This is a genomic window from Bradyrhizobium sp. CCGUVB14 (assembly GCF_024199935.1).
GTDB lineage: Bacteria > Pseudomonadota > Alphaproteobacteria > Rhizobiales > Xanthobacteraceae > Bradyrhizobium.
The window spans coordinates 6,904,575-7,019,917 of record NZ_JANADS010000001.1; the positions used below are offsets into that span (position 1 = coordinate 6,904,575).

The 115,343-nt window shown below is 61.3% G+C and carries 88 protein-coding genes and 3 pseudogenes (2 of these 91 cut by a window edge); 29 read left to right on the plus strand and 62 right to left on the minus strand.

Annotated features, from left to right (window positions below):
- The 6 genes from NLM32_RS32400 to NLM32_RS32425 form a co-directional block, all read right to left on the minus strand.
- Positions 1-814 carry the 5' portion of an MFS transporter gene (locus NLM32_RS32400; protein WP_254132784.1) on the minus strand. Its footprint begins 359 nt before the window's first position, so the window shows 814 of its 1,173 coding nt (coding positions 1-814); its start codon is at positions 812-814; its stop codon lies off the left edge, out of view.
- Positions 815-1,014: 200 nt separating this feature from the next.
- On the minus strand, positions 1,015-1,806 hold the full coding sequence (locus NLM32_RS32405; protein ID WP_254132785.1) for a 2-keto-4-pentenoate hydratase: 792 nt from the start codon (positions 1,804-1,806) through the stop codon (positions 1,015-1,017).
- A 5-nt stretch (positions 1,807-1,811) separates the two neighbouring features.
- Positions 1,812-2,612, minus strand: a complete 801-nt coding sequence (locus NLM32_RS32410) for an HpcH/HpaI aldolase/citrate lyase family protein (RefSeq protein ID WP_254135474.1) — start codon at positions 2,610-2,612, stop codon at positions 1,812-1,814.
- On the minus strand, positions 2,609-3,478 hold the full coding sequence (locus tag NLM32_RS32415) for a fumarylacetoacetate hydrolase family protein (RefSeq protein WP_254132786.1): 870 nt from the start codon (positions 3,476-3,478) through the stop codon (positions 2,609-2,611). Before NLM32_RS32415 ends, NLM32_RS32410 begins: the two co-directional genes overlap by 4 nt.
- On the minus strand, positions 3,475-4,383 hold the full coding sequence (locus NLM32_RS32420; protein ID WP_254132787.1) for a hypothetical protein: 909 nt from the start codon (positions 4,381-4,383) through the stop codon (positions 3,475-3,477). The genes NLM32_RS32415 and NLM32_RS32420 overlap by 4 nt, the downstream gene beginning before the upstream one ends.
- A gap of 37 nt (positions 4,384-4,420) precedes the next feature.
- Positions 4,421-5,899 carry an aldehyde dehydrogenase family protein gene (locus tag NLM32_RS32425; protein ID WP_254132788.1) on the minus strand — a complete coding sequence of 493 codons (1,479 nt, stop codon included), beginning with the start codon at positions 5,897-5,899 and terminating at the stop codon, positions 4,421-4,423.
- 594 nt (positions 5,900-6,493) lie between these two features.
- On the opposite strand from NLM32_RS32425, the gene NLM32_RS32430 reads away from it, so the two are divergent.
- On the plus strand, positions 6,494-7,453 hold the full coding sequence (locus NLM32_RS32430) for a LysR family transcriptional regulator (RefSeq protein ID WP_254132789.1): 960 nt from the start codon (positions 6,494-6,496) through the stop codon (positions 7,451-7,453).
- On the opposite strand, the gene NLM32_RS32435 is transcribed toward NLM32_RS32430, so the two are convergent.
- The 3 genes and pseudogenes from NLM32_RS32435 to NLM32_RS32445 form a co-directional block, all read right to left on the minus strand.
- The gene (locus NLM32_RS32435) at positions 7,426-7,668 is read right to left on the minus strand and encodes a DUF2274 domain-containing protein (RefSeq protein ID WP_254132790.1); all 243 of its coding nucleotides are present in this window, start codon (positions 7,666-7,668) and stop codon (positions 7,426-7,428) included. The genes NLM32_RS32430 and NLM32_RS32435 overlap by 28 nt on opposite strands.
- A 5-nt stretch (positions 7,669-7,673) precedes the next feature.
- Positions 7,674-8,108 (minus strand): annotated as a pseudogene (locus NLM32_RS32440) (TrbI/VirB10 family protein); the annotation flags it as partial.
- Positions 8,093-8,296, minus strand: a pseudogene (locus tag NLM32_RS32445) (ArdC-like ssDNA-binding domain-containing protein); the annotation flags it as partial. The pseudogenes NLM32_RS32440 and NLM32_RS32445, both read right to left, overlap by 16 nt.
- Before the next feature lie 1,533 nt (positions 8,297-9,829).
- Here NLM32_RS32445 and NLM32_RS32450 point away from each other — a divergent pair.
- On the plus strand, positions 9,830-11,065 hold the full coding sequence (locus tag NLM32_RS32450; protein ID WP_254132791.1) for a hypothetical protein: 1,236 nt from the start codon (positions 9,830-9,832) through the stop codon (positions 11,063-11,065).
- Between the two features lie 57 nt (positions 11,066-11,122).
- Here the strand turns inward: NLM32_RS32450 and NLM32_RS32455 are convergent, their stop codons facing one another.
- Both NLM32_RS32455 and NLM32_RS32460 read right to left on the minus strand, forming a co-directional pair.
- Positions 11,123-11,905 (minus strand): enoyl-CoA hydratase/isomerase family protein, encoded by a 783-nt coding sequence (locus NLM32_RS32455; RefSeq protein WP_254132792.1) that lies wholly within the window; start codon positions 11,903-11,905, stop codon positions 11,123-11,125.
- A gap of 132 nt (positions 11,906-12,037) precedes the next feature.
- Complete coding sequence (locus tag NLM32_RS32460) at positions 12,038-14,128, minus strand: molybdopterin oxidoreductase family protein (protein WP_254132793.1); 2,091 nt, start codon at positions 14,126-14,128, stop codon at positions 12,038-12,040.
- Between the two features lie 252 nt (positions 14,129-14,380).
- On the opposite strand from NLM32_RS32460, the gene NLM32_RS32465 reads away from it, so the two are divergent.
- From NLM32_RS32465 to NLM32_RS32480, 4 genes are read left to right on the plus strand one after another with little or no spacing between them, the layout of a single operon-like run.
- Positions 14,381-15,337 (plus strand): tripartite tricarboxylate transporter substrate binding protein, encoded by a 957-nt coding sequence (locus NLM32_RS32465; RefSeq protein WP_254135475.1) that lies wholly within the window; start codon positions 14,381-14,383, stop codon positions 15,335-15,337.
- A gap of 8 nt (positions 15,338-15,345) precedes the next feature.
- Positions 15,346-15,816 carry a (2Fe-2S)-binding protein gene (locus NLM32_RS32470; protein ID WP_254132794.1) on the plus strand — a complete coding sequence of 157 codons (471 nt, stop codon included), beginning with the start codon at positions 15,346-15,348 and terminating at the stop codon, positions 15,814-15,816.
- Positions 15,813-17,942 carry a molybdopterin cofactor-binding domain-containing protein gene (locus NLM32_RS32475; protein ID WP_254132795.1) on the plus strand — a complete coding sequence of 710 codons (2,130 nt, stop codon included), beginning with the start codon at positions 15,813-15,815 and terminating at the stop codon, positions 17,940-17,942. The genes NLM32_RS32470 and NLM32_RS32475 overlap by 4 nt, the downstream gene beginning before the upstream one ends.
- On the plus strand, positions 17,939-18,637 hold the full coding sequence (locus NLM32_RS32480) for a substrate-binding domain-containing protein (protein WP_254132796.1): 699 nt from the start codon (positions 17,939-17,941) through the stop codon (positions 18,635-18,637). Before NLM32_RS32475 ends, NLM32_RS32480 begins: the two co-directional genes overlap by 4 nt.
- A 9-nt stretch (positions 18,638-18,646) precedes the next feature.
- Here NLM32_RS32480 and NLM32_RS32485 read toward each other — a convergent pair whose 3' ends face one another.
- The 4 genes from NLM32_RS32485 to NLM32_RS32500 all read right to left on the minus strand — a co-directional run bounded on the left by NLM32_RS32485 (position 18,647) and on the right by NLM32_RS32500 (position 22,397).
- Positions 18,647-19,453, minus strand: a complete 807-nt coding sequence (locus tag NLM32_RS32485) for an SDR family oxidoreductase (RefSeq protein ID WP_254132797.1) — start codon at positions 19,451-19,453, stop codon at positions 18,647-18,649.
- A gap of 77 nt (positions 19,454-19,530) precedes the next feature.
- Positions 19,531-20,823, minus strand: a complete 1,293-nt coding sequence (locus NLM32_RS32490) for a TRAP transporter large permease (protein WP_254132798.1) — start codon at positions 20,821-20,823, stop codon at positions 19,531-19,533.
- On the minus strand, positions 20,814-21,359 hold the full coding sequence (locus NLM32_RS32495; RefSeq protein WP_254132799.1) for a TRAP transporter small permease: 546 nt from the start codon (positions 21,357-21,359) through the stop codon (positions 20,814-20,816). Before NLM32_RS32495 ends, NLM32_RS32490 begins: the two co-directional genes overlap by 10 nt.
- A 66-nt stretch (positions 21,360-21,425) precedes the next feature.
- Positions 21,426-22,397: a TRAP transporter substrate-binding protein gene (locus NLM32_RS32500; RefSeq protein ID WP_254132800.1), complete on the minus strand. Its 972-nt coding sequence runs from the start codon at positions 22,395-22,397 to the stop codon at positions 21,426-21,428.
- A 525-nt stretch (positions 22,398-22,922) separates the two neighbouring features.
- Between NLM32_RS32500 and NLM32_RS32505 the strand changes: the two are divergent.
- A pseudogene (locus NLM32_RS32505) lies at positions 22,923-23,309 on the plus strand (cyclase family protein); the annotation flags it as partial.
- A gap of 13 nt (positions 23,310-23,322) precedes the next feature.
- Here the strand turns inward: NLM32_RS32505 and NLM32_RS32510 are convergent.
- The 6 genes from NLM32_RS32510 to NLM32_RS32530 form a co-directional block, all read right to left on the minus strand.
- A complete protein-coding gene (locus NLM32_RS32510; RefSeq protein ID WP_254132801.1) occupies positions 23,323-24,051 on the minus strand; it encodes a Crp/Fnr family transcriptional regulator in 729 nt (242 codons plus the stop codon).
- 246 nt (positions 24,052-24,297) lie between these two features.
- Positions 24,298-24,432, minus strand: a complete 135-nt coding sequence (locus NLM32_RS45940) for a hypothetical protein (protein WP_256568311.1) — start codon at positions 24,430-24,432, stop codon at positions 24,298-24,300.
- A 96-nt stretch (positions 24,433-24,528) separates the two neighbouring features.
- Positions 24,529-25,242: a helix-turn-helix domain-containing protein gene (locus NLM32_RS32515; RefSeq protein ID WP_254132802.1), complete on the minus strand. Its 714-nt coding sequence runs from the start codon at positions 25,240-25,242 to the stop codon at positions 24,529-24,531.
- A 71-nt stretch (positions 25,243-25,313) separates the two neighbouring features.
- Entirely contained in the window at positions 25,314-26,417 is a 1,104-nt protein-coding gene (locus tag NLM32_RS32520) for an ABC-type transport auxiliary lipoprotein family protein (RefSeq protein ID WP_254132803.1), read from the minus strand.
- 3 nt (positions 26,418-26,420) lie between these two features.
- Complete coding sequence (locus NLM32_RS32525; protein ID WP_254132804.1) at positions 26,421-27,191, minus strand: ABC transporter ATP-binding protein; 771 nt, start codon at positions 27,189-27,191, stop codon at positions 26,421-26,423.
- 2 nt (positions 27,192-27,193) lie between these two features.
- Positions 27,194-28,330 (minus strand): ABC transporter permease, encoded by a 1,137-nt coding sequence (locus NLM32_RS32530; protein WP_254132805.1) that lies wholly within the window; start codon positions 28,328-28,330, stop codon positions 27,194-27,196.
- 181 nt (positions 28,331-28,511) lie between these two features.
- On the opposite strand from NLM32_RS32530, the gene NLM32_RS32535 reads away from it, so the two are divergent.
- Entirely contained in the window at positions 28,512-28,787 is a 276-nt protein-coding gene (locus NLM32_RS32535; protein ID WP_254132806.1) for a hypothetical protein, read from the plus strand.
- Positions 28,788-29,276: a phage holin family protein gene (locus NLM32_RS32540; RefSeq protein WP_254132807.1), complete on the plus strand. Its 489-nt coding sequence runs from the start codon at positions 28,788-28,790 to the stop codon at positions 29,274-29,276.
- Between the two features lie 11 nt (positions 29,277-29,287).
- On the opposite strand, the gene NLM32_RS32545 is transcribed toward NLM32_RS32540, so the two are convergent.
- From NLM32_RS32545 to NLM32_RS32555, 3 genes are all read right to left on the minus strand, one after another.
- Entirely contained in the window at positions 29,288-31,978 is a 2,691-nt protein-coding gene (locus NLM32_RS32545) for a bifunctional acetate--CoA ligase family protein/GNAT family N-acetyltransferase (RefSeq protein ID WP_254132808.1), read from the minus strand.
- Positions 31,979-32,581: 603 nt separating this feature from the next.
- Positions 32,582-36,610, minus strand: a complete 4,029-nt coding sequence (locus NLM32_RS32550; protein WP_254132809.1) for an FG-GAP-like repeat-containing protein — start codon at positions 36,608-36,610, stop codon at positions 32,582-32,584.
- A 699-nt stretch (positions 36,611-37,309) separates the two neighbouring features.
- Entirely contained in the window at positions 37,310-38,149 is an 840-nt protein-coding gene (locus tag NLM32_RS32555; protein WP_254132810.1) for a universal stress protein, read from the minus strand.
- Between the two features lie 195 nt (positions 38,150-38,344).
- Here NLM32_RS32555 and NLM32_RS32560 point away from each other — a divergent pair, with 195 nt between their 5' ends.
- From NLM32_RS32560 to NLM32_RS32570, 3 genes are all read left to right on the plus strand, one after another.
- Positions 38,345-39,868, plus strand: a complete 1,524-nt coding sequence (locus tag NLM32_RS32560; protein ID WP_254132811.1) for a bifunctional aminoglycoside phosphotransferase/ATP-binding protein — start codon at positions 38,345-38,347, stop codon at positions 39,866-39,868.
- A gap of 25 nt (positions 39,869-39,893) precedes the next feature.
- Positions 39,894-40,868: a CHAD domain-containing protein gene (locus NLM32_RS32565; protein WP_254132812.1), complete on the plus strand. Its 975-nt coding sequence runs from the start codon at positions 39,894-39,896 to the stop codon at positions 40,866-40,868.
- A gap of 96 nt (positions 40,869-40,964) precedes the next feature.
- Positions 40,965-41,693: a CBS domain-containing protein gene (locus NLM32_RS32570; protein ID WP_254132813.1), complete on the plus strand. Its 729-nt coding sequence runs from the start codon at positions 40,965-40,967 to the stop codon at positions 41,691-41,693.
- 20 nt (positions 41,694-41,713) lie between these two features.
- Here the strand turns inward: NLM32_RS32570 and NLM32_RS32575 are convergent, their stop codons facing one another.
- From NLM32_RS32575 to NLM32_RS32585, 3 genes are all read right to left on the minus strand, one after another.
- Positions 41,714-42,172 (minus strand): RidA family protein, encoded by a 459-nt coding sequence (locus tag NLM32_RS32575; RefSeq protein WP_375143592.1) that lies wholly within the window; start codon positions 42,170-42,172, stop codon positions 41,714-41,716.
- Between the two features lie 21 nt (positions 42,173-42,193).
- Positions 42,194-43,885, minus strand: coding sequence for a benzoate-CoA ligase family protein (locus tag NLM32_RS32580; RefSeq protein WP_254132815.1), 1,692 nt, complete (start codon positions 43,883-43,885; stop codon positions 42,194-42,196).
- Between the two features lie 146 nt (positions 43,886-44,031).
- Complete coding sequence (locus NLM32_RS32585) at positions 44,032-44,550, minus strand: MarR family winged helix-turn-helix transcriptional regulator (RefSeq protein ID WP_254132816.1); 519 nt, start codon at positions 44,548-44,550, stop codon at positions 44,032-44,034.
- A 253-nt stretch (positions 44,551-44,803) separates the two neighbouring features.
- Between NLM32_RS32585 and NLM32_RS32590 the strand changes: the two genes are divergently transcribed.
- The gene (locus NLM32_RS32590; RefSeq protein WP_254132817.1) at positions 44,804-45,979 is read left to right on the plus strand and encodes an ABC transporter substrate-binding protein; all 1,176 of its coding nucleotides are present in this window, start codon (positions 44,804-44,806) and stop codon (positions 45,977-45,979) included.
- Between the two features lie 30 nt (positions 45,980-46,009).
- Entirely contained in the window at positions 46,010-46,468 is a 459-nt protein-coding gene (locus NLM32_RS32595; RefSeq protein WP_194481488.1) for a cupin domain-containing protein, read from the plus strand.
- A gap of 9 nt (positions 46,469-46,477) precedes the next feature.
- Here NLM32_RS32595 and NLM32_RS32600 read toward each other — a convergent pair whose 3' ends face one another.
- From NLM32_RS32600 to NLM32_RS32615, 4 genes are all read right to left on the minus strand, one after another.
- On the minus strand, positions 46,478-47,728 hold the full coding sequence (locus tag NLM32_RS32600; RefSeq protein WP_254132818.1) for a flavin-dependent oxidoreductase: 1,251 nt from the start codon (positions 47,726-47,728) through the stop codon (positions 46,478-46,480).
- Between the two features lie 53 nt (positions 47,729-47,781).
- A complete protein-coding gene (locus NLM32_RS32605) occupies positions 47,782-50,133 on the minus strand; it encodes a bifunctional salicylyl-CoA 5-hydroxylase/oxidoreductase (RefSeq protein ID WP_254132819.1) in 2,352 nt (783 codons plus the stop codon).
- A gap of 98 nt (positions 50,134-50,231) precedes the next feature.
- Positions 50,232-51,068: an enoyl-CoA hydratase family protein gene (locus NLM32_RS32610; protein WP_254132820.1), complete on the minus strand. Its 837-nt coding sequence runs from the start codon at positions 51,066-51,068 to the stop codon at positions 50,232-50,234.
- A 26-nt stretch (positions 51,069-51,094) separates the two neighbouring features.
- Positions 51,095-51,856, minus strand: a complete 762-nt coding sequence (locus tag NLM32_RS32615) for an SDR family NAD(P)-dependent oxidoreductase (RefSeq protein ID WP_254132821.1) — start codon at positions 51,854-51,856, stop codon at positions 51,095-51,097.
- 194 nt (positions 51,857-52,050) lie between these two features.
- Here NLM32_RS32615 and NLM32_RS32620 point away from each other — a divergent pair, with 194 nt between their 5' ends.
- The 5 genes from NLM32_RS32620 to NLM32_RS32640 are packed head-to-tail and all read left to right on the plus strand — an operon-like array spanning position 52,051 to position 57,776.
- Positions 52,051-52,869 carry an alpha/beta fold hydrolase gene (locus NLM32_RS32620; RefSeq protein WP_375143593.1) on the plus strand — a complete coding sequence of 273 codons (819 nt, stop codon included), beginning with the start codon at positions 52,051-52,053 and terminating at the stop codon, positions 52,867-52,869.
- A gap of 7 nt (positions 52,870-52,876) precedes the next feature.
- Positions 52,877-54,166, plus strand: a complete 1,290-nt coding sequence (locus NLM32_RS32625; RefSeq protein ID WP_254132823.1) for an acyl-CoA dehydrogenase family protein — start codon at positions 52,877-52,879, stop codon at positions 54,164-54,166.
- A 2-nt stretch (positions 54,167-54,168) separates the two neighbouring features.
- Positions 54,169-55,695: a class I adenylate-forming enzyme family protein gene (locus NLM32_RS32630; RefSeq protein ID WP_254132824.1), complete on the plus strand. Its 1,527-nt coding sequence runs from the start codon at positions 54,169-54,171 to the stop codon at positions 55,693-55,695.
- Positions 55,692-56,780, plus strand: coding sequence for an NAD/NADP-dependent octopine/nopaline dehydrogenase family protein (locus tag NLM32_RS32635; RefSeq protein ID WP_254132825.1), 1,089 nt, complete (start codon positions 55,692-55,694; stop codon positions 56,778-56,780). The genes NLM32_RS32630 and NLM32_RS32635 overlap by 4 nt, the downstream gene beginning before the upstream one ends.
- Positions 56,781-56,783: 3 nt before the next feature.
- A complete protein-coding gene (locus NLM32_RS32640; RefSeq protein WP_254132826.1) occupies positions 56,784-57,776 on the plus strand; it encodes a 3-hydroxybutyryl-CoA dehydrogenase in 993 nt (330 codons plus the stop codon).
- Here NLM32_RS32640 and NLM32_RS32645 read toward each other — a convergent pair.
- The 6 genes from NLM32_RS32645 to NLM32_RS32670 all read right to left on the minus strand — a co-directional run bounded on the left by NLM32_RS32645 (position 57,773) and on the right by NLM32_RS32670 (position 64,118).
- Positions 57,773-58,819, minus strand: coding sequence for a peptidase M29 (locus tag NLM32_RS32645; RefSeq protein ID WP_254132827.1), 1,047 nt, complete (start codon positions 58,817-58,819; stop codon positions 57,773-57,775). The genes NLM32_RS32640 and NLM32_RS32645 overlap by 4 nt on opposite strands.
- A 37-nt stretch (positions 58,820-58,856) precedes the next feature.
- Positions 58,857-59,624 carry an ABC transporter permease gene (locus NLM32_RS32650; protein WP_254132828.1) on the minus strand — a complete coding sequence of 256 codons (768 nt, stop codon included), beginning with the start codon at positions 59,622-59,624 and terminating at the stop codon, positions 58,857-58,859.
- Positions 59,621-60,406, minus strand: a complete 786-nt coding sequence (locus tag NLM32_RS32655) for an ABC transporter permease (protein WP_254132829.1) — start codon at positions 60,404-60,406, stop codon at positions 59,621-59,623. Before NLM32_RS32655 ends, NLM32_RS32650 begins: the two co-directional genes overlap by 4 nt.
- On the minus strand, positions 60,403-61,248 hold the full coding sequence (locus NLM32_RS32660) for an ABC transporter ATP-binding protein (RefSeq protein WP_254132830.1): 846 nt from the start codon (positions 61,246-61,248) through the stop codon (positions 60,403-60,405). Before NLM32_RS32660 ends, NLM32_RS32655 begins: the two co-directional genes overlap by 4 nt.
- Before the next feature lie 123 nt (positions 61,249-61,371).
- Positions 61,372-63,066, minus strand: a complete 1,695-nt coding sequence (gene ilvD / locus NLM32_RS32665; RefSeq protein WP_254132831.1) for a dihydroxy-acid dehydratase — start codon at positions 63,064-63,066, stop codon at positions 61,372-61,374.
- A 68-nt stretch (positions 63,067-63,134) separates the two neighbouring features.
- Positions 63,135-64,118, minus strand: a complete 984-nt coding sequence (locus NLM32_RS32670) for an ABC transporter substrate-binding protein (protein WP_254132832.1) — start codon at positions 64,116-64,118, stop codon at positions 63,135-63,137.
- 177 nt (positions 64,119-64,295) lie between these two features.
- Between NLM32_RS32670 and NLM32_RS32675 the strand changes: the two genes are divergently transcribed.
- Entirely contained in the window at positions 64,296-65,204 is a 909-nt protein-coding gene (locus NLM32_RS32675; RefSeq protein WP_254132833.1) for an NAD(P)-dependent oxidoreductase, read from the plus strand.
- A gap of 24 nt (positions 65,205-65,228) precedes the next feature.
- On the opposite strand, the gene NLM32_RS32680 is transcribed toward NLM32_RS32675, so the two are convergent.
- The 14 genes from NLM32_RS32680 to NLM32_RS32750 form a co-directional block, all read right to left on the minus strand.
- Positions 65,229-65,792 (minus strand): flavin reductase family protein, encoded by a 564-nt coding sequence (locus NLM32_RS32680; RefSeq protein WP_254132834.1) that lies wholly within the window; start codon positions 65,790-65,792, stop codon positions 65,229-65,231.
- 9 nt (positions 65,793-65,801) lie between these two features.
- Positions 65,802-67,031, minus strand: coding sequence for an acyl-CoA dehydrogenase family protein (locus NLM32_RS32685; RefSeq protein ID WP_254132835.1), 1,230 nt, complete (start codon positions 67,029-67,031; stop codon positions 65,802-65,804).
- A 68-nt stretch (positions 67,032-67,099) separates the two neighbouring features.
- On the minus strand, positions 67,100-68,362 hold the full coding sequence (locus NLM32_RS32690; protein WP_254132836.1) for a CaiB/BaiF CoA-transferase family protein: 1,263 nt from the start codon (positions 68,360-68,362) through the stop codon (positions 67,100-67,102).
- Between the two features lie 679 nt (positions 68,363-69,041).
- Positions 69,042-69,335, minus strand: a complete 294-nt coding sequence (locus NLM32_RS32700; RefSeq protein ID WP_256568592.1) for a hypothetical protein — start codon at positions 69,333-69,335, stop codon at positions 69,042-69,044.
- 1,071 nt (positions 69,336-70,406) lie between these two features.
- Complete coding sequence (locus tag NLM32_RS32705; RefSeq protein ID WP_254132837.1) at positions 70,407-71,159, minus strand: ABC transporter ATP-binding protein; 753 nt, start codon at positions 71,157-71,159, stop codon at positions 70,407-70,409.
- On the minus strand, positions 71,153-72,220 hold the full coding sequence (locus NLM32_RS32710) for an iron ABC transporter permease (RefSeq protein WP_254132838.1): 1,068 nt from the start codon (positions 72,218-72,220) through the stop codon (positions 71,153-71,155). The genes NLM32_RS32705 and NLM32_RS32710 overlap by 7 nt, the downstream gene beginning before the upstream one ends.
- Positions 72,220-73,386 (minus strand): ABC transporter substrate-binding protein, encoded by a 1,167-nt coding sequence (locus tag NLM32_RS32715; protein ID WP_254132839.1) that lies wholly within the window; start codon positions 73,384-73,386, stop codon positions 72,220-72,222. Before NLM32_RS32715 ends, NLM32_RS32710 begins: the two co-directional genes overlap by 1 nt.
- Before the next feature lie 2 nt (positions 73,387-73,388).
- Positions 73,389-74,606: an MFS transporter gene (locus NLM32_RS32720; RefSeq protein WP_254132840.1), complete on the minus strand. Its 1,218-nt coding sequence runs from the start codon at positions 74,604-74,606 to the stop codon at positions 73,389-73,391.
- Positions 74,603-76,492, minus strand: a complete 1,890-nt coding sequence (locus NLM32_RS32725; protein ID WP_254132841.1) for an IucA/IucC family siderophore biosynthesis protein — start codon at positions 76,490-76,492, stop codon at positions 74,603-74,605. Before NLM32_RS32725 ends, NLM32_RS32720 begins: the two co-directional genes overlap by 4 nt.
- Complete coding sequence (locus NLM32_RS32730) at positions 76,492-77,631, minus strand: NAD/NADP octopine/nopaline dehydrogenase family protein (RefSeq protein WP_254132842.1); 1,140 nt, start codon at positions 77,629-77,631, stop codon at positions 76,492-76,494. Before NLM32_RS32730 ends, NLM32_RS32725 begins: the two co-directional genes overlap by 1 nt.
- Positions 77,628-78,638, minus strand: coding sequence for a PLP-dependent cysteine synthase family protein (locus NLM32_RS32735; RefSeq protein WP_254132843.1), 1,011 nt, complete (start codon positions 78,636-78,638; stop codon positions 77,628-77,630). The genes NLM32_RS32730 and NLM32_RS32735 overlap by 4 nt, the downstream gene beginning before the upstream one ends.
- Complete coding sequence (locus tag NLM32_RS32740; protein WP_254132844.1) at positions 78,620-80,011, minus strand: Y4yA family PLP-dependent enzyme; 1,392 nt, start codon at positions 80,009-80,011, stop codon at positions 78,620-78,622. The genes NLM32_RS32735 and NLM32_RS32740 overlap by 19 nt, the downstream gene beginning before the upstream one ends.
- A complete protein-coding gene (locus NLM32_RS32745) occupies positions 80,008-80,439 on the minus strand; it encodes a hypothetical protein (RefSeq protein WP_254135477.1) in 432 nt (143 codons plus the stop codon). The genes NLM32_RS32740 and NLM32_RS32745 overlap by 4 nt, the downstream gene beginning before the upstream one ends.
- Before the next feature lie 69 nt (positions 80,440-80,508).
- The gene (locus NLM32_RS32750; RefSeq protein WP_254132845.1) at positions 80,509-82,857 is read right to left on the minus strand and encodes a TonB-dependent siderophore receptor; all 2,349 of its coding nucleotides are present in this window, start codon (positions 82,855-82,857) and stop codon (positions 80,509-80,511) included.
- Between the two features lie 1,729 nt (positions 82,858-84,586).
- Between NLM32_RS32750 and NLM32_RS32755 the strand changes: the two genes are divergently transcribed.
- The 4 genes from NLM32_RS32755 to NLM32_RS46420 all read left to right on the plus strand — a co-directional run bounded on the left by NLM32_RS32755 (position 84,587) and on the right by NLM32_RS46420 (position 87,088).
- Positions 84,587-84,820: a hypothetical protein gene (locus NLM32_RS32755; RefSeq protein WP_254132846.1), complete on the plus strand. Its 234-nt coding sequence runs from the start codon at positions 84,587-84,589 to the stop codon at positions 84,818-84,820.
- 50 nt (positions 84,821-84,870) lie between these two features.
- On the plus strand, positions 84,871-85,641 hold the full coding sequence (locus NLM32_RS32760; RefSeq protein ID WP_254132847.1) for a hypothetical protein: 771 nt from the start codon (positions 84,871-84,873) through the stop codon (positions 85,639-85,641).
- An 87-nt stretch (positions 85,642-85,728) separates the two neighbouring features.
- Positions 85,729-86,094, plus strand: a complete 366-nt coding sequence (locus NLM32_RS32765) for a hypothetical protein (RefSeq protein ID WP_254132848.1) — start codon at positions 85,729-85,731, stop codon at positions 86,092-86,094.
- A gap of 697 nt (positions 86,095-86,791) precedes the next feature.
- Complete coding sequence (locus NLM32_RS46420; RefSeq protein WP_375143652.1) at positions 86,792-87,088, plus strand: DUF6438 domain-containing protein; 297 nt, start codon at positions 86,792-86,794, stop codon at positions 87,086-87,088.
- Positions 87,089-87,360: 272 nt separating this feature from the next.
- Here the strand turns inward: NLM32_RS46420 and NLM32_RS32770 are convergent, their stop codons facing one another.
- The 3 genes from NLM32_RS32770 to NLM32_RS32780 form a co-directional block, all read right to left on the minus strand.
- Positions 87,361-87,858 carry a DinB family protein gene (locus NLM32_RS32770; protein ID WP_254132849.1) on the minus strand — a complete coding sequence of 166 codons (498 nt, stop codon included), beginning with the start codon at positions 87,856-87,858 and terminating at the stop codon, positions 87,361-87,363.
- A gap of 356 nt (positions 87,859-88,214) precedes the next feature.
- Positions 88,215-88,715: a hypothetical protein gene (locus tag NLM32_RS32775; RefSeq protein WP_254132850.1), complete on the minus strand. Its 501-nt coding sequence runs from the start codon at positions 88,713-88,715 to the stop codon at positions 88,215-88,217.
- A gap of 523 nt (positions 88,716-89,238) precedes the next feature.
- Positions 89,239-99,984: a calcium-binding protein gene (locus NLM32_RS32780; protein ID WP_254132851.1), complete on the minus strand. Its 10,746-nt coding sequence runs from the start codon at positions 99,982-99,984 to the stop codon at positions 89,239-89,241.
- Positions 99,985-100,394: 410 nt separating this feature from the next.
- On the opposite strand from NLM32_RS32780, the gene NLM32_RS32785 reads away from it, so the two are divergent.
- Positions 100,395-101,111: a hypothetical protein gene (locus NLM32_RS32785; RefSeq protein ID WP_254132852.1), complete on the plus strand. Its 717-nt coding sequence runs from the start codon at positions 100,395-100,397 to the stop codon at positions 101,109-101,111.
- An 87-nt stretch (positions 101,112-101,198) separates the two neighbouring features.
- On the opposite strand, the gene NLM32_RS32790 is transcribed toward NLM32_RS32785, so the two are convergent.
- The gene (locus NLM32_RS32790; protein ID WP_254132853.1) at positions 101,199-102,638 is read right to left on the minus strand and encodes an HlyD family type I secretion periplasmic adaptor subunit; all 1,440 of its coding nucleotides are present in this window, start codon (positions 102,636-102,638) and stop codon (positions 101,199-101,201) included.
- Complete coding sequence (locus NLM32_RS32795; RefSeq protein ID WP_254132854.1) at positions 102,625-104,751, minus strand: type I secretion system permease/ATPase; 2,127 nt, start codon at positions 104,749-104,751, stop codon at positions 102,625-102,627. Before NLM32_RS32795 ends, NLM32_RS32790 begins: the two co-directional genes overlap by 14 nt.
- A gap of 525 nt (positions 104,752-105,276) precedes the next feature.
- Between NLM32_RS32795 and NLM32_RS32800 the strand changes: the two genes are divergently transcribed.
- Positions 105,277-105,513 (plus strand): hypothetical protein, encoded by a 237-nt coding sequence (locus NLM32_RS32800; protein WP_254132855.1) that lies wholly within the window; start codon positions 105,277-105,279, stop codon positions 105,511-105,513.
- Between the two features lie 503 nt (positions 105,514-106,016).
- Here NLM32_RS32800 and NLM32_RS32805 read toward each other — a convergent pair.
- The 6 genes from NLM32_RS32805 to NLM32_RS32830 all read right to left on the minus strand — a co-directional run bounded on the left by NLM32_RS32805 (position 106,017) and on the right by NLM32_RS32830 (position 112,754).
- Positions 106,017-107,009: a substrate-binding domain-containing protein gene (locus NLM32_RS32805; RefSeq protein WP_254132856.1), complete on the minus strand. Its 993-nt coding sequence runs from the start codon at positions 107,007-107,009 to the stop codon at positions 106,017-106,019.
- Positions 107,010-107,127: 118 nt separating this feature from the next.
- On the minus strand, positions 107,128-108,180 hold the full coding sequence (locus NLM32_RS32810) for an ABC transporter permease (RefSeq protein ID WP_254132857.1): 1,053 nt from the start codon (positions 108,178-108,180) through the stop codon (positions 107,128-107,130).
- Complete coding sequence (locus tag NLM32_RS32815) at positions 108,173-109,711, minus strand: sugar ABC transporter ATP-binding protein (RefSeq protein WP_254132858.1); 1,539 nt, start codon at positions 109,709-109,711, stop codon at positions 108,173-108,175. Before NLM32_RS32815 ends, NLM32_RS32810 begins: the two co-directional genes overlap by 8 nt.
- A gap of 28 nt (positions 109,712-109,739) precedes the next feature.
- Positions 109,740-110,555 carry an ATP-binding cassette domain-containing protein gene (locus NLM32_RS32820; protein ID WP_375143594.1) on the minus strand — a complete coding sequence of 272 codons (816 nt, stop codon included), beginning with the start codon at positions 110,553-110,555 and terminating at the stop codon, positions 109,740-109,742.
- Positions 110,531-111,613, minus strand: a complete 1,083-nt coding sequence (locus tag NLM32_RS32825; protein ID WP_254132860.1) for an ABC transporter permease — start codon at positions 111,611-111,613, stop codon at positions 110,531-110,533. Before NLM32_RS32825 ends, NLM32_RS32820 begins: the two co-directional genes overlap by 25 nt.
- A gap of 121 nt (positions 111,614-111,734) precedes the next feature.
- A complete protein-coding gene (locus NLM32_RS32830; protein ID WP_254132861.1) occupies positions 111,735-112,754 on the minus strand; it encodes a sugar ABC transporter substrate-binding protein in 1,020 nt (339 codons plus the stop codon).
- A 214-nt stretch (positions 112,755-112,968) separates the two neighbouring features.
- Here NLM32_RS32830 and NLM32_RS32835 point away from each other — a divergent pair, with 214 nt between their 5' ends.
- The 3 genes in view from NLM32_RS32835 to zwf are tightly spaced (at most 51 nt apart) and all read left to right on the plus strand, a layout consistent with a single transcriptional unit that may run on beyond the window.
- Positions 112,969-114,204, plus strand: coding sequence for an ROK family transcriptional regulator (locus NLM32_RS32835; protein ID WP_254132862.1), 1,236 nt, complete (start codon positions 112,969-112,971; stop codon positions 114,202-114,204).
- Entirely contained in the window at positions 114,137-115,282 is a 1,146-nt protein-coding gene (locus NLM32_RS32840; protein WP_254132863.1) for a carbohydrate kinase, read from the plus strand. Before NLM32_RS32835 ends, NLM32_RS32840 begins: the two co-directional genes overlap by 68 nt.
- Positions 115,283-115,333: 51 nt before the next feature.
- Positions 115,334-115,343, plus strand: the 5' end (the start) of a protein-coding gene (zwf, locus tag NLM32_RS32845; protein WP_254135478.1) for a glucose-6-phosphate dehydrogenase. Its footprint extends 1,469 nt past the window's final position; the window shows 10 of its 1,479 coding nt (coding positions 1-10); it begins with the start codon at positions 115,334-115,336; its stop codon lies beyond the right edge, outside the window.

The following is a 115,343-nucleotide window of genomic DNA, read 5'->3' on the forward strand; positions in this document are numbered from 1 at the left end:
TCGATTGCTTAAGCCGACTGCCAACGAGGCCCGCCATCGCAGCCCCCAATATGCCAAGCAAAGTACCGCCGCCTAGAATTGCACCGATTTCATTATGTGACAAACCAAGATCGTTGCCGATTCGCTCCTGATAGATCCACAGCATTGTATGACCGCCGAATAACAGCGCAAATAACAGCAGCAGAAGGACAGCATGCTTGCCAAGCCCGGCGGGATTGGTGGCGGTCGCAGCCAGCGGCAGATCGCCGATGTCCGCCGGACCGCGTGGAATAGCCCGAAGCAGCGGCAACGCCAGCACCGCCATCACCGCAAACAACTCGAAGATCGTTGCGACCCCACCGACTGCGATCATGCTGGAGGTAAGTCCGATAGCGAGACCGCCTCCCAAAAGCAGCACGATGTTGATCGCGGCAAACGCACGGCTCTTGTTGGTACGAAGTGCCGCAGTTGCATACACCACGGCTTGAATCGCGCCTCCGGCCACGCCGGCGGCGAAGCGGGCAACGACCAGCCAGATGAACGCTGTGATCCAAGCACACGCAATGCTTGCGGCAAAGAGGAGCAGAACGGCGGCGAGGCAGAGAACCCGCCGGTCCAATCGGCTCATTGAAAGCGCGGCAACGCAACAGCCGATAGCGGTAGCTACGAGTTCGATGCCAAACAAAATTCCGACTTTTGGCAATGAAATACCGAGATGATCAACCAGGGCGCCCCCGATCAGTGGTTGCAGCTGCAAAGTTCCGAGGCTGCACAGCATCAGCCAGGACAAGACGCCAAGCGTGGCGATCCCATCAACCGAGCTTTTCTTCGCCATGTCTGCCTCCCTCTTCGTCGGGCGTAATGATTGGCGCGGTAACGACTAGCGCCGATCCCCGAAGCTCATTTTGAGATTTTGTCGGCCGCCATGAGTCTCCATTGGAGGCCCGCGCATGCGCATGCAGGCACAGGCCATATCCCTTGGCCAGACTTGTTCAGGCGCCCGAAGACGCCTTGCTCCACCGCGCGGAACGTGCGCTACACGAAATCGACTGCGACGTCGCCCAGACCACTGCTGAACCGCGCCACGATTTGGTCGCCTGACTTGACGGGCGCCGCGCGCACGAACGAGCCTGACAAGATGAGCTGACCCGGTTCAAAACTGACACCAAACACGCTGAGTTTGTTGGCAAGCCAAGCGACTGACGAAACCGGACTTCCCAGCACGGCTGACGATATGCCCTTCTCGATAACCTCGCCGTTGCGAACGAGCTCCCCACTGATATCGCGAGCATCGATCTGGTCCAGCCGGCGCGGATTGCTGCCGACAATAACACCGCCGACAGCCGCAAGGTCTGCAACCGTATCGATAAAACTCAGCCCCTGGCTGCGATTGATGCGAAAATCGACCAGCTCAATCGCCGGCAGGACAAAGTCGGTGGCACGAATGACGTCGACCGCGGTCACGTTCGGCCCCTCGAGAGCTTCCTTCATCACGAAAGCGATCTCGATCTCGACCATAGGATCGAAGTAATCGGAGGCACGGACTTCCGAGGCCTCCGCGATATGCATGTAGTCCAGCATCGCGCTGAAGTCCGGCTCTGTCGTTCCAGACAATTGTTGCATCGCTTTCGACGTCAACCCGACCTTGTACCCGGTCAATCTGGCACCAGCGTCGAGCATCTTGTCGACGAAGCATTGCTGGATCGCGTAAGCATCCTCAATGTCGATGACAGGATACGTCTTGGTGAGTGGCAGGATCTGCTGCCGCGTATCATAGACGTTGGCGATCTCCTCGGAGATCGATTGGCGCGTTCGCTCGTTGAGCATGGTACCTAATTCCTTGATGTGACAGCCGCTCCAAGCTGCGATTTCACAGTGTCGAGATCATCCGCCATAGCCCGGCTCAAGGCTTGAACGTCCATAGTGACGGAGATCATGTCGAAACCTTGCGTCACGCGGCGTGGCGCCACCATGCGACTAGAAAGGATGCCGGCCTTCAGATTGTGCGTCCGACAACTGTGCAGCACAGTGTCGATAGCATCGTCGAACAGCGCAGCTCCGTCATTGTCGCCCGGCTCCAGGCCGAGACTCAGCGACAAATCGAACGGACCGAGAAACAGCGCATCGATGCCGGGAACGGCGGCGATTTGATCGACGTTGCGAAGCGCTGCAACGGTTTCGATCATGACGATGATCGCAACCTCGTCGTTCGTCCGCCCCAGGTAGCTCGGCCCATCCCGCCAACCGATACCGACGGGACCGAAGCTGCGGCTGCCGCCTGGCGCATAGCGCGCTGCAGCCACGACCGCGCGAGCGTCATCCGCGGAATTCACCATTGGCACGATCACACTCATCGCACCGGCATCGAGCACTTTGCCGATGATGCCCGGATCATTCCACGGCACGCGGACGACGGGTGCGGCCTCGCCGAGTTCGAGTGCCTGAAGCGTCTGCGCCACGTCACGATAGTCAATCAGTCCATGTTGGGCGTCGACGCACAAGAAGTCAAAGTCAAGCGAGGCCACGGCTTCGGCCGCAAACCTGTCCGGAAGCATGCACCAGGCTCCCAAAAGCGGACGACCCGAGCGCGCCCAGCGCAAGCGAAGTGATCGGAGATGGGCAGGCTTCTTCATCGCCAACCTACACTTCCAGCTGCATCAGACGGAACGAAGTCGCCACCAAGCGCGATCATCCGCACAGCTTCGGTATCGGTCGGCTGATGACCGATCCTGTGCCGCGCCGCGGGGATTTCGGCCACCGTATTGGTCAGTCGCCCGACTTCGGACACTTCCACCTCCACGAGATCGCCGATATTCATCGGCCGAGAGTTGGCGGGCGTGCCGGTGAGCAAGATATCGCCAGGCACGAACGTCATGTAGCGGCTGAGGTCGGCCACCATGAATCCCATGGAAAACACGAACTCGTCCACCGCGCCTTCCTGTACCAACTTGCCGTTGATGTAGGTGCGCAGCACCTGTTTGCGGATATCGACGCCCGACACCATGCCCGGGCCGATCGGACAAAATCCATCCTGCCCCTTGACCCGTAACATCGATCCGCGGTCGATATCGCGGAAGTCCTGCAAGCCAATATCGTTGGCGGGCGCGAAGCCGTCGATCACATCCCAGATCTCGCTCGGCTCAAGCCCCTTGACCACCTTGCCGAATTGAATCGCGATCTCGCCTTCATAGTTGATATATTGGCAATCGGCGGGGCGATAGATTGTCCCGCGATGGCTGTTCAACGTGGTCGTCGGCTTCTGGAAGTAGCTCGGATTTGTCGCCACATCCTTGAATTCTGCAAATCGCGATCTTGAATTGACGTGCACACAGATGATCTTGCCCGGATCACAGGGTGGAAGATAATTTGCCTCCACTTCCCTAATCCGCCGTCCGTCGGGGAATACCAGTTCGTCACCTTCCGGGTACACCCATTGCGCGAAACCACCATAGAGCACCCTGCGCACCTCGCTGCGCGGACCGTCGAGAACCGAAATCATTGGACCCCCGCAACATCGAACCAGACGTGAATGTTGCCGGTACCGACATGATTTTCGTACCGGGACATCGGACGGCCAGCGCCCTTGAAGTCCGCGCCGCCCAACGCGCCAAGCATGATCAGATAGTGGCCGAACCAGGCTTCCGGGAAGAATCTCATGTAGTCGTGGTAGCGTTCGAGCACGTCGGCGTGACGCCCGTCTTTCCACAGCTCCAGCACTCGCATGTCGTACTCATAAGCGTCCGTCGACGAGATCCCCTGTGCCTGGTACGACAGGCTGATCGGCGAGACAATCTCGTCGAATGAATGGAAACGATGGCTCATTGCGCCGGAGCCAAGGATCGCAACCCGGCAGTCGACCTGATCGATCGCTTCGCGAATGGTCGCGCCGAACTCCATGAAATTCTGTGGTTTTGCGGTCTGGCACACGCTCACTGTCAGAACTTTTTCATCATCACGTCGAAGATGCGCAACGACATTGATCGTGGAATAATGGTGCGGCAGATGCTCGTCGGTCACGTTCACGATTTGCGGCCGATTGCCGATCGAGTGAAAATTACCCCTCCTCGCACCAGCCCTCGCGCAGGCAGCACCTAGCTCGGCGGCGCCTGGGTAGTCGTACGCGACCCCATTGATGAGGTGCGGCAGTTCTTCCGCGGTCAGAATGCCGTGATGGCGAGCGGCGCCCGCCACCACGTGCTCACTGGTGGTGAACCAGTGACTATCGACGATCACGAAGACATCCGGCTTCACTTCGTCAAGCCTCATCCTGATACGCTCGAACCCCTCCACAAGATCCGTATCCTCTCCGTCAGGCGATATTCGCAAGTTCGTGGGCAAGGCCAATGGCGGCACATGCGAAACCAAAGCAGCGGCAACAATTTTTCCCATTTCACCCTCGCGCATTTCCCAACCCCCGACCCCGAGCCATCTTTTCTAATCGTTACTGCAGCCGCGTCAGCGTACTCGACGCCCCTCGTTGAAACGAAACGTAGTCGATTGAGAGATTCTTGACGTTGCAGTAGAAGTCGAAGCTATGATTGCCACCTTCGACACCGACGCCTGACTTCCGGAAGCCGCCAAACGGCGCCGCCAGGTTTCGGACGAAGAAGGAGTTGACCCACACCGTTCCTGCGACGATCGCTCTTCCAGCCCGCTCCGCCTGCGCCGCATCGCCAGTGAAAATCACCGCCGCAAGCCCATAGGTCGTGTCGTTGGCGAGAGCGATCGCCTCTGCTTCCTCGTCGAAGGTCTGCCAGGTCAGCACGGGGCCGAACACCTCGTTCTGCACGATTTCAGATTCCTGACTCACCGGCGCGATCAATGTCGGTTCGAAATAGAGCTCGCCAGCGGAATGCTGTCGACCGCCGAACAGGACCTCGGCGCCCTGCGCCCGCGCGCGATCGACGAACCCCGTCACGCGCTCAAACTGTCGCGCGGAGATGAGTGGGCCGATCGACGTCCTCTCGTCGCGGGGGTCACCGACGCGCATCGCGCCGACCTTCTCGCAAATCTTCTCAAGCAGCGGCCCGGCAATCGAACGCTCCGCCAGAATCCGCGTTGCGGCCAGGCAAACCTGCCCGGCGTTGAAATATTGCCTGGCAGCCGTCGCCGCCGCAGCGTCGAGATCCGCGGAAGCAAATACGACAAAGGGCGACTTGCCGCCCAGTTCGAGGCTAACCGGCACCAGATTGGCGGCGGCAGCGGTGGCGACTTTGCGTCCCGTCTGCGGAGATCCAGTGAAGCTGATGCGCGAAATACCCGGATGGTCGGCAAGCGCCTGGCCGGTCACGGAACCATCGCCGTGCACCACATTGAATACGCCCGGCGGCACTCCCGCTTCCTCTGCCAGGCTCGCCAGCAGACTGCACGACAATGGTGCAAGCTCCGGCGGCTTCAGCACGACTGTGTTGCCGGCCGCAAGCGCGGGGCCGAGCTTCCAGGTGCTCAGCATCAACGGCCCGTTCCAGGGCGTGATCAGGGCTGCAACGCCTGCCGGCTCATAGGAAACTACGTCGGTATTCGTGCTACCCGACACAGCTTCCCCACCGATGTGCTCAGCCCGAGCTGCGAAGTACTCAATATTCTGCGCGCTGCGCTCGACGATGTGGGCAGCAATGGCATGACGCAATCCACCGTTGTCGACGGATTCAACGATTGATAGCGCGGCTTTGTTTGCACGGATTCGCTGCGCAAAGCGGCGTAGCACGGCACCTCGCGCTACTGCGCCCGCTTGAGCCCAGGGATGAAACGCGACCCCGGCCGCCCCCACCGCGCGATCGACCAAATCCTTATTGGCCGCAGCGCATGTTCCAAGGACCGAATTGTCGATCGGCGTCCGCACCTCGAAGCCGGCCGATCCAGCAACCCGCTTGCCGTCGATGTAGTGGTCGATGGGTACATCTACAGTTTCGACCTTCATCGCATCCCTCCAATCGCACTCTCCTGCCGGACGCCCGACCTTACGCACCACGCGCATTCCGCAAATCCAAATCCTTTGGTACCTAAGTATTAAGTGACAAGGCCAGCTTTGTCAAATGCTCTTCAGGCCTCGCGCATCGTTGATTCTTCCGGTCATCGGAACTGGCCGAGATCGACAGGCCTCTCATCTCAGACGCAAGTAGAGGACCAGCAGGATCAATGCCCAAAGCGCAAGACCAATTGGAAGACCAATCAGCAGGCCACGAAAGAACCTCATGACAAAGCGTCGGCAGCAGTTTGTGCACGAATACACGTGCGATTCGACAGCGATACTTCACAAATGTCACGCGCACCGTCGCAGAGCGCGCGGACAGTATCTTCTCCCGAGAAAGCACCGCGAATATCGGTTCCACGCCCTCGTTCAGAATATCGCCATCGACGATCGGGTGTCCGATCGTAGTCTCCGGGCGCTAACGCCAAATCCAGCCTCGTCACGTCGCCTCTCTTCAGAAATAATTAGTCACCTAAGTATATCTCTAAGCTAAAGCGGCTGCAATCGAGCGTCCTACGCGGACGTGCACGCGAGGCACCCAGTATGTCCAATCATGGCAAAAGCGAACGAAAGCCCGATATCGCACGTGCAGCAGCTGTCGATCTGCAACACCTTAGATTCGCGGTCACTGCCGCCGACAGCGGAAGCCTTCGACGTGCGGCCGACCTACTTTGTGTGAGACATTCTGCGCTGAGCCGATCCATCAGCCAGCTGGAACGCCATATTGGGGCGTCGCTATTCGAGCGTTCAACTGCGGGGGTGAAAGCGACGCTCGCCGGAAGGAGCGTCCTGCGAATTGCCCGAACAATCCTCGATCAGGTCGAAACGCTTATCGCGACCGGCTCGGCCAACGGTCGGGGGGAGGCCGGCCATATCTCAATCGGCCTCTGCACGTCGATATCAGCAGGAAATTTGCGGGCGACGTTACTCGAATTCAGGAAACGGTTCCCGCAGGTCGAACTCACAGCCGTTCAGGGGCAGCGGACCCATCTAATGAACGAGCTTAGGAGTGGGACACTCGATGTATTGGTTATCACCGGCGAGGCGCGATCATCAGGCAACAAAAGCGTCAAGCTATGGAGCGAGCGGATTCTTCTGTCCCTGCCCGAGCATCATCCTTTGGCGGCCCGCGATGTGATCTACTGGACCGATCTGCGTGATGAAACTCTTCTTTTGAGCCATCACGACCCTGGCCGAGATCTCGAGAAGCTGATCTTTTCCAAACTCCTGACTTCGGATGATCGGCCCAGGATCGACCGGCACGACGCGAACCAAGGCATCATTAAAAGTCTGATCAGCATAGGACTTGGAATCAGTCTGAGCATGGAGTCCGACCTGGGCGCTAGCTTCGCTGGCGTTGTTTATCGAGAGTTACGTGACGGAACAGGCGCGAGCCGAATAGACTTCTCGGCACATTGGCGGAGGGACAGCGAGAATCCGGTGCTGAATCAATTTCTGAAGCTTCTTGGTGAACGCTACCCCTTGCCAGCCTCAGGCGATTGATCTGCGCGCTTGAGCTTGGCAAATCCCCGATCCGTGGCCATGAAGCGCGCCAGCATGGGCGCAATAAGCCTACCTGGATCGCCGATGGGCTGGCCAGATTCATTTGCGAGGGCATGCGCGTAGGCGACGAGATCGCGATGCACAGCGGCCGGCAGGTCAACGGTGATCTTGACAGGCTTGTCATCTGGAAGGGCTGGAATCTTGAGCTTCGCCATGCCCTCTATCCCCCATACGGCGCCAGCACTAGATCCCGATTCACAAGCACCCGTACCGGGAAGCCTGGCCTGATCGTCAGCGTTGGCTGAATGTTGAGGTTGCGTCGAACGATCTGCTGGCCAGTCTGGTTCAGCGAATTCGCCGCACTGAGCCTCAGCGCCTGAATAATGTCGGTGTTATTTCCGCCATCAGCGCCAGATCCGAGTTCCGCGCCCACGCCGAGTAATGTGGACAGTGCGGCAGCGCCCAACAGCTCTTTCCAGTGATTGTCGACTTCGTCCTCAAGGCCCGAATACCCGCCAACATCTGCGCCCGGTTGCCGCTCAAGGACGATCGAGTGGCCATTTGGCATGATCAGGCGCGTCCAGACCATCAGAACACGCGACTGCCCAAAGGCGACCTGGCTATCATAGGTGCCAATCAGACGCGCGCCTTGAGGCCGCTGTATTGACGGCCGGTCGCGGCGCTTTTCGGCATGGCCAAAGTCGGATTCGCCGCCGCGGTGCCCCAAGGCTGCACCCACGGCACTCGACCGGCCTCAAGTTCACCGATGATCTTGCTGGTGATTTCGTCATAAAGGCTTGCCCGGTCCTCACCGGTGCGCGCTCGAGGAGAATGTCTGGACATCGCGGATCTCCGCGACGGGCGCTGCAAGCCTCTCTCGCAGCCTGTAACCCGTCACGGCAAAACCCCGGGCAGCACTCTCACTCTCAGCCTGCTACGCGAGGAAACGATGGCGCGTGACTCACAGGCTCGGTTTGGCCCACGCGGCACGCATGATTGAGGGCGCGACCTCTGCGAGGCGGCCCGCCTTCCGTCTCATTCTTCTTGGACTTGACCTTGAGGTGCCTAGGGCCGCAGGCTCCGATCAGGCGTGCGCGAACGCGCATCGCGCGACCTCAAATGGCACCCGGAGAGCGTGAGCATAGCGACCCGAAGGGGCACGCGGGTCCGAGTGCAGCGACGAGACCGGTTAACAGCGGCACCCGGGAACGGGGCAGTGATAGCGATCGCCGAAGGCGAGCCCCTTTCCCGAGTGCCCCCGGCGAGGAGCTCCGATAGTTGTTGCGCGAGGGATCGAAGCCGGACGGCCGAGACGCAAAGCGGCTCGGTTCACGAGAGCCCGGTGCGGCGAAGCCGCACGCGCGATGACGCAGATCAAAATCATCTCGACGACAACGATTTCACCCTCTCAACCACATCTCAATCAACTCGCGAAGACCTAAAAGTTCGAGCCGCGCACCTCGCAACTACCGCCGCCGAACTTTTCAAATCATTCCGACAAGGAGAAGACCTGCCGCGACCTCTAACGCAAGTTGAACAACCGGCTTGTCGGATTGACCACTGATATTCCAGCAAAACCAGCTGACTCTCCTCCAGTAGCCAAGGATAGGCGCTTGGGCGCGAACGGTCGGCATCCGTCGCACCTCAAACTGCAACTTCTAACCCCTGCGAGCCGACGCCTTCTCAATCTAGTCAATCGGCATCGCTAGGAATTTGGGCAAATGAGCTCCTACCGGCAGACCGAACTTCGCAATCCAATAATCTGTAGCCCGCCTAGCGACCGAAACTTTGTTGAACGCATGCGTGCCAGACTCACGTTACGCGGGCGACCGTGATCGTTGCAGCTACGCTATGTCGTCCGTCCCATTTGCACGCCATGCCAGCCGATTGCCACATCAGATTTCTGCTCATCTTTTTCTTTGGCGCGTTTGAGTGCAAGCTGAAACATCAAGATCGAGCTCTCCCGAGTCCTGTCACGTGCCGGGAGCCCTCTCGAAAGACTTGAGGATCTGACGGCACAGCCGGACTATTAGACCGTTGACTTGCGTTCATGGCCCTTCGTCCTGCAATTCCTGCCCGTTACCCGCCCATCGGCACATGGCCTACGCTCATGCGCGCTGACATGGCTGCCGCCTACCTCGACTATCGCGATACAGCTGAACTCGCACGAGCCGTGGGTCGCGGCGAGGCCCCACCTCCAGTTGGCTATCGCGGAACCGGGCGCGCGCGACAGCCAGTTTGGTCGAAGGCCGCCATCGATAACTTCGCGGCGCCGGTGCGAAAAATCGATCCAGATAGATCGGAAGACCTGGCTTCTCTCGTATGACGCTATCCCACACCGGATCAAAGCTACCGCGCTACTGCCGACGAAAGCCATTGAAAAGCGATCGATGGGCTTACTTCTTTGAACCGCCAACCTGGGCCCGCAAGCAGGGTTGTAGTGTTACGGCCGAAGCGTTAGGGGAACAGTACCTCGCTGCCGTTGACCGAGTTGAGAATCTCCTTCTTCCCGCCTTCGACAGTTGGCGTTCGCGAGGCTTGACCGATATGATTCCGCCTTCTCCCGTGCCCGGCACTTTCGATTGGCTAGTCAGCATTTTTCAGGCTCATCAGAAATGGAGAGAAATCGACCAAAAGACACAGCGTCTTTATAAGCAAGGCCTCGCACTTTTTGCTAACCACCCGCTGAAGGACGGTAGCCGCGCTGGCTCGAAGCAACTCTCTGATTTTACGAGAGGCTTCGTCGACGCAATCTACGCAAAGCTGCTCATCGTAGAACAAAAGGACGCGTGTGGGAACTCCGTCAAGCGCGAGCGTCGGCGCTTTGCAAATGCAGCCATGGCCTCTTGCAGGCGCGCCTGGTTCGTTGGGCAGCGTGCTCAAGAAACGAAAGTGCCGACGATCAATCCATTTTCGAGGATGGGACTAAAAACCCGTGCGCCTGGGCAGCCTGTCCGCCAGACGCCTACGGCGACTTGGGACGAACTCGTCGCGTTCAGAGCGGCAGCGAAGGAACTCGGCTATTTCTCAGTGAGTACTGCAGCGTTGTTGACATGGGAGTGGTTGCAACGCGAAGAGCATGTCTTTGGAGCTTTCGAAATCTCGCACTACCGGCCAAAGGAGCGACCGAACAGTGTGAAGATTGTGCATCCAAAGAATGGCGAGGAGGCCTGGTGGCCACTATTTGACGAAACGGGCGAGCCTCTCTTCCCCGAACTGATGGCGGAACTCGACGCCATCAGGGAAATTCTGGTCTCAGGGTTGGTCTTTCGTCGCGATCATGACCACCGCAGATCGCCTGCACAGCTCCCTTGGATCACGGAACGCAAAGACCTGCGCTATTTGCGTCGTATCGTAAAACGAATCGCCGCAGCAGCCGGGCTTCGGACTGAACTCTCTTTCACATCATTTCGTCACGGTGGATTTACTGAAGGCGCGGACAGTGATCTTACTGATGCCGAGTTGCGCGCAGCTGGACGTCATCGATCGGCACGCCAACTGCCAACTTATGCTAAACGTACGCGCAAACAGCTGATCGCCGGTTCCAAGAAGCGCCACGAGGAGCGAGCAAAAGCGGCACTTATTGGAATCTTCTCTCGGTCTGAGCAATAGCATTGTGGTCTGTTGAAGTCGCCAAGACTCAAAGCTAAGGTTGCCAATCCAAGCTGGTTATTTTCCCGTCCAGACCGGCTTCCGTTTCTCGCCGAACGCCTTCAGGCCCTCCTTGGCGTCCTCGGTCATCGCCAGCAGTGCGATCTGGCTTTCGGTGTAGGCAATGCTCTCGTCGAACGACATCGAGGCGATGGCGCGCATGGCGTATTTGCCGCGGCGGATCGCGGTCGGGGATTTGTCGACGATACGACCGATCAGCCAGTCGACCTTGGCGTCGAGCTCGGCTGTCGGCACGACGTAGTTGAGCAGGCCCGCGGCTTGCGCGGCCTTCGCATCGAACGGCTCGCCGGTGAGCGCCCATTCGTTGACGAGGCGTCGCGGTGCGATCTCCTGCAACAGGCTCAGCACCTGCATCGGGAACACGCCGACCTTCACCTCCGGCAGGCCGAAGATGACATGATCGGCCGCGACTGCCATGTCGGTCATGCAAAGCAGGCCCATGCCGCCGGCCATGCAGACGCCGCCGACGCGGGTGATCGCAGGCTTGGTTGCGTTCTGCGACAGGCGCAGCAGATCGGCATAATCGACGTTCGGCCTGGAATGATCCATCGCGAAGGCCGCACCGGAGTTCTGCAGATCGGCGCCGGCGCAAAACGCCTTGTCGCCCGCGCCGGTCAGCACGATGACGCGAACGTCCTTGTCGTCATGCGCATCGCGATAGCCGCGGGTGATGCCCGCGATCACGTCGCCGTTCAGCGCGTTGCGCTTCTCCGGCCGGTTGATGGTGATCCAGAACGCCTGCCCGCGCTTCTCGGTGATGACGCCTGTGGTGTCGGTCATGACGCAGCTTCCTTGCTTCCGGTTTGCAGCCATTTGCGGCAGCTCGGGCGCGCGGTGCAAGGGCAATTTATCACGCGCTGCGGCTTTAGCGCCTCGACGCAAATTTGCGCGCGATCAGGGCACGAGCGCGGCTCAGGCCGCGGCCGCTTTCCTGATCCAGACCTTGTTGTCGTGGAACGCAGCGCCGCCGATCGGGGCGATCGTATCAGCACCGGTCAGCATGTTGATGCCGCGGCCGCCGATGTGATTCTTGTTGGGATGCACGGATTCCGCGATCAGCACGCCCCGCCGCACACCCTCGAACAGCGCCGCAATCAACGTGGTCTCGCCGCGGGTGTTGCCGAGCGTCACGGCGTCGCCGTCGGCGATATCGAGTGCAGCCGCATCCAGCGGATGGATCATCACGCTCGCCTTCCCCTCGCGCGCCTGCGAGGACGGGGTCTCGTTGAAGGTGGTGTTGAGGAAGCTGCGCGACGGGCTGGTCGCAAGCCGGAACGGATGGGCCCGATCGGTGTGCTCGATCACCGCCCAATGGTCCGGCAGAGAAGGCATCTTGTCGAAATCGCCCATGGTCTGGCCGAACGGCGGATGCGCCCAATCGGCCTTGAAGTGGAATTTCTTGTCGGGATGCGCGAAGCCGTCGAGATAATGCGAGGTACGGAAGTCCGGCTGCAGGTCGCGCCAGATGTCGGCCTCGAGGCCGGCGATGTCGCCGTGGTCGCTGAGCTTCAGCGTCGCATCGATCAATTCGCGCGGCGTCATCTCGAAGCCCGGATGCTTGGCGCCGAGCCGCGGCGCCAGTGCCTGCAACACCTGGTGGTTGGAGCGGCATTCATCGGGTGGGTCGATCAGCTTGGGGCCGACCGAGATGTGCTGGTGGCCGCCACCGTAATAGAGATCGTCATGCTCCATGAACATGGTCGCGGGCAGCACGATGTCGGCCATCAGCGCCGTCTCGGTCATGAACTGCTCGTGCACCGCGACGAACAGATCCTCGCGCGCAAAGCCCTGTCGCACCAGCGCCTGCTCCGGTGCGACCGTCATGGGGTTGGTGTTCTGGATCAGCATTGCCTTGACCGGACCCTTGCCCAGCAGGGCCTCGGTATCGCCGGTGAGGATGCGGCCGATCTGCGACTGGTCGAGCGCACGGACCGTCTTGTCGATCGCACCATGGCCCTCGATGACGGATTCGTTGAAGTGCCACAGCGCATAATTGTTGAAGAAGGCGCCGCCGCCCTCGTACTGCCAGGCCCCGGTCACCGCAGGAATGCAGTTCGCCGCATGCATCTGTGTCGCGCCGTTGCGCGACCGCGTAAAACCGTAGCCGAGCCGGAAGAAGGTTCGCTTGGTCTCGCCGACAGCCTTGGCGAAGGCCTCGATCTCCGCCACCGGCACGCCGCAGATCGCAGATGCCCATTCCGGCGTGCGCGTCTGCAGATGCGCCTCGAGCTCGGCGGGGCAGTCCGTGTATTTGTCCATGTAAGCGCGGTCGGCATAGCCGTCGCGGAAAAGAACATGCATCACGCCACAGGCAAACGCGCCGTCGGTGCCAGGCCGCAGCAGGATCTTGATATCCGCCTGTTTCATGGTCTCGTTGTCGTAGATGTCGACGGCTGCGATCTTCGCGCCACGCTCCTTCCGCGCGCGCGCGGCATGCGTCATCACGTTGACCTGCGTGTTGACGGGGTTGGTGCCCCAGATCACGACGAGGTCGGAGAGCGCCATCTCGCGCGGATCGACGCCCGCGATCTTGCCGGTGCCGATGGCGAAGCCGATGCGCCCGACATTGGCGCAGATGGTCTGGTAGAAGCGCGAGTATTTTTTCACATGCGTTAGACGGTTGAGGCCGTCGCGCATCACCAGCCCCATCGTGCCGGCGTAATAGTAGGGCCAGATCGACTCCGCGCCGAACTCGCGCTCGGCCTGATTGAAGCGATCGGCGATCTCGTCGAGCGCCTCGTCCCACGAAATCCGCGCAAACTGGCCGGAGCCCTTTGGCCCGATCCGGCGCATCGGAAACGTCACCCGCTCCGGATGATGGATGCGCTCGGCGTAGCGAGCGACCTTGGCGCAGACCACGCCAGTCGTATAGGTCTGCTTTTTCGAACCGCGAACGCGGCCGATGCTGCGGCCCTCGACCACCTCGATATCGAGCGCACAGGCCGACGGGCAATCGTGCGGACAGGTGGAGTGGCGGATCTCGATCTTGGCGTGCTGGTTCATGACCAATTTGGTAACACCAAAATAAGAGGCAGCCGAGGGCATTTATCCGGCAATGCCCATGCAAAATGCTCAAACCGTGCGCCAGGCCTGTTCCTCCCGCGACCGCGAAATGCCCCGCGGCCACACCGAAAACGGCCCGATATTCCAGCCGAAATCGACTTTGTGAGGCGTCGACAGTCTGCGCCCGCTGCCGCTACAGTGCCCGCCAATAAAAACGAGTTCAGGGAGGTGGGTGTGACGGCCCGACAATTGATGCTGGCGCTGGCCGCCGGCCTGCTCACCGCTTTCTCCGCGACCCCGTCCCTGGCGCAAGGCTACCCCGCACACGCAGTCCGCATCGTTGTTCCCTTCGGCGCCGGCGGACCGGCGGATGTCGCGGCCCGGCTGATCGGCCAAGTGCTGCAGGAGCGCTTTGGCCAGCCCTTCGTGGTCGAGAACCGCACCGGTGCCGGCGGCGTCATCGGCACGGTCGAGGCCGCGAAGTCGCCGGCCGACGGCTACACCTTGCTGATGATGTCCAACACCCAGACCGCGAATGAATCGTTGCTGACGCCGGAGCAGCGCAAATACGAGTTGATGCGCGACCTCGCGCCGATCGCACCCGTGAACTATTCCGATCTCGTCATCGTGGTGAACCCGCTGGTTCCCGCGAAGACGCTCCAGGAGTTCATCGCGCTGGCCAAGGCGCAGCCGGGCAAATTGAACTACGCCTCCTCGGGCCAAGGCACGCCCTACCACATGGCGGGCGAACTGTTCAAAGCGATGGCCGGTATCGAAATCGTCCATGTCCCCTATCGCAACAGCGGCGAGGCGCGCAGCGGCGTGATCGGCGGGCAGGTGCAGATGATGATCGACGCGGTGCCCGCGATGGCGCCGAACATCGGCGAGAACCAGGTCCGCGCGCTCGCGACCACCGGCCAGCAACGCTCCGCGGTGCTGCCCAATGTGCCGACCGCCGGCGAAGCCGGCGTTCCCGGCTATGAGGCGACGATCTGGCTCGGCCTGATGGCCCCCGTGGGCACGCCAAAACCCGTCATCGACAAGCTCAACGCCGCCGTGAACGCGATGGTGAAGCGGCCCGACATCGTCAAGCTCTGGACCGAACAGGGTGCCGTGCCCATGTCGATGACGCCGGAGGAGTTCGACAAGTTCCTGCGGGGCGACATCGCGAAATGGGCGGATGTCGTCAAGAAGTTCGACAAGTCCTGAGGCAGGTCATGCCCACCATTCAGTTCCAGCTCAACGGCGCGGCAGTGGCAGTGGACGCCGATCCAGACCAAACACTGCTCGACGTTCTGCGTAACCGGCTCGGCATCAGCAGTCCGCATTTCGGCCGCGGCGCCGGCGAATGCGGCGCCTGCTACGTCCTGGTCGACGACCGCGCGATGGCCTCCTGCGACATGCCGATGTGGTCGGTGGCGGACAAGCAAGTCGTCACACTGGAGGGCCTCGGCACGGCCGAACAACCGCATCCGCTGCAACGCACCTTCATCTCCGAACAGGCGATGCAATGCGGCTATTGCGTCTCGGGGATCCTGATCAGCGCGGCGGCGCTGCTGAAGCGCAATCCATCACCGACAGAGGCGGAGGTTAGAACGGCGCTCGATCGCAATCTGTGCCGCTGCGGATCGCAGAACCGCATGGTCCGCGCCGTCCTCCGGGCGGCGTCGGAGATGGCGACGTCATGAGTGCGCCGGCGTCTACCCCGAAACTGCCGGTCAGCCTCGCCGCCAATCCGAGACTGTCGTCCTGGGTGAAGTTCACCGGCGAAGGCCGTGTCGCGATCTCGCCCGGCAAGGTCGAAATCGGCCAGGGCATCGTCACGGCACTGGCGCAGATCGCGGCCGACGAGCTCGACGTCGAGATCGGCCGCATCGAGATGATCCGCACCTCGACGGCTGCGAGCCCGAATGAGGGCGTCACCTCCGGCAGCCTGTCGATCCAGCAGTCCGGCCGAGCGCTGCGCCACGCCTGCGCCGAGATACGCCAGCGCTTCCTCGCGGCAGCCTCGGATCGTCTCGGCGTCGACGCATCGCTGCTCGGTGTCGAGGACGGCACGATCTCCGGGCCCGGTAATGTCAGAACCAGCTATTGGGAGCTGGCTGGTGACGTCTCGCTGGATCGCGATGCGACCGCAGGGGCTTCGGCGAAGACTGCCGCCAAGCGCGCGGTCGCCGGGTGTTCGGTCCAGCGCGTCGACATACCCGACAAGGTGTTCGCGCGGCCGCGATTCATCCATGACCACGCGTTGCCGGGGCTGGTCCATGGACGCGTGCTGCGGCCGGATACCGCGGGCGCCGGGCTGACTGCGCTCGACGAAACAGCCGCGCGCACCGTTTCCGGGCTCATCGCGATCGTCCGCGACGGTGGCTTTGCGGGCGTTGTCGCCGACAGCGAGCTTGCTGCGGAAGCGGCGTTGAAAGCCCTGCGTAAGGGCGCGACATGGTCGGCCGGCGAGCCGCTGCCGGATGAAAACGATCTTGCTGGCTTCCTGAGAAGCCAGCCGGTCGAAACGACCGTCATCGACACCAAGGCGGCGGTGACGACAAAGGCTGCACGCACGCTCCGCCGGCAATATACCCGCCCTTACATCGCACACGGCTCCATTGCACCGTCCTGCGCGATGGCGCGATGGGATGGCGAGCGGGTCCATGTCTGGACGCACAGCCAGGGCGTCTATCTGCTCCGCGCCGATCTCGCGATCGTGCTCAAGCTGCCGGCCGAGAACATCGTCGTCGAGCATATGGAGGGCGCGGGCTGCTACGGGCACAATGCCGCCGACGATGTCGCGCTCGATGCCGTGCTGCTGGCGAAAGCTGCCGGCGGCCGTCCCGTACGGGTGCAATGGTCGCGCCACGACGAGATGTCCCATGCACCGTTCGGCGCCGCGATGGCGATCGAGATCGAGGCCGATCTCGATGCGGATAACGAGGTCGTCGGCTGGCGCCATGCGATCTGGAGCAACGGCCACGCGGCGCGGCCCGGGCGTGCGGCGCAGCCTGCCCTGCTCGCCGCATCCGAGATCGCAAGTCCATACCCTCGCATGATCTCGACGAATCCACCGGCCGCCAATGGCGGCGGTGGCGACCGCAACTCCGTTCCGCTCTACGATCTCCCGGCCTGGACGATCACGAGTCACCGCCTGCTGACCATGCCGGTGCGGACCTCGGCTCTGCGGACTCTCGGCGCACAGGGCAACGTGTTCGCCATCGAATCCCTGCTCGACGAAATCGCAGCCTTGCGCGGCGAGGACCCGATCGCGTTTCGCCTGCGGCTCCTCCGCGACGAGCGGGCACGCGAGGTCATCTGCGCAGCGGTGCGACGCGCGGCCTGGAAACCCGAGAGGCGATCCGGCATCGGCCATGGCGTCGGCTTTGCCCGCTACAAGAACACCGGCGCCTATTGCGCTGCCATCGCCGAGATCGAAGGTACCGACGACATCCGCGTGAGGCGGCTCACGCTTGCGGTCGACGTCGGTGAGGCCATCAATCCGGACGGCGTCATCAACCAGATCGAGGGCGGCGCGATCCAGGCGACGAGCTGGGTGCTGAAGGAACGCGTCCGCTTCGATCCGTCGCGCATCACATCGACCTCTTGGACGGGCTATCCGATCCTGACCTTCAGCGAGGTGCCCATGGTCGATGTCGAGATCATCCAGCGACCGGAGATCGAGCCCGTCGGCGCCGGCGAAGCCGCGCACGGACCGGTGACGGCGGCGATCGCCAACGCGGTTTCCGATTGCCTCGGCGTGCGCGTGCGCGACCTGCCGATCACACGCGACAAGATCATCGCAGCCATGGAGCTTGCATCGTGACCACAGTCAACATCTTGAGCGGCGGCGCGGCGCAAGGCCTGGTGCGCGGCCTCAGCGAAGCCTTCAAGGCGAAGACCGGCTTCGGCATCGACGGCGAGTTCGGCGCGGTCGGTGTCATGGCGGACAAGCTGCGCGCGAGCACGCCGGCCGATCTCGTGATCCTGACGCAGGCCCTCCTTGCAAAGCTTGCCGCGGAGAAGCTTGTCGTTCCCGCCTCGATCGCCGATGTCGGCCGGGTCGAGACCGCGCTGGCGGTCCGCAGCCACGATCCCAGGGTGACCGTAAGGACGGAAGCCGATTTGCGCGAGGTCCTGCGCTCCGCCGACGCCATCTACGTTCCCGACACCAAGGCCTCGACCGCGGGCCAGCACGTTGCAAAGGTGCTGGATCAGCTCGGCATCGCCTATGAGCTCACGTCGCGCTTGAAGATCTTTCCGAACGGCGCAACGGCGATGCGCGAGCTGGCGACGTCCACTGCGACGCGGCCGATCGGGTGCACGCAGGCGACCGAGATCATCGCGACCGACGGCATCGCGCTGTCGGGCTCGTTACCGCCGGGCTGCGAGCTGGTGACGATGTACACGGCCGGCGTGACCACGCAAGCGGCGCACCCGAACGAAGCGTCCGCGCTGATTGCCCTGCTCACTGGCGCAGATCACAAAGAGCTGCGCCAGCGCGTCGGATTTGCCGGCTAGATGCGGACCTTATGTATGCAGCTGGGTGAGACCGGTCGGCGGGCCATCGACCCCGGTCCAGCCGCCGTCGACAAAGAGCGTGCTGCCACTGACATAGCTCGCGGCATCGGAGGCGAGATAGGCGACGGCGGTGGCGACCTCGTCGGCGCTGCTCCAGCGGTTGAACACGGTGTGGCCGGCGTAGAGATTGTAAATGTCGGGCCGCTGCTTGAACGGGCTGGTCAGCGCGGTCTCGGCGATGCTCGGCGCGATCGCGTTGACGCGCACGCCGGAGCGGCCGACCTCGGAGGCAAAGCCCTTCACGAGGAGACCGATCGCCGCCTTGGTCGATCCGTAGACGCCAAGGCCGGGCTCGATGGTCACCGCGCGCACTGACGAGCAGGCGATGATGCTGCCGCCCTTTTGCTCGACCATGATGCGGCCAAAGGCTTGGAAGAACCACACCGTGCCCTTGACGTTGAGGTTCAGCACGCGGTCGAGATCCTCCTCGGTATAGTCGAGGATGGTCTTGCGGATATTGAGCCCGGGCGTGGTCACGGCGATGTCGAGCCGCGAAAATTTCTGCATCACGGTTTTGGCGAGCGCATTGACGTCGCCAGCGCTCGCGGCGTCGCAGCTAGCTGCTTCCGCCCAGCCGCCCTTGTCGCGGATGCCCGCAGCCGTCGCCTCTGCCGCGTCAAGCGCGCGATCGGCGCAGACGACGCGGGCGCCGAGCCCGGCCAGCGCCTCGGCCGACGATTTGCCGATGCCCGATGCGGCGCCGAGCACCACGGCCGTCTTGCCGGTGAGGTCGAAGAGCTTGCGATAGTCAGTCACGGACAGATTCTCCTGTTGCTGTGACGCAAACTATCGCAAGCGCGGTTCGCCGGCCAATGCCGGCGAACGCACGACAGCTATCCCTTGTATCCCATCAGCAGACGGGGCAGCCACAGCGAGAAGGCCGGGACGTAGGTCACGAACATCAGCGCTGCGATCAAGGCGGCGTAGAACGGCAGGATGGTCCGCATCACCGCGCCCACCGAGATGCCGCCGATGGCGCAACCGACGAACTGCGTGGTGCCGACCGGTGGGGTGTTCAGCCCGAGCGCGCAGTTGATCAGCATCAGCATGCCGAACTGCACCGGATCCATGCCCGCCTTCATCGCGATCGGCAGGAAAATCGGCGTGCAGATGAGGATGGTCGCCGCCATGTCCATGAACGTACCGAGCACGAACAGGATGATGTTGATCAGCAGGAAGATCATCCAGGGCTGCGAGGAGACCTTGCTCATCAGGTCGCCGGCGAAGTCGGCCACCTCATACAGGCCCATCAGATACTGGAACATGGTGGAGACGCCGATCAGCAGCAGCACCACGCCTGTGGTCTTCACCGCCTTGGCGGCGGCGTGCAGGAAGTTGCTCCAGGTCATGGTCCGGTAGATGAAGAACGTCAGCACGATCGTGTAGGTGACGGCAACAGCGGCAGATTCAGTTGCCGTGAAAACGCCCGACAGAATGCCCGTCAGGATGATGCCGACGATCAGGAGGCCCGGCAGAGCGGCTGCGAACGAGCGGAACACCTCGGCCCAGCCAGGAAACTTGCCGGCGGGATAGCCGCGCTTCACTGCGACGGCGTAAGCGGCGACCAGCATGCAGATCATCAGCACCAGCGCCGGCAGGAGGCCGGCCGCGATCAGCGCACCGATCGAGACCTTGCCGCCGGCGGCGAGCGCGTAGATGATCATGTTGTGGCTGGTCGGCATCAACGCGCCGACGAGCGAGGCGTGGGTGGTGACGTTGACGGCGTAGTCGGTGTCGAACCCTTCTTTTTTCATCATCGGGATCATCACCGCGCCCATCGCCGACACGTCGGCCACGGGCGAGCCGGAGACGCCGCCGAACAGCGTGCAGGCGACCACGTTCGACATGCCGAGGCCGCCGCGGATGTGGCCGACGAGATTCTTGGCGAGTTGCACGATCTTGTCGGCAACGCCGCCGTGCAGCATCAGCTCACCGCTGAAGACGAAGAACGGGATGGCCAGGAACGAGAAGATGTTCATCCCCGACATCATCTGCTGGAAGATGACGGCGACCGGCAGGCCCTCATAGAGGATGGTGCAGATGGCCGAGAGACCGATCGCAAAGGCGACCGGTACGCCGAGGATCAGGAAGCCAAAGAACGTGGCGCCGAGAATAATCAGTTCCATGAGGGGACGACCTCTTCGCCACGCAGGAGAGCAATGATGTGCTCGATTGAAAAGGAGACGATCAGAATGCCGGAGGCAACCAGCGGCACGTAGCGAACGACCTCAGGGAAGCCGAGATTGGGGATATGCACGGTCCCGACCGAAGCACCGAGGATCCAGCCGTTGTAGACCATCGCCACGCCGAACAGAGCCACAAGGACATGGATGACGAGCTCGACCTTCTCTCGCAGGTGATCCGGAAGCATCACCAGCAGACTGTCCATGCCGATGTGTCCGGCATCGCGAACGCCGACGGCGGCGCCGATCAGCGTGACGTACAGGATCAGGACCAGTGCGAGATTTTCAGTCCAGGTCGGGCTGGAGTTGAGAACGTAGCGCCCGAACACCTGGTAGAACACGATGGTGACGATGACGAGCAGTCCGGTCACGGACAGGTACATCCCCGCCCGGGCGATGGGCGCATTGATCCGCGACAGCAGACTGGTCGACGGACGTCCCGCCTCCTGCTCGTTGTCTGCGACGTGTGGGTCTGTCATCTCGCCCCTCCTTGTGAGAATCCGGTGTCACCTCGCGGCGACACCGGACCCGATCCCCGCTGTGTTTTACTTGGTGTCCTGGATCCGCTTGACGAGGCTCGAGAGCTTCTCGTCGCCGGCGAACTTCTGGTAGACCGGCTTCATTGCGTCCACGAATTCCTGCTTGTTCGCGATCGTGACGACCTGGACGCCGGCCGCCTCGACGGTCTTGCGCGACGCTTCCTCACGTTCGTCCCAGAGCTTGCGCATGACCGGCACCGATTCCTTCGCCGCCTTGCGGATCATCGCCTGATCCTCCTTGCTCAGCGTGTCCCAGACCTTCTTGGACATCACGAGGACCTCGGGGGCCAGCGAGTGCTCGGTCACGTTATAGAACTTGGCGGCCTCGAAATGGCGCGAGGACTCGTAGGAGGGCCAGTTGTTCTCGGCGGCGTCCACGAGACCGGTCTTGAGCGCGGTGTAGACTTCGCCATACGGCATCGGCGTCGGATTGGCGCCGAGGCTCTGGATCATGCCGACCCACAGGTCGGACTGCTGGACGCGGATCTTCAGGCCCTTGACGTCTGCGAGCGACTTGATCGGTGCCTTGACGGTGTAGATCGAGCGGGCGCCGCTGTCGTAATAGGCAAGACCGACCAGGCCCGCCGGCTCCATGGCCGCCAGGATCTCGTCGCCGATCGGACCGTCGAGCACGTTGCGCATGTGCTGGGTGTCCCGGAAGACGAAGGGCAGACACAGGGCGACGGTTTCCGGCACGAAGTTGTTCAACGGCGAAGCGTTGATCCGCATCATGTCGAGCGCGCCGATCTTGAGCTGCTCGATGGTGTCCTTCTCCGACCCCAGAGCGCCGTTCGGAAACACCTTGACGCCAAGCTTGCCGCCGCTCGCGGTGGCGAGCTGCTTGCCCATGAACTTCACGGCTTCGACGGTCGGATAGTCGGCGGGATGGACGTCGGCCGAGCGGAAATCGCGTGCGGTTGCGAGCGGCGCCGACACCGCCAATGCAGCGGCTGCGATGATACCGATTAACGTCTTCATCTGGGGTCTCCTCCTGAGTTGATTATGTCGTCGTTGGGCACGTATTGCGGGCCGCCTTGGGTCGCTCCACTTCAGGTGTGAAGTCAAGCGCTGCAACTGCACCACCTTCGTAGGATTGCGTGGCGGAGTCGAGGGGATTTGGCTGATTGGTAATGTCTGCCCGGGACAGTGCGACGCGCATCGCGCCCGCTGCTGCGGGGGACCTGTGCGGCAAATGCCGGCTCCCCGGCAATCGAGCCGCGTCACCGGCCGATGCCGGATGCGCGGTAACGATGCTCATCGTATCCATGGACGTTCCTCGGGTTTCGTGCTCGACCGCTATTGATTGCGGCTTGAGGTTCGGGCGAGACGATCGGCTCATCCTGTACGAACGCGCCGCATCGGCGCGATATCGCCAGTGTCGTCCCTAGGGCGGGCGGCATTCTGAGTCCAAGCCAAATGCGGCATTGATCGATGCTGGAGTTGCATTGATCAATCACGCGGCTCCCCCGCGAACGATCGGCGGAAAATTTCAATTTTCCGAATATTGCCCCGAGGAAGCGTTACTTGATCGACATCTCGGTGCCGTTGCAGAACGACGTGCCGGCCGATCCGCCAGTCAATCATCCGACGATCCGGTACATCGATCACCAGCAGGGACTGCCGCGCATGCTGCAGTTTTTCGACGGCCTCAAGGCGGAGGACCTACCGGACGGCCAAGGCTGTCGAGCAGGTCTCGCTATCCACCCACAACGGCACGCATCTCGACGCGCCCTGGCACATCTGCCGGATGGCTATGTCGCAACCGCCGACGACGTCGCGAAGGAGCTCAAGCGGATCGGCCACACGCCCTCGCCGCTCGAGATCGTCGTCGTCAACACAAGCGCCGGCGCAAAATTCGGCCAGCCGAATTACGTCAACTCCGGCTGCGGCTAGGCAAACGCGATCACTCGCCGTCGAGGCCGCTTTCGGCAAGCTCGCGCAGCGCATCGGTATCGAGCACGACGATCGCGCCATGCTCGAGGCGCACCCAACTTCGTCCGGCCCAGGCGCGCAATTGCTTGTTGATGCTTTCGCGCGTCATGCCCACCATCTCGCTGATCTCCTGCTGGGTGATCGCGAGTGTGCCACTGCCGGAGTCGAGCTTGCGCTCCTCGGTGAGGCCGAGCAGCGCGCTCGCCAACCGGCCCGGCAGATTTTGCAAGATCACCTGCTCGACCTGCTGGCTGGTCCAGCGCAGCCGCGCGCAGAGCAGTTCGATGAATTTCATCGCCAGCGCGGGCTGACTCTTCACGAACGGCAGGAAGTCGCGGCGGTCGATGATGTAGAGCTCGCAATTGGTGTTGGCGGTCGCATCCGCCGACCGCGGTGCACCATCAAGCACAGCGATCTCGCCGAAGATTTCCCCGGGACCGATCAGATTGAGAATGGCGTTCCGTCCGTCCGGCGATGAAGAGGAAATCTTCACTGTTCCGGAGATCACCGCGAACAGATTATTGCCGGGGTCGCCTTTGGCGGCGATCGTCGCGCCACGCTTGACCGTGGTGTGCTTGGCATAGCGGCAGAGCTGATCGAGCGCGTCCGGATCCAGATCTGCGAAGATCGGATGCTTGCGCAGAACCGACAGTTTGTTACCCGACGGCTGCCGGGGGTCGCCGGTCTTGTCCTGAGGCACGCCGGGACTCCTAAGACTGCGAGGCACTTGCAGTTCCTGCGTAGTCAACGTTAGCAGGCTTTTCAACCGGAAAGCACGGACACAGTTTGAGGCAAATGCCGCTAAAGTGCCGCGTTCGTGCTGCGAAATCGCACCCGCAGGGTGCGTCGATACTTTTCACGCCATGCAGAGTTGCATGGACGGCAAGCCACGGTTGGGCCTGCCAACCAAACTTACCGGCTGTCGCGTCAAAATACGACAATGATCTCAGGAGCTTCGGCGCTGCGTGTCCGAATCGAGCCGGCTCGCGCTGGTTTGTCGATCCGCCCAAGCCAGCGCGGCTGCGAATGTCACAAAGATCGCCACGACGGCAATGATTACCAGCAATGCGTCAATCGGCATCGCACCCTCCCACCTTGTTCCGGCCATTATTCGCGACGCGCGACCGGCGTCATTGATCGGAATCAAAAATGGGCCGGGGTCGGGCTGGGCTGGGACTTAGGCCGCAGCCAATGCCTCGACGCGTGCGGGATCGCGCAGGCTGATTCCGCCATGGAGGATCTCGATCGCTCCATGCCGTTCCAGTTTGGTGAAGGTGCGGCTGACGGTCTCGATGGTCAGGCCGAGATAATCGGCTATGTCCTGCCGGCTCATCGGAAGCGGGACCGTACGCGACGATCCCTTGAGCGAAACCAGCCGCTCGCGCCAGCCGAGCAGAAACGTCGCAACCTTCTCATCCGCGGAGCGACGGCCAAGCAGGACCATGTGGTCGCGCGCCTGGCTCAGCTCACGGATCGCCAGCTCGTTGATTCGCCTGAGCAGATGCGGCCGGTCCTCGATGAAGCGACCGAACGGCGCCTTGGCGAACTGGCACACGGTCACCGCCCCAATCGCATCAGCCGAGAAATTGTGGCGCCCGGATAGATTCATCCCCAGGAAATCACCGGGCAGCGCAAAACCCACGATCTGCCGCCTGCCGTCAGGCAGCAACTTGTAGAGCCGCATGACGCCTTCGAGCAGATTGTAGAACGAGGTCGTGATGTCCTCCTCGGAGAACACGGTCTCTCCCGCGACGAAATGAACGCGACGCCCGAGATGCTCGAACTCCCTCAGCTCGGCCGGGTCCAGCGACGAACAAACCGCGAAGCCGCGAACCGCGCAATCGCTGCAAAAATGACCATTCGGCTCGATCCTCACCACGGAAGTCCTCATCCATCGTTCAAGCGCCGGCTGCATTTTACTGCACTGCGCCAAAGGCGATTGACCCAGATCAATTTCGAGTGTCAGACCGCCTGCACCGTCCAGCCAATCAGCTCCTTGGCGATGCGGGCAAAGGCCGCGTCGAACGCCGCGACCGCTGCAGCAGGCTCGACCTTGTCGAGCGTCTCGCTGGTTTCGACGAGGCGTGAGGCGATGACCTTGCCGGCCTTGTCGACGATCCGCGCCGACAGACCGATCTCGACCCGGGTCTCGCCCTCCGTCGTAATCCGGAAGCGCCGGATGTCGATCAGGAGCTGGTAGTCCGCTTGCCCCAGGTCGGTCGTCCGCAGCGGCGCATGCGCGATGTCGTAATTCTCGAAGCTGTCGATCAACCGCGCCTGCACCAGCTTCGGAATGCTGTCGGCCCACATGAAGTCGGCAAAGCCCTGGTTGTCGCCAACCGGTGCGAACAGCATGCGCTGCGTCTGCAGCATCGCGACCGCGGTCGGCTCGGGAATGGCCAGCGACGCCGAGAGCGTCTTGCCGGCCGGCCCAGGATTTTGCGGCGCGCGGAGGTCATAGGTGATCTTCTGCGCCGGTGTACCGCCACCGGTCATCTTTTCGAGGCCCGCCAGAATGCCGTCAAGCTTTCCGGTGTTGCGCGCCAGGCCGTCGGAGAATGTCTTGAAATTGGCGATAGTATCCTTGAGCGGACCGGAATTGTCCTCCAGCACGGTGTCGACGCGCCGCAAGGCATCGCGCGCCGCCTGCGTCATGCTCTGGCCTGCGCCGGCCTCGGCGATCAGGATCCGCGGCTCGCCGGATTTGGCGAGGATCGTGCCCCCCTCCAGTGTCACCACCGGCACGCCGGTCAGCCCCTGGAAATCGAGCCCGACCTTGGTGTCGGTGTGCACCGGCGTTGCCGATGCGACCGAGATCGTCGCGTTGACGAAGCGAGGATTGTCAGGCGCAAGGCCGAGTTGGGTCACCTCACCGACGCGGATGCCGTTGAACAGCACACCGGCCCCGACCAGAAGACCCGGCACCGGACCCTGGAACTGCACGTGGTAATTCGTCCGTGGGCCGACGCCGCCGCTGTTGTTCAGCCAATAGACGAAGGCGAACACCGCGACGATCGCGGCCAGCACGAAGCTGCCGATCAGCACGTAGGGAGCGCGCGTTTCCATGTCTCATCTCATCTCGTGTTGAAGCATCTGCGAGCGCTTGCCGTGGAAATAGGCCCGCACCCAGGGATGCTCGGATTGCAGCAATTCGCGCATCGGGCCGATCGCCACGATCTTGCCGTCGGCAAGTGCGGCGACGCGGTCGCAGACCGTCGTGAGGCTCGCGAGATCATGGGTCACCATGAAGACGGTGAGCCCCAGGGTCTTTTGCAGCGTCCGGATCAGCGCATCGAAATCGCCAGCTGCGATCGGATCGAGACCCGATGTCGGCTCGTCGAGGAAGAGGATCGGCGGATCGAGCGCGAGCGCACGTGCCAGCGCCACGCGCTTGGTCATGCCGCCGGACAGTTCTGACGGATATTTGTCGCCGTCCTGCGCCCGCAGCCCAACCATCTCGAGCTTGGCCGTCGCGATCTCGTCCATCAGTTCCTGTGACAGCGCGAGATTTTCGCGGAGCGGAAATTGTACATTCTGCCGGACCGTCAGCGACGAGAACAGCGCGCCCTGCTGGAACAAGATGCCCCAGGTCGCTGCCCGGCTGCGGTCCTGCGCGCCATCAATCGGCCGTCCCATAACTTCGATAGTCCCGCTGCGACGCGAGATGAGGCCGATGACGGTGCGCATCAGCACCGACTTGCCGCCTCCGGACGCCCCCACCAGCCCGAGGATCTCGCCACGGCGGACGTCGAGAGACAAATGATCGAGCACGGTCTGGCGACCGAAGCCGACCACGAGGTCATGGACGCGGATCGCGAACTCATCCTGAGGCTCGGGCATCGTCACATCCCGATCGAAGCAAAGAAGATCGCGAACAAGCCGTCCAGCACGATCACCAGGAAGATCGACTTGACCACCGACGTCGTCGTCTGCCGACCGAGCGACTCTGCGCTGCCCTTCACGCGCAATCCCTCGCTGCAGGCGACGATACCGATCACCAGCGCCATGAACGGCGCCTTCAGGATGCCGACCTCGAGATGGGTGACGGAAATGGCCTCATGCAGCCGCGCGACGTAGATCGCCGGCCCCATATCACCGTAGAACTGCGCGACCAGGCCGCCACCATAGAGCGCGGCAATCGATCCGATGAAGGCTAGAATTGGCAGCGCGATCACGAGCGCGGCCACGCGCGGCAGGATCAGAACTTCGACGGGATCGAGCCCCATGGTCGAGAGCGCATCGATCTCCTCGCGCATCTTCATCGAGCCGAGCTCGGCCGTATAGGCGCTCCCTGAACGTCCCGCGACCATGATGGCAACGATCAGCACGCCGAGCTCCCGCAAGACGAGGATGCCGACCATGTCAACGGTGTAGGACTCCGCGCCGAACCGGCGGAAATGAAAGAATCCCTGCTGGGCGATGATGGCGCCGATCAGGAACGTGATGAGCACGACGATGGGAATCGCCTGAAACCCGATCCGGTTGAGCTGATAGACCAACGATGTCAGCCGCAGCGAACGCGGCCGGCGCAAGACGCCGATGAGCGCCATGAACAAGGCGCCCAGCATTTGCAGAAAAATCGTGACGTCTTCGCGGGCATCGATCGTGGCCTTGCCGAGATCGTTCAACCTGAGCAGCACCGGATTGGTCGGGGCCGCTGGCGGCGGCGTGTGCCGGTTGACCTGGCGCACTTCCTCCAGCAGGCCGCTGAAACGATCGGCCACACCGACGATCTCGGCTGGCCTGCCGGATGATGCAGCCTTGCGCGACAATTTCTCCAGGATCCAGGCACCGAGCGTATCGAGCGCGTTGATGCCGGACATGTCCAGCGTCACGGTCCTCGACCGATCGACATCCGTTCCAACAGATCGGGACAGGGTTTCAAGCTTTGCGACGTTGGCCGCAATCCATGGCCCCTCGGGCCGCAATTCGAGCGCATCACCCGACGGGGTTGCCAGCAGCAGAGGTTCCGAATTCACGCGCATATCCTCATGGGACGACCGGCCCCAATGGTTCTGTTCTAGGCCGGCAACGAGCGGGTCAATTGACTTGCCTCAAACAGACTTGCCTCAAACACAGGCGCACTCCCGCCCCCTTGACCCAAATCAAAGGCCGTCAGGCTTGTCCGCATAGGCTCGCGCCATTGAATGGAGACCGCCAATGTTCGACACCGGCAGAATGAGCGACGAGCTGAAAGCGCTGAAGATCGACGTCACAAATCTGCTGAGCACCGCTGGCGAGGGGATGTTCGAGACCTCGAAGGATCGGACCGAGGCCCTCGCCGCTCAGATCAAGGCCGCGCTGGCCGAACTCGGCGAAACCGTCGGCGACGAGCAGGAGCAGCTGCATGATCTCGTCGCCGAGCGTCCAGTGGCCTCACTCGCGTCCGCCTTTGCGCTCGGCGTGGTCGTCGGCTTCATGCTGAGGAGGCACTAGGTGAATACGGAGAATGTGGTCAAGCATCTGCGCGCCTTGTGGCGCACGGACAGGATCATCGCGGATATCAGGCTCCGCCATCTGCTGACCGGACTTGGTCTGCGCGCCTTCGCGGCGCTGATCGCCGCATTCGGACTGCTGATGCTGGAGTTGTCCGCCTATTTCGCGCTCGTCCAAATCTGGAGCGCAATCGCCGCGGCGGCGGTGCTCGGAGCGATCAACTTTGCCATCGCTGCGGTTCTGTTCATCATCGCCGGACGCCCGCCCTCGGGCCGCGACATCGAGCTTGCCAATGAAATCCACGGCACGTCGATCGAGGCTCTCCAGGTCGAAGCCCGGGCGCTTCAGGCTCAATTATCGGGCGCGGTCCATCATCCGCTCAGCACGATCGTACCGGTATTGGTGCCGCTGATCGCAATCATCGTCAAGAACATGCGAACGACGGCCAGAGAACCCGCCGCAGATGCAGCGCCCGAAGCGCGCTCTTAGCTGGCCGCACGTCAGAGTTTCAGGCGGACGTCGCAGATATCAGGTTCCGTCGGGTCGGGCTTGATCTCAAAGCCGAGCTGCCGGCACATCTCCAGCATCACGACGTTCTCCTTGAGCACGTCGCCAGAGATGGTCTTGAGCCCTTCCGACCTGGCGTAGTCGATGATCAGCTGCATCAGGGCCCAGCCGAGCCCTCTGCCCTTGAGGTCGGAGCGCAGCAGGATCGCATATTCGCCGCTCTCGTAGATCGAATCCGAGTGAAGCCGCACCACGCCGACCATCTCGCTGTTCTCGTCAAACGCGATGAAGGCCATGGCACGGGCATAGTCGAGCTGGGTCAGGCGCGCGATGAATTCATGGGTGAACTCCTTCATCGGCGCGAAGAAGCGCAAGCGGAGATCCTCAGGCGTGACGTGACGCAGGAATTCGTGAATGGTCGGCTCGTCTTCGGGCCGCAGGGGCCGCACGAAGATACGCCAGCCGTCCTTGAGCGCGAGCCGGCGCTCCCATTGCGAAGGATAGGCGCGGACGGCGAAATTGGCGGGGCCGGAGCCCGCAAACTTCCGCTGTGGCGGCCCCACCGCGACGCGGGCGTCGACCGCCGTCGCACCGGTCTCATCCGCGAGCAACGGATTGATATCGAGCTCGCGGATTTCGGGGATGTCGGTCGCCATCTGCGCCAGCTTGACCAGCACCAGCGCGACGGCGTCCTGCTTGACCGCCGGCACGTCCCGGTAGGCGGGCAACAATCGCGACACCCGCGTGCGCTCGATCAGGTCGCGGGCGAGCTGGAGGTCGAGCGGCGGCAGCGCCAGGGCCTTGTCGTTGATGATCTCCACCGCGGTGCCGCCCCGGCCGAACACGACGACGCTGCCGAACGTCGGATCGTCAGCGAGGCCAAGAATCAACTCACGCGCCTTCGCCTTGACGACCATTGCCTGGACGATGAGGCCATCAATACGGGCTTCAGGACGCAGCTTCCTTGCCCGCGCGAGAATGCCGGCGGCGGCCGTGCGTACCACACCCGGATTGGTCAGATTGAGCACGACACCGCCGACGTCGGACTTGTGCACAATGTCGCGCGACATGATCTTGAGCACGACGGTGGCGCCTTGGGCGAATATCTCATCCGCACAGGCGACCGCCTGCTCGACATCTGCAGCCGCGTAGGTCGGCACCATTGCGATGTCATAGCAGCCAAGCAGATGCTTGATCTCGACGGGATCAAGCCATTTGCGCCCGTCAGCGATGGCCGTCGTGACGATCTGTTTGGCAGCCGCGACATCCGGCACGAAGGTGTCCGGCATCGCGGGCGGAACCTGGCTTAGCTCGTCTACGACCTCGCGATGCCGGACCATATGCATGAAGCCACGCACCGCGTCGTCTTCGGTCGGATAGTTCGGAATGCCAGCGGCGGACAGCGTTGCAATGATGTCCTGATCGGCACCGACCCAGGCGGCAAGCACAGGCTTGGCCCAACTGCGATGCTTCGCGCGATACTTGAGGACGAGTTCAGTCACGGTCGTCGCGATCTCGGCGGCCGATGCGATCGCGGTCTGCACGTTGAGCACGAGAATTGCGTCATTGCCGGGATCGTCGAGCAGCACCTCCAGCGCCGCGGCATAGCGCGCCGCGTCGGCGTCGCCCACGATATCGACGGGATTGGCGCCGGACCAGGTCGGCGGCAGCACCGCGTCGAGCTTCCCGCGCGTATCGGGTGTCATGGGCGCGGGAATTCCGCCGAGATCCGCCAGCCGGTCGACCGCCAGGACACCGATGCCGCCACCATTGGTCAGGATAGCGAGGCGCTTTCCCGCAGGCGACCCGATCCGGCCGAGCGTCTCGGCACAATCGAACAGTTCGCGCAGATCGGATACCCGGAGGACGCCGGCGCGCCGGAAGGCCGCATCATAGACGGCGTCGGCACCTGCGAGCGCGCCGGTATGCGTGGCCGCAGCCTTCGCGCCATGCGCCATGCGGCCGGATTTCACGACGACGACCGGCTTCACACGCGCCGCAGCGCGCGCCGCCGACATGAACTTCCGCGCGTCCTTGATGGCCTCGATGTAGAGTAGGATCGCACGGGTCTTGTGGTCCATCGCGAAATGGTCGAGCAGATCCGCGATGTCGACGTCGATCTGGTCGCCGATCGTGACGATGCCGGAGAAGCCGACGCCGCGTTGCGCAGCCCAATCCACCATGCCGGCCGCAATCGCCCCCGATTGTGAGATCAGCGCGAGATTTCCAGCCCGCGGCATGTGCGCGGCGAAACTCGCATTCAGATTTGCGCCGGGCATCATGATGCCGAGGCAGTTGGGGCCGATCAACCGCATGCCGTATTTACGGGCGGCCGCGCTGGCGGCCTCCTGAAGCGATCCCGGTCCATGACCGAGTCCCGCCGAGACGATCAGGGCGCCGGCCGAACCGCGCCGACCGGCCTGGTCGATGATGTCAGGGATCTCTCGCGCCGGCGCGGTGATGACGACGAGCTCAGGTACGAAGGGCAGCCGGTCCAGGCGGCTCACCGTCGCGACGCCGCCGATCTCGGCATGGCGTGGGTTCACCAGGCCGAACTGCCCCTTGAATTCCGCCTTGCGAATGTTCTCGAGGACGGCGCGTCCAACGGAGACCGGGCGGGAACTTGCGCCGACCAGCGCAACCGACCGTGGCGACAACAGATTTTTCAGGCGGTAAGTCGACATGATTACAATCGTCCGATCGGGCAACGGACCCGACAGTTGCGATGCTAGCCCGGATATGGAGTGAGCGCACCTAGTGTCCTGAACCGGGAGTTTGCAGAATCGCGGCGCGCTCTGCTGGGTCATTGTATCGGCAGAAGCGCTCGATGAGGCAAGGATGTCATCAGCGGACCTGCCTCCCGCCGGAATGACTTGGGATCGGCGTTGTGTCGGTCGATGAACGATGGGATGCCGGCCTGACGGCAGCGACGTTGCGATAGGCGTCGGGCCTAATCTTTTTATCGGTAAGAAACCTGAAGAAGCGCTCGACTTGGTTGAGTCATGACGAACTGGTCGGAGTCAGGTGCGCGTGCCAACCGCGCTTTTTAGCCAGCCAGTGTTGGATCGGGGGAGTGGTCGCTGCTGCGGCCCCCATCCTGGTACAGCGACGCGAACCCACTGCAAATCCATCATTACGAACCAGTGACTCGCGACACCAAATTGTGCCAAGCACCGATGAAATGGACAAACGAACCTCGGTCATTATCCGCGAATTCGAGCGCTGGCGCTGAAAGCGGGCCACTGGTGGCGAGCAGAATCTGACTGGACGTCGTGCCAGCCCGGATCCTAGCTCACGAGATGCCAATCGGCAGCAGCATTGATCGTTCCGATTTGAACCTTGGCCTCGACCTGTGTGCCGTTCATCTCCCAGACCTGCAACGCGTGGGTAGCATTGTTCTCGAACAGAAGATCGGTCCTGCCGTCGCCGTTGTAGTCGCCCTTGCCGACGTATTGGAAACCGGGATCCATGACGCCGACCTGCGGGTTGGCAGTGACCTGGGTGCCGTTCATCTGCCAAACCGCGACGCCGCCAGTCGTGCTGTTGAGCAACAGCAGGTCGGTCTTGCCGTCGCCGTTGAAGTCACCCGTGTCGGCGAAGTGCCAGCCAGCCGCGGCATTGATGGTACCGATCTGCGGATTGGCCATGACCTGGGTTCCGTTCATCTCCCAAACCGCCACACCATTGGTGGTTGAGTTGACAAGCAGAAGGTCGGTCTTGCCGTCACCATTGAAGTCGCCGGTACCCTCGAATTGCCAGCCGGCCGCGGCATTGATGGTACCGATCTGCGGATTGGCCATGACCTGGCTGCCGTTCATCTCCCAGACCGCCACGCCATGAGTGGTTGAGTTGAGAAGCAGCAGGTCGGTCTTGCCGTCACCGTTGAAGTCACCCGTGTCGGCGAAGTGCCAGCCGGCCGCGCCATTGATAACACCGATTTGCGGGTTGGCCATGACCTGGGTGCCGTTCATCTCCCAGATCGCAACACCATCACTGTTGTCATTGAAGAGAAGCAGGTCGGTCTTGCCATCACCGTTGAAATCGCCGGTGCCTTCGAATTGCCAGCCGGCCGCGGCATTAATGGTGCCGACCGTGGCGTTCGTCGCCACCTGGGTACCGTTCATTTCCCACATCGTAACGGCATGGCTCGTGTCGTTGATGAACAGCAAGTCGGCTTTGCCGTCACCGTTGAAGTCTCCCGTGGCAGCGAGTTCGGACCCTGACGGCGCGGTGCCGATCTGGGGATTCGCCACTACCGTAGTTCCGTTCATTTCCCAGACCGCAATGCCATGGCTGGTGTCGTTCTGGAGCAGCAAGTTGGATATGCCGCCAGACGTACCGAAATTGACGTCCGTTTGGTCGAGCGTGAAGGTGATGCTGGCACTGGCCGTGTTGCCGGCGGTGTCGGTATCGGTCACGACCACGGTATGGCTGCCGTCCATCACCGGCGCGACGTAGCTCGCCGATGGCAGCCCGCCGTCCACTGAGTAGGTGCGGGTGACATCGCCGGCCGCCGCGCTGATGGTCAGCGCGTCATCCCGTGTGATGTGGTCGGTGTCCGAGATGCCGGTGTCGTCGGTCAGCGCCACAGTTGGCGTCGCGATCGTGGTGTCGAGCGTGATCATCAGCGCCGCGGTCGTTGATGAATTCCCGGCCGCGTCGTCAAAGACCGCGGTGATCGACTTCGTGCCGTCCGCGCCAAGATCGCCGGCCGTCACGGTCAACTGGACGGATCCGGCCGACACGTCGCCTGCGGTGATGGTGTGCAGCAGGGGATGCGTCAGCGATGCTCCACCGAGTTTCAGCTCGACCGTATCGCCCGCCTGCACGGTTGGATCGAGGGCCACCTGGAACGTTGGCGTGGTATCCTTGGTGATGTTGTCCGTGCTCGATACGCCTGTATCGGAAGCCGCGGTGAGATCGGGCGTGCCGCCTGTCGGCGCCGTGGTGTCCTCCATCACGGCAAGGACGGCGGACGCAATGCTCGTATTTCCCCACGCATCGGTCGCTTTCGCGGTGATATTATGCGTCCCATCAGCCAGCGCCGATGTCGTGATACTGAACGCACCGGTTGTCAGATTCGCAGTGCCTGTACCAAGCACTGTCGTGCCGTTGCTGTCATACAGTGTCACCGTGCTGCCGGCCTCGGCCGTGCCGTCGATCTTGACGTGCGTAAAGTTGGTGATGCGATCGCCGATCGTAGCGCTGTCCGTCGTCGCATCGAGGGATAGGCCGGTCGGTGCGGCCGGCGGCGTCGTATCTGGATGGACACTGACCTGAGCGACCGCCGTTTGCCACCATCCGTTGGCGATATATTCATTCGATATCCAGAACCCGCCCGGGTTGTTCGGATCGGCGATTGCGGTCGAATAGGTGCCCCAGCGCTGGTCGTTCAGAGCACCGGAATCGAAAAACGTAGTGCTCGCCTGGTAAAGCGTCGGCGCGGTGAAGGCGGAAGCGCCGGCGCCGAGCACCGTATAATAGTCGGCGGGATACATATTCGACCCGGAGGCCGAAAAATTGATGAGCACGTCGCCGTTCTGGTCGACCGCAATCGACGGGTTGAACACCGCGACGCCCGCGCCGATGGAGGCGCCGGAAATCACGTTCCCGATGACAAATTGCGGATTCGTGGGATCGGTGACATCGAGCTTGAACCACTCGATTTCCGCGGGCGCCCCCGCGCTCGGCATGACTTCGCTCACGCCAAAGACGTAGTTGTGTCCTCCGGAGGAGGTGTAGGCAAGGCTTTGGAGGCGCCCGTCGTTAATGTCGAGCGTCTTGGTCGTGCCTAGCTGCGCGGCGGTGAAGTTGTTTCCGCCCCCTCCCACATCGGCATCGCCGAGGAAGAGCGTTTGGGTCCCGCTGAAGCCGTGCGTCGGATCGTAGGTTTGATATGTGAGCCCTGTCTCCCTGCCGGTCGAATAGGTGCTCAAATAGTAGGTTTCCCCGTTATCGCCGGCGATATTGCGCGCGATGCCGCCGGTCGGTGACACGCTTTGGCTGGCGTCGGGTGTGATCGCGGCGTTTCCGGCGGCTATGACGCTGCTTTCGTTGACGACGAATTCGCCGTTGTTGTAACCGCCTCCCGCGTCGAGATATTCGGGCGTGGAGATGTAGATCTTGCCGTTGCTGACCGACAGAAAGGGCATGTCCGCTTGGGTCGTGTTGCCGTTGGACGTGTCGATCGAAGCCAGATACCAGCCATCGTTCGGATTGCTGTCCACCGACACGGCGATATCGATGTTGGTGGCGAAATTCCCGGTTCCCGGCTGGAAATTTTCCGCGATGATCACATAGTGACCGGTCGAACTGTCATAGGCGGCGCGCGCGTCGAGCAGCCTGTTGTCGAGCGTGGCGCCAAGCGGCGAGAACAAGGTGGACAATGATCCATTGGATACGATCGGATGCCCGCTGAGGTCGGTTATCTCGTAGTGAGTGGTCTCCGCGGTGAGAATGTAATTCGAACCGACCGCTAGCGCATTTTGGGGCGGAGTGTTGGTCAGATCGGACAATCCGGAAAATGACAGGTCGACCGAGGTGGAGCTCGTCGGTGGCGTCGCCGAATAGAAATTGAGCGCCGGCACGCCGGCGCTGGCGCCGATCGGCGCAGCGCCGTAAAGGCTTTCGATCGTGGCAAGCAGGGAATATTGATCAGCGGGCGAGTCGTTGACGGAGCCGGCCGGGACGCCCGCGCCGACGACGATCCCCGCAATGTGATCGGGATAGGTCACCGCCGGATTGGTGTTGTTTTCGTCGAAGGTGATGATCAGCAGCGAATTGTTCGCCTGCGCCCAGGCGGCGTAGGCAGAGAGGTTGGCCTGGACCCAAGCGTCGCCTGCCGGAATCCCGCCACCGTTGTCGCTCGTCGGCGTCATGTTGTGGGCGTCGTTGGGCGAAACAAAGGAGACGGTCGGAAGGTTGGCGAAGCCGGCCGCGGTCTGAGGAAAGGTGCTGAAATCGTGACCGTCGTTGGCCGAATTGGCGAAGTCCATCCAAGGTTGCCGTTCGGGATCCGCCGTCGTCTCGGCGTAACCGCCGAAGGTGTAACCGTGCGCGGCGAGCGTGCTCGCCAGTGTCGGCACGCTGGCCGGAAGCTGGGCAACGGCGCCGTTGCTGGTGACGCCCTGCGTCGAGCCGGAAAACAGGGCAATGTAATTGGGCTGACTCGGATGGGTCACACCGTAGTAGTTGGTGAGCAGCATCCCCTGGGAGATCAGCGAGTTCAGGTATGGCGCCTGCGAACTCCCTACGATGTCGGAATAGTTCTCATTTTCCAGGGAAAGGACGACAATGTGGCTCGGAGTCGTGGTCATGATCGTCAGCCCTCCATCGCGGTTCGATCGCAGTGCCTGTTGGTCGAGCGTGCAGGTTCCAAGACGACCGCTGCCACGGTCTCGAAACGCGGGCTACTTGGCGTCCGCATGAATTTCCCTCCGGAGCGCGGCAATAGACATCCAGGCGCACCGCTACCGCGGCTCGCTCGGCCTCTCCAAAACAGCAGCTAACAGAAAGTCCCAACTCGCTGAATCCGAGACGCGACAAACTGCGATTTGTCTCGATACTCGCTGAGTTCACCTATCGAGCCAATGGCTCGGAGGGGGTACCTCATTCAATCACATGAGGCATGATGTGCTGAGAACTCAATAACCATTTCGGTTATCAGCGCCCACCAGAGGCCTGCTTGCGACCGACGATGAAGCTTGTAATTGCAACAAAGAAAATGATCCGGCTCGCTATCGTGCAGAAGCATTTCATGGTCCTGCACGCGCCCGAGCGCGGGAGAGTCCCGATGTGACCAGCATCGCCCCTTATCGCAGGCCGCAGCTTGGACCGTGGCTCAATAAGAGATTTGCGGCGTGTGCTGCTGATTCAACGCAAGATGAAATTAGGGATCATTTTCGGGCACTGGCTGCCGTTCAGCGAAAGTTCGCCTGCTAGATCGGGCTCGAGGGCACAATCTCAAAAATGCGCGACAGCGTCGACGCGATGTTGCGAACTTCCGGTTCAGGACGCTAGTGCGACATCATCACCCAGCATGGTGGCTGGCCGATGATGGTCTTCGTTACGCCGCCCCAGACGATCTCGTTCAGACGCGAATGGTGGTAGGCGCCCATGACGATGGCATCGATCGCGTGGGACTGCGCGAAGCTTCCCAGCACCTTGCCGATCGAGCTGCCACCGCCCTTCACGGTTTCGAAGGATGCATAGACCCCATGCTCCCTGAGATGATGGACGAGACTGGCGCCGGATTGCGTGACCGCTTCGCCCTTGTCGTCCGCCACCGTGATCACCCGCACCACAGCGGCAGCCTGCAGGATCGGTAACGCGTCGCCGACCGCACGTGCCGCGCGCGCCGAATGGTCCCAGGCAATCACGACGTTCTCGAATTCCGGCCGCAGCGCCTCTACGTGCTGCTCCGGACAAAGCAGCAATGGCCGGCCGGATTCGAACAGGAGCGTGTCAACGATGTTTTCCGTTCGGCTGTCGTGCGGCTTCACGAGGACCATGATGAGGTCGCTGAAGTGCGCGTGCTCGGCCAGGGTCGAGGCGATCTGGTCCGCCGGGACTCTGCCTGACCGGCTTTGGGCGCGAATCCCGGCACGCGAGGCCGCAGCGGTGAACGTGTCCAGGAGCTGCTGCATGTCGTCCGCCTCGCGCGCGGCACTGAATTCGGCGGCCTCCGGATCATCAGGGAACACCACCTTCGGCCGCGTGAAGGCATCGTCCTCGAGCGCAAGCCCGGTTATCCTGGCGCCGAGATCGGCGGCAACGGCGACGCACTTCTCAATCGTGGCCAGCGTGGACGAGCGCGGCTGGCCAATGAGCGGCAGAAACACGTCCTTGATGGGCATCGGATTCTCCTTGCCGGCCAGAATAGGCCGCCTTCGGTACGGGGCCTTGATCTTCCTCAAGCCGGGACAACTCCGCATCGCCAACCGACGACCGGCCTTGACGGAAGTCAAGGACTGGTCGCGGTCCCGACCTAAAGGTTACCTTGGTGTGCGGCCGGACCGCTTGGCGCCCTCATCTGCAATAGGCCGGCAGGGATGACCGACAATTCTGCGACCCAGGAACGGATCTTCGCGGCACTGACCGCACATCCCGGCGCGAAGCGGATCGACACACACGCGGCTTCGGTCTTCCTCGACGGGACGCGCGCGCTGAAGATCAAGCGGGCGGTCAAATATCCCTTTCTCGATTATTCGACGCTCGGGAAACGCAGGATGGCGTGCGAGGAAGAGGTCCGGATCAACCGGCCGCATGCGCCACAGATCTATCATCGCGTCGTGGCCATTACTGAAGAACCGGACGGGTCGGTGAAGGTCGACGGCAGCGGCAAGCCGATCGAATATGCCGTGGACATGTCGCGTTTCGACGAGAGCCGAACGCTGGATCATCTGGCGAAGGCCGGACGGTTCGACGCGGACTTTGCGTCGGCCGTCGCCGACGCGATCGCGGCTTCGCATGCGGCAACGACGCCCGCCGACGGCAAGGCCTGGATGTCCTCCATCCCCGCCCTGATCAACGGCAACAGCAATGGCCTGCGAATCGGCAATCATCTCCCGGCCATGGAGATCGAGCAGCTTGCGCAGGCCTCGCACGCGGCATTCCTGCGCACCCGTCCCTTGCTCGAAGAGCGCAGCCACCAAGGCTTCGTGCGCCGCTGTCACGGCGATCTGCATCTTGCGAATATTGTGATGATCGAGCAGCAGCCCGTGCTATTCGATGCCATCGAGTTCGACGCACAGATGGCGACTGTCGACGTATTCTATGACCTCGCGTTTACGCTGATGGATCTGCTCCGCCACCATCAGCCGCTCGCAGCCAATACCGTTCTGAACCGATATCTTGCCGCGACACCGCTGAATAATCTCGACGCGCTCGGCGCGCTGCCGCTGTTCATGTCAATGCGCGCAGCGATCCGGGCCCAGGTAGCGTTGGCACGGCTGAAGCCACCACATTCCGACGATGCCGGCATTCTCGATGAGGCGCGCCATTATTTCGACCTTGCCCAGGCGCTGATCCAGCCTCCCGCTCCCCGTCTGATCGCGGTGGGTGGACTATCTGGCACCGGCAAGACAGTTTTGGCACGCGCGCTCGCGCCTACCGTCGCTCCGCAGCCTGGCGCCGTCGTGCTGCGCAGCGACGTCATTCGCAAGCAGATGTTCGGTATTGCCGACACGGACCGGCTGCGGCCGTCCGCCTATACGCCCGAGCTTGCGGCCCGTGTCTACGAGGCAATGGCCGAGCGCGCCCAGCGTGTGCTGGCTCAGGGCCATTCAGCAATCGTCGACGGCGTGTTCGCCCGCGATTTCGAGCGGGATGCCACCGCCACGCTGGCGAGGAATTGTAACGCACCCCTCACCGGCCTCTTCCTGGTCGCGGATCTGGCGACCCGCCAGGCCCGAATCGGCGGTCGCAGCGGTGACGCATCCGACGCGACGCAAGAGGTTGCCGCGTTGCAAGAGCACTATAATATCGGCCATATCGATTGGACGACCATCGATGCATCCGGGACACAAGCGCAGACGCTCCAGAGCTGCCAGGACGCGATCGCTGAGGGCAGGTAAGGCAATCTGATTGGCGCGGGCTAGGATGGCGCGACCCACCACGAGTTCGACGGCGACCGCCCTCGCCAGGCCGGCGGCGAGCCGCAATACGCTGCCCGGGCGCCTCAGCCCCGGCATGGCCTGCGACACCGCCTTTCGGATCATCGCCCGCCGTCACCTCGCCGCCGTCCTTGCCCAGCACGACGGGACCTGTCGAGGCGATCCGGAGGCGCTGCATCAGATCCGAATCGCGCTGACCCATCTGCGGACCGCGATTCGCTTCTTTTCGCCCATGGTCGACGATGCGCTGCGCCCCAAAGTCTGGGCCGAGTTGAAATGGCTGAACAGCCAGCTCGGCATGGTGCGGGATCTCGACGTCGCCATCGAACGCGTCGTGGCCGAGACCGGCAACGAGCTCGCGGTGATCGCCGAGCTGCAGCACTGGGACGACAAGCGCGCCGAAAGCCATCGCCTGCTGGCCCGCGCGCTGCAATCGGCGCGATATCGCCGCCTGGTCGAACAGACCTCGAGCTGGATCGAGAGCGGCCCCTGGTCGACCCGGCGCGGCAAGGAGGCCATCAGGCTGCGCCGTTGCCCGCTCGCCGACCACGCGACGGCGCAACTGACCGAATGGGAAAAGACGCTGCTCAGGAAGGCCAAGAGGCTGCGCAAGCTCGATGTCGAGAAGCGGCACAAGCTGCGGATTCTCAACAAGCGACTGACCTATTCGATCGAGTCGCTGGAGGACCTGTTCGCCGAGAAGTCGCTGACGAAGCAGAAGTCGATTCTCAAACAATTGCGCAGGGCGCAAAAATCGCTCGGACAGCTGAACGACGATGCGCGCGGCCAGACGCTGGCCGCGTCGTTGAACGAAGCCGCCCCCGAGGCCGCCGTTCGCTTTCTCGACCGCAAGCGGGAAAAGAAGCTGTTGCGAACGGCTTCGACGGCCTATCGCAAGCTGGACAAGGCAAAGCCCTTCCGCTCCTCCGACCTGACGCCAGACCCGGAACCGGAGGACTAGCTCGACGCCAGCGCTGCTTGACCTGCGTCAAACCAGGCCGCTGCCGCTGATCTAAGCTCCGCACATCGATATTCGTGTGAACTTGCGGAGCCCCCCATGCGCGCCCACCAGATCATGACCCGCTCGGTTATCTCGGTCACCCCCGACACCAGCATCGTCGAGGCCGCGAACATCATGCTGAAGCGCCACGTCAGCGGCCTGACTGTTGTCGACGGTACCGGCAAGCTGGTCGGCGTCGTCTCGGAGAGCGACTTCATCCGCCGCAGCGAAATCGGCACCGGGCGCAAGCGCGGCCGCTGGCTGCGATTCATCCTCGGTCCCGGCAAGACAGCCAGCGATTTCGTCCACGAGCATGGCCGCAGGGTGTCGGAGGTCATGACCGCCTCGCCCGTCACCATTACCGAAGACGCCGCGCTTGCGGAAATCGTCGATCTCATGGAACGGAATAACGTGAAGCGGCTGCCGGTGGTTCGCGGCGACAAGCTCGTGGGCATCGTATCACGCGCCAACCTTCTGCAAGCCGTGGCGGGCCTCGCTCGCGACGTGCCGGACCCGACCGCCGACGATGATCACATCCGCGGGCGCATCATCGATGCCATGGAGAAGAACGATTGGTGCCCGTTCGGACTGAACGTCATCGTTCGCGACGGCATCGTTCATTTGAGCGGCGTCATCACCGAGGAGCGCGCGCGGCAGGCTGCGGTCGTTGCCGCGGAGAATGTCGCGGGCGTCAGGAAGGTGCACGACCATCTATGCTGGGTCGACACCATGTCCGGCGTCTATCTGAACTCACCCGAGGACGATGATCTCGCCAAGGCAAGCTGACAAGGCAAGCTGAGTGTCGTTCAGCGAGGAATGACGGCGGTTGCTTCGATCTCGACGCGTGCCGCTTTCTCAACAAGGCGGACGACCTGGACAAGCGCCATTGCCGGATAATGCGCGCCGAAGATCGTGCGATAGATCTTGCCGAGCTCCTTCAGGTTCGTCAGGTATTCGTCCATGTCGACGACATACCAGGTCAGGCGCACGAGGTGCTCGGGCCGCGCACCGGCCTCGGCAAGGATTTCCGCGATGTTGCTCAGGGTCTGACGCACCTGCGCGACAAAGCCGTCCGCGAGACGCTCCTCGGCATCCCAGCCGATCACGCCGCCGGTCACCACGAAGCGCCCTTCGGCAGCCATGCCATTGGCATAGCCCTTCGGCATCGGCCAGCCGGAGGGCTGGAGCACCTGTGCCCTCGGGCTGAGGTCATCCTCGGCTGCACCGGGCAGCACCGCGAGCTGTGGGCCTTTCGGCGTCGTCACGGACAAATCTTGATCCTCATCTCATTCTGCCGCGACGCCCGAGGACGTCGCCGCCGCTTGCGCCAATTGCCGCAAGGCGAAGCGCTTCAATTTTCCGGTCTCGGTTTTCGGCAGCTGGGTCACGAACTCGATCGCGCGCGGATATTTATACGGCGCGATCTCGCGTTTGACATGCTCCTGCAACTCGGCTGCGAGCTTTGCATCCGGCGTCACGCCGGATGCGGCAATGATATAGGCCTTCACAATCATCCCGCGCGCCTCATCCGGCGCACCGACGACGCCACACTCGGCAACCGACGGATGCGTGAGCAGCGCTGCTTCCACATCCGTTCCCGCGATATTGTATCCGGATGACACGATCATGTCGTCGGAGCGCGACTGGTACCAGAAATAACCGTCGCTATCCATCAGATAGGTGTCGCCGGTGATGTTCCAGCCGTTCTGGACATACTTCCGCTGCCGCTCGTCGGCGAGATAACGGCAGCCGGTCGGCCCGCGCACTGCAAGCTTCCCCATCGTGCCCGGCGGCAGGTCATTGCCATCATCGTCGACGATCTTCGCTTCATAGCCAGGCACGGGCTTGCCGGTCGCGCCGGGGCGAATTTCGTCCTCCGTCGCGCTGATGAAGATGTGCAGCAGCTCAGTCGAGCCAATTCCGTCCATCAGCTTGATGCCGGTGGCCTTGAGCCAGGCGTCGAATGTCGGCTTGGGCAGCGTCTCACCCGCGGACACGCACTTCCTTAGCGAGGAAATGTCGCGCCCCGGAAGCTTGCCGATCATGGCGCGGTACGCGGTCGGCGCTGTAAAGCAGACCGTGGTCTTGTACTGCTCGATCGCCGTCAGGATGTCGTCGGGCGTCGTCTTCTCGAGGACGACAAAAGAAGCGCCGATGTGCATCGGGAACAGCACGCCGCCGAAGCCGAAGGTGAAGGCCAGCGGCGCGGAGCCGACGAAACGGTCTTTCTGCTCGGCCTGCAGGATGTTGCGCGCATAGCCGTCGCACACCGCCAACATGTCCCGATGGAAATGCATGGTGCCCTTTGGATCGCCGGTGGTCCCCGACGTGAAGGCGATCAGGCAGATATCGTCAGCGGCGGTATCGACCGCGGCGAACTCGGCGCTCGCATCCGCGATCAGTGCTTCGAGCGAGTCGGGTGCACCGTTGCCCCAATAGACCACGTGCCTGAGATCCGGCGCAGCCAGCTTCGCCTTCTCCATCTCGTCGGAGAGTTTTCCGTCGCAAAGCGCAATCGTGATCTCCGCCTTCTGGATCGGATAGGATAGCTCCTTGGCGCGCAGCAGCGGCATCGTCGCCACGCAAATGCCGCCGGCCTTGATCACCGCAAGATAGGTCGCAACCATCATCGGGCTGTTGGCGGAGCGCAGCATCACGCGGCCGCCGGTGACGAGACCGAGTTTTCCGACCAACACATTGGCGATGCGGTTCACGAGCGCCTGCAGCTCGCGATAGGTGTAGCTGACGGCGGGGCTGATGACGCAAGGCGCATCGCCCTGCCCCTGCTCGACCCAGCGGTCGAGGAAATAGCTGACGCAATTCAGACGCTGCGGATAGTGCAGCTCCGGCCGTGTGAAGATGAACTCCGGCCACAGCTCTGGCGGCGGCAGATGCTGCCGCGCAAACGTGTCGACGTGGGCAGTCACGGCGTTGCCGTCATGCGAGCCCGAAACTTGAACCTTGGCGGCGTTGGCCATCGCACGCTCCTTTCAGCATGGAAAGCACCCGGCAGCACTCAACGGAAAACATTTTAGGCTTAAAACAATTTGGCGCAATAGCGGATTTTGGGCATCCCATGCATTTTCGTGCGGCAAAAGGGATTGGCGACCGGTCGCCCGCGGACCTAGGGCCGGCGGCGGCCGGCCGATTTCTGCGCCGACGCCTTGGTCTTGGCCAGGAGCCGCATCAATTCGCGAACGTCCTTCGGCGTCAAATCGGCAAAGAGATCAGCGATCCAGGTCTCGTGTTCCGAGGCCATCCTGCGAAACTCGGCACGACCAAGCTTCGTGAGGCGGATCACCTGGACGCGACGGTCGGTCTCCGAGGTCCGGCGGTCGAGATGGCCGGATTCGACCAGGCGCTCGACGAGGCCGGTGACATTGCCGTTGGACACCATCATGCGCTTGGAGACATCCGACAGCGTCATGCCGTCAGGCGCCTTGTCGAGCTGCGCCATTAGATCGAAACGGGGCAGCGTGACGTCGAAACGTTGCCGCAGCCGACCGCGGACTTCTCCCTCGATCAGGGTCGTGCAGGTGAGCAGGCGCAACCACAGCCGAAGCTCTTCGGCATGGTCCTCCGGCGTTTCGACGGCCTTGGTCTCGGAATCGAGCATCTCGCTGCAGTCACTCACGGCCGGCATTGGTGCCGGTACGGATTCCCAACGTTTTGAGCTTCAAATAAATCGACGCCGGCCGCAAGCCCAAAGCTGCAACAATCGACCGCACATCAATTTCTTTAGGCTTCAAATAATTGGCGCGCGGCTTGCATGCGCCGCTTTCGCGCGAGATGGCGACGCCTTGAGCTCAGCTTGCCGCGGTAGCCATCATCGGCATAAGCTTGGATCGAAGTATGCGGCCTGCAGCGCAGGCCCGATCGCCACGGGGGGACAGATCATGAAGACGCAAATGACTTTGGCCGCAGCCGCCTTGCTGCTCGGGACCGCGATGAGCCCTGCCCTCGCACAAGAAAAGATCAAGCTGGGCGTGATCGTGACGCTGTCGGGGCCCGGCGCGGCGCTCGGCCAGCAGGTTCGCGACGGTTTTGCCCTCGCGGTAAAGGATCTCGGTGGCAAGATGGGGGGCCGAGACGTCGAGGTCATCGCGGTCGACGACGAGTTGAAACCTGACGTCGCCGTGACCAAGGTCAAGGGTCTTCTGGAGCGCGACAAGGTCGACTTTGTGGTCGGGCCGATCTTCTCCAACATCCTCCAGGCCATCCACCGGCCGGTCACGGAATCCAAGGTATTCCTGATCAGCCCCAACGCCGGCCCATCGACCTTTGCCGGCAAGGACTGCAACCCGTTCTTCTATGTGACGTCCTATCAGAACGACCAGGTGCACGAGATCCTCGGCAAGGTGGCGCAGGATCGCGGCTACAAGCGCATGTATCTGATGGTGCCGAACTATCAGGCCGGCAAGGACTCGGTCGCCGGTTTCAAGCTCGACTACAAGGGCGAGATCGTCGAAGAATCTTACATGCCGCTCAACACGCTGGACTTCCAGCCGGAGCTTTCCAAGATTTCCTCGCAGAAGCCCGATGCGCTGTTCACGTTCATGCCGGGCGGCCTCGGCGTCAACCTCGTCAAGCAATACAAGCAGGCCGGTCTCGCCGACAACATTCCGGTGCTCTCAGCCTTCACGGTGGATGAATCGACCCTGCCGGCACAGCAGGACGCGGCGGTCGGCATGTTCGGCGGCGCGAACTGGGCGCCCAATCTCGACAATCCCCAGAACAAGAAGTTCGTCGCCAGCTACGAGGCCGCCTATAACGGCGTGCCCGGCACCTACGCCTTCCAGGCTTATGACGCTGCAATGCTGATCGACAGCGCGGTCAAGGGCGTGAAGGGCGATCTCTCCAACAAGGACGCCGTTGCGGCCGCCCTGAAGAAGGCGGACTTCACGTCGCTGCGCGGGTCGTTCAAGTTCAACACCAACGGCTATCCGATCCAGGATTTCTATCTGACCAAGGTCGCCAAGCGTCCGGACGGAAAATTCCAGACCGAGATCGTCCAGAAGGTTTTCGAGAACTACGGCGATCGCTATGCCAAGGACTGCAAGGCGGCGAACTAACGCCGCGCGTCGCGTTAAGGGAGGACTGCAATGAAGAGCGAAATTACCGGCATCACGCGGGCTAACGAGGGGATCCAGGGCATCTCCTGGAACATCCTCGGCCAGACCTATGTGCCGAAGAGCAACACCGAGAACAGCTTCTCCTGGCACGCCACACTGCCGCCGGGCACGTTCGTGCCGCCGCACATTCATCCCGACCAGGACGAATATCTCTACATGCTGGAGGGCAAGCTCGACTTCGTGCTCGGCAATTCGGAGGCGCAGGCGACGCCCGGCGATCTGATCCGCCTTGGCATGGGCGTGCCGCACGGCATCTTCAACAAATCGGACCAGACCGCAAAGGTGCTGTTCTGGGTGTCGCCGACCAAAAAGCTGTTCGACCTGTTCTGGGGCCTTCACAACATGAAGGAACAGAAGCCGGAGGATGTTGTGGCGATGGCCGCCGAGTTCAACATCCACTTCCTGCCGCCGCCGCCGGGCGCCGGCTAGGGGCTCACTTCAGGCGCGCACCGCCGCGAGGCCAGGTACCGCGGCGAAGCCGGCTTTTGTGGCGTAACCACGCACGATCGCTTCGCGCTGGGAATAGCTCAGCACGTTGTCGACATTGTCGAAGCCGTCGGGCGCCAACTGCTCGACGGCATCGATGACGCCCTCGGGCCCGCCGCGCCGGTTGGAGCGGACGATGTCCGCCGTCATCGGCAGGCGCTTCTTCTCATATTCCATCAAGGCCTGACGCGGATGCTCGGCGCGTACCAGCGCGTCCGCAAGGCAGCGCGCATCGAGGATCGCCTGCGAGGCGCCGTTGGAGCCGACCGGATACATGGGATGCGCGGCATCGCCGAGCAGGGTGACGCGTCCGGACGACCAATAGGGCAACGGATCGCGGTCGCAGGTCGGATATTCATAAAACTCCGGCGTCGCCGAAATCAGGCTCTTCACGTCGATATAGGGCACCGAGAAGCGCGCGACATGCGGCATCAGCTCCTCGCGCCGGCCCGGCCGTGACCAGTCTTCCTTCCGCGGCGGCGGCGCATTGCCCTCGCCCACTTTCACGAGCACCGCCCAGTTGGTGAGACGGCTCGCCGAGCTCGATCCCTCCGCGATCGGATAAATCACCACCTTGGCGTTGAGGCCACCGGCAACGATCATCGATTTTCCGGTGAGGAACAGCGGCCAGTCGCGCGCACCGCGCCACAGCATCAGGCCGTTCCAGCACGGCGGTCCTTCGTTCGGGAACAGCGTGTCGCGTACGCGTGAGTGGATGCCGTCGGCGCCGATCAAAATATCGCCGCGCGCGGTGTGGATATGCGAGCCGGCACGATCGAAGAAATAGGCCGTGACGCCGCCATCGTCCTGCGTGAACGCGCCAAGCCGGCAGCCCGTGTGGATCGCCTCCGCTCCGAGCCGCTCCTCGACGGCGCGATGGATGACACCCTGAAGGCGGCCGCGGTGGATCGAGAACTGCGGCACGTCGTGACCGGCATCGACGCCGCGGGCTTCGCGCCAAACTTCCTGGCCATGGCGGTTGAGGTAATAGAGCTGGTCGGTGCGGATCGCGACGTCGTCGAGCTTTTGCAGCAGGCCGAGACTGGCAAGCTCACGCATGGCGTGCGGCAGCGTATTGATACCGACGCCGAGTTCGCGGATCGTATCCGATTGCTCGAAAATCTCGCAGCCGATGCCGCGGGCCCGCAGCATCAAAGCCGTGGTGAGACCACCGATACCGCCGCCGACGATAATCGCCTTCATCGCCCTTAACTCCACTCAATACACAGGCAACGGGGTTAACGTCGCACGAGCGGTCACTCCGCCGCAAGCGGCTTTGTCGCCTCCGCCTTGAGCTCAGCTCGGGTCTTGGGCTTAGCCTTAATTCTCAGCTCCTCGAGATCCTGCCGATCGCGCACGCTGTTGCGGAAAATCTGGTCCTTCCCAGGCAGATATTGCGGCGGGCAGAATGCGTCGTTCGCGCCATACCAGGCCGCCGCCTTCATGGTGAAGAAAGGATCAACCAGGTGCGGCCGCCCGAGCGCGACGAGGTCGGCCCGACCAGCTGCCAAGATGGTGTTGGCCTGGTCTGCGGTCGTGATGTTTCCGACGCACATGGTTGCCACGCGCGCCTCGTTGCGGACCTGGTCAGAGAATGGCGTCTGGAACATGCGGCCATAGATCGGCTGTGCATCGCGCACGGTTTGCCCGGTCGAGACATCGACGAGATCGACACCGGCCTCGGCGAAGGCGCGCGCGACGGCCACCGCATCATCGCCGGTAATGCCGCCGTCGGCCCAGTCGGTCGCAGAAATACGCACCGACATCGGCTTGTGCCTCGGCCACACTGCCCGAAGTGCCTCAAATATCTCGAGCGGGAAGCGCAGCCGATTTTCAAGCGAACCGCCATACGCGTCCATGCGGGTGTTCGTCAGCGGTGAAATGAAGCTGGCAAGAAGATAGCCGTGGGCGCAGTGCAGCTCCAGCATATCGAAGCCGCACCGCTCACCACGCTCCGCCGCGGCGACAAAAGAGCCCTTCACCGCATTCATGCCGGCGCGGTCGAGCTCGCGGGGCACTTGGCTGTCTGGAAAATAGGGTAGCGGCGACGCCGAGACGACATCCCAGCCGCCTTCGTCCAGCGGACGGTCGATGCCATCCCACATCAGCTTGGTCGCACCCTTGCGGCCGGCGTGCCCGATCTGCAGGCAGATTTTTGCGGCGGAGTTACCGTGGACGAAATCGACGATACGCCGCCACGCCGTCTCCTGCTCGTCATTCCACAATCCGGCGCAGCCGGGTGTAATCCGGGCGTCGCGGCTGACACAGGTCATCTCGGTGAAGATCAGGCCGGCGCCACCGATGGCGCGCGAGCCGTAATGCACGAGGTGGAACTCACCGGGAACACCTTCCTTCGCCGAATACATGCACATCGGCGACATCACGGCGCGGTTGGCGATCTCCATCTCGCGCAAGCGGAACGGCTGGAACAGCGGCACCATCGGCTTGTCGGTGTTGACCTCGAACCCATTGCCGCGCACTTGCCTGGCGAAGGACTTCTCGACCTCGGCGACGAAATCCGGCGCGCGAAGCTTCAGATTGTCGTAGGTAATCGCCTTCGAGCGCGTCATCACGCCAAAGGCGAACTGCACGGGATCGAAATCCCAGAAGCGGTCGACATGCTCGAACCAGACCAGCGAGACGTCGGCCGCGTGCTGGGTCTTCTCAACCTCTTCGCGGCGACCATGCTCATAGACATCAAGCGCAGCTTTGATGTCGGGCGCCTTCGCCATCGCTTCGGCCAACGCGATCGCATCTTCCATCGCGAGCTTGGTGCCGGAGCCGATCGAGAAGTGCGCGCTGGCCTTGGCGTCGCCGAGCAGCACCATGTTGTCCTTGACCCAGCGCTTGCTGCGGATCATCGGGAAATTTCGCCACATCGAGCGGTTGGTGAGCAGCTTGTGCTCGCCCAGGAACCAGCCAAAGATCTCGGCCATCCGCGTGGCGGATTGGCTCTCGTTCAGCCCCGTCAGTCCCGCGCGCTCGAACGTCTCCGGATCGGTCTCGAAGATCCAGGTCGAGTGGCCCGCTTCATATTGGTAAGCGTGGGCGATGAACGGTCCCCACTCCGTCTCCTGGAAGATGAAGGTGAAGGCATCGAGCGGCCGGGTCGACCCCATCCAGGCAAATTTGTTGGTGCGGAGGTCGACCTCCGGCTCAAAGTGCCCGACATGCTTCTCACGGAATCGGCTGTTGATGCCGTCGGCGAGCAAGACGAGATCGGCATCGGCAAAGCGCGACTCGTCCTCGACATCGACTTCGAAATTCAGGCTGACACCGAGCTCTCGCGCGCGCTCCTGCAGGATCAGCAACAGTTTCTGCCGCGAGCAACCGCAAAAGCCGTTGCCCCCGACCCGATGCACGGTGCCGCGAAAATGCACCGCGATATCATCCCAATAGGCGAACTCCTGGGTGATGCGACGGTAGCTTGGAAGGTCGTGCTTTTCGAAATTGTCGAGCGTGGCATCCGAGAACACCACGCCGAAGCCGAACGTATCGTCGGCGCGGTTGCGCTCATAGACAGCGATGTCGGCGCCAGGGCGCTGTTTCTTGAGCAGGATCGCTGCGTAGAGACCCGCGGGTCCACCACCGATGATCGCGACTTTCATGGGAGCCTCGCCAATTCACCCGGCCATGAAAACTATTTTAAGCCTAAAATAATTTCTGGCAAGCCCCCATTCCGGGCCTTCCCGCAGGAAAGGGCTGGTCAGTCGCCCCTGAAGACTGGCTTGACCTTGTTGGCAAAAGCCTCGAAGGCGCGCTCGAAATCGGCCGTCGTCATGCATAGGGCTTGAGCCACGGCCTCCGCTTCGATCGCTTCCTCCACCGACATCGCCCATTCCATGGCCAGCATCCGTTTGGTCATGGTGTTGCCGAAGGTCGGGCCTTCCGCGACCTGCTTGGCCAACAACTGCGCCTGGGGCAGAACCTGCTCCGGCGTGACGATACGGCTGAAGAACCCCCAGCGCTCGCCCTCCTCCGCGGTCATGAACCGGCCGGTGAACAGAAGCTCGGAGGCGCGGGACTGACCGACGATCCGCGGCAGGATCGCACAGGCGCCCATATCACAGCCGCCAAGACCCACCTTGTTGAACAGGAACGCAACCTTGGCTCCGCTCGCGGCGAGCCGCATGTCGGATGCCATGGCGATGATCGCGCCGGCGCCGGCGCAGATGCCCTCGACCGCCGCCACGATCGGCTGCGGGCAGGCCCGCATCGCCTTGACGAGGTCACCGGTCATCCGCGTGAAAGCGGTCAGCCCCTTGGTGTCCATCTTGACCAAAGGCCCGATGATCTCGAACACGTCGCCTCCGGACGAGAAATTGCCGCCGGCGCCGGTGACGACGATCGACTTGACCGCGTCGTCAAATGCGCAGGCGCGAAAGAAATCCGTCAGCTCGCGATAGCTCTCGAACGTTAGCGGATTCTTCCGCTCGGGCCGATTGAGTGTCACGGTGGCAACGCCATCGACCACCGCCAGCAGGAAGTGTTGCGGTGAATAGTCGGCGAGCGGCACGGTGACGGGATTGGCTGGTCTGCTCATGAGATTTCCTTCCTTGTTCCGCGCGGTTAGATCTCGCCACCGGCGACAGCAATCGCCTGCCCCGTGATCGCACTGGCGTTCGCGCTGCACAGCCAAAGCACGGCATTGGCCACTTCCTGCGGCGAGATCAGGCGTCCTTGCGGATTGTGTTTTGCGAGCTCGGCGATCGCCTGCTCACGGGTTCGCCCGGTCTTCTTCATGATGTTGTCGATGCTGCCGGCAACGAGATCGGTATCGGTAAAGCCCGGGCAGACCGCATTCACGGTGATGTTGCTGCCGGCCATCTCCAGCGCGAGCGAACGCACGAGACCAATCACAGCGTGCTTGGCCGCCGCATACGCGCTCACATAGGCGTAACCCTTCAGCCCCGCCGTCGATGCAATCGCGATAACCCGGCCATAGGGGCGATCCTTCATTCCCGGCAGGACTGCGCGGACGGCATGGACAACGCCCATGAAGTTGACGTCCATCATGCGCGCAAAAAGGGCGCTGTCCGATTTCGCGAACGGCGCGGATTCGGCGCTGCCGGCATTTGCGATCAGGATATCGATCGGCTTTCGCGCATGCGCTGCGGAGATAGCCGCCTTCAGCCCAGCCTCGTCCGAGACATCGGCGACGGCGGCATGATGCGCGGCCCCTGCGCTTACCGCCTCTTCGAGAGTAGCCGCGTTCCGACCGAGCACCGTCACGGTGGCACCAGCGTCGACAAGGGACGCTGCGATCGCGCGGCCAATGCCGCGACCGCCACCGGTCACCAGTGCGTGCGGCGAATGCGGCAATGCGGACATGAGCGGGCTCCCTCAAGATCTGCTGATCGTTCCTCCGATATATTTTAACCTTCAAACTTTTGCAACGAAAGCGCAGATCGACGCCGCAAACGCCCGCGCGCGAAGCGGCCCGAAAATTGCTTTAAGTATAAAATTATCTCTTCCCATCGCCCGCAGGCCTGTTAGCATCGCCGGGCCAAGCAAAAGGATGTCGCGTGTCGCAGCCTGCGCCAATGATAACAAGGGACGGACGTTTCGCATATGAAGCTGCGGGCGATCCGGCGGCGACCCCCCTTGTTTTCCTGCATGGCATTGGTGGCGCGGCGCGGGCCTGGCGGCAGCAGCTTGCCACGTTCGGCAACCGTTTCCGCACGATCGCATGGGACATGCCGGGCTATGGCGGCTCGGCACCACTGGCCAGCGTCAGCATCGCTGCCCTGGCCGATGCGCTCCAGCAATTCATCGAGCAGATCGGCGCGACAGGCCCCATTCTGGTCGGCCATTCGATCGGCGGCATGATCGTCCAGAAATGGCTGGTGCAATCACCGACACTCGCGCGCGCTGTCGTCCTCGCGCAAACCAGCCCGGCCTTTGGCAAGACCGACGGCGACTGGCAGACATCGTTCATTGCCGCACGCTTGGGTCCACTCGATCGCGGCGAGACCATGAAATCGCTGGCGCCGTCGCTGGTGAAGGAGCTCGTCGGCGACGAACCCGATCCCAAGGGGATGGAGCTTGCACGCGATTGCATGGGGAGTGTACCCGAAGCGAGCTATCGCGCCATGATGCTGGCCCTGATCGGATTCGACCAGCGCAGCACGCTCAAGGACATTTCCGTACCGACGCTGTTGCTCTCCGGTTCGAAAGACAACAATGCGCCGGCGCCAATGATGGCGAAAACGGCAACTTACATTCCCGCGGCCGAATATGTCGAACTCCCCGGCGTCGGCCATCTCGCCAACCTCGAGCGGCCCGATGCCTTCGACAAGGCTCTCGGCAGCTTCGTCGATTCCGTTGCTGCAAGACGCGAGTGACTGCGCCATGACCATGCAAGTCAGCAAGACCATCGGCACGAGCGACAAGGTCGCGCTGGATGCGCCGATCTTCGATCCCGTGGCTTTCCGCTTGAGCGACGAACAAGCCGGGATCATCGCGCGGGCGCGCGAGATCGGCCAGAGCGTGTTCGCGGCTCGTGCGGCGGCTTACGATCGCGAGGCGATCTTCCCGACCGAGAATTATCGCGACCTGCACCGCGTCGGCCTCCTCGGCATCGCCGTACCGAAGAAGCATGGGGGGCTCGGAGCTGACTACCAGACCTACGCCCTTGCAGCGGCGGAGATCGGCCGCTATTGCGGCGCGACCGCGCTGACCTGGAACATGCATGTCTGCTCCACCCTGTGGTCGGGCCCTTTGGCAGATGATCTCGACATGGATGCGGAGACCCGCGCGGAACACGAAAAGCGGCGGGCCGTCCACTACAAGCGCATCGTCGAGGACGGCGCGATCTATTCGCAACCATTCTCCGAAGGTGGCGCGGCAGCCGCAGGCGGCGTTGCCTTCGGCACGGAAGCGAAGCCTGTCGAAGGCGGCTGGATCGTCAACGGCAAGAAGATCTTTGCATCCCTCTCCGGCCACGCCGACTATTACGGCGTGCTCTGCACCGAGATCGAGGAAGGCGAGAAGGCCTCACGCCGCAATACGCTTTACCTCGCGATCTCCGCCAAATCGCCGGGTGTTTCCGTCGTCGGCGACTGGGATCCGCTCGGCATGCGCGGCACGGTCTCGCGGACGCTGCTGTTCAAGGATGTGTTCGTGCCGGACGACTCTGCGCTGATGCCGCGCGGCGTCTACTTCCAGGCGGCGATGCGCTGGCCGCATATGTTCCTGACGCTTTCGCCCACCTATATGGGGCTCGCGCAAGCCTCTTACGATTTCACGGTGCGCTATCTGCGCGGCGAGGTGCCGGGCATGCCTCCGGTTAAGCGCCGGATGTACCCGACCAAGCAGATCGCGGTCGCGCAGATGCAAATCAAGCTCGAGCAGATCAAGGCAATCTGGTTCCAGGCCGTTACCGAAGCGCGCGCCAATCCAAGCAAGGAGCAGACCCTGCGCGCCTATGCCGCGCAATATTCGGTGATGGAAGGCGCCAATGAACTCGCCGCGCTTGCGATCCGCACCTGTGGGGGACAGGCGATGCTCCGCTCGCTGCCGCTCGAGCGCATCTATCGTGACAGCCGCTGCGGCTCGCTGATGCTGCCCTGGACGGCCGAACTCTGCCTAGACCGGATCGGTCGCGAGGCGCTGTACGAGGCCGGCGAAACGGACGACTGACGGTGGACCTCTGCAGTCTGATCGATCGCAACGCGGCGTTTTCGCCAGACAAGACCGCCATCGCCTTCGAGGGAGAGCGGCTGAGCTATGCTGCGCTCGCCGATCGCATCGAACGGGCGGCAACAGCCTTGAAGCAGGAAGTCGGTGTCCGCCGAGGCGACCGCGTCGCGATCCTGAGCCTGAATCGGCCGGACTATCTGGTCCTGCTCTATGCATGCGCGCGGCTCGGCGCGATGCTGGTGCCCTTGAATTGGCGGCTGGCGGTCGCCGAGCAGCTCTTCATCCTCACCGATTCCGGCGCCAAAGTGCTGGTGCTCGAGCAGGCATTTGAGGGAATTCTTCCCGAACTCGCGCCGGGCACCACCTGCATCGGCCTCGATTTTGCGCCACCGCACGGCATGGCCTTTGAAGGCCTGCTGGCGCGCAAGGGAAGCAGCGGACGCAATCCGCACACCGATCTCTCCTGCCCGCTGTTGATCGTCTACACGTCAGGGACGACCGGGCGGCCGAAAGGCGCGGTGCTGCGCCAGGAGGCGCTGTTCTGGAACGGCGTCATGAGCCAGCACATGCACAACATGACATCCGACGATCATGTGCTGACGGTGTTGCCGTTCTTCCACGTCGGCGGGCTCAACATCCAGACGACCGCCGCGCTCCAGCTTGGCGCAACCGTCACGATCCACGCCCGCTTCACGCCCGACACGGCGCTCGCGAGCATCGAACGGGAGCGGCCGACGCTGACAGTCATGGTGCCGGCGATCATCCAGGCCGTCAGCGAGCACCCCGCCTGGGCCTCGACCGATCTCTCATCGCTGAAGGCCGTCGCCACCGGCTCGACCATCGTGCCGCCGCACCTGATCGATCGCTTCGTCGCGCGCGGCGTGCCGGTGCTGCAGGTTTACGGCTCGACGGAAACCTGCCCCATCGCGGTCTACACCCGCCTCGGCGGCGACTTGTCGCGCGCCGGATCGACCGGGCTTGCCGGCCTGTGCTGCGAAGCGAAGGTGATCGATCAGGCCGGCAACGAGGTGCCGACGGGCACGCCGGGCGAGATTGCGGTCCGCGGCCCCAACGTCCTCTTCGAATATTGGGGCAATGCCGACGCCACACGCGAAGCGCTGCACGACGGCTGGTACCGCACCGGCGATATCGGCCTGTGCGACGCGGACGGCTACTTCTGGGTCCGCGACCGCAAGAAGAACCTGATCATTTCCGGTGGCGAGAACATCTATCCGGCCGAGGTCGAACGGGTGCTGCTCGAGCATCCTGACGTCAGCGAATGCGCCGTGATCGGCCGGCCGGACCCGCGCTGGGACGAAGTCCCCGTCGCCTATGTCATCCGGCGAGCCGACTGCCATCTCGAAGCGGACGAGCTGAGAGCGCACGTTCAGGCGCAGCTCGCCCGCTACAAGGTTCCACGCGACATCGTCTTCGTCGCTGACATGCCGCGCACAGCGCTCGGCAAGGTCCAGCATTTCTTGCTGAAGCAGATTGATGCGCAGTCGCGCGCGCAAGGAGAAGCATCTTGAAGATTGCGGTTCTGGGTGGGGGAAACGGCTCTTTCGCGGCCGCAGGCGACTTTGCGCTGTCGGGGCATGAGGTCCGGCTGTGGCGCCGGGACGCAGAGCAGGTCGCTGCACATCGCGCCGCTGGCTCACGCATCCTGCTGAAGGATCACAACGGGCAGCACGATGTGAAGCTCGCGCTTGTGACGACCGATATCGCTGAGGCCGTCAACGGGGTCGAACTGATCGTGTGCCCTGGTCCCGCCTTCGCGCAGCAGGACATCGCCCGGCTCCTCGCGCCGCACCTGCGGGATGGTCAGGTCGTGTTTCTGCCACCCGCGACGTTCGGCTCAATGATCTTCGCGCAGGCCGCGCGTGACGCCGGCAATCGTGCCAAAGCAAGCTTCGCCGAAACGGGAACGCTGCCGTGGCTCACCCGCAAGCACGGGCCATTCGAGGTCGCGATCACCATCCGTGCCAAGCGGCTGCCAGTCGGCGTGTTCCCGCTCGACCGGGCGTCACATGCGCTCGAGGTGATCGGGCGCGCCTTCCCAGGCGTGATCGAGCCGTGCGGCGACGCGCTGTCCGGCGCGCTGATGAATGCAGGTTGCATCATCCACCCGCCGCTGATCGTGATGAACGCCGGCCCGATCGAGCATTTCGAGCGGTGGGACATCCACAAGGAGGGAACGCAAGCCGCGATCCGGCGAGTGACCGACGCACTCGACGCCGAGCGGATCGGCGTGCGCGAGGCGCTCGGCTATGGCGCACCGCATTTTCCGCTCGCGCACCACTACGCCAAGGAAGGCGAGATCTGGATGTACGGCCGTGGCTCGCATGACCGCCTGACGGATTCCGGCGACTGGCGCGAGCGGATCGCGCTGAGAGAACACCGCTACATGCGCGAGGATCTGCGGCTTGGGCTATCGCTGCTGGTGTCGGTTGCGGGGCTCGCGGGCGTGGCCACGCCGCTCGCCAAGGCCTTCCTGGCCATCGGCGGCGCCATCTGCGGCGAGGATTTTGCGCAAGGCGGGCGGACGCTGGAGACGCTGGGGCTTGGCAAGCTTCACAAGGCCGAATTGCAGTTGCTGCTTCGCGAAGGATTCTGACCGATGACTCGTCGCGCCAACATTGCCTGCCTCGGGGCCGGACGCATGGGCCGCGGTATCGCCGTCGCGTTCGCCTATGCGGGGCATACGGTCACGATGATCGACATCAAGGCCCGTTCAGCCGACGATTTCGCCAGGCTGGAGGCGGACGCGCTCGGCGAGGTCCGGAAGACCTTTACCAGCCTCGCAAAGCTGGGGCTGCTGACCGAGACCGACGTCGATCCGCTGATCGCGCGGGTTTCGGTGGTGCCGGCGAGCCGAAGCAGCGCCGCGCTGTCGGAAGCCGGAATGGTGTTCGAGGGCGTTCCTGAGGTCGTCGAGCTCAAGCGGGAGGTGCTGGGAGCGGCTTCAAAACAGGTCGGCCCCGACGCGATCATCGCATCGACCACGTCGACCATCCTGGTCGACGATCTCTCCGGCGCAATCGTGAACCCTCGCCGCTTCCTCAACGTGCACTGGCTCAACCCGGCCTATCTGATCCCGCTGGTCGAGGTGTCGCCCGGCAAAGCCACGGATACCGCCATCATCGACGAGGTCAAGGCGCTGCTCGAAGGCATCGGCAAGGTGCCCGTCGTCTGCGCAGCGACGCCCGGCTTCATCGTTCCGCGCATCCAGGCGCTGGCCATGAACGAGGCCGCGCGTATGGTCGAGGAAGGCGTCGCCAGCGCGGAGGAGATCGACAAAGCGATCCGCTACGGCTTCGGCTTCCGCTATGCGGTGCTTGGATTGCTCGAATTCATCGACTGGGGCGGCGGCGACATTCTTTTCTACGCCAGCCGCTATCTCGAAGGCGCGCTCGGCAGCGACCGCTATCGGGCACCGGACGTCATCTCACGCAACATGCATGAAGGCCGGATCGGCCTCCGCACGGGCGCAGGCTTTCTCGACTATTCAGGCATGGACGTTGATGCCTATCGCGCAAAGCGGCTCCAGGCCATGGTCGACCTGCTCCGGCACTTCGACCTCGCTCGTCCGCCGGTGCTCGACCGCGACTAGCCGAAGACGTCCTGAAGCACGCCGTCCCGCACGACCGCCACGCCATCAAGCTCGATAGTCGTCCCCATCATCGGCAGGTCGAAATGGCCGGCAGTATAGCGGCCCGCGAATTCATTGGCACCGGTCGAGAACAGGAAGTTGCCGGAGACGGCGCGGATCTCCGTGCCGTTGGTGTCGCGCTGGTCGTACATCGACAACGCCTCGTAGCGCGCACCCGGGTTCATGCCGAAACCGACGTGCGACACAGCATAGGCCTCCCGATCGCCCCAGGCGGCAAGATAGGCGCGCATCATGGCGGCATCCGTGCCCTCGCCCTCCAGCTCGACCACGTAATCGTCCTTCAACGTCATCTTCACCGGCGACGCCAGGTAGCGCTTGAAGGTGAGATTGATGTCGCCCGGGGCCATCACCAGCGTGCCATTGATCGTCCCACTCTTCGGAAAGCTGACGACGATGCCGCCCGGCCAATGCGCCAGCGTTCCCGGCTTGTCGGTCCAGCCCCACACGCCGACCGTCGAAGCGCCGACCATGTCGACATCAAGTGACGTGCCGGCATTCGAGGTGACCCGCATGCGCTTCGTCCCACGCAGCATTTTGGCCGCTGCGCGAACGCGCTTCTCCAGCGCCGGGTCCGGCACCATGCGCTCCAGCGCCTCGGGATGTTCGTTGGAAATCACGAGTATCCGCGCGCCGGCCTTCAGGATCTCGGGCGTTTCCACCGCATGCATCAGGCCTTCGATGGTGCAATCCACCACGAAGCCAGCCTGCTGAAGTGCAGTGATGACCGGCCCAATCTTTTGGATCGCTTCGCTGGCGCCGGTTGAGCGGACCGGAACGATATTCCGATTGCGCGGCGTCGGCATGACGACGTGAAAAGGCATCGCCCCCATGCGCAACAGCGCGAGCTCCGCCAGATGTACATTCAACGCGCGCGACTGCGTCTCTGAGAGAATCGCTGCGGTATCGCCGGCCTTGACGGCGCAACGCTCGAAGATCTCGCAAAATGCGTCGATCCATTTTGCCTCGATGCGATCAGCCAGCATGGTTCACTCCCGGTCTTCTGGTTTCTTGTTTGTCAGGTCACGCTTCGGGGAAGCCCCGCAAGAGGTACGACCGCACGGCGCCCAACAGGCCGTTCAAGATCAGCCCTAGCAGCGAGATCGTAATCAACGGTACGAACATGTCGACGGCCTGGAAGGTACGCGCCGCCGTCACGAGGGCATGGCCCAATCCGTCCGTCGACGTGATCATCTCGGCCAGAAACACCACGATGCACGAAATGACAAGGCCGATCCGGCACCCCGTCAGGATCGACGGCATCGCCGCCGGCAAGACGACCTTGAACAGGATTTCGTAGCGCGGCGTTCCCGCCGCCATGGCCGACCAGATCAGCTTCTGCTCCACCGTTGAAGCCCCGTAGTAGGTGGACAGCAGAATGGGAAAGAGCGCGTCCGCCGCAACCAGCGTGATCTTCGATCCGTGGCCGAAGCCAAGCAACAGCAGCAGAGCGGGATAGAGCGCGACCTTCGGCAATGGCGCCAGCACCCGCACAATCGGCCGGACGAAGGCATTGATCGCCGGACTGGCAGCAGCCGCGATGCCGATGCCGACGCCAAGCACGACCGCAATCGCAAAACCGGCGAATAGCCGGATCAGGGTCGCCGCGATCTCCTGCTGGAACGTCCATGTCACGAGCTGCTGGAGCAGCCGGCTGAAGACGACACCCGGCGGCGGCAGCAAAACCGCGGGCGCGAAGCCGAATGATACCAGGCCTTGCCACAGCGCAATCACCAGCACGATTGGCGCGAGCCCAAAGATGACGTTTGCTGAGAGAGAACGCGACATCATGAGAAGCTCAACGGTATGTCGAACTGAGGTTCGGACCAGCGCACCAGTCTTGCGCGGACGCGCTCGAAGACCGCATCGAGGCAGATGCCCATGGCGCCGACGATGATGATCATCGCGTAGACCGTATCGTATTGGCCCATGTCGAGCGCGTTGAACAGGATGTTCCCCGCTCCCGATTGACGTGCGATCATCTCGCTGGTGATCATCGTGATCAGCGCCAGCACCAGGCCGGTACGGCATCCGGTGAGGATCTCCGGGAGCGCGGCAGGCAACACGATCCGGACCAGACGCTGCAGGGGCGACAGCCCCATCGCCGCACCCGACCACAGCATCTTCTCCTCGACGGCCTTCGCGCCTTCAAAACTGTGATAGATCACCGGAAGGCTGACGCCGAGGAAGATCACCAACGTCTTGGTGATGTCACCGACGCCGAGCCACAACATGATGATCGGCATCAGCGCCGCCTTCGGCACCGGATAGATCACCATCAGGAGCGGATTGAAGAAGGCTGCGACGGCCCGGCTACGGCCCATCAACAGGCCCAGTGGGATCGAAACCAGCACCGCTATGCCGAACCCGATCGTCATGCGACGGAGCGAAGCCAGGATGTTGATCAGGGATTCCTTGTCGCCGAGGATATCCGGGATCGCGCGGATCGCTTCGATAGCCGTCGGAAAGCTGTCGTTCTTCAGCGCAAGCGACGCGACCTGCCATACCGCCAATAGTCCGATGCAGGCCAGCACTGGCGCAGCTCGTTTCGCCATGGCAGCCGGCGAGATCATGAGGCCGAACCCGCTTCGTCGCTTTCATCGAACATGCGCTCGATGTCGACGACGTATTTCTGGTAGCGCGGATCGAGCAGCAGCTCGTTACGGCGCCTCGGCCGCGGCAGATCGATATCGATGATTTCCCGGATGCGGCCGGGAGACTTCGACATCATCACAACCTTGTCCGAGAGGAAGACGGCTTCGTCGACCGAATGGGTGACGAACAGCACCGTCTTGCGGTCACGCTCCCAGATATTCAGGAGATCGTTCTGGAGACGCGTCCGGGTATGAGCATCGAGCGCACCGAACGGCTCGTCCATCAACAGGACTTCTGGATGATAGGCGAGCGTCCGGGCCAGTGCGACGCGCTGCTTCATGCCACCCGACAGCTCCTTGGGATAGAAATTCTCGTAGCCCTTGAGCCCGACCATTTCGATCAGAGCGCGGCTCTGCGCTTCCGCCTCTACGGCTCGCACACCCTGCTGGCGCGGGCCATACATCACGTTGCCAAGTACGGTCTTCCAAGGAAATAGCGCAAACTCCTGGAATACCGGCCCGCGATCCGGACCCGGGCCCGCGATCGCCTGTCCTTTCATCTTCGCCGCGCCGCTGGTCGGGCTGACGAAACCGCCGACGATGTAAAGCAACGTCGACTTGCCACAGCCGGACGGACCAAGGATGGAAACAAACGCCCCCTCATCGATCGTCAAGGAGATGTCCGACAGTGCCACATGATCCTTGCGCGCCGAGGTCTGAAAGACCTGCGAGACGCGGTCGATCTCGATGATTGCCGAAGCCGGCTTCTGTGACGTCACCGGTCTCACCCATTCGCTCGATCTCGAAGGCACTACCTTCATCCCGTCTCTCGCTTCACTCACGCGCGAACGTCACGCAACCGATCTGCTGAATGTCTTCCATCAGCGGAACAAGCTTAGCAAGAAACCTGCCAAACGGGTCGCCATTTTCGCGCGCACGACTTCTCAGTCGAACCACGGCCACTCCGCGGGTCCCTCGTGCGTGACCGCTCCACCCGGTGCCTGGCCGACAAGACGCGCATATTTCGCCAGCGCACCGGCACGATGACGCGGCGGGCGTTGCTTCCAGTCGCGTCGGCGTGCAGCGAGTTCCTGCTCATCGACCAGCAGGTCCATGCGGCGACCGGCGGCGTCAATCCGGATCTTGTCTCCATCGCGGACAAGTGCCAGCGGACCGCCGACAAATGCTTCCGGAGAGACATAGCCGATACACATGCCACGCGTGGCACCGGAGAACCGACCGTCAGTAATGAGGGCCACCTTCTCACCCATGCCTTGGCCGTAGATCAGCGCGGTGACGCCGAGCATCTCGCGCATGCCAGGACCACCCACCGGCCCCTCATTGCGGATCACGAGGACCTCGCCAGCCTTGTAGCTGCGGTCACGAACGGCCGCGACGCAAGCCTCTTCATCCTCGAAGACGCGCGCTACGCCCTCGAAGAACTGGCTCTTCAAGCCGGCGACTTTGATGACGGCGCCGTCGGGACAGAGATTGCCCTTGAGGACCGCGACACCGCCGTCGGGCATGATCGGCGCGCGGGCCGTGTAAACCACTTCGCCATCGGGCACGTTGGCCGCGTCATATTCTTCCGCGAGCGTACGGCCGGTGATGGTGAGGCAACTACCGTCGATATGCCCGCTTTGAATCAACTCGCGGATCACAACGGCCGCACCGCCGATGTCGTAAACATCCTTCGCCGTGTATTTGCCCCCCGGCCGCAGATTTCCGATCAGCGGTGTTCTGGCAAAGACCTCGCCGACATCATCGATCGTGAACGCAATGCCGGCTTCGTTTGCGATCGCAGGCAGATGCAGCGCCGCATTGGTCGATCCGCCCGTGGCGGCAACGATAGCGGCTCCATTCTCCAGGGATTTCCGCGTCACGATGTCACGCGGCAGCGGCCCACCTCTTTCGAGCATCTCCATGATCAACCGCCCTGCGTGTCGCGAGATCTGCGCACGCTCCGCATAGACGCCGGGCACCATCGACACATTGGGAATGGTCAGGCCCATGGCTTCTGATACCATTCCCATGGTGTTCGCGGTGAACTGACCGGCGCAGGCGCCAATGGTCGGCAGGCAGGCGCGCTCGATCCGCTCGAGCGTCGGGGCGTCGATCTCTCCGGTCATAAAGCTGCCGACAGCCTCGTACGAGTCGAGGACGGTCAGCGTCCGTCCATCCACGCGACCCGGCAGCGAGCTGCCGCCATAGATGAAGATGGAAGGCACGTTGCAACGAACCATACCCATCATCACGCCCGGAAGCGTCTTGTCGCAGCCGCCGTATCCGATCAGCGCGTCGTAGGCGAGACCATGGACGACGGCCTCGATGGAGTCGGCAATCAGCTCACGCGAGAACAGGGAGAACTTCATCCCCTCGTGATTCATGCTGATGCCGTCGGACACCGAAATGGTCGAGAATTCACGCGGTGTGCCGCCGGCCTCCTCGACCCCGGTCTTGGCTGCAGCCACCTGGAAGTCGTGGGTCATGTTGCAGGGCGTCTGCTCGCCCTTCATGCTGACGATGCCCACCATCGGCTTGGCGATGGCCGCGTCGTCCAGCCCCATGGCGCGCATGAACGCACGATGCGGAGCCCGGTCGAGGCCGTCGGTCGTTATCCGTGATCGCAACTTCTTCATGCCTGCATCATCTTCATGCAATGTCCCGCACGTGGCGGGACATTGCGACCTCATGGTCCTGCAAACACCTATTGCAGTGGCGCGACGATCGTCGGGTGCTTGAACTGAGCAACATCCAGCTTCGGCAGCATTCCCGTTTCCGCGTAGATGTCGAGCATCTTCTGGATCGCCGGGAAATTCGGTGCCGCGCCGGGATCGCGACCGAAATCGTTGTCCTTGAGCAGATAGGTCTCGAGCACCGGGATGGGTGCTTTCAGGACTTCATTGACGACCTTCAACGTCTCTTCGCGGTTCGCAAGTGCCTTTTTCATGCCCGACGTGATGTCACGGACATAGGCCTTCACCAATTCCGGGTTCTTGTCGACGAAATCGGCGCGGCAGGCTTCCAGGATATGCACGATGTTCGGCATGGCCTGCGACAGCGAGAACAGTTTTCTTGTGCCGCCCTTGGCCTCAGCTCGCGCCGCAAACGGCTGGTTCATGTTGACCGCATCGACCCGACCCTGACGCAGAGCATCCTCGGAGACGGCAAAACCGACCTCGACCAGCTTGATGTCCTTGGCCGGATCGACGCCGTTCTGCTTCAAGAGAAGGTTGAACGGGCCCTGCGTGCCGCCGCCGATGACGGAAATGCCGACCGTCTTGCCCTTGAGGTCTGCAATCGTCTTGATCGGCGAGTCATCCATGACCGCCCAATAGACCGAGAAGCCACCGGGCTTCTCGAAGACGTGCTGCGCCACGATGTAGGCCTTGAGATTACCGCCGACCACGCCGTTCGCAAGTGAGAGCGGCGCCTGTGTCGCGCAATCCAGCGCGCCAGCCGCCAACGCCTGCGTCATCGGCGCGGTACCCTGAAACTGGGTCCACTCGATGTTATAGGTCTTGCCGATATCGGGAAATTCGGCCGGTCTGCGCATCATCCAGTATTTGGATTCCTCGGCCGGGATGGTCCAACCCACGCGGATCGTCTGCTGCGCCCATGAGGGGCTCGCACCGGCGATCATAGCCGCCACAGCCCCTGCTGCCAGCATCCACCTCGAAACTGCCCGCATCGTGCCCACTCCGTTGCTCCGGCGTCGATCGACGCCACCCAACCCGACCACCTCAAATGTTTCATGGTTCAAACAATCAAGCAAGCCATGCAAGCGGACCCGGTTTCGCTACGGGATGCGTTATGTATGGTGCGCAGCGGTCGCGCGGCGTTGCGCCGCGACAGAAGGAGGCAACCTATGGCTGATGCGAGCAAGGCAAACCCGCAGGGCGTCGAGAGGCTCGGCTATCTCGGCCTGGGACTGATGGGGACGCCGATGACCCGGCGCCTCCTCAAGGCGGGCCATCACGTCAGCGTCTGGAACCGCTCGGAAGGCAAGGTCGTTCCACTCGTCGAAGCTGGCGCCAAGCACGCGGGCACGCCACGTGACCTCTTGGCGAATTGCGACATCGTCTTCATGTGCGTGACGGATGCCGCAGCCGTCGAAGAGGTGATCTTCGGACCGGAGGGTTTTGCAGCGGCTCCCGGCGCAGGCAAGCTCGTGGTCGATTTCTCGTCGATCCATCCCGACGCTGCGCGCGAGCTGGCAGCGCGGTTAAAAGCTGCGAACGGCGCAGGCTGGATCGATGCGCCAGTGTCAGGCGGCACCAAGGGTGCCGAAGAAGGCACGCTTGCCATCATGGCCGGCGGAGAGGCCTCCGATATCGAGCGGGCACGGCCCTATGTGCTGGCTATGGCGCGCAGGTTCACTCATATGGGTCCCATCGGCGCAGGCCAGACCACAAAGCTTTGCAACCAGGTGATCGTCGGGTGCGCGATGGCCGTGCTCGCAGAGGCAACGCGCCTTGCCTCGAATGCCGGAATTGATGCAAGCCGGCTGCCTGAGGCGCTCGCCGGCGGCTTTGCGGATTCGATCCCGCTTCAGCTCTTCGTGCCGCGCATGGTCCACGGCATTCATTCGCCTCCTCTCGGCCACATCGCGACGATGCTGAAGGATCTCGACACTGTCGCCGACGTTGCCCAGACAACGTCAACACCGGTGCCGATGGCGACCCTCGCGGGACAGATCTTCAGGCTCGCGAAGGCTGCGCGTGGCGCAGACGCGGACGCTCTGGAAATCTACAAGCTCTCGGCCACGGACCGTTGAACCGACGAGCGTCCGTGGATCGCCCTATGGCGACTTCTTGCGCTCGTCGTCGGACAGAAACCGGCCATATCCGCCCCGCGCAAACAGCAGCGGCTCCTTTGCGTTGTAGGCATAGGCCTCGACCGCACCGAGAAAGATCACGTGATCGCCGCCATAATAGCGATTGACGGACCGGCACTGGAAATTGGCCACGCTCTCGGCGAGCACTGGCGCATTGCCGAGGCCCGGCGCCCAGTCGACGCCGGCGAACTTATCCTCGGACGATTTTGCGAACTTGTTGGCAAGCGCCTGTTGCGCTGTGCCGAGCACGTGCACGGTGAAATGGCTGGCGTTCTGAAACACGCTCAAGCTCGAGGAATAAACTCCAAGGCTCCAGAGCACGAGGGGAGGATTCAAGGAGACCGATGCGAATGAATTACAGGTGATGCCATACGGCTTACCATCGGCGGCCGTGGCTGTAATGATCGTTACGCCCGTTCCATACGTGCCGAGCGCATTGCGAAAATCACGCGGATCAATCTGGGAGCTGTCGCTCGCGAACTCGTTGGCTGGATCGGGAGCGGCAGGCTGCTTTGGCTGGTCATTCATCGGCCGGCCTCACAAGGTGAGATTCTCGGACGGCAGGCCGAGTGCCACGCGTCCATAGTTGGTTCCGGCCGCATCGAAATTGAATGCGAGGTGCGAATTGATGGCATGCGCATCTCGGAACTGCCGTTGCAACACCCCCGTCGTGAACAGGCCGCGCGCGCCACTTGCCGCGAACAGCATCGAGACGGCATCCGTGCAGAGATTGACCGAGAACGCCCCATCACGCCGATACCTGGTCTTAATCGCCATGTCGGGCGTGTGCTTGCCGCGCGCGTGCTCCATCGCCTCGATGCAGGCCGCACGCATGATGAGGCGCGCAGCATCGATCTTGGCGGAAGCCTCCGCGATCTTGATTTGCGTGCTTTGGAAGTCGCTCAGCTTGGCGCGGTTGTATGTTGATATGCGGTGACGTGCGACCTCCGCATAGTCGTCGAGGCACGCCTGCGCATTTCCGAGCGCGACGCCGGAGAGAACATAAGGAAACAGTGAGAACACCGGCAGCGCGTAGAGCGGATTGGGATTCACACCGCTTCCGGGCGTTGCGCCTCCAGCCAAATCACGGACAGCGACCGTCATATGCTCGGGCACGAAGGCGTCCCTGACTTCCACATCCGACGATCCGGTGCCGCGCAGTCCCGCGACGTTCCAGGTGTCGAGGATCTTGTAATCGGCCTTCGGCAACAGGAAGATGCGGTATTCGATGCCGTCAGCCTCGTCGTCGGACGACACGACGCTCGCGAGCATGTTCCATTCACAGGAGCCGACACCAGACGAGAACGGCCAGCTTCCGTGCAATCGGTATCCGCCCTCGACCTTACTGGCGCGGCCGGCGGGGAAGATGAACGATGATGCGATCAGAACGTCCGGGTCACGGCCCCAGACCAGATCCTGCGCGCGCGGTTCGAACATGCCGAGCATCCAGTGGTGGCTTGCCAGATTGGCCAGATTCCAGGCGACCGACGCATCAGCGCGACCGAGCAGCTCGGCGCAATCGATCAGGGCGACGTAGTCGAGCTCCGAACCGCCGATGCGCCTCGGCTGAAGCATCCGAAACAGGCCGGCATCGTGCAGGTCTCGTTCAGTTTCCAGTGGCAGATGCCGCAGTTCCTCGGTGCGAGCCGCGCGTTCCCGCAATTGCGGCACGAGCGACTGGGCCTTGGCAACCATCGTCGCATAGGCTCGTTCGCCGGGGTCCGTCGCCACCGACCGACCCATGTTCGGCTCCTGACCAGGCACCATTCGTGTCCCTCGCTCTGACGCATTTATGCGGCGGGAACCTTGCCAAATCAAGCCGTGCAGCGCGCCGTCTAGGTCCCCGGCTTGCGCTGCCCAAATGCGCCTTTTTGGGCCAAAGCCGCAATCCGGCCCTCGTCATAACCGAGCGTTTCACGCATGATGCCGCCGGTATGCTCGCCCAACAAAGGTGCAGCCACGGGATCAATTGCTGCCGTCAGGCTCATGTTGATCGGCGACTCAATGTTCGGCACCCATCGCGCCGTGCGATGCGGGATACGGCTCAAGCGCGCGCGTTCGCGTGCTTCGGGCGCATTGAATCCCTCTTCGACGGTCCGGAGATAGCCGACCGGGATATTGGCCAGCTTCATCCTTGCCATCCAGTTCTCAAGCGTGTCGCTCGCGAACACCTCGGCGATAGCTGCGCGCAATAGCTCCTTGTTCTCGGATCGCGCCTTGCGCGTGGCGAACTGCGGCTCGTTGATGAGATCCGGGCGATTCATCACCTCGACCACCAGTCGCCGATACAGCCGATCATTGGCGCAGGCCATGTAGAGCGGACCGTCGGATGCCTCGTAGACACCGACAGTGGGAGAGCCACTCGGCGAATTGCCGAACCGGCCGGGATTCTCGCCGCTGATGAGATAGGCCATGCCGTAGAATCCAGTCATCCCCATGGCGACGTCGAACAGCGCTACCTCGACATGCTGTCCGCGGCCGAGTCGATCCCGCGCTATCAGTGCCATCAGGATTGCATTGCAGGCCGACATCCCGGTCGCCATGTCGACAATCGGCGGGCCGGTCCGAACCGCCGGACCATCGGCAAATCCGTTGAGCGACATGAAGCCGCTCTCGGCTTGCGTGATAGGATCGAAACCGGGGCGCGAGGCAAATGGTCCGGTTCGTCCGTAAGCGGAGATCGAGCAATAGACCAGCCGCGGGTTGAGCGGCGCAACGGCCTCGTAGTCGAGGCCGAACTTCTTCATGACCCCGCTGGAAAAGTTCTCGACGACCACGTCCGCCTTGCGGATCAAATCCAGTGCGATCTCGCGCGCCTCCGGCACGGCGAGATCGAGCGCGATGCCGCTCTTGTTGCGGTTCAGGCTGAGATAAGCCGCACTCTCACCGCCGATGTCGGCATGTTCATAGGCGCGGGTGTCGTCGCCCCCATCGGGATTCTCGATCTTGATGACGCGCGCGCCGAAATCCGCGAGCGTCTGCGTGCAGGCCGGACCCGCGACCACGCGCGTGAAATCGACGACCAGAAGACCATCAAGCGCGGTTGGTCCTCCCGCCGCCCGCGAGGGCCGTTCCGGCAATTGAGGCTTGGTGGACATCCTAGGCGCTCCCTTACATCGGCTTGTGCTCGCCGAATTTCCTGCAAGCGAACTTAAAGCCCGATGGGGACGGCTGCGCAAGTGCTGCAACAGCAGGGCTTCAATACGCAAAAAAACCCGGCAGCGGTCAAGTTGCCGGGTCCAAAAGCATCTGCGAACGGTACCTTCCGCACCACGGGAAACCCCACTCAGCGAAGCGACCTTCGCCAATAAAGCGTATGCGACCAGGCCCAAGGCACCTCGGGCTCATACAGCCGATAGCCTGCCCTAATGAAATTATTCGCGGAGAAGCGCTTGCCTGTTGCGTCCGAAACAATACTTTTCCCATCGGCTACCCCGGTCCCGCGCTTTGACGGCCCGCATCAATCTGCGCTGAAGTCCCCTTGCCCGATGTCGTCGCACGATGTCAACGCTCGATAGATAACCGGATTTTCGCGCGTAGGTTGGGGTACGGCGTCGGCGAAGGCGGCTAGAACATCACACTAGCTGGCAAGCCACCACGCGCCGAGATCGAAATCCGTCATAGTCGCGCATCGAAGAATGTGAACCGATGCAGATCGGCCAACATCTCGACAACCTCATCGTCGGACGCATCAACCATCCAAGTCTTGTACATGGCATACCCATCGGAACAGAACGCCTCAACCCGGCCACCGACGACATCACCACCACGGGAAGCTCACCTGCTCAGCGCGACCTTCACGCCGAGCCAGACGGCTCCCATCAGGCCGGCCGCAATCACTGTAATAACTGCCTTGAAGGTGTAGCTCTGCGCCTGCTCCACGTTTTTTCGCCACCGCCGCAGGTGCTGGAAATCCGCCCTTAGCTCATTCCAGCCATCGTCTTCGATCCCGAAGGAAGCCAGCACCGACGCCACCGCCTTCGGCACGATCGCGTCGATACTATCCTGCTGGAGCCTGTGCTGCTCGGCCAGCGTCTTGGCGACGATCGCCCTGATGTCGTCATCCTGCATCTTCACCACTTGATGATCCTTACAACATTCTCAAACCGCGCTTGGCAAAGTGAAAGGAGACGACAAGATGGCGGTGATCGCCGCAAACCCTGCCAGAGGATCTGCTGATCTGAGGCCAAGAGCCTTGTCCCAGACAAGGAGCTTCGCGAAATAAATGGTGACGCAATATCCGATCAACTTGTCCAGCCGAGCTCTGCCGTGGCGCTCGGCTCCAGAATCAACCGGGGCGCCCCCAAGTCAATTCTCGCTTACGGACAATGCATTTAACTGCGTGGTCCCGCAGATTTACTTTCTCAAATAAAAGCCCGCCGCGAATTGCTCCGCGCGAGCTGAACCAAACTTTTCAATGATGCCACTCTGCCGGTGTTTTGCCCGACGTGTCAAACGCAGTAGCGATTGCCATCCGACGCGCACAAGATCACGCCTCGTTCAATCCCGCACCGCGATCCACTAGGCCGGTAAATCGGACCGCAGCAGCCCCGATGACCTATAACCCCTGCGTCCCGAACGTAAGTAGCAAGCGAAAAGATCCATTAAAACAATGAAATTTGCCGGCACCATTACTGCTGTTGAGCGCGGCGCGCTCCCGCCTTCTTGCGGCGGAATTCAATTCCGCATTTCGCGGAACGGCCTTCCGCTCTAGTAATGCTTTAAGTGAAGCGCTGAATTGTTCCAAAAGTTCGCGCCGTGCTCTACCCGTGTCGGCTGAATTCTACTTCATCTACTATGAGCATTGCTCTTCCAAGCCCGGTCCAATCGTCGCGGTAACGATCATGATGCAAAGAACTCGCACTTTCCGCGATCGGCCGCGTTCTACGAACCCCTTGACGTTCTACGAACCCCTTGACTAAGTCGGCTGTCGTAACGTTTATCTTGATGGCGCTCTCAGCGTTTAAAGGATGCGTTATCGCTCCAGATCATCATGGGCCAATTTGAGCTAGCCGGAGCCAAGCAGAGGCAGTCCGAGCAAACTTCGAAGGCAGCGCCACCCAACCCCAAGCGCCTTTCGCTAGCTTGGCATCAAGTTGTTTTTTACGATGGACTTCTGGCCAGCCACTGACGCCTGCGGCGTCAGATCGCGTCGTCGACGATCAAATGTGATTTGCCCTGCGAGCAGGATTCGACACGGGCCCTAATGCGAAACGTAGTGGCAAGGTTTTCCGGCGTCAGGACGCCAGCCGCCGTGCCGAAATCGTGCAACGTTCCGTCAGAGAGGATAGCGACCTTATCGGCAAATTTCAGTGCAAGGTCGAGTTGGTGCAGCGCGATCAGCACGAGCATACCGCCGTCATGTGCAAGGCTGCGCACCTGCCGCATCGCCTCCAACTGGCGGTGCATATCCAGCGCGCTGGTCGGCTCGTCCAAGAGCAGCACCTGCGGTTCACGCACGAGACATTGGGCTAACCCCACGAGCTGGCGCTGCCCGCCGCTCAGCTCGGAAAGGATTTCGCTGCCAAGATCGCCGATATCGAGTACCGCCAGCGCCTGGTCCACCGCCACCAGATCAGATTTCTCCAGACGCCAGCCGCTGACCTGCTTGCGCGCAAGAAGGACGGACTCGAATACAGTCAGCACTGCGCTTGCCGTTTGGTCCTGCGGCATGTAGGCGATGGCGCGATCCGCAGTGCTCACGCCTTCCAGCCGGCACTCGCCCGGTCCGGGAAGAATGGCTGCCAGGCGCCGGAACAGCGTCGACTTGCCCGCAGCATTCGGTCCAATGACGGCCACCACTTCGCCGCCATAACAGGGTGGAAGCGTAACATCATGCAGGACTTGGCGAGATCCGAAGCGGGCGCCGAGGCGATGCGTGCTCAGCATTACCATATATCTCTTCCGCTTTTCAGGATCAGATAGAGGAAGACCGGCAATCCGATCGCTGAGGTGACGATGCCGATCGGCAGCACGGCGCCGGGTACCGCAATTTTGGCCAGGATGGAGCTGACCGACATGATCAGCGCGCCAGTCAGCGCGCTCGCGGGCAGCAGGAAGCGCTGGTCTTCGCCGACCATCATGCGGGCGATGTGGGGACCTACGAGACCGATAAAACCGATCGTGCCGACAAACGCGACCGGGATCGCCGACAAAAGGGAAACAAGGATTAGGGTCTCGAGCCGCAGGCGCCGCACGGGAATGCCGAAGCTCGCCGCCCGCGCCTCGCCAAGACGTAGCGCCGTCAATTGCCACCGGCGGCGCAGAAAAACCGGCAAGGTTAGACCTACGGCAAGCGCGGTGATGGCAAGCTTGGGCCATGTTGCCTTAGTGAGGCTGCCCATGGTCCAGAAGACGATGGCCCCGACCGCCTGCTCGGCAGCGAAATACTGGATGATCGCGAGCGCCGTGTTGAAACTGAAAACCAGCGCTATGCCCAAAAGCACGATCATCTGGATCGAGGCGCCGCGCCGCAGGCTTGCCAGATGGATCAGGAAAGCCGTTGCCATGGCCACGACGAAAGCATTGGCCGCGACGATGTAGTCGCCCGCCACAGGAACCAACGCGACACCGAAGGCAAGCGCCAGGGCAGCGCCGAAGCTTGCACCGGCGGAAATGCCCAGCGTGAACGGGCTTGCTAGCGGATTGTTCAGGATGGTCTGCATCTGAGCGCCGGCGATGGCAAGCGCCACGCCGACCACGATGCCCATGAGAGCCGACGGCATGCGGATCGACCAAACAATGACGCGCGTCTGCGCATCCGCCTCTGCCGGCAGAACGAGTGCGCGCACAATTTCTCCAAACCCGCAGCTGGCCGGTCCCGTCGAAATGTCACCGACCAATGCGACGCAACCCCCGACCACCAGCATGAGGAGGATGATCCACCGCCTGACGCTGAGCGCTTGATAGGCGCCACGTCCGGCTAAGGGCAATGTTTCGGTATGGATATCTGTCATCACTGGCGGTCGGAAAGGCTGATGCTATAGCCCGGCCGGTAGGCGATGGGCAGGAAGCGGCGATGGTATTCGGCAAATGTCGCATTGGGGTCCAGATCGGCAAACAGATCGGGATGGAACCACTTTGCCAATTGTTGGACCGCGACAAATTCGTAGGGGCTATTGTAGAACTGATGCCAAATGCCGTGAAAATTCCGCGTCTTCTTTGCCGCGATACCGGTATAGGCGTCGCGAGTAACGAACCATTCGAGCTTCTTGCGCGTCACCCGAGGATCCGCCCCTGGTCCGAGCGGAATCCAATGTCCGCCGGGCACATAGGCTTTCCAGTCGGCGCTGGTCACCACCACATGTTCGGGATCTGCGACGATGACATGTTCGGGACTGATCTGCCCGAAGGTCGAAGGAATGATATCGCCGATATTATGGCCGCCGGCGAGTTCGACATATTTGCCGAAATTCTCGGCGCCAAACGACAGACAGCAATCCTGCGAGTAACCACCGATCCGCTCGACGAACACATTGGGGCGTTTTGGTTGCTTGGCGGCGAGAACATCGCCAACCGCGGCCATGGCCTGGCGCCGGAACGCGATGATCTCCTCCGAACGCGCCTCACGCCCCATGATCCTGCCCAGGAGCCGAATGGTCGGCTCGGTGTTTTCCAAGGGACGGTGGCGAAAATCGATATAGAGGACCGGTATGTTCAGTGCCGCGAGCTTCTCGATGTAGTTGGCGTCCTTGTTGGCCTCCACGGCTTCAAGGTTGAGCAGCACGACGTCAGGCTTCTGGATGATCGTCGATTCGATGTCGATCAGGCTGTCCTCCTGCCCCTTAAATGATGGGAGATTCGCCAACTCAGGAAACACTTCGAGATACTGCGCATAGGTGGCCGGATCGGCTGCGATCAGATCGGTGCGCCAGGCAACCACGTGGGCCAGAGGATTCTTGGGCTCAAGCGAGGCGATGAGATAGAGCTGCCGGCCCTCGCCCAGAAGCATGCGCTTGACGGGCGCGTTAAGCGTCACCTGCCGGCCCGCGATATCAGTCACGGTAAGCGGGGCTTGTGTCTGCGTCAGACTAGGGTCTCCGGCAAATGCTGCTGTTGGAAGCAAAGCGATCAGGACAAGAGCCCTCACCGCGGCACGCAGAAGCGATCGGTGTGAAGTCATGTTCAACTTCCTTTGGGGTGCCCAGTCTTGAGCCAGATGCCTAGCGCCGAGAAGAATGACAGGGCGTAGAGCGTAGCGACCAGCGGGAACGCCGTTTCAAGACCAAAGAACTGCGTGACGCCCGCGCCGGCAATGATGCCGCTTACGGAAGCGACTTGCTGGGAAGCTTGCGCGAGGCCCAGAACAGACCCTTGCCGATCATTGGCCACGGCTATCGAAATGAGCGCGAGAAGGGCCGGCGTCGTTCCCCCAAGAAGCGCGCCCCAGACAAAATAAAGGAGTGCGAATGCGGCAACGGAGTCCGTGCTGCCCGCCAGATGCGTAACCAAAGCGCATGCGGCCGAAATGAGCACGTTCCCACCCAGTACATAGGATGGCATTCGATTCTCGAAAAGTCGCGCCCACAAGGGCGCGGCCACGACAAAGCCGCACGCCAGCAGCCCGTAAGTGAGGCCGGCGACCCAGTGCCGGGCACCAAATATTTGGGTCATGTACAGCGAGAAAGGAACCTGCAGGACCATACGACTGGCGAGCAGCATCCCCATCAAGGCAAGAAGAGCCCCGATCGGAACACCAGTCGACACCGCAGGTTTTGCGATAGCTGCGCCTGCGGGATTAGCGGCAATAGCTCCCAGTGCCGGTACGGGCAGGCTCGACCATGCAATGGCAGCGCACAGCGCACAAATTGCCCCGGCCGTCAGATTGACAGCGGCAAAAGGGAAGTAGTCGAGAATGAGGCCACCCAGGAAAGCGCCGCCCAGCGAGCCCACATTGGTGGCAACCTGAAGCCAGGCGAAGAGGCTTGCGCGATCCTTCCCGCCAGTGATCTGCACGCCATAGGCCTGCGCTGGGGCGATATAGCCTGCGCAGGCGCCCTGCAAGAAACGCAGCGCCATGATCGTCCAGACATCCTGTGCAACAGCAACAAGGACTTGCGTAACCGCCAGTCCGCCTAGCGCGCGTACCATCATCAGCCGATTGCCGTAGCGATCGCCCATTCGCCCCCAAAAGGTGCTGGTCAGCGACATGCCAATCATCGGGCAAACGTAGACACCGACACCCGCGAGGCCAAAAACGCTATCGGAAGGGCTCAGCAGCTTGATTTGGATCGGCCAGAATGGACCACTCATTTCCATGGCACCCATGGAAATGAATTGCAGCCCGAACAGCAGAACAAAAACTGGTCCGAAGTCGCGAACCGCGGCAGAAGCGTTTGTCATTCCGCTGCCGCCATCGGATTTGGCAGCTCGTGCTCAAGGCGATAGTCTCGATAACGCTCCAGATGCATTCGTAGCACCGAGCGGGTTGGCCAAGGTTTTTCAAGAAAGGCCGCGCTCTCTTCCAGCCAAAACTTGTCCGACAACATGCGCGGCCTCAGCCCATCGAAAACCGCCTCGGTCTCTTCCCGCAGGATGCGCCAAAGGCCTGTTCCCGTCAGCGCATAATGTTCCTGGAGGCACAGCGCGACCTCATGGAGGTGGCAGACGAAGCAGGCGTCGATGACGAACGAGCGTACAAGACTGATATCGTCATCGAATGTGGTGGGTAGGATCCCCGCGCGCGTGAAAGGCTTGAGGTGGTGTCCTCGTTCCCTGAGGAGGGGTACAAAACTGCGACCATCGCCGAAATCGCGGATTAGCAGCTTCCGCGGGTGGCCGGTTTCATCGAACAGGATCGTGCTGTTTTGCTGATGCGCCTCGAAGGCAATTCCGTAAAGCAGATACATGGCGACCGTGGGCCGGATGACGGTCGCTGCATAGGCACGGAAGAACGCGGATACCGCTGCTTCGCTTTCATTGCCGTTTCGCGCAATCAATTCGCAAATGAGCGGGCGGCCATCGATCGGGCTTGCCGTCAAGAGTGCCGCGACGGTGACCGGCAGCAGCCCATCGCTTCGCGTAAGAGCGCTGGAGTTGCGGTAGACAACCGAAAGGAAACGGCCCGGATGCTCGTCGCCCGTTACGGGGTGGTGCAGGATTGCGCCCAGCTCTTCGGTGAAGATCTCCAACCTGTCCGAAATATCCCTCTCTTTTGACAGAATGTCGGAAATGAGGGTGCTGAGACGCGGCCCCATGTAGATCGACTTGGCCTGCAGCGTGCGCCGTTCGCTGGTCATCCAGATCGCCACAGGCAGCTTGATAAAGGGCCGGGGCTCCTGTGTATCCGGCAGCATGGTGCGGAACGACATTGCCGGCAGGGTTACGACCTCCGGACCATCGGGATCGAAAACTGCGGAGGTGATCTCGGACGCGAATTCACAGCGCACGAAATTGTCGAGGTGCCAGCTATGGACCGGCAGAGGCAGCCAGTCCTCAGGAGACTTTCCACGTTCATTCAATCCATCGACCCAGTCGCGCCAGAGCTCAGGGAATTTTTGCGAGAACCATTCCGAATAGCTACCGACATGCGGCATCTTCTCCACATAGGACCACTCCTTGCGCAACGCCGCGATTCGAACGCCCACGCGAGCTCCGAACTCGGGCGACAAGGCGGTAACGTCTTCGGGAGGCAGGTTGGGCTTTGCCTTCCATGTGGGATAGAAGGGATGCCCCTCCAGCGAGCCCCATTGATCGAGAGTCATCGCCGCCAGATGTGGCGGCAAGCTCCCTTTCAGATACTCGAGGAAGCCTCGTGCGCCTGCTTCGGCGATTTTCCCGCGCAGCTCGGCGCTCCATTGCTCCCGGTGACGCCGCGCCAGGACATCATTGCGCATACTGTCTTCGACATCGCGGATCAAATACTGGACGCCGTCCGATGCCGGCGAGATCTCTAAGGCAGGCATGATCTCGCGGATGAGGCTGGAGGGACTATCGATCACATGCCGGGTGCCGGTCTCGTCGAGCATTTCGACAGACCCACGATTCTGTAATGTTCCGGCGGGCGCGCGTCGAAGGTTGCTGAAATACAGGACCTTTCGTCCTCCCCAAAGGGGAAGCCACGCCTGACTGCCGTCGCGCGCCCACAACAATGCATCGGGTTCAAGAAGACGCTCGGCGAACAGACAACGCACCAACCGGTTGAGCGCATTGCGCGATGCGCCGAACCAAAGCTGCGCCGCATGCGCCTGAGCTTCGGCCTCTGCGGAAGACGACATTCTCTCGTCCATTATGCCTCCTCCGGCCAGTCGGCAGGCAAACAGCCCGGCGCACGTTCAGAGAACCCGCCATGGTAGTTGAGCGCCCAGTTATAAGTCTTCGTGATTGCGGGAGTTGCCACGTTGAGCCGCGCGGCCAAATCCACCAGCAGCGCCTGCCCGAAGGCGATATCTTCGTGGAAAGCGCGGCTTGCGCGATCGATGACCAGGCCAGACCCGTCCGGATTGGGAACAAGTGGGGCGTGAATGCCCGCGTAGGCGCGGTTGGTTCGCAACAGCGAATACATGGTTCGGTCATCCTCGATCTGGCTGCCATAAGCCTCGATCAATTCCTGCCGGAGCGGCTTCACCGAACTCAGATCAATACCCAGGCGTAGCTCGGCGGCATGGCGGATAGCCTGGTTTTCCGCATCGCAGGCCTCCAGCAATTCGGCGCCCGCGCGCGGGCAATCGCTCCACCAGCAAAGCGGACGGTCAAAGGGTTTGTTCTCCCAGGGGGCGCCTGGGCCGATCAAGGCATAGAGCACAGCGGGATGCATCATGGCGTTGCCCGGCGTCAGCGTGATTTCCAGATAATCCTGCAGAAGCGTGACGGGGGCTTCATAAAGGTCGCTCAGCATCGCCTGGAGCTTGGCGCGGCTCGCTGTGGTCTCGCGACGATGAAGCGCCGCGAAAAGCTGAGCCTTGGCCCCACCCATGCGCACCCGCTCGCCCGGGATGAGATCAAAGGCCGTATGGGGCACGTCCTTCATGCCCCAGATCACCACCTTGTCCGAGCCCGGAAAGGCTTCAGCTGCGAGCCAGTTGAAACCGCAAAAGCCGGGAATCGCGCCGACATAGACGCGCCTATCGCGAGGGAGATGCCGTGCGAAATCGCGCAGAAGCGCGGGCCGCGCGTGGGCCGGCTGCGTGACGATCACCATGTCCGTGTTTGTGAGTGCCTCGCTCGGATCGAGGCCGACATAGTCGGGACGCCCGCTCAAGAACTGGCCGTCTGGCGCCTGGGCCTGCCAAACACCGCTTCCGCTCGTCCACCGATCGACAACCGCAGCCGCTCCGGTCAGCACGGAAACGGTGATACCTGGACGCTGCTTGAAGAGCACGGCATTCAAATGCCCAGTGCGCCCAGCACCGCAGATTGTCACCTTCATGCTGCGCGTGCCTTACCCGGTAGCCAGGCATCGAGCTGTGCAGCGATTGTCGGGTCCAGCAAATCGCGCTTGGCCATCCATTCATCGTCGAAGACCGAACCGAGATATTTCTCGCCACCGTCGGCAACGGGCGTAACCACGGTGCCGGACAGCTTGCCGGCCGCAATGAATTCCAGCGCCTTATAGATGGTGCCTCCGGTCGAGCCCCCTACCAGAACCCCGTAGCGACGCGCGATAAAGCGTGCTGTTTCGAAGGCCTGAGTATCGGTGACCTGCACTCCCTCATCGATGCATCCATAGTCGAGCACCTTGCCGATTTCATCGCCGGCTGGCGTTCCCGTGCCAGACTGGTAGTATGGATGGCCGGCTCTGCCGAAGACGATCGAGCCGGCTGGCTCCACGGCGATCGTCCGAACAGCAGGATTGACCCGCTTCAAGCGCTGGGCGATTCCGGTCATTGACCCGCCGGTGCCGACGCAGCCCACATAGGCGTCGACGCCGTCCGGGAGCTGTGCCAGGAGCTCCTCGACGAAACCGGCATAGCCTTCCGGGTTTGCCGGATTGTCGGACTGGTTCATGAACAACGCATCAGGAAGCTGTGCACCAATTTGGGCGGCCAGCCGTTGGCGCTCCACCACCGCAACCTCGTCCTCCCGATAGTCGCCTTCGACATAACGAATTTCTGCACCCAGCGCGCGCATGGTGCGGATCTTATCCGGCGCTGCGTGGTGATCGACAACAGCAATGAAGCGTAGACCCAATTCCAATGCGATCAGCGCCAGCCCGATCCCGGTGTTTCCGGACGACGATTCGACGATTGTGCCGCCAGGCGGGAGACGCCCGTCCTCAAGTGCGGCAAGCACCATGCTGCGCGCCATGCGGTCCTTCATGGAGCCACCCGGATTGTTCTTTTCCAGCTTCAACACCAGCGTGGCGTCACTGTTGGGTACGGCAATCGGCATCACCGGTGTTTGACCAATCAACTGGCTTACGGTCGTGCAGAGCATGGTGCCTCTCCTATCGTGTCGGGAACGAGTGTTGGCTGCCCTTTTGCATCCCGAACTACGCAAAGGCGGCTCGGCATCGGGTGGCGATGGAATTCGTTTTCAAGAAGGTCCATCTGGTAACCGCCGGTATTGGCGTAAACCAGAAGATCTCCCGCTTGCGGAGCGATCGGAAAGGTGAGCCATCGATTGCTCAGGACGTCCTCGTCCAGGCAGCTATGGCCCGCCAGATAAGCTCGGATCAGCTTTGCATCGACCGGCGGCGGCCTAGCCGGAACCAGGATGGGATCAACCAGGAATTCGGAGCTAAACCAGGTTTCGCAAGCGCTGAAGCTAGAGCCTTCGACGAAGACGACATGGGCATCAGGGCCAATGGCTTTCACGCGCAACACCCGGAAGACGGAAATCGCGACCTGATCGGCCAGTGCCCGCCCGGGCTCCATGCCCAACACCAGCCCCTCATGGGCGAGATAGCTGGCAAAGCTGCGGCCACCGGCCATCGGCGCACGCAGCAGACAGCGCAGCCAATCGGCCGCAGAGAGCCCTCCCCCGTAGGGATAGAAGGAGGCTGGCACCTTCCCTGTGCGGTAATCCTCGGGCATCTGTGCCGCAAGATGCGCCTGATAGGCGGGTTGATCGACATATTGGATCGGTAGCCCGCCCCCAATGTCGATCATGCGCGGCGCAAAACCTTGAGCACGGGACTCGCTGATCAAGCCTGCCGATTCTTCCATCGCCTGCGCACGAGATTCCCGGCCATAACCACTCAGGTGGAAGTGCAGTCCGTCAAATCGCAACCGGCTTTCGCCGGCAATGCGCGACAGACAATACCGGATGGCCGCGGCCGGCATGCCGAAGCGACTCCGCGCCTGGCTGGTGGGACGCAGGCGCAGTAACACCGGCTGAACCGGGCCGCCTTTAGGAAGACAGCGGATCAGATCCTCGAGCTCTTCGGGCGAATCCACCGAAATCAAAGCGTTGCATTTGATAAGCTCGTTGTGGAATGCCGCAGTCTTTGCCGGGCCCGTCGCTACAAGTTGTGCGCCGTCGGCACCGAGCTGTCTCGCATCTCGCAATTCATAAAGGCTTGAGACGTCAATGCCGGCCCCTGCGCGCAGAGCTGCAGCCAACAGCCCGAGAGATTTGTTGACTTTCGCTCCGTAATAGATCGCGTTCACGACACCGCTCTCTCGCAAGACGCCCCTAAGTGCGGCCAGATTTGTCTGCAGCTCATCGGGCCAGATCAGATTGACCGGAGACCCATATCGGTCAACCCAATTGATCAGCAGCGGACTGTTGCCACCCAAGAGCTCAGCTGTCCCTGGCCGCAGAATCGGCAAGAGGCCCCCACCAGGCTTATGGCCATGCAAGGTCATGACCCCGCCCTTTTGGCATGGGCGGCAACGTGTTCTGTCGGAGCCAAGTGACGCAAGCTCTCCAAGGAGAGGTTGCAGCTGGGAAGGCTCTGATCGAGAATATGCCGCGTCGTCTTGCAGGGAAATTTTTGACCACTGCGCGCCATCGCGAGGATGCTCGCAGGCGTGATGGTCAGCCCCGGCCGCCAACTCTCAACCCGCACTGCGCCGTAGCCCAAGAGAACTACCGGCACGAACGGTAGTTGCAGACGGTGCGCGACCGTCAGCCGGTGATGTCCGTCCATCACGCAGAGGACGTCCTTCTCCGCCGTGATCGGGACAGTCCAGGAACCTGCGCTGAGGATCTGTGCCTGCAGTTCCGCCACTCTGTCGGGATCGACCTCTTCGGTCGGGATCAAGCATGTTGGCGAAAGGAGGCAGACTTGCATATCGACCAGCCAGATTCTTGTCAGCAGGATCCATTCTTGAAGCACCCTACCAGGCGGTAGGAGCAGCGATTACATGTCGATGGTCATCGACAGGAGATACGTGCGCGGTGCCCCCAGGAAAAATGTTCCGAATGAAGCCACGCTGGACCAGTAAGCCGCGCCGGTCACATTTTGAACGTTCGCGCGGAAAGTCGTCCTCTTGCCGTTGATCGCCGTCGTGTAGCGAGCGCCGAGATCGAGACGCGTCCAATCCGGGATCGGCTGTTTGTTGGCTGTATCGACGAACTGCTTGCCGGTGTAGATAACTGCTCCATTCAAAGTGAGCCCTCTCATCCAGGGAAGGTCCCACTCGGCCCCTATATTGGCCTGTACGTTCGGCACTCCGATGGGCGTGTTGCCCACGTTTGCCGCAACGGCAGTCTTCGTCAGTGTGCCATCCAGCAGTGAAACGCCTCCGAGGACCCGAACATCCGGCAAGAGCTCGCCGTACACGTTGAACTCGAGCCCACGGACTTGCTGTTCAGCGGTCGCGGCGAAGCGCCCGGCAGAGAGCTCACCGCTCGCCTTCGATATCTCAAAGGCGCTGAAGGTAGTCGCAAACCGGCCGAACTCCACCTTGATGCCGGCCTCATACTGCTTGGCGATATAAGGCGAGAGCATTTCACCGAAATTGGAAGCAGTCTGAGGCGCCACATCACCCCGCGCGAGACCTTCGATATAGTTCGCGTACAGAGAGACGTTGTCGCGGGGCCGGACGACGAGGCCGACCACCGGGGTGATCGCGCTCTTGTCATAGGACGATGTCAGCGATCCGACATTGGACAGATAGTTGTTCGCCTCGATGCCCTGGCGCCGGACGCCCAAAGTCAACAGGACGTGCTCATCGAGCACGGACAACGTGTCAGCGATCGAAAGCCCCGTGAGTTCACTGTCGGAGAGCCGAGGGCGCCCGCTGATCTCGTTCGCGAACTGAGTTGGCGCCACCGTCGGATTATAGATATTCGACGCGACCAGACTGCCATTGGTAAGCCGCCGGTACAGTGCGTCATGATAGACCGAGGCCTGGAAGGCGACGGCATGGTGGATGAAGCCGGTATCGAAGCGCGCGCGGACGCCGCCATCATACGTGGTCCGATCAATGCTAAGCCCGAAGAACTGAGGCGTTGAGGTCGTGTCGCCGCGCGTGTTGATGACGGTCGGAAGGCCGAAGAATCGCTCGACATTGGTCTGCGACCCGCCGACATCGGCAAACAGAGTAACCTGATCATTGATATCGTATTCGTTGCGCCACAAGGCAGATTGATCGTTGATGCGCGACCATTCCCAGGGCTGCGTCACGTTCAGCCGACCGTCCGGTGCCTTTGGCACTTGCAGGCCGGGAGCCATGAGAAAGGGACGTGACGGAGCGTCGAACCGATCAGCCTGGGCGATGAGGTAGAGCCAGGACCTGAACCGTTCGCCCTGATAGTCGAGAGCCAGCGATCCAACGCCTGTCGTTTCAGACTGGCGATCAATCGGCGTGTCGCCACCACGCAGGCTGCCGTTGGCACGCACGCCCCATTCCCTACTGCCGCCGTAGCGCCTCGCAACATCAAATTTACCGCCGACTCCTGCGACCGAGCCATAACCTGCAGTGAAGCGGGTCAGGTCCTCTGCCGCGCGCTTCGGCACGACGTTGATGACACCGCCGACGCCGCCATTGGGTGCGATGCCGGACAGCGCGGCCGAGGGCCCCTTGAGCACTTCGATGCGCTCGACGTAGTCCGTGAAGATGCGATAACTCGGCGCGATTCCGTAAAGGCCCTCGAAGGCGAACTCGCCATTGTTGCCCTCATTGACGGGAAACCCGCGAATGTAGAAAGAATCGAGTACGCCGCCAGTTGGGTGAGAACTGCGCACGGAGGGATCAAGGATCAAGGCATCCGCCCCCGTCGCGGCCTGCTGATCTCGGATGAACTTGTCCGTATAGCTGGTCACGTTGAACGGTGACTTCATTGTGTCGGTGTTTCCGAGCAGGCCTAGTCTCGCGCCCTGAGCGACCTGGTCACCTGCAAAGGCGGGCACGACCTGCGGCGGCTTCGAGTGCACCGCGACCGTTTCGGGTTGCGGAGCACCAGTCACAGTGGTGCTGCGTGACGTCGCCCGGACCCGAACGGCGCTTCGACGCGCCGACGTGCGGCGGACCGACTGTTGCGTCGGGGCATCGACGGTAACGGGTGGAAGCGCGTTGACGCCTTGCGTTGTTTGGGATCGAGCAGGTGATTCCAACCACCCCAGCAACGCCACCCCACTTAGCAGTTTCGCACCAAAGCGAGCTGCCGCCCCAACCTCACCTGCACGCCGCATTTCCAGAAAGTTCCTCATCAACGGCACGTCGTCCAACGTGCAATGACTCCACATTCGGCTCACAATGACCATGGATCGAAGATCCACTCTCCGCGTCCGCGTTCAGTCGACACCTAACGTTCGTGCATCAATTCCTTCCCAGACGCGCGCTCGCGTCTGGTTGCCTGCGCTACCACCGGCAACGTCCGATTGATAGCGATCTGCATCGCTTCTTTAGAGAGACGCTATCGTGGCCGCAACGCAAATGCGCGCGTCGCGAATTAGAATGCCTCGATCATCGACGACCCGAGTCAACTGACACCGAGTTTGGAAAACCTCCAAAGGTTCTTGGAAGTTTCAAAATCAGCGCCGTGGAAATTTGAAAGTCGACGAGAGCGCTCTGTTCAGCGGCTATGCTTTTCCTAGACGCAGCAAACGCTCCCGACCTCCTCATAGACTGACGGTTGCGCGTCACCATTTCGGTCCTGTTGCTCGCATTGCGACGGCGTGCCGCAGCACAAGGCGTGCAAATCAACGGGAACGTGATGAGCTCTCGCGGGTGGTTCAATGGGCCGACATCGTCGTCGCCGCATGCTTCGCTGCTGACTTGGATAACTTTGTCGCGCAGGCTTTGGAAAATGATGATTCTCAAGCGAACGCCAAAACTACGTGCTACGCACACCGGCTCAAGCGCGCTCGCGGCAGCGAGGCGTCGGAAAGGCACTAGATGATTGGATGGTGATGCGCGCCCTTGTGACCACCGCCATCAAACTCGCTGAATCGCTTCACCGGCATCCGAAGATCGCGGACGACGAACCTCGCCGTAGTAGCAACTGGTGCTGAAGTTCAGCTTCCACCCTCAGGGCAAGATCACTTCGTTCGTCAACAGCACAACGTCGATCCTAGACCACTTCGATGGACCAAAGTCAGCCGTGACCCTTCTTGTTTGCATCGAACGCGCCTACCGATACTACTGCGGTCGAGACATTAGTACGTTCGGCTGCCACTGGGGTCGCATGTCGATGTGCATACACCGCCCCCAACCACTCGCCGCATTCGTGCCGTTCAGGGCTGGTTTGCCTCCTACTCATCAATCCCATCTACTTCGGCAGCAAAATAACGTGCCGGCTTGGCTGCGCCTAGGGCTGCAGGAGCGCGATCGCAGTTTCGGCAAACTTTAGAGAAAACTTGTGTGCTGCGGGTCCGGCATTGGCAATATCACGGTGAGAGCCGCGCGGAGCATTGGGGTTCGGGACGGCAAATCAGCTCGAACCTTCGACGCCATTTTCGTCCTCACCGCAACTGCGGCGACATCCGCGGTAAGCCGACCAAAGATCGCGGCTCGTGAGGAGCGCTATTAGCCCTCAAGTCGAGCAAGTACCCTACCCAAGCGTCGGCATCACTCCGAAACGCGACCGCCCACGCTTACCGACAATGGATTTTTCTTGATCTCCCGGTGCACATGTCGCGCACACGCGACCTCCTAACGTACTGACAATATTAAAACTCTCGCTCCAATCCATCATGAGCCAATTTGAGCCTGTTAGAGCCGGCGAGATACAAGCTCATCAAGGGTAGTCTCGTTCCCATTTCAAGCGCTGCGGTTAGGCTTTGGCCTAACTTTCGATAATTGGGGATTATCGTCGTCCAAGTTTGAATTGATACACCTGAAGTTGTAACTAACCACGATTCCTCAAGAAGCGCCCAAGGGTTGACGGCTCGAGGCGGGGTTTAGCAAGCTTTGGGCGCATTGCTTCGCGCTCGACCTTCAACCACCGCATATTAGACTGACAAGCCGGCGTTGATTTCTTGGAGATAAGTTGTGCAGGTCAAACTTCCATCGACCGACCTTAAGGCAGCGCAAAGCATCAATAGTATTGAACTTAAAGATGAAACTGGGAATCTAATAGGCCAATATTTGTTCGGAAAAGGCCACGGGCGAACTATCTTCCTACTCGGAAAATACAAAGGCGCATTCAAGACCCATGCTGAGTGCCAAGCTTTCGTTGATGGCGTCCTCGCGGTGATCAACCATAGCACGGATCGACAGACTTGAAATCTACCATTCGACGAGGGCATCGGATATCAGCAAACAAAGCACGGGCCATGATCATGATGATGGCCAAATGCGGGAATCATCCTCATCCCCGGCCTGTCACTGATACGGACGTGAAGAAGTTTTACGAGCGCAACCAGGTTGATTTTGAAAAGCTCGTTTCAAACGTTCGCGATGGTGGACTAGTTACATTTTTTGAGAATTTAGCCGGTCCAGGATTTCAGAGCTTTTCGTCATCAGGGGCAGGCATCCGGTCGGCAGTAGTCGATTCAACTGGAAGAGAAGTTGCGGGATTTGACGGCGACGGCTACCTCACCCTTTCGCCAGCATGGTCGCGATATGAGACCGCCGAACGACGCATCCGCGAGGCGTTGGCCCGCGACTCGATCGAAGACCTGATCGCGAGTGCAGAAAGCGGCGTGGCAGCTGTTGAGGGTTTCATCGCAGAGCGCGTCCAGAGCTGGAACGGCTCACATCCAGAAGATCTTCTGATCGACGATGCTTCACACAAAGTGCCGTTCAATGTGAAGATTGAAGAATGGATCCCCAAGATGACGGGTGGCAAACGCATCGTTAAGGGCTCTACAAATGCTCAACACTTCGGTCAACTAAAGAAGTTCCGCGACGATTTCGGCGCTCACATCAAATCGCATGCGCACGCAATAAGCAGCGATCGATTTGTTGAACTCGTTAATCGCTTCCGCACAGGCATTGCGGGGATGCTAATTGATCTCCATCGGCTGTTTGATATGAGTGTACCTTCGACGCTCATCCGAGAATTCTACGCTGCGGATGCCCTCAAGGATCGAGGGGTATCGTAGCGGGCAACCAGGAGGACATTTTAATGGCTGCTGGGGAGATCGCCGCTGCTGTCACAGATTCGTGCGGCGCTCGATATCACGAAAGCAATGGTAGGTTTGCGCGATGCTGAGGCGTTCCGCGCCAAATCTATCGAGCTTCAAATTTTCGTCCTTGACGCTTTCGAAAAGGCTATCGAGGCCCGCGAGGCGCACACGGTGCAAGCTGATCGCATACGCGCGCTTGAAACAGAAGTTGCTGATCTCAAAGCATGGGACACTCAAAAAGAGGAGTATGAGCTTAAGCCAATTGGGCAGGGAGCAGTGGCTCGCATTTTGAAGCCAGATGCACGCGGCACCGAAAATCCGCATTGGCTTTTTCCAGATTGTTTCGAGCGTGGAAAAAATCGCTTCTCCATAGTACGAATAAAATTGAGCGGGGGCGGCTGCTCGTTGCCTGCAATGCATTCAAGTTGAGCCTTGCTATAGACAGGGATGTCTCCGGCTGGGCCGACCCGAAATAACGGTGGCCTGTTTTGCTTTTTAGAATGGCTCATTTCGGCCAGTACCCAAGGTGTTGTCTTGGACGCTTTCGAAAAGGCCATTGAGGCCCGCGAGACCTATTCGCTCCAAGCTGATCGCATACGCGCGCTTGAGGCAGAAGTGGCTAGCCTGAAAAGCATGGGATGCCGAAAAGACCAAGTACGAGCTTAAGCCAATCGGGGAAGGTCCGTGGCTTACGTGCTGAAACCAAGTGAACGCGACGTCGAACCAGCGCATTGGCTTTGCCCAAATTGCTACACGAAGGGCCAAGATTCCTTTCTTAATGCGACTGGAGTGCGTGTTGGGCGTGGCTGGATCTATAGGTGCACCGGCTGCAATGCTCAGCCGTCGTGCCAGCACATGCCGCAATGGATCGACGAATAATGGCCCGCTTCGATTTTTCAGAATGGCTCGTTTCGGCCGGTACCATTAGCTCTGATCGATCGCGGTCGCCAGCTTTTCGCTTTCGATAATTAGGCATTATCGAGAGTGTCCGCTTTGGATCAATGAGCGGACTATCAGTCGTCCGCAAAGTTAGTCTGCAAGGGGGGCCAAAAGCTGACAACACCTACGGCGTGTGTTATTCGAGCACTCTGGTAACGTAAGACCCGGGCTATCATTCATGAAGGCGATGCTGGTTGCTGCGGCGGTAGCGGCTTCACCACCAATCGAAACGATCACCTATCGTACCTCGCCTTGTGAGGGATCGTGTCCAGGATACACGGTTACCGTCTCTAGCAACGGGCGAGCGATTTACGATGGTGAGTACTTTGTGGCCATCAAAGGAAAACGTTTGTTCAGAGTGACCCCAACGGAATTTGCGGCATTTCGTGCAAGCCTTGCACCTTACCGTCCAAGCGGGGTCAAGAGGTGCTGGTCGAGCGCGGTTCCGCGCTCTGCCCCGACTGGGCGTTCGACGGTCTGTTGATTGAGATTGCGTGGTACTCAGGCGCTCGCTCGCGTGAGCACCTCATTTACGATGGCGGTTGCACTAATGCGAAAGTGGGCGCTGAGATGTGGAGCACTTTGGCGCACGCAGTAGAAAAGCTTCCCATCGCCCAATTCGTCGGCCCGAGAGATCGGCGCATCCCTTAAGCTGTTCCTCGGTGGCAGCTTTGGGTCAAAAGCCGATGATCCGCCGACTACTCTGGAAGGTCGGCTGCGGAACACAAGGCGACATCGGCCATTCTTTCGCGGCCCTTAAGGCAGCATCGAAAGATCAGTTGGCGCTGGTTTTGCACCCACTGCTGTCAGCATCGCGTGGACCTGACCCCGGTGGTGGGTCTGGTGGTTAAAGAGTTCAATGGCACAGAGAGCCTTGGGCTTCTCGATCCGCTTTGAACCGTCCCCCGGATACCAGACAACCATCCCGTTGAGGTCCGCGTCGAGCAACAGAGCTGCCCACTCTTCGATTTCTTCGTTCCGTTGCAAACGGAGCGTCTTGAAATCATACCAATCCGATGGGTTGGTGAGCGAGTGTTTGATGGTTTCCTCGGGGCGAGCGTTCCCCTTTAATCGTTGCAGCATCAGGGCATCAGCCCAATAAACATGATTCAATGTAGCTGCTATCGATTGGAAGAACGCACCTCGATCCTTCCAGCGATCCACATTCGTCAATCCATCAGCGGCAGTTACCAAGGAGGCATTCTGCCAAGTGTTGTAACGAGCCATAAGTCGGCAGTATTTGGCTGAGATCATCTTCTCGGGCTCCGATGGCTATCGATGTTGGTTACCTCAGGCTCCCTTTGTAGTTCAGGACCGCACGCCTACAGATTTTGCATCAGCAACGAACGACGGCGCTGTCCGCGCAGCTCGGCGAAACAACTTTTGGGATGTGGGGGAGCGGTGAGGCGCAGCTCGAACTACGGTCTGGCAGAGCGCGGGACGTGCCCCTGTAAAGGATCAGGATGCGCGGCGGCAACAACGATAAACTTCACGGAAGCCAACGACAAGCGTGAAACTGCCGATTCGGCATACTGACGCGGTAGGTCCCCATGGCGGGCTTAACCATCGGCAGGAACGGGCCAGAAGCGGACTCACTTCAAGTATTGGGCTCAATTTCTATTCTGGACCAATACCATGTAGGCGGCACTCAGTAGCCCCGAGCTCGCCTTTGAAGCACTTTGCAGCATCATGAATTTCATTTGTTTTGCGAAGAATGCTTTGGACCAGTCGAACGCGTTGGCTTTCTGGATTGCTTGCAACACGATCCCATGCTGCGGATCGTTTCGAAGCGTTCCGAGAACAATCCCCTGCCCGATGCCAACGCCAACCTGAGGGCAGTCTAATTCGGTCACAAATATCTTCACATGCTTGGCATCGGTCGATCCCTTGATCACTCGATCCACTCGCGCCCGTAGCTCATTTCCGCTAACTTCATAGATCGTCGCTTCGATGACAATCGGCGCGTCGATGTCGATCGGGACATGCTCGAAGAGTATGCCGCCCCTGTATTCTACTGTGCCGAAACAGGCCACAGCGTTAGTGCAGGCAACGCAATAAGCAATCAAACAAACAGCCCACGTGCGCATATCGGTCAGCCCGTTACTGATCATCGCGCGATGATGCTCGTTCTACGTAATGTCCGCAATGGGTCACTTGCGGACTCAATATCCTAGGCCCTGCAAGGTCCGCTCACCCCTCATTACGGACGTGGCTAAGTCTCGATAACCAGGCCTTATCGAGACTCAGCGCTGACCAACATTCATCCAGGAGTGCGCCTCGATAGATTTAACACGCTTTCTCTTCGATGAGTTGCTGGCGGGCACTAGCCCGTCGCCCTTCGCACGGAAGTTTGGTTGTTGACTTGCACCAAGGAGAAGCGACGCTGCCCAACTCCGAACGCCCACTCACAATAGCGGTTATGAGATCTTTTCTTGATCTACCGGTGCACACGTCGTGCGCACGGCGCCCTCTTACCAATTGAAAAACTTGAGCTCTCGCTCCAATCCATGATTGGCCATTTGGGCAAGCTGCGACTAGACAACGCCAGCTTACCCTCTCTTCTTGGAAACGAATCAGTCGGGCCAAGGAATTTCCTCGGCCCTCCTGTTGGGACTAGCGCCAATAGTTGCCCGTTCAAGCATGCCAAGCGGCTGCAACCGCGCTCTGGAGCGTCGTGTCGCTCGGCAGCGTTTGGATGCTGGAATTCGTCGGATCGAATCCCGCGTTGTTCGACGAATAAGTCGCCATCGCCTGCACGAGTTGCGAGATCTGGCTGTCGATTTTCAGGCCGCCAGCCGTGATCTCTTGCAGAGCCCCGCCTCCCCCCGAGAACCAATTGCCGATCGTAGTGCTGGTATTGGTCCCAAGGAGGTCGATTTTAAGATCGTTGCCCGCCCGCTCGAACCACAGGTTCTGGTCGGTGATCCCGCTCAGGAAATCGAGCTCGTTCTTTGAACCGGTGGCCGAGGACAGGTTGATCTGCGCCTGACCGGTGCTCGACGTGACCTGGAAGACGTTACTTCGGGCTCCGCCATAGGCCATCTCCCCACCCGCGCCGAGTTGGAAGATGTTCGAGCCGTAGTCGTTTCCGGTGAGTGTGGCATTCGTGGCACTGCCGCTCCAGGTAAACGTCGAGGTCGCATCGAGAAGATTGGATCTGCTCCAGTTGCTGCCATTCGCGAACTGAATGTGGGTAAGACCCTGGATTTGGCTGCCGTCTCCCCAATACTGGAAGTTCACGCGGAGCGAGTCCCCCGTCGAAAGCACGTTCAACGTCATGGCGTCGCCACTGCGGCTGAACTGCACATCCCATGGATTGATGTCGCTGAGCGCCAGCGTGTCATCCCGGTTGTAGCCCGAACCGGGGTTGGTCAAGGTGTCGTGGCCGTATCCCTTGGCGAAGACGATCCGGTCGGAGCCATTGCCGGAAACGGTGAGTGTATCGTCGCCCGCTTCTGCATCGGCGGTGATGCCGGTGGCCGGAAGGGTGATGGAGTCATTGCCGGCGGTGCCCCGGACCCAGGCGTTCGCAGCCATCGTTGCCCGGTCCCAGACTGTTCCATCGGAGAACTTGATAGAGTTGATGCCGTAGACCGACGTACCACCATCGTAAAACTGCCAAAGCGCGGTGAAGGTATCCCCGGTGGAGAGCACTTTCACGATCAACTGGTTCCCTGACCGCGACAACACGACGTCAGAGGGCAAGAGGCCCGTGAGATCGAGGACGTCGCTGCGCTGATAGCCGTTGCCGGGGTTATCCAGTACATCGTGACCGGAGCCAGCGCCGAATACAATCCGGTCGGACCCAGTGCCGGAGACGTTCAGGGTATCATCGCCCCCGCCGGCATCAACCGTCGCAGCGTTCGCCGGAAGGTTGATCGAGTCATTCCCAGCCGTCCCCCTGATCCAAGCGTTCGAGGCGATGAACGTGTAGTCCCAGGCAGTCCCATCCGCGAACTGGATCGCACTGATCCCGTAGGAATTGACGTTGCCGAAGACGAGGTCGTTGTGGATGGTGATCGCGTCCGCCGAGTCGTTGCGGAATTTCACGATCAGATCGCCGTTGGTTGTTGACTGCAGGATGACATCCTGCGCCGCGACATTACTGCCGAAGGTGATGACGCCCTTGCCGCCGTTGAGTTGAACATCGGCAAGCCCGTCGCCGATATCGTATCGGATCGTATTTTTACCGTCTCCTCCGTTGCTTGCATTGCCAAACGTGATGGCACCATTGCCTTGGGCGATCTCAAACACATTCGAGCGCATGTTGCTGCCAACGAGGTTATAGCCGTTGGCAGTTCCGATCCAAGTGAACGCCGTTGGCCCATGGCTCATATCCAGGGTCGAGCCGTCGCTGAACTTCACCGTCTTGATGGCGCTGGTCACGACGCCGTTAGTCAGCACCAGATCGCGCCAGAAATTGACGCTGTCGGCATCATCCCCCCGGATCTTCAGGATCAGATCGCCGTAGCCGTCGGTCTGCCAGTAGATGTCCTGGGCGGAGATGTTCGCACCAAGATCCAACTCGCCCGCAAAGCCAGCGGCCTCAACGGCGACGTTCTGACTGCCCCTGTCGAACTTGACGATGTTCGTGCCGCCCGACGCGGCACTATCACCGAAATTGACCTTACCGCCGGCCGAGAGCTCATACACGTTGGTGCCGAGGTTTGAGCCATTGATCGTGTAACCAGGCGCGCTGCCAATCCAAGTGAACGCCGTTGGCCCATGGCTCATATCCAGGGCGGAGCCGTCGCTGAACTTCACCGCCTTGATGGCGCTGGTCACGACGCCGTTAGTCAGCACCAGATCGCGCCAGAAATTGACGCTGTCGGCATCATCCCCCCGGATCTTCAGGATCAGATCGCCGTAGCCGTCGGTCTGCCAGTAGACGTCCTGGACAGAGATGTTCGCACCAAGATCCAATTCGCCCGCGAAGCCAGCGGCTTCGACGGCGACGTTCTGGTCACCCTTGTCAAACTTGACGATGTTGGTGCCGCCCGACGCGGCACTATCACCGAAGTTGACTTTACCGCCGGCCGAGAGTTCGTACACGTTTGTGCCGAGATTTGAACCATTGATCGTGTACCCAGGCGCGCTGCCAATCCACGTGAACGTCGATGGCCCATGGCTCATATCCAGAGTTGAGCCGTCGCTAAACCTCACCGTCTTGATGGCGCTGGTCACGACGCCATTGGTCAGCACCAAATCGCGCCAGGCATTGATGCTGTCCGCATCATCCCCCCGGATCTTCAGGATCAGATCGCCGTATCCATCAGTCTGCCAGTAGACGTCCTGGACAGAGATGTTCGCACCAAGATCCAACTCGCCCGCAAAGCCAGCGGCCTCAACGGCGACGTTCTGGTCACCCTTGTCGAACTTGACGATGTTCGTGCCGCCTACCGCGCCATTGTTGCCGAAGTTGACTTTGCCGCCGGTCGAAAGTTCGTACACGTTGGTACCGAGGTTGGCGCCGTTGATGGTGTAGCCAGAGGTGTTCCCAAACCACGTAAACGTTGGCAGATTGCCTGGCCCACCAAGATAGACTGTCGACCCATCGCTGAACTTTAGTTGCGAGATAGCGCTGGTAACGACGCCGGCGTTGTTCGTCAGATCAAAATGGATCGTGAGGCCGTCGGTCACATCATTGCGGAATTTGACGAACAGATCGCCATTCCCATTCGAATTCGACTGTAGGTAAACATCCTGCGCCGACACATTGCTGTCGAAGGCGAGGATACCCGTTCCGCCGTTCAGCTGAACATCGGCGTAACCGGTGCCCTTGGCGTACTTGATGATGTTCGTGCCGCCGACAGCCGAATTGTTGGTGAAGTTGATCGAGCCGCTACCCGCCGTGATCTCATAAACGTTCGTGCCAAAAGCAACACCGGTGAGATAGTAGTTGTTACTATTTCCGAGCCAGTTGAAGGTGGGGGTGTTGCCTGTTCCACCAAGATTGATCACCGAACCGTCGCTGAACTGCAGTTGCGAAATCGCGCTAGTGACGATCCCCCCGCTGCTGGTCAGGTCACCGGGGATCGAAATTCCATCGGTGAGATCATTGCGGAACTTGATCGAGAGGGCACCGCTCGAATTGGCCTGCAGGTAGACATCCTGAACCGCCACATTGCTTCCGAATGCAATGGCGCCTCTTCCGCCATTAAGATTGACGCCAACGTTACCAGCGCCCTTCACATATTCGATCAGATTTGTGCTGCCAGCGGTCGCGGTGCTGGTGAAATTGACCGTGCCGTCGCCGACAGTGATCTCGAATACGTTGGACCCGTAGCTGGAGCCGGTGATCCAGTAGTTTTTGACCGCACCAAGCCAGGTGAACGTAAGCGGCAACCCGTGACCGGCGCTCGGCTGGCCCACGGCCAACGAGGTTCCGTCGCTGAACTGCAACTTCGAGAGAAGGCTCGATACGCCCCAAGTGTTCTGCGTCAGGTCGTCCAAAATGGTGAAGCTGTCGCCCGTTCCCCTGAGGCTGACGGTCAGATTGCGCTGGTTCGCCTGCAATATGATGTCGTCCGGTGTGATACCAGCTCCGAGCAGAACGGTGTTGGTGGATTGGCCGAGGGTGACCTGACCATCGCCGCGGTTGAAGTGATAGCCACCCGCACTCTGCCCGGCGAGAACACTCTTGACCTGATCGGGATTCCAGATCGCGCCGTCGGCGAAGCTGATACCACGGAGAGCACCACCGCTGTTGGAGAATTCTCCCCGAACCGTCACGGTCTTTCCCGTGCTGTTCACGGTAATGACCAGATCGGCGCCGCCATTGGCGACGGGACGCGACAAGGTCACATCCATCGAATTGACATCGGCAAACTGCAATATGGATTGAAGATTGCCGGGATCGACGACAACGACGTTGCCGCCCGACGAGCTGTAAACATAGGTATCACGCCCGCCGGCGCCGTATAGCGAGCGGTCGGCCGCACCGGCAAAAATGGTATCGTCGCTGCCGAACCCGTAGATCGCGGTATCTGCCGAGGCGGCCTCTTGCGCGAGCACCATCTCGCGCAATTGGGCCTGGGTCCAAGTCGTTCCGTCGTCAAAGATGATCTGTTCGACCCCCTCGACCGCCCCTCCAGTGAGTTCATCCTTGAGCAGGATCGATCCCCCATCGCCCGCGCCGGGTGAGCTCTCAGCAACGACCAGCCTGAGGTCGTTCTGGCTGCGCACCAGCTGAACAGCCGAGGGCGCGATGTTCTGGAGCTTCAGCGTGTCAAAGCTCGAGTAGTTGCCGAGCCAGACCTCGTAGATGGTGTCGTTACCGTCGCCGCGAGAATAGATGTAGGTATCGTCGCCCGCCCAGCCGTACAGGATGTCGTCGCCCTTGCCGCCGCGCAGCGTGTCGTTCGTATCAAACCCATTGATCGTGTCGTTGCCATCCGTAGCGGCCTCCGCCAGCACGCGCAGCCGCAGATCGTCCTTGGTCCAGAGCGTGTTATCGTCAAACACGATCTGTTCGACACCTTCCACTGCACCGCCCAATTCAGACTTCAGCAGGATGCTGCCGCCGTCACCGGCGCCAGGTGCGCTCTCGGCAATGACCAGTGTCAGATCGTTGCCGTTCCGCACCAGGCTGATCGCGCTCGGGGCGATGTCATGGAGCTTCAGCGTGTCGAAGCTGCTGTAGTTGCCGAGCCAGACCTCGGCAATAGAGTCATTGCCGTCACCGCGCGTGTAGATATAGGTGTCGTCTCCCGCACCGCCACTGATGGTGTCATCTCCGCGACCGCCTTCGATGACATCGTTGGTGTTGAAGCCCACGATGGTGTCGTTACCTGGCGTCGATTCCGTCGCCAGCACCTTCACGCGCAAATCGCTCTGGGTCCAGACCGTACCGTCATCGAAAGTGATCTGCTCGATGCCCTGCGCGAACCAGTCGTCGAGTTCCGCCTGAAGAAGCACCGAGCCACCGTCGCCCGCGCCGAGCGCACTCTCGGCGAACACGAGGGTGACGTCGGTGCCGTTGGCGACCAGTGAGACGTCGGCCGGGTTGATGCCGTGCAGCACTAAGGTGTCGAACTCCGGCCCCTGCGCATCGGCAAGGTCATAGATCGTATCGTGACCATCGCCGCGGGAATACACATAGGTGTCGTTACCCGCCCCGCCGGAGAGATAGTCGTCACCCTTGCCGCCCGCCAACGTGTCATCGTAGTTGAAGCCGTAGATCGTGTCGTTACCGTCCGTTCCGGCGGCCGCGTCAATCTGCAGCAGGATGTCGTGCCAGCCGAGCACAGTTCCGTCGGCGAAGGTAAAGTTCTCGATCCGGTCATCCATCGTTGCGATTAGGCCGTAGACGATAGAGAACTCGCCAATGATCTTCAGGCTGTCATCTGTGCCATTGATCGTGATCCGGAGATCGCTGGTATTGCCGTCATGATGGAACGTGAGATCACTAAGCGAGATCCCCGCCTTGAACTGCACGGTGTCCACCGTACCGCTCAGGATGTAGCCAAGGCGGTCTTCGATCGTATCCGAGCCGTAGCCGCGGCCGAACACGTAGGTGTCGTTGCCGTTGCCGCCGGTTAGGAAATCGTTGCCGGCCCCACCGTCGAGAACGTCGTCATAGCTGAAGCCGGTAATGACATCGTCGCCAGAGGTGCCGGCCGCTGCATCGATCGACTTGATGATATCTTCCCAACCGATGTAGCTGCCATCATCAAACGTGAAATATTCGATGCGGTCCTGCTGGGTGTCTAGCAGGCCGTAGGCGACGCCGAATTGGCCGGTAACCGTAAGGACATCGTTGGTGCCGTTGATCGTGACCTGAAGGTCATCACTGACGCCGACACGCTGGAAGGTGACGTCATCCTCAGTGATGCCGGCCCCGAAATGCACGTAGTCGGGCGAGTCCCCCCAAACCCAGACTTCCCTGTCCTCGATGGTGTCGTGGCCGTAGCCGCGGCCGAAGAAATAATGGTCCCCACCGTCGCCGCCGGACATGTAGTCCGTGCCCGCGCCACCGTTGAGGAAATCGACGTCCGGGGTACCCATGAGGGTATCGTCGGTTGCATAGGAAGGCATCCCGATGACCCTGGCGAGATCAAGCTGGTCCCAGGTGGTACCGTCCGCGAACTTGAAGATTTCGATCTGCTTGTCGAAATCCTGGAACGCGGTCACGAGGCCGGGCCGGCGACCTGCGAACTCGTCGACAACGCGGATCTGGTTGTCGGTGCCGTTCTGGGTGATCAGAAGATCGAGACCGTCGCGGGTGAAAGTCAGGTCCGACGCGTTGAGATGCGCGAACCAGATGCTGTCTTCCTGGTTCTGCCCGAGGCCCTGCCAGACGTCCTGAATGACGTCGTGGCCGAAATTGTAACCGACGATATAGGCATCCGAGCCACCATGGCCCTGTAGCACCTGATTGGAGGAGTCGAGATAGAACAGATCGGTATTGTTATCGTCGCCTACCAGCGTGCCGCTTCCGGTCTTGATCTCGGCTGCCGGGATATCGAAGATCGACGCCGCCTGCTGCAGCGAGATCGCCAGCGGGACGTCTTCATAGGCCCCGACCAGATTCTGGAACAGAAACGCGTCGGTGAGCTGGTGTCCGTCATTGTCGCGCTGAAAGTCAGGCAGGACGACGTTGATGATGTCGTGCCATTGCGCGAGATAATCCTGCGCGCCGCTCGCCGTTGCAGGCGCAGCGTGGAAAATCGCTTCCAGCATCGGCACGAGCTGATGCTCGGTGGTGGGCCGGAATGTATCGGTCGTGACATCGTAGGTGATGCCCGCGAAGAAAGGCGCCAGCGGGCCTTGCGCGGCAAGGCGGACGGCCAGCCTGTTTAGTTCGTTCCAGGAGGCCGTAAGGCCGTTCGCGATGACCTGGATCGCGTCTGCGCTCGGGTTCTCGCTGATGACGAAGCCCAGATCGACGCCGGTATAGCGCTCGAGGAAGGCGATATCCTGGGCCGTAAGCTTGTTCCAGCTTCCCTGCACCGGAGGGCTTGCTAGGACCATATCGATCGTCGGATGGTCATAAACGACGGTCTTATCGGCATTGTAAACGTATTGGCCGCTCGCGTAGCCATAATAGGGTTGCGGGTCCACGTGGACCGTGGTCCCGCCAGTCCACTCCGGTGCCCACTCGCCTTTCTTGACAAGAAAGTCATAGGCCACGCCGCCCGTCCTGGTCACATCACCCACGAACCAGAAGTCGTGCGTCGTCTCAGTGCCGGGCGTGCCTTCCGGTACGGGCACGGCGCCCGCCCAGGCGTAGAGAATAGTCCGTGCAGCATCGCGCAAGCTTGCAAGCGAAAGCGTATTGAGAGATGGCAGGGCCGCATCGACCGTGGCGATCAGGTCTGGATGGAGCGTCATCGCCACATGCAGGTCGGTAAGCGTACCGAAACCTTTCATATCGGGACGGGTCGCCGCCTCGGCGCTGACGGATGAATCGCCGAGCCAGGTCGTATTGGTGTTGTCGGTGTCGAACTGCACCTCACCCACTGTCCCGGTCGTACCGTCGCCCCGCTCGAACGTGCCCGTCGCAGCAATGGTGTTGCCGCTATCAACCGTGGTCGAGGCCGTCGATCCCACCCCGATCGAGACGATGTTGAGCTCTGCCAGCGACTTCAACTCGTCGGCATCGGTCTTGCCGTCTTCGTTGTCATCGACCCAGACCTTAAGCGTGTCGAACGTGTCGGAGGCGTCGACGATGCCGTCGCCATTGAAATCGACGAGCCCGTTGTCGTCCGCGCTGATCTTGCCATCGTGATTACCGTCGAGCGTCGCAAGCTGGGTGAAACCAGACGTCTGATCGTTGCCAAACATCTCGCCGATATCGTCGATCTTGCCGTTGCCGTTAAGGTCGCGAACCAGAATGCCGTCGCCACCGCGCACCCAGCCCACTCGCTCGGCAAAGCCGTCCTTGTCGACGTCGAAGGAGGCGCTGTTGCCCGCGATGGACGACAGGCTCACTCCGTTGCCGTTGAGATCCAGCACCAGAGGATCCGTGCCGCTTCGCATCACGCCGGTCAGTGCTTGCGCGATCTTCTTCATCGCTTTGACCGCAGAGGCCGCCGTTTCGAAACCAGCGGTCCAGCCGTTACTGCGCTCGATCTGATAAGTCACCTGAATGACGAACAGACCCGCCGTAAGATTGCTTGAGGCATCGGTCGTGAAGTTGAAGCCTGGGAGAAAGGTTTCGTTGCCCTGTGCGTCGATAATGACAAGGTTGCCCTGGGCGTTACGTCCGTAACGTTCGCCATGAATTCCGTAGGCGTACTTGCTTTCGACCCCCCATTGAACGCCGCCGGTAAGAACGCTGCCATAATAAGTGATGCGATCCGTGCTGCTGGCATCTTCAATTAGCAATTGCCCATTGTGAGACGCCTCAATCTTGTCATTACCATCGCCGGTGTGGACAATCGTCCCCGGCGCGCTCAACTTCAGAGTGTCATCACCTGCACCAAGATCTACGGTAACGCCGGGGAGTTTCACGCTGACCGTATCGCTTCCACCGCCTGCGTCGACGTCTATCGAGCCAGTTATATCACCACCACTAACTGCCGACACCCTGATCACGTCGTTGCCATCGCCAGTAGCTACGTCGCTAATTCCGTCAGGGATAAGGTCATTGTACCCGCCCCAGTTTGGCAAAATGACCTTCTCAAAATTGATGAGCATGATGTCAATGCCATCTCCAATCAAATGCCCTCTCACGAGCTCAAGCTTGCCGTCATACTGCTCAGCGTCGAAGATGTCCTTCTTGCCCCCTTCGGCGTCGATCTCTTCGAGTCCAGTTAAGTCCGCACCCGACACGACCTTGACCGTATCCGAATCGCTGGAGAGATCGAGCTTCTCAATCGAGTGAAGCACATCAACTTCCGATCCGCGCTTCAAAGTGAGGAAGCTACCGGGCCCGAACGCGCTCTGTCCTTCTGGCGCTGCTCCACCACCAGAAATCTCGATGGTCTGACTTAAGCCTGCGTCATCATAGAGCGCTGTGTCTGTTCCTAGACCACCGTCCAGATAATCATTGCCAGCTCCACCACTCAGCGTATCGTCACCGAACGCGCCGAAAACAATGTCGTTGCCCGCATCGCCATAGAGAATATTCGTTGCGGTGTCGTTCTCTTGGGGGATATCAGATCCGCCTTGGATCAGATCGTCATCGCTGCCACCATGGATCGTGTCCGCTCCAAGCCCTCCCCAAATCGTGTCGAGGCCGGCACCTCCATCAATTGTGTCGTTGCCAGTCCCGCCCCTAATGAGATCTCGGCCATCCTGACCGAAAAGCTGATCGTCACCTGCACCACCAAAAATCTGATCATCGCCAGCACCGCCATAGATGAAGTCGATCGATCCGGCAGTGGTATTCGTGGGACTATCGCCCCACAGCCTGTCATCGCCTGTACCTCCTCGAATTGTGTCCGATCCATCTCCACCGTATGCAAAAACCTGCCCGGTCGCGCCCCCGAAATCGAGATTGTCACTTCCGCTCGTTCCGAACGCGGCGATTTGCTTGGTCAGGTCAACATAATTTAGGTCTCCGCCAAACGACATTCTGTCTTTCGAGAATGTAGTAAAAAAGTTTCCGTTGGCGTCAGACATGCGCAGGCTAAGCTGCGCGCTCGACTCTAGTATGTTGTAGTTGGTCCCATTCGGCGCCAAATAGGTGCTCAAAAGATCGATGTTTTTTGCGAGCTCGCCGTTTGCATCAATACCATCCGCCCTATTCTCGATATCACTTTTCGAAATGCCGAGCGCTTGACTGATCTGCGTCAAAACATCTAACGCAAGAACGTCAAAGCCAAGTCGATTGGTGCTGTTGACATAGAGCTCGACATGGGAACCTACCCCGAACTTTTTAGTCGCATTAGTGGCGGACCAACTCAACAGGTCCATAGCGGCTTTAAGCGGCGTGATCCCAGACAATCCGTTTCTATAGACTACACCACCGCCAATTGTTCCATCACTATTTGTGATCTCAAGCTTTGTCGATGCGACATTGAATATCTCATATATGTGCCCCACGACTGGCTCAGCAAAAGTTTGCCAGACAATCGCGGATGCCGCCCCAGCGGCCACCTCAATCGCTATGGGTGAAGAGGCAGTGACACCAACGGCGAGCGCGCCTGCCATGATTGCCGACGTTATCGCGTCAGTAATCGCTGCTTGCCCCACGCCGTCGATAACTATTTTGCTATTATCCAAATAGAAATTGCCGTCTTCCTTTTGGCTAAGCACGTACGTGTTGTTGGCTGTCTCAGCGGGACCGAAGTTCTTAAACAGAAACTGGATCGCCTGGGATGTCGTTTCGCCTGCAAGAAAATGTCCCACCAGCCCGTCGATAAAGGGCCTCAGCTTTGCTGAAATAAGCGTACGATCGGCCGGTTCGAGGTCGTAATATTCAGCCTGGGCCATGTCAGTTCCTTGCACAGTAAATTAATGCTGACGGGAGCCTCGAACCTGAGCTTAAGGCTTGAGGTAAAGGCGTGACGCAGAACATGGAGCAATCGTAGCACATTGGATGGCGGCGCATTCCAAGCGCCCCACACGACCGATCATTCGACGCACTCCGCGGGCACATCCTCGAACAACACCAATGCTTTTCGGAGACGACAATTTTGCGCAACCTCGTAAGCACCGCGTCGAACAATAAATAGACTCACTTCCAGGTTGTAAAGCTGAGTTCCTTGGATTCCAACAGGACCATCATGAGAAACGTTTTATCTGTTGCTTAACAACAACCATCTTCATCTCACGTTGATCACTGGATCAGCTCTTACGTCTCCTGTACGTTAGAGCAACCGATCGCTCGGACGAGGTGCCCCATGAAAGTTCTCGCATTTGTTCTGATCTTTCTGACGATGAACGCAGCAAGCGCATCAGAATTTTCGGTGCAGTGCGAGGGCAGGTCGCCAGTTGGGCCTTACTTTGCGACATTCGACACAAATTCAAAAGCAGTTGTGTTTGAGACGGCTCCTCCAATCGCTGGATCGATGGATGGGAGCAACGTTTTGAGCGGCGAAATTAGAAAGTCTGACACGCGAGCTGATGGCCAGGTCGATTTTACTCTACGCATTCAGGGTGGTGAGCTTAGCCTAAGTTATGATGGCCAAAGAAAGAGAATGACATGGCCGGGAATAAATGGGAGCGATCCGTTTCGGCCTACTTTAACCCACGTCTGCATCGACATGCCTCCGCGGAGTATCCTAAGCTTCCGATCCAATGTCGCGGTTCTGCACCCGATCTCCGTCCGATGCGCCGAAGCGGGATACATGTACTTCACGATGGATCCCAGATCAAAAAGAGCACTATTTGAACGTGATCATGGAAGCGTGTATCAGGGAGAGGTGACAGCCGCCCATGGCGACGACATCGACGTTTTGATGAAATGGGACACTCCCGGTCAAGTCGCATGGAACAGAAGCAACCAAACGATCACCCTTGAAGCAATCGACGGCAGCGGTGCAAAGTCGCCCAAAACTCTCAAGTGCGAAGAGACTGCGCCACGCACTATGTTGGAGTACTATAAGCGCCTGAGATAGCGGTTTCTCACAGCTAGCCCGTGGGCCTCTCTAGACGAGATTAGTCGACGGCTTTAGGCGCAAACTAGTTGTTTGATTCCAGTCTACTTACCTCTCCCTCAAACTCTCCTGCCGATACCTCAGCAACGGCGACATCACATACTCGATGATCCGCCGCTGCCCCGTTTTGACCTCCACCGTCACCGCCATGCCAGGCGCGAGGTTGACCATCTTGTCTTCGATCTGCATCTGCGAACCGTCGAGCGAAACACGCGCGGTGTAGAGCAGCTCCTGGCCCGCCGGCTCGCTCGATTCCGCAAGCGCGCCGCCTTGCTTGGCAGCACCGTTTCGCTCCGGCGGCTTGTCCTTGACGATGGCGTCGCGCGAGACGCTGACGACCTTGCCGTGCAGGAGGCCATAGCGGGTGAAATTGAATGTATCGATCTTGATCTCGGCGTCCTGCCCGGCCTCAACGAAGCCGATGTCGCGGTTGGAGATCATCGCCTCGACCTCGATGCTGCTGCCGCGCGGGACGATCATCATCAGCTGCTGCGCCGGCGACACCACGCCGCCGACCGTGTGAATCGCAAGCTGCTGTACCGTGCCGTCGATCGGCGCGCGCAGAAGCTGCTCGTCGGTCTTCTGCTGCGCCTTGACGGAATCCTGCTGGAACTCGTCGGCCTTCTTCTGTGCGTCGGATAGATCGCTCAACACCTGCCGCTCGAAACCTGACTTGGTCTGGGCGAGCTGCTGCTCCAGCGCACGGCGGGCGGCTTCGATCTCGACCAACTTGCGTTCCTGAACGGTGCGCTCGTTCTGCTGATCCAGAAGGCGGGTCTGAGCGTCCAGCCAGGCAATGCGGTTGCCGTACTGGATCTCCATCGCCTTCTTGCGAATTGTCAGGGTCTCCTCCAGCATCGGCAGCGTCGCGTCGATCTTGGCGATCGCAGCTGTCACCGATTGCGCCTCGGCGCGCTTCTGATCGATCTGCTGGACCACCGAGGCGAGCTTGGCCTGCTGCTCGCCCGCCTGTGCGTGCATGGCCGAGCGAGCGCGGACGATCTCAACCTCAGACGCGCCGGCGGGCCCCTCGATATCTAGCGGCGCCGCGAGCTGCTCGAAACTACGGCGGAGCGCCGACAGGCGCGCGACGTCAAGCAGGCTCGCGACGAGATCCTGCCCCACCCGCTTGCGCTCGGCTTGCGTCACCGTACGGTCGAGTTCGACCAGAACATCGCCGGCCGACACCTTGTCGCCGTCGTGGACATGGATCGCCGAGACAATACCTGTTTCCAGCGGCTGGATCGTCTTGGTCCGGCCGGTCGGCACCACCTTGCCGGTAGCGGTCGCGATAATGTCGACATGGCCGAAGGTCGCCCAACCGATCGCAATCGCGAAGAACAGGATGATGGTGAGGCCGACCGCCCTGCCAACTGGTGAGGCCGGCGTCTCCAAAATCTCCAGTGCTGCGGGAAGGAACTCGCGTGCGTCGCGCTCGCGGCGCCAGAATGTCCGGCTCTTGCGCTCGATGACCTCAGCCGACGACATGGAGCCCCGCCTGGATTTGGTGCAACATGGCGTAACGTCCGGCCTTCTTGATCAACTCGTCATGGCTGCCGTCTTCGACCAAGCGCCCCGCCTCGATAGTAAGGATGCGATCGGCGTGACGTACCGCCGAAAGGCGGTGGGCGATGATGAAGACGGTCCGACCCGCGCAGATCTTGCGCATGTTCCGCTGGATGATGTTCTCGCTCTCATAGTCGAGCGCGCTGGTCGCCTCGTCAAAGATCAGGACGCGAGGATTCGTCACGAGCGCGCGCGCGATGGCAATGCGCTGCCGCTGGCCGCCCGACAGGCTAGCCCCGCGCTCACCAACGACAGTGTTGTAGCCGTCAGGCAGCGCCAGGATGAATTCATGGGCGCCGGCGAGCTCGGCGGCGGTGATCACCCGCTCCATCGCCATGCCGGGATCGGCAAGCGCGATGTTCTCGCGGATCGTCCGGTTGAACAGCACGTTCTCCTGCAACACCGTGCCGATCTGGCGCCGGAGCCAGGCGACATCGGCAACGGTCAGGTCGATACCGTCGATCAGGATTCGACCGGCTTCCGGCACGTAGAGTCGCTGGATCAGCTTCGTCAGGGTCGATTTGCCGGAGCCGGAGGGCCCGACGATGCCGATCACCTGCCCCGGCGAAACCTTCAGCGAGACGTCTTGGAGCGCCAACGACATATCCGGCCGGTAGCGGAAGTTGACATGATCGAAGGTCACCTCGCCCTTGATTGGCGGCAGCGTCGCGCGCGAGGGATCGAACATCGGTTCCGGCACTGCATTGAGGATGTCGCCGAGCCGGGCGATCGAGACGCGTGCCTGGTGGAAATCCTGCCAGAGCTGGGCCAGCCGCAGCACAGGCTGCGCCACCCGCCCGGCCAGCATGTTGAAGGCGATGAGCTCGCCGACCGAAAGGTTGCCCTCGATGACGAGGTGGGCACCGAAATACAACGTCAGTGCTGTGACCACCTTGCTGATGAACTGCACCGACTGGCTTGCCCAATTGCCGAGCGAGAGTACTTCGAAGCTGGCACTGACATAGCCGGCAAGTTGCTCTTCCCAGCGACGCTGCATTTGCGGCTCGATTGCCATCGCTTTCAGCGTCTGGATCGCGCTGACGCTTTCGACTAGGAAGGCTTGGTTCTCGGCACCGCGGTCGAACTTCTTGTCCAGCCGCTCACGGAAGATCGGGGTGACGCCAGCGGAGATCGCAACGTAGAACGGAAACGAGCCGACCACGATCCAAGTCAGGAATGGGGAGTAGTAGAACATCACCGCGAGGAAAACGAAGGTGAAGCCGAGATCGATCACCAGCGTCAGGGCAGAACTGGTGAGAAAGTTGCGTATGTTCTCCAGCTCCCGGACCCGCGCTACGGAGTCGCCCGCCCGCCGCGCCTCGAAATAGGCAATTGGCAGCGCGATCAGGTGGCGAAACAGGCGCGCGCCGAGCTCGACGTCTATCCGGTTAGTCGTGTGGGAAAACACGTAGGTACGGAGCGCTCCAAGGACGCTCTCGAAGATAGACACAACGATTAGGCCGAATACGAGTACGTCCAGCGTAGTGTAGCCGCGATGCGCCAGCACCTTGTCGGTCACGACCTGAAAGAACAGCGGCGTCACCAGCGCAAACAATTGCAGGAAGAATGACGCGATCAGCACCTCGCCGAGCAACCGGCGATATTTATGCATGGCCTGGAGGAACCAGGTGACGTCGAACTTGCGCGCAAGATCGGACAGAGAAGCCCGCCGCGTCATCAGGACAATGCGACCGGTCCAGCCCTGCTCAAATTCGACTCGCGTGACTACCTGCGGACGATTCACCGCCGGATCGTGGATCAAAGCGTCTTCAGTTCCGATCTTGCCCAGGATGGCGAAGGAGCCGTCACGCCTCTCGACAATCGCCGGCAATGAAAGCCGGGCCAAACCTGACCAGCTTTCGCTCACGGCGCGCGCCTTCAGCTTGAGCTGCTTGGCGCATCTCAGCATCTCCTGAATGCCGACAACCGGGCCGCCAAACTGGTGAGCGATCTGCGCGGGATCAATTGCGATCTGATGAAACCGCAGGAGCAGCGCTAAGCACTGCAAGCCCGTGTCTTGCGGTACGGATTCCAAACTCGCCTCTTGCCACCACTTCCAGTCGAAGTCTCGTGTATTGCACGTTTGCTTCCGAGACGCAAAATGAAATCTCGCGGAGGTTGTGGACTGCGGGCTTTGATAAAATTGTCATGACGACACACGGAACAACACATCAACAGGAAAGCGGATCAATTGTCCACGCGAGAGCGGGCACAACGAATTAACTCGCTCTCCAATGTGGAACTGCAAGCAAGATTTTTCTTTCACCCGGAAGATGCGCTGGAATCCTCGCGACGATTCTGCATTCGTTTGAGAATGAACGCTTTGCTTGGTGTTGCGTAATGCTCGTCCGCGGGCGATCTGCCTATTCGAAATAGGCTCGCTGATTCCTAGCCGGGACTTGCTTGGGAGATGGGATCAACATGCGACAAAACGCCACATCATCCTACGCACTAGGACCGCGAAGCAAATGGAGTCTCCTTGTTGACCAACAACTTCATCAACGCGATAGCAACATTGTTGAGAACGTAGTCCCAGGATGTCGGCGCCCGGTGCGGCGAGATGCTCGAAGCTGCGACGCAGCGCCGAAAGGCAGGCAACATCGAGCAGGTCGGCTCCCGAAGCACAGACATTGTATCCTGCGTTGACAGAATGTCGGTGCGCGCTATTCGCTACAATCCCCGCAGCGCCGCGGTCGACGAGCGCATTAACAATTACGGAAACACCTCGCTGCCCAGGACCGCTTTCGACAATCGCCGGCTCGAATGTTCAAACTGGCGTTTGATGGATTTTTCTTGATCTCCCGGTGCACACGCCATGCACACGCCGCCCTCTAACCACCTGAAAAACTTGAACTCTCGCTCCAATCCATCATGAGGAAGTTTGAGCTATGTCCAGCAACTGATGTCCAATCAGATCCAACCAGCGACTCCTCCGGATCGCGCGATCCGGTAACACTGCCGCAGGTTCAAATCGCGGAGGCGCAACCACCGATACTCACATTCGCTTCAAGTTGCGATCGGACCGAGGCCGCCTCCAGCGTCGCGAACGAAATGATCACCAAGTTTGCTCGCGATAGACGACGCATTTCGCTACTCCGCCTCGCATTTTGCGCTATTGCCACACGGCCTTCCGGCCCGGGCAGGTTGTCCGCTCATATTAGGCCGTCCGGCTCGGAAGCCTAGTAGCTGTGAGGAACGGGCCCATCACAGTCAGTTGTCGGAACCGATAACACAGAGCTGCAGCCGGCGGGCACCGCCACGCCCAGGCGGCGCCCACTGAGCAATGCGCGAAGACCTCGCTCAGTTCTGCATCAGCTGCTTCGCGTTGTCGGGCGTGATCGCGGTGGTCGGCACTGTCACCACGGTCGGCACCTTGTCGGCACAATCGAGCAGGATCGACTTCGCCATGTCGATCGCCTCCGGGCCTCCGGTCGGATAGGTGAAGGTTGCCGCCCACTCGCCTTCCGCAACCGCGCGGATGCCGCCGGCAGGCCCGGGCAAGCCGTCCGTCCCGAGGATCTTCACTTGATCGAGCTTGCCGGCGCCCTTGGCCGCGAGGCGCGCACCGGCGGCCATCATGTCGTTGCTGGCATAGACGGCCTTGATGTTCGGATGGGCTTGGAGCATCGCGGCGAACGCGGTCTGCGCCTTGTCCGGCAGCCAGTCGGCGGCCTGCTCGGCGACGACCTCGACCTTCGGATTGGCCTTCACGCCGGACTTGAAGCCGTTGAGCCGTTCGACGGCGGGCGTCGAGCTCGGCAGGCCCTGGAGCACCGCCACTTCGCCGCCTTGCGGCAAAAGCTTGTCGGCGACGTATTTCCCCGCCTCCTCGGCGATCTTGAAATTATCGCCACCGATAAAGGCAGTATAGTCTTTCCCGGGCTCGCCGACCGTCTTGCGGTCGAGCTCGATGACGGGAATGCCGGCCTTCACGGCCCGCGCGACGACCGGCGTCAGAGGCGCGGCCTCGAACGGCGAGATCAGGATCAGGTCGACCTTCTGGGTGATGAAATTGTCCATCTGCGAGGTCTGCGTGTTCACGTTGCCGGCACCATCGGCAATTTGCAGCTTGAACTGGGGCACCTTCTTCGCCGCCGCGCTGAGCTGGTCGTTGACGTGCTGGCGGTAGGGCTCGGCATTGTTGGCCTGCGAGAAGCCGATGACGAACTCCCCATTCTTGCTGCACTCCTTGACCAGTGGCGCCGCTTGTGCGGCTCCAGTGACGAGCGTCGCCGCGCCGGCACCCAGCACCAGATTGGACCAGAACCTCGCCTTCCTAGATACGCATCGCATGAAATTCACTCCCTGTTTGTTTGCTTGCTTGTCTGTTTGTCTCGATCATTCCGCCACTGACGTGCGGTGCCTCCCGGCGGCTTCGGGTCGCCGCCAGGCCTTTACGTCGCCCTTGCCGTCAACGACCCAATCCCTCGCGACGACGAACGAGGGATTGAAGTACCGCGGCCACAACGATGATCGCACCGGTTGCGAGCAGTTGCAGGGCCGCATTGATATTGTTGAGCTGAAGGATGTTGGCCAATGCGCCGAGCATGATCGCGCCTGCGATCGTGCCGATCATCGAGCCGGCGCCGCCGAATAGGCTGGTACCCCCGATCACCACCGCCGCGATCGCGGTCAATTCATAGCCCGTGCCGTCGTTGGCGCTGCCGAAATTGAACTGTCCGGCGTGGACGATGCCGGCGATGGCCGACACCAGTCCCGTGACTGCGTAGACCGAGATCTTGACCAGCGTGACGGGCACGCCGGAGAGCCGTGCCGCCCGCTCATTACCGCCGACCGCAAAGACATAGCGGCCAAAACGCGTGAAGTTCAGCACGAAAGTGGCAAATATCGCGACAACGAGAAATACCAGTGTCGCGACCGGAACCGTGTTGTCGAACAGCCGGTCACCCAGCACCGAAAAAATCGGCGGCGCTAGACCCGGACCATTGCCGTAGGAGATGTTGATGTACTGATTGTTGGAGATCACCAGCGCCAGGCCGCGCGCGACCTGCAGGCCGGCCAGCGTCACGATGAAGGCTTCGAGGCGGAATCGAGTCGAGATCGCGCCTTGCGCGCAACCAAACAGCGCGCCGCAGGTCATCACGAACAACAGGGTCGGAAGCAGTCCCCAACCCCATGTCGTCATGATCGTAGCGGTGAGCACGCTGCACAGGCTGAGCAGCGCGCCGACCGACAGATCGATGCCCGCCGTGATGATGACGAAAGTCATGCCGACGGCGATGATACCCGTCTCGGAAATCGCCCGAACGATGTTCGCGATGTTGTCCGGCGCCAGGAACAGGATGGAGCCGTGCCGCCGCGGCGAGAAGATGACGCCGCCGATCGCAACGACGATGAGGCCGATGACGCTCTGAAAGCGGACCGCGATGGCGAAGAAATCGAGACGGCGCTTTGGCGTGGACTGCGCTGGCGCGGATTTTACAAACGTTGCGGCGTCATTCATCGCTGTCATCCTGATTGGATTCGGCCACCGCGAGGATGTCGTCCTCCGCGGCACCGGCCGGAAACTCGGCAACCGTACGTCCGGCCTTCAGCACGACGATGCGATCGCATAGGCCGATCAGTTCGGGCATTTCGCTGGAGGCGACGAGAATGCCGACGCCTTGCGCGGCGAGCTCGCGGATGCGGGTATAGATTTCGCCCTTTGCGCCGACGTCCACGCCGCGCGTCGGCTCGTCGAGCAGAAGCAGGCGGGGCTCACCAAGCACCTCTTTGGCAAGCGCGATCTTCTGCTGGTTGCCTCCGGAGAGCGCGCCGACCGCCAGCTCCGGCCGCGGCGGCCGCACGTCGAACGCCTTGATCGCCTGACTGGCGAGCCTCGCCTGGCGTGCTTGCGAGATCAGAAAGAACGGCGACACGCGCCGCAGCACCGAGGCGACGAGATTGCGTTCGACGCTGTCGCGCAGCATCAAACCGGCACCCCGGCGGTCGTCGCTGACAAAGGCGACGCCGGCGCGGCGCGCCTCCGGGATCGAGGTCAACCTGACAGGCCGCTCCCCAACTTCGACGCGGCCCGACCATGCGCCGGGACCGCCCGCGCCATAGAGCGTCGAAAGCAGCTCGGTCCGTCCCGCTCCCATGATGCCGGCAAGGCCGACGACCTCGCCGGCGCGCACATCGAGCGAGACCTCGCGCGGCGCACGCCAACCGGCGCGATCCCGGCGCGGACGATAGGCGGCCCGCTCCAGATGCAGCACACGGCGGCCGAAGGCGCCGCTGCGGCGCGGATAGAGCTCTGCCAAGGGCCGGCCGACGAGCAACGCCACGAGATCGGATTGCGGCGCGGTCGGCGGCACCGTCCCTGCGATCCTGCCGTCGCGCAAGACCGTCACCCGGTCGGCGACGCGCGGGACCTCTTCGAGCCGATGTGAGATGTAGACGATACCGACACCGCGCTGGGCGATGTCGCGCATCACCTGAAACAGCCGCTGCACCTCCACCGCGGTCAACGCAGCCGTCGGCTCGTCCATCACGAGAATTCGCGACGCATAAGTCAGGGCCTTCGCGATCGCGACGATCTGCCGCCGGCCGACCGACAATTCGCCGACCGGCTGATCGACATCTATATCGAATCCGATCTCATCTAGCCGCGCGCGCGCCGCGCGGCGCATCGCGCCACCATCGAGCACGCCTGCCCGCGTCAACTCGCGGCCGAGGAACAAATTGGCGGTCACATCGAGGCTCGGGACGAGATCGAGCTCCTGAAAGATCGTTGCAATGCCCGCGGCCTGCGCCGCGCGTGGATCGGTGAAGCGGACGGCAGCCCCGTCGACGCGGATCTCGCCGTGGTCGGGCGTGACTACGCCGGACAGAACATTCATCAGGGTCGATTTCCCCGCACCGTTCTCACCAAGCAGCGCGTGGACTTCTCCGCTCTTGAGATCGAAATCGACCCCGCGCAGCGCCTGTGCACCGCCAAAACTCTTGACGATGCCACGCATTCCGAGCAGCGGGGTTTGAGAATCCGTGATCATTTCGGCCTCCCACAGGATTCACGCTCGATCACACGACTTCTATCGGTGCCCGCGCGCCGGTCATGAACGCGACAGCGTCCGACATCGTATAGGCCTTGGGATCGATCACGGTGAGCCGCCGACCGAGCCGGTGGATGTGGATGCGGTCGGCGATTTCGAACACATGCGGCATATTGTGGCTGATCAAGACCACCGCAATGCCCCGGCTTCGCACATCGAGGATCAGGTCCAGCACGCGGCGCGATTCCTTGACCCCGAGCGCCGCGGTCGGTTCGTCCATGATCACAACGCGCGAGCCGAATGCTGCAGCCCTCGCCACCGCCACGCCCTGGCGTTGACCGCCCGACAAGGTCTCGACGCGCTGGTTGATACTCTGCACTGTCATGAGGCCAAGCTCGGTGAGCTTCTCGCGAGCGATGCGCTGCATGGCCTTGCGGTCGAGCATGCGGCAGATCGTGCCGAGCGGACCCGCACGACGCAATTCGCGGCCGAGAAACATGTTGTCGGCGATCGACAGGCTCGGAGACAGCGCGAGCGTTTGATAGACCGTCTCAATGCCGGCCGCCTGAGCGTCGAGCGGCGAGCGGAACGCGACCCGCCCACCAGCCAGCCTGATCTCGCCGGCGTCCGGAATGAGTGCGCCCGAAAGCGCACGGATCAGCGATGACTTTCCCGCGCCATTGTCTCCAATCACGGCCAGGATCTCGCCCGGATAGAGATCGAAGTCGGCGTGATCGAGCGCCGTCACGCGGCCGTAGCGCTTGTTCAAGCTGCGCGCCTGTAGCAGCGGCGTCCCCCCGGGGGCGTTCGGTCCTGCGCTCATGCCGACACCTTGCGAATCCATTGATCGAGCGCCACTGCGATGATGATCAACCAGCCGACGGCGAATTCCTGCCAGAGCACGTCGACATCGGACAAGGCGAGCCCGTTGCGAAATACGCCGACAATGAGGGCGCCGATCAGCGTGCCGACAATCGAACCACGCCCGCCGAAGAGACTGGCACCACCGACGACCACCGCCGTGATGCTATCCAGATTGGAGGTCTGGCCAGCCTGCGGGCTGATCGAACCAATGCGCCCGATCAATGCCCACGCACCGAGCGCGCAAATCACGCCGGCGATCACGTAGACGCTGAAAAGGATGCGGTCGGTTCGGATCCCGGAAAGCCGCGCCGCATCGGGATCGTCGCCCACCGCATAGAGATGGCGCCCGAAGGCTGTGCGATTCAGCACGAACCAGATCAATGCCACGAGACCGAGCATGAAGAAGGAGCCGTAGGTGAATCGGGCGCCAAGGATATTCACCGGCGTTCCCAATGCCTGCAGCAGCGGGGCGATTTTCGCCACCTCTTGCGAACGAATGGTCTCGGATGCCGAATACCAGAGATTGAGCGCGAAGAAGATCGACCAAGTTCCAAGCGTTACGATGAAGGGCGGCAGCTTGAGCCGTGTCACGAGCGTACCGTTGATCACGCCGCAACCGGCACCTGCGGCGACGCCAACAAAGAGCGCGACTGGAGCGGGCACCCCTATGGCGACCGCGAGCTTGCCCATGATGACGGAACACAGCACCATGATGGCGCCAACCGACAGATCAATGCCTGCGGTGATCACAATCAGCGTCTGAGCCACCCCGATCACGCCGATGATCGTGACCTGCTGGATAATCAGCGACAGGTTGAACATCGAGAGAAAGCGCGAGCCGACAATGCAACCAAATGCTGCGACAGCAAGCAAGAGCACGATCGCCGGCACCGCCGTCGGATTGGCGTGCAGAAAGTGCTGAAGCTTTTGCACCGGGGATCTTGCACGGACTTCGAATTCGGCCACGCGGCTCTCGCCCTTGTCGAACACAAGCTCGAAAGCCTGGGCAGCGGGACGATTACTGCCGATATCGGTCATGGCCGCTTTCCTCGTTCCATGCAGAGACCTGTCCACCCGATCTCGGGCGAGTTCTCCGGCGCTATCTGGCGCCCGCATCGCGGGCGCCAGTCCTTGCCAGGCGCTACAAGTCGAGGGGTGATCAGCCCCAGCACTTCTTCAACGCGGCTGCGCTGTCGATCGACGGCATCTCGCCGACCGCCTTGTCGGTGACGAGCTCGACACCGGTGTTGACGAAGTCCAGGCCCGGCGAGGCCTTCGGCTTGCCGCCGCCCGACGCGAACGCCTTCACCGCTTCAACGCCTTTCGCCGCCATGAGCAACGGAAATTGCATGGACGTTGCACCAATGACGCCGTCCTTCACGTTGCGCACGCCGGGGCAACCGCCGTCGACCGAAACGATGACCACGTCCTTGTCGCGGCCAACCGCGCGCAAGGCCTCGTAGGCTCCCGCGGCCGCAGGCTCGTTGATGGTATAAACAAGCGAGATGCCGGGATCCTTTTGCAGCAAATTCTCCATGGCCTTGCGGCCGCCCTCTTCGCTGCCGAGCGTCACATCATGGCCAACGATGCGCGCATCCTTTTCGTCGCCGATCTTGGCGGGGTTGCCGAGATCGATGCCGAAGCCCTTCAGAAAGCCCTGATCGCGGGCGACGTCGACCGATATCTGGTTCACGTTCAGGTCCAGCAGCGCGATCTTCGCCGACGCCGCCTTGGCACCCAGCGTTTTGGCGGCCCACTGTCCGATCAATTGACCCGCCATGAAATTATCGGTGGCAAACGTCGCGTCCGCCGCATTCGCCGGGTCGAGCGGAGTATCGAGGGCAATGACCAAAATGCCCGCGGCCCGCGCCTTCTCGACGGCCGGAACGATAGCGCGGGAGTCGTTCGGTGTGATCAGGATGCCTTTAGCGCCGGCGGCGATCAGGCTCTCGATGGCCGCGACCTGGCCTTCATTGTCGCCGTCGACCTTTCCAGCGAAGGACCGCAGCTCCACATCATTTGTCTTGGCCGCCTCTTCGGCACCAGCCTTCATCTTCACGAAGAACGGATTGGTGTTGGTCTTTGTGATGAGCCCGACGATCGGCTTATCGGCAGCGAAGCTGCTGGTGGCACCAAAAACCAGCGCGAACGCCGTGAATAGTCCGAGTGACTGACGCATCTATTCCCTCCCTGAGATCGTTTTGTTCGCCTCGCGGTTTCGACCGCGTGTTTGCGATCCTAGAGAGCGGCAAAGGATCCTGTCAATAAATAAATCATCCCGAGTTATTAATTGACATGTGCTGCCGACTGCCTCCATTGTTGCATCTGACAGCTGGGGATGGACGTGTAGGACCTGTCGCAATGACAGATTCCCAGAGCCTGCGGAGCCGAGGATGGAAGAAACAACACCGGTCTCCGTGGCTGCAGTGACCTTGCCCGGCGACAGCCGCGGCACCACTCAGACCGGCGTGAGGCTGTACAACGAGCGCCTGATCCTTTCCCTCATCCGGCGCCATCGCAGTCTCGCCAAGGTCGAGATCGCGCGCCTCACCGGGCTTTCGACACAAACCACGACCGTGATCATCAATCGGTTGGAAGCCGATGGGCTGCTTCTCCCGGGCGAGCCGCAACGAGGCCGCATCGGCCAACCTTCTGTTCCCTATTCGCTCAACCCGGAGGGCGCCTTCGGCCTCGCGCTCATGATCGGCCGGCGCAGCTCCGACCTGGTATTAATGGACTTCACCGCCGGCATCCGCGCCAGACGACGCATGATCTATTCCTTCCCAGCCCCCGAAGAGATCATGGCATTTGCGGAACGCGAGATGCCGGGTCTTCTCGCCGAATTGCCCGACCCTCGGCATGGTAGGATCAGCGGCATTGGCGTCGCGATGCCATTTGAGCTGTGGAATTGGGAAGCTGATCTGCAGACGCCCCCCGGCGCGCTCGGCAAGTGGCGAGATTTCAACGTTGCCGCTGAACTGTCGCGCCGCTTCGCCCCTTGGCCAGTCCGCGTCTGCAACGACGCGACTGCAGCATGCGCGGCTGAACTGACCTTTGGTGCCGGGGCGGCGCACCGCGATTTCGCGTATTTCTACATTGGCGCATTCATCGGCGGCGGCATCGTTCTGAACGGTAGCCTCTTCCCGGGACGCAGCGGCAATGCCGGAGCGCTCGGCTCCATGCCGATCCTGCGCCGGGAGGAGAATGGAGAGACCAGCCTTCAGCAGCTGATCCGCACGGCGTCCATCTATCAGCTCGAACGCCGGCTGATCGCCGCCGGTCGACGCGGCACGGATATCTGGCTCTCGCCCGACGACTGGTCGAGCTTTGAGGAGCCACTCGATGCGTGGGTCACCGTGGCTGCCGAAGCCCTCGCCCAGGCGACCACCGCACTGCTGGCGGTAATCGACTTCGAGGCCATCATCATCGACGGAGCCTTTCCGATCGACGTGCGCCGGCGCCTCGTTGCGCGGACGAACGAATATTGGGCACGCATGGACCGCCAGGGCCTTACCGATGCCGTGGTGGTGGAAGGCTCGATCGGGCGTGATGCACGCGCGATTGGCGGCGCGGCGTTGCCGTTACTCGCGGCGTTCGCTCGCGACTACGATGTGCTCTTCAAGGAATGAGCATGGTCAACGGCACGGCTCCCCTCCTCCGGCGTACAATTGCTTCTGGCGCAGACACCTTATGCGGCATGCGTCGAGCGGCCTGGAGGATCGTTTCGACCAACAAGATTGCCGCGTCATGATTCTTGTATGCGGCGAAGCGCTCATCGATCTGTTTGTGAAGGCGCCCGGGGAAGCCGAAATGTCGGCACGCGCCGTCACCGGAGGCTCTCCCTTCAATGTCGCGATTGGCCTCGCCCGGCTCGGCGTTCGGACTGCCTTTCTAGGTGGCATCTCGCGCGACCGGTTCGGCTCGTTCCTCGCGGACGGACTTGCACGCGAAGGAGTGGACGATCGGTTTCTCGTCCGCACAGATCGGCTGTCCTCGATTTCAGTCGTGGCGACAACCGACGACGGTCAACCGAACTACGCCTTCCATGGCGAGGGCGCGGCAGATCGTTCGCTTCAGCCAGCCGATCTGCCCGACGAATTGCCCGACGACATTCAGGCCTTGACCTTCGGCTCCTATTCCATGGCCGTTGAACCGGTCGGCACCACTTTTGCCGCGCTCGCCCAACGCGAGCACCGGCGTCGCGTGATCAGCGTTGATCCAAATCTGCGCCCGACCGTCGTCGGCGATATGCAACGCTGGGCCAGCGCTGCGGAACGCTTCTACCGGACCGCCACCATGATCAAGGCGAGTGACGAGGATATCCGCATTGCATGGGGCGGTCGTGTCTCGATCGCCGACGCCGCCGCCTACTGGCTCAATTGCGGAGCGCACCTGGTCGTGGTGACCGAGGGAGCGAAGGGAGCAACCGCCTTTTTTGCCAAAGGCAACGTTTCGGTGCCGGGCCGGCCGGTCGTCGTGCGCGACACTGTGGGCGCTGGCGATACATTCCACGCGGCACTGCTCGCGCAACTCGCCAAAACCGGAAGGTTGCATCCCGATGCGATCGCGACACTGGAGCCGTCGGCGATCGGCGACCTCGTAGCTTACGCGACGACCGCCGCCGCCATCACGGTCTCACGCAGTGGTGCCGATCTGCCGACTGCGGCCGACGTCGCAGCAAGTCTGAATTCACGTCTGAGAGGCTGACAAATGCAGGATGGTGGCATTGGATCGGTTCGAATTGAGGCGGGAGCGCGCATGAAAGGTC

What these genes read in the sequence shown, in the direction of transcription:
- NLM32_RS46420 (WP_375143652.1), top strand. Translation starts at nt 86,792, where the DNA reads ATGCTGGTTGCTGCGGCGGTAGCGGCTTCACCACCAATCGAAACGATC.
- NLM32_RS32610 (WP_254132820.1), bottom strand. Translation starts at nt 51,068, where the DNA reads ATGAGCAGACCAGCCAATCCCGTCACCGTGCCGCTCGCCGACTATTCA.
- NLM32_RS32435 (WP_254132790.1), bottom strand. Translation starts at nt 7,668, where the DNA reads ATGGCGAAGCTCAAGATTCCAGCCCTTCCAGATGACAAGCCTGTCAAG.
- NLM32_RS32545 (WP_254132808.1), bottom strand. Translation starts at nt 31,978, where the DNA reads ATGTCGACTTACCGCCTGAAAAATCTGTTGTCGCCACGGTCGGTTGCG.
- NLM32_RS32585 (WP_254132816.1), bottom strand. Translation starts at nt 44,550, where the DNA reads ATGCCGGCCGTGAGTGACTGCAGCGAGATGCTCGATTCCGAGACCAAG.
- NLM32_RS32790 (WP_254132853.1), bottom strand. Translation starts at nt 102,638, where the DNA reads ATGTCGTCGGCTGAGGTCATCGAGCGCAAGAGCCGGACATTCTGGCGC.
- NLM32_RS32595 (WP_194481488.1), top strand. Translation starts at nt 46,010, where the DNA reads ATGAAGAGCGAAATTACCGGCATCACGCGGGCTAACGAGGGGATCCAG.
- NLM32_RS32455 (WP_254132792.1), bottom strand. Translation starts at nt 11,905, where the DNA reads ATGACCGACACCACAGGCGTCATCACCGAGAAGCGCGGGCAGGCGTTC.
- NLM32_RS32715 (WP_254132839.1), bottom strand. Translation starts at nt 73,386, where the DNA reads ATGACTTCACACCGATCGCTTCTGCGTGCCGCGGTGAGGGCTCTTGTC.
- NLM32_RS32565 (WP_254132812.1), top strand. Translation starts at nt 39,894, where the DNA reads ATGGCGCGACCCACCACGAGTTCGACGGCGACCGCCCTCGCCAGGCCG.
- NLM32_RS32830 (WP_254132861.1), bottom strand. Translation starts at nt 112,754, where the DNA reads ATGCGTCAGTCACTCGGACTATTCACGGCGTTCGCGCTGGTTTTTGGT.
- NLM32_RS32660 (WP_254132830.1), bottom strand. Translation starts at nt 61,248, where the DNA reads ATGAAGGTAGTGCCTTCGAGATCGAGCGAATGGGTGAGACCGGTGACG.
- NLM32_RS32700 (WP_256568592.1), bottom strand. Translation starts at nt 69,335, where the DNA reads ATGCAGGATGACGACATCAGGGCGATCGTCGCCAAGACGCTGGCCGAG.
- NLM32_RS32685 (WP_254132835.1), bottom strand. Translation starts at nt 67,031, where the DNA reads ATGGTGCCTGGTCAGGAGCCGAACATGGGTCGGTCGGTGGCGACGGAC.
- NLM32_RS32470 (WP_254132794.1), top strand. Translation starts at nt 15,346, where the DNA reads ATGCCCACCATTCAGTTCCAGCTCAACGGCGCGGCAGTGGCAGTGGAC.
- NLM32_RS32650 (WP_254132828.1), bottom strand. Translation starts at nt 59,624, where the DNA reads ATGATGTCGCGTTCTCTCTCAGCAAACGTCATCTTTGGGCTCGCGCCA.
- NLM32_RS32560 (WP_254132811.1), top strand. Translation starts at nt 38,345, where the DNA reads ATGACCGACAATTCTGCGACCCAGGAACGGATCTTCGCGGCACTGACC.
- NLM32_RS32750 (WP_254132845.1), bottom strand. Translation starts at nt 82,857, where the DNA reads ATGGTCATTGTGAGCCGAATGTGGAGTCATTGCACGTTGGACGACGTG.
- NLM32_RS32800 (WP_254132855.1), top strand. Translation starts at nt 105,277, where the DNA reads ATGCTCGAAGCTGCGACGCAGCGCCGAAAGGCAGGCAACATCGAGCAG.
- NLM32_RS32765 (WP_254132848.1), top strand. Translation starts at nt 85,729, where the DNA reads ATGGTAGGTTTGCGCGATGCTGAGGCGTTCCGCGCCAAATCTATCGAG.
- NLM32_RS32745 (WP_254135477.1), bottom strand. Translation starts at nt 80,439, where the DNA reads ATGCAAGTCTGCCTCCTTTCGCCAACATGCTTGATCCCGACCGAAGAG.
- NLM32_RS32405 (WP_254132785.1), bottom strand. Translation starts at nt 1,806, where the DNA reads ATGCTCAACGAGCGAACGCGCCAATCGATCTCCGAGGAGATCGCCAAC.
- NLM32_RS32555 (WP_254132810.1), bottom strand. Translation starts at nt 38,149, where the DNA reads ATGCCCATCAAGGACGTGTTTCTGCCGCTCATTGGCCAGCCGCGCTCG.
- NLM32_RS32705 (WP_254132837.1), bottom strand. Translation starts at nt 71,159, where the DNA reads ATGGTAATGCTGAGCACGCATCGCCTCGGCGCCCGCTTCGGATCTCGC.
- NLM32_RS32415 (WP_254132786.1), bottom strand. Translation starts at nt 3,478, where the DNA reads ATGATTTCGGTTCTCGACGGTCCGCGCAGCGAGGTGCGCAGGGTGCTC.
- NLM32_RS32490 (WP_254132798.1), bottom strand. Translation starts at nt 20,823, where the DNA reads ATGGAACTGATTATTCTCGGCGCCACGTTCTTTGGCTTCCTGATCCTC.
- NLM32_RS32520 (WP_254132803.1), bottom strand. Translation starts at nt 26,417, where the DNA reads ATGGAAACGCGCGCTCCCTACGTGCTGATCGGCAGCTTCGTGCTGGCC.
- NLM32_RS32720 (WP_254132840.1), bottom strand. Translation starts at nt 74,606, where the DNA reads ATGACAAACGCTTCTGCCGCGGTTCGCGACTTCGGACCAGTTTTTGTT.
- NLM32_RS32760 (WP_254132847.1), top strand. Translation starts at nt 84,871, where the DNA reads ATGATCATGATGATGGCCAAATGCGGGAATCATCCTCATCCCCGGCCT.
- NLM32_RS32625 (WP_254132823.1), top strand. Translation starts at nt 52,877, where the DNA reads ATGACCATGCAAGTCAGCAAGACCATCGGCACGAGCGACAAGGTCGCG.
- NLM32_RS32735 (WP_254132843.1), bottom strand. Translation starts at nt 78,638, where the DNA reads ATGCTCTGCACGACCGTAAGCCAGTTGATTGGTCAAACACCGGTGATG.
- NLM32_RS45940 (WP_256568311.1), bottom strand. Translation starts at nt 24,432, where the DNA reads ATGCCGATTGACGCATTGCTGGTAATCATTGCCGTCGTGGCGATCTTT.
- NLM32_RS32550 (WP_254132809.1), bottom strand. Translation starts at nt 36,610, where the DNA reads ATGACCACGACTCCGAGCCACATTGTCGTCCTTTCCCTGGAAAATGAG.
- NLM32_RS32590 (WP_254132817.1), top strand. Translation starts at nt 44,804, where the DNA reads ATGAAGACGCAAATGACTTTGGCCGCAGCCGCCTTGCTGCTCGGGACC.
- NLM32_RS32670 (WP_254132832.1), bottom strand. Translation starts at nt 64,118, where the DNA reads ATGCGGGCAGTTTCGAGGTGGATGCTGGCAGCAGGGGCTGTGGCGGCT.
- NLM32_RS32640 (WP_254132826.1), top strand. Translation starts at nt 56,784, where the DNA reads ATGACTCGTCGCGCCAACATTGCCTGCCTCGGGGCCGGACGCATGGGC.
- NLM32_RS32515 (WP_254132802.1), bottom strand. Translation starts at nt 25,242, where the DNA reads ATGAGGACTTCCGTGGTGAGGATCGAGCCGAATGGTCATTTTTGCAGC.
- NLM32_RS32500 (WP_254132800.1), bottom strand. Translation starts at nt 22,397, where the DNA reads ATGAAGACGTTAATCGGTATCATCGCAGCCGCTGCATTGGCGGTGTCG.
- NLM32_RS32785 (WP_254132852.1), top strand. Translation starts at nt 100,395, where the DNA reads ATGAAAGTTCTCGCATTTGTTCTGATCTTTCTGACGATGAACGCAGCA.
- NLM32_RS32460 (WP_254132793.1), bottom strand. Translation starts at nt 14,128, where the DNA reads ATGAACCAGCACGCCAAGATCGAGATCCGCCACTCCACCTGTCCGCAC.
- NLM32_RS32710 (WP_254132838.1), bottom strand. Translation starts at nt 72,220, where the DNA reads ATGACAGATATCCATACCGAAACATTGCCCTTAGCCGGACGTGGCGCC.
- NLM32_RS32770 (WP_254132849.1), bottom strand. Translation starts at nt 87,858, where the DNA reads ATGATCTCAGCCAAATACTGCCGACTTATGGCTCGTTACAACACTTGG.
- NLM32_RS32655 (WP_254132829.1), bottom strand. Translation starts at nt 60,406, where the DNA reads ATGATCTCGCCGGCTGCCATGGCGAAACGAGCTGCGCCAGTGCTGGCC.
- NLM32_RS32805 (WP_254132856.1), bottom strand. Translation starts at nt 107,009, where the DNA reads ATGCGATGCGTATCTAGGAAGGCGAGGTTCTGGTCCAATCTGGTGCTG.
- NLM32_RS32775 (WP_254132850.1), bottom strand. Translation starts at nt 88,715, where the DNA reads ATGATCAGTAACGGGCTGACCGATATGCGCACGTGGGCTGTTTGTTTG.
- NLM32_RS32605 (WP_254132819.1), bottom strand. Translation starts at nt 50,133, where the DNA reads ATGAAAGTCGCGATCATCGGTGGTGGACCCGCGGGTCTCTACGCAGCG.
- NLM32_RS32730 (WP_254132842.1), bottom strand. Translation starts at nt 77,631, where the DNA reads ATGAAGGTGACAATCTGCGGTGCTGGGCGCACTGGGCATTTGAATGCC.
- NLM32_RS32810 (WP_254132857.1), bottom strand. Translation starts at nt 108,180, where the DNA reads ATGAATGACGCCGCAACGTTTGTAAAATCCGCGCCAGCGCAGTCCACG.
- NLM32_RS32425 (WP_254132788.1), bottom strand. Translation starts at nt 5,899, where the DNA reads ATGAAGGTCGAAACTGTAGATGTACCCATCGACCACTACATCGACGGC.
- NLM32_RS32535 (WP_254132806.1), top strand. Translation starts at nt 28,512, where the DNA reads ATGTTCGACACCGGCAGAATGAGCGACGAGCTGAAAGCGCTGAAGATC.
- NLM32_RS32465 (WP_254135475.1), top strand. Translation starts at nt 14,381, where the DNA reads ATGCTGGCGCTGGCCGCCGGCCTGCTCACCGCTTTCTCCGCGACCCCG.
- NLM32_RS32430 (WP_254132789.1), top strand. Translation starts at nt 6,494, where the DNA reads ATGTCCAATCATGGCAAAAGCGAACGAAAGCCCGATATCGCACGTGCA.
- NLM32_RS32475 (WP_254132795.1), top strand. Translation starts at nt 15,813, where the DNA reads ATGAGTGCGCCGGCGTCTACCCCGAAACTGCCGGTCAGCCTCGCCGCC.
- NLM32_RS32675 (WP_254132833.1), top strand. Translation starts at nt 64,296, where the DNA reads ATGGCTGATGCGAGCAAGGCAAACCCGCAGGGCGTCGAGAGGCTCGGC.
- NLM32_RS32835 (WP_254132862.1), top strand. Translation starts at nt 112,969, where the DNA reads ATGGAAGAAACAACACCGGTCTCCGTGGCTGCAGTGACCTTGCCCGGC.
- NLM32_RS32815 (WP_254132858.1), bottom strand. Translation starts at nt 109,711, where the DNA reads ATGATCACGGATTCTCAAACCCCGCTGCTCGGAATGCGTGGCATCGTC.
- NLM32_RS32825 (WP_254132860.1), bottom strand. Translation starts at nt 111,613, where the DNA reads ATGACCGATATCGGCAGTAATCGTCCCGCTGCCCAGGCTTTCGAGCTT.
- NLM32_RS32690 (WP_254132836.1), bottom strand. Translation starts at nt 68,362, where the DNA reads ATGTCCACCAAGCCTCAATTGCCGGAACGGCCCTCGCGGGCGGCGGGA.
- NLM32_RS32615 (WP_254132821.1), bottom strand. Translation starts at nt 51,856, where the DNA reads ATGTCCGCATTGCCGCATTCGCCGCACGCACTGGTGACCGGTGGCGGT.
- NLM32_RS32725 (WP_254132841.1), bottom strand. Translation starts at nt 76,492, where the DNA reads ATGGACGAGAGAATGTCGTCTTCCGCAGAGGCCGAAGCTCAGGCGCAT.
- NLM32_RS32820 (WP_375143594.1), bottom strand. Translation starts at nt 110,555, where the DNA reads ATGGATTCGCAAGGTGTCGGCATGAGCGCAGGACCGAACGCCCCCGGG.
- NLM32_RS32420 (WP_254132787.1), bottom strand. Translation starts at nt 4,383, where the DNA reads ATGCGCGAGGGTGAAATGGGAAAAATTGTTGCCGCTGCTTTGGTTTCG.
- NLM32_RS32645 (WP_254132827.1), bottom strand. Translation starts at nt 58,819, where the DNA reads ATGCTGGCTGATCGCATCGAGGCAAAATGGATCGACGCATTTTGCGAG.
- NLM32_RS32580 (WP_254132815.1), bottom strand. Translation starts at nt 43,885, where the DNA reads ATGGCCAACGCCGCCAAGGTTCAAGTTTCGGGCTCGCATGACGGCAAC.
- NLM32_RS32780 (WP_254132851.1), bottom strand. Translation starts at nt 99,984, where the DNA reads ATGGCCCAGGCTGAATATTACGACCTCGAACCGGCCGATCGTACGCTT.
- NLM32_RS32495 (WP_254132799.1), bottom strand. Translation starts at nt 21,359, where the DNA reads ATGACAGACCCACACGTCGCAGACAACGAGCAGGAGGCGGGACGTCCG.
- NLM32_RS32680 (WP_254132834.1), bottom strand. Translation starts at nt 65,792, where the DNA reads ATGAATGACCAGCCAAAGCAGCCTGCCGCTCCCGATCCAGCCAACGAG.
- NLM32_RS32525 (WP_254132804.1), bottom strand. Translation starts at nt 27,191, where the DNA reads ATGCCCGAGCCTCAGGATGAGTTCGCGATCCGCGTCCATGACCTCGTG.
- ilvD (WP_254132831.1), bottom strand. Translation starts at nt 63,066, where the DNA reads ATGAAGAAGTTGCGATCACGGATAACGACCGACGGCCTCGACCGGGCT.
- NLM32_RS32740 (WP_254132844.1), bottom strand. Translation starts at nt 80,011, where the DNA reads ATGACCTTGCATGGCCATAAGCCTGGTGGGGGCCTCTTGCCGATTCTG.
- NLM32_RS32600 (WP_254132818.1), bottom strand. Translation starts at nt 47,728, where the DNA reads ATGAAGGCGATTATCGTCGGCGGCGGTATCGGTGGTCTCACCACGGCT.
- NLM32_RS32410 (WP_254135474.1), bottom strand. Translation starts at nt 2,612, where the DNA reads ATGAAGAAGCCTGCCCATCTCCGATCACTTCGCTTGCGCTGGGCGCGC.
- NLM32_RS32570 (WP_254132813.1), top strand. Translation starts at nt 40,965, where the DNA reads ATGCGCGCCCACCAGATCATGACCCGCTCGGTTATCTCGGTCACCCCC.